Origin of the sequence: Streptomyces sp. NPDC048523 (assembly GCF_043199815.1) — a bacterium.
Taxonomy (GTDB): Bacteria; Actinomycetota; Actinomycetes; order Streptomycetales; family Streptomycetaceae; genus Streptomyces.
Genome location: NZ_JBICWQ010000005.1, coordinates 341,175 through 451,745 on the forward strand (window position 1 = coordinate 341,175; position 110,571 = coordinate 451,745).

The 110,571-nt window shown below is 71.0% G+C and carries 105 protein-coding genes, 3 pseudogenes and 1 riboswitch (2 of these 109 running past the window's edge); of the genes and pseudogenes, 49 read left to right on the forward strand and 59 right to left on the reverse strand.

The genetic code is table 11. From position 1 onward, the window contains the following. From ACGFWE_RS27125 to ACGFWE_RS27145, 5 genes are all read right to left on the reverse strand, one after another. A protein-coding gene (locus ACGFWE_RS27125) for a glycosyltransferase (RefSeq protein ID WP_393602784.1) crosses the window boundary here: on the reverse strand, positions 1–32 show its start. It extends 1,009 nt beyond the left edge of the window; 32 of the gene's 1,041 nt are visible here — the first part of the coding sequence; it begins with the start codon at positions 30–32; the stop codon falls past the left edge of the window. Positions 33–309: 277 nt separating this feature from the next. Continuing rightward, complete coding sequence (locus ACGFWE_RS27130) at positions 310–549, reverse strand: DUF6458 family protein (RefSeq protein ID WP_020119420.1); 240 nt, start codon at positions 547–549, stop codon at positions 310–312. A 68-nt stretch (positions 550–617) separates the two neighbouring features. After that, the gene (locus ACGFWE_RS27135) at positions 618–1,910 is read right to left on the reverse strand and encodes a M18 family aminopeptidase (RefSeq protein ID WP_352387332.1); all 1,293 of its coding nucleotides are present in this window, start codon (positions 1,908–1,910) and stop codon (positions 618–620) included. Between the two features lie 271 nt (positions 1,911–2,181). Beyond that, entirely contained in the window at positions 2,182–4,008 is a 1,827-nt protein-coding gene (locus ACGFWE_RS27140; protein WP_352387334.1) for an acyl-CoA dehydrogenase, read from the reverse strand. Positions 4,009–4,137: 129 nt separating this feature from the next. Then, positions 4,138–4,986 (reverse strand): intradiol ring-cleavage dioxygenase, encoded by an 849-nt coding sequence (locus tag ACGFWE_RS27145; protein WP_393602343.1) that lies wholly within the window; start codon positions 4,984–4,986, stop codon positions 4,138–4,140. Positions 4,987–5,106: 120 nt separating this feature from the next. On the opposite strand from ACGFWE_RS27145, the gene ACGFWE_RS27150 reads away from it, so the two are divergent. Beyond that, positions 5,107–5,583, forward strand: coding sequence for an SseB family protein (locus ACGFWE_RS27150; protein WP_352387338.1), 477 nt, complete (start codon positions 5,107–5,109; stop codon positions 5,581–5,583). Between the two features lie 107 nt (positions 5,584–5,690). On the opposite strand, the gene ACGFWE_RS27155 is transcribed toward ACGFWE_RS27150, so the two are convergent. Then, complete coding sequence (locus tag ACGFWE_RS27155) at positions 5,691–6,422, reverse strand: TetR/AcrR family transcriptional regulator C-terminal domain-containing protein (protein WP_352387339.1); 732 nt, start codon at positions 6,420–6,422, stop codon at positions 5,691–5,693. 144 nt (positions 6,423–6,566) lie between these two features. Between ACGFWE_RS27155 and ACGFWE_RS27160 the strand changes: the two are divergent. Together ACGFWE_RS27160 and ACGFWE_RS27165 are read left to right on the forward strand one after the other, a co-directional pair. After that, a pseudogene (locus ACGFWE_RS27160) lies at positions 6,567–8,056 on the forward strand (MFS transporter). 120 nt (positions 8,057–8,176) lie between these two features. Next, positions 8,177–9,148, forward strand: coding sequence for a pirin family protein (locus ACGFWE_RS27165; RefSeq protein ID WP_352387342.1), 972 nt, complete (start codon positions 8,177–8,179; stop codon positions 9,146–9,148). A gap of 72 nt (positions 9,149–9,220) precedes the next feature. Here ACGFWE_RS27165 and ACGFWE_RS27170 read toward each other — a convergent pair whose 3' ends face one another. Then, complete coding sequence (locus ACGFWE_RS27170; RefSeq protein ID WP_352387344.1) at positions 9,221–9,967, reverse strand: hypothetical protein; 747 nt, start codon at positions 9,965–9,967, stop codon at positions 9,221–9,223. Positions 9,968–10,109: 142 nt separating this feature from the next. Further along, entirely contained in the window at positions 10,110–12,251 is a 2,142-nt protein-coding gene (locus ACGFWE_RS27175) for a SpoIIE family protein phosphatase (RefSeq protein ID WP_393602347.1), read from the reverse strand. A gap of 145 nt (positions 12,252–12,396) precedes the next feature. On the opposite strand from ACGFWE_RS27175, the gene aspS reads away from it, so the two are divergent. Next, the gene (gene aspS / locus ACGFWE_RS27180; protein WP_393602349.1) at positions 12,397–14,160 is read left to right on the forward strand and encodes an aspartate--tRNA ligase; all 1,764 of its coding nucleotides are present in this window, start codon (positions 12,397–12,399) and stop codon (positions 14,158–14,160) included. A gap of 131 nt (positions 14,161–14,291) precedes the next feature. Continuing rightward, complete coding sequence (locus tag ACGFWE_RS27185) at positions 14,292–15,236, forward strand: intradiol ring-cleavage dioxygenase (protein ID WP_393602351.1); 945 nt, start codon at positions 14,292–14,294, stop codon at positions 15,234–15,236. A 92-nt stretch (positions 15,237–15,328) separates the two neighbouring features. On the opposite strand, the gene ACGFWE_RS27190 is transcribed toward ACGFWE_RS27185, so the two are convergent. Beyond that, on the reverse strand, positions 15,329–18,529 hold the full coding sequence (locus tag ACGFWE_RS27190) for an FG-GAP-like repeat-containing protein (RefSeq protein WP_393602353.1): 3,201 nt from the start codon (positions 18,527–18,529) through the stop codon (positions 15,329–15,331). A 220-nt stretch (positions 18,530–18,749) separates the two neighbouring features. Here ACGFWE_RS27190 and ACGFWE_RS27195 point away from each other — a divergent pair, with 220 nt between their 5' ends. Beyond that, entirely contained in the window at positions 18,750–20,102 is a 1,353-nt protein-coding gene (locus ACGFWE_RS27195) for a polysaccharide lyase family 1 protein (protein ID WP_352387353.1), read from the forward strand. 1 nt (position 20,103) lies between these two features. Here the strand turns inward: ACGFWE_RS27195 and ACGFWE_RS27200 are convergent, their stop codons facing one another. From ACGFWE_RS27200 to ACGFWE_RS27220, 5 genes are all read right to left on the reverse strand, one after another. After that, complete coding sequence (locus ACGFWE_RS27200; RefSeq protein ID WP_352387355.1) at positions 20,104–20,580, reverse strand: hypothetical protein; 477 nt, start codon at positions 20,578–20,580, stop codon at positions 20,104–20,106. Positions 20,581–20,650: 70 nt separating this feature from the next. Then, positions 20,651–22,360: a methionine--tRNA ligase gene (gene metG / locus ACGFWE_RS27205; protein ID WP_393602355.1), complete on the reverse strand. Its 1,710-nt coding sequence runs from the start codon at positions 22,358–22,360 to the stop codon at positions 20,651–20,653. 143 nt (positions 22,361–22,503) lie between these two features. Then, the gene (locus ACGFWE_RS27210) at positions 22,504–24,144 is read right to left on the reverse strand and encodes a VWA domain-containing protein (RefSeq protein WP_393602357.1); all 1,641 of its coding nucleotides are present in this window, start codon (positions 24,142–24,144) and stop codon (positions 22,504–22,506) included. Positions 24,145–24,320: 176 nt separating this feature from the next. Continuing rightward, a complete protein-coding gene (locus tag ACGFWE_RS27215) occupies positions 24,321–25,292 on the reverse strand; it encodes an endonuclease/exonuclease/phosphatase family protein (protein ID WP_393602359.1) in 972 nt (323 codons plus the stop codon). Positions 25,293–25,302: 10 nt separating this feature from the next. Then, positions 25,303–26,049, reverse strand: a complete 747-nt coding sequence (locus ACGFWE_RS27220; RefSeq protein ID WP_352387362.1) for an alpha/beta hydrolase — start codon at positions 26,047–26,049, stop codon at positions 25,303–25,305. An 89-nt stretch (positions 26,050–26,138) separates the two neighbouring features. Between ACGFWE_RS27220 and ACGFWE_RS27225 the strand changes: the two genes are divergently transcribed. Then, positions 26,139–27,467: a PLP-dependent aminotransferase family protein gene (locus ACGFWE_RS27225; RefSeq protein ID WP_393602361.1), complete on the forward strand. Its 1,329-nt coding sequence runs from the start codon at positions 26,139–26,141 to the stop codon at positions 27,465–27,467. On the opposite strand, the gene ACGFWE_RS27230 is transcribed toward ACGFWE_RS27225, so the two are convergent. Together ACGFWE_RS27230 and ACGFWE_RS27235 are read right to left on the reverse strand one after the other, a co-directional pair. Then, positions 27,376–28,206, reverse strand: a complete 831-nt coding sequence (locus tag ACGFWE_RS27230) for a hypothetical protein (protein ID WP_352387366.1) — start codon at positions 28,204–28,206, stop codon at positions 27,376–27,378. The genes ACGFWE_RS27225 and ACGFWE_RS27230 overlap by 92 nt on opposite strands. 116 nt (positions 28,207–28,322) lie before the next feature. Further along, complete coding sequence (locus ACGFWE_RS27235) at positions 28,323–28,751, reverse strand: hypothetical protein (protein ID WP_352387368.1); 429 nt, start codon at positions 28,749–28,751, stop codon at positions 28,323–28,325. A 113-nt stretch (positions 28,752–28,864) separates the two neighbouring features. Here ACGFWE_RS27235 and ACGFWE_RS27240 point away from each other — a divergent pair, with 113 nt between their 5' ends. The 3 genes from ACGFWE_RS27240 to ACGFWE_RS27250 all read left to right on the forward strand — a co-directional run bounded on the left by ACGFWE_RS27240 (position 28,865) and on the right by ACGFWE_RS27250 (position 31,981). After that, positions 28,865–30,010, forward strand: a complete 1,146-nt coding sequence (locus ACGFWE_RS27240; protein ID WP_393602364.1) for a PP2C family protein-serine/threonine phosphatase — start codon at positions 28,865–28,867, stop codon at positions 30,008–30,010. A 70-nt stretch (positions 30,011–30,080) separates the two neighbouring features. After that, a complete protein-coding gene (locus tag ACGFWE_RS27245; RefSeq protein ID WP_352387372.1) occupies positions 30,081–31,289 on the forward strand; it encodes a hypothetical protein in 1,209 nt (402 codons plus the stop codon). Between the two features lie 128 nt (positions 31,290–31,417). Further along, positions 31,418–31,981, forward strand: coding sequence for a tellurite resistance TerB family protein (locus ACGFWE_RS27250; RefSeq protein WP_393602366.1), 564 nt, complete (start codon positions 31,418–31,420; stop codon positions 31,979–31,981). Between the two features lie 13 nt (positions 31,982–31,994). Here ACGFWE_RS27250 and ACGFWE_RS27255 read toward each other — a convergent pair whose 3' ends face one another. Next, the gene (locus tag ACGFWE_RS27255; protein ID WP_352387376.1) at positions 31,995–32,168 is read right to left on the reverse strand and encodes a hypothetical protein; all 174 of its coding nucleotides are present in this window, start codon (positions 32,166–32,168) and stop codon (positions 31,995–31,997) included. Positions 32,169–32,291: 123 nt separating this feature from the next. Between ACGFWE_RS27255 and ACGFWE_RS27260 the strand changes: the two genes are divergently transcribed. The 4 genes and pseudogenes from ACGFWE_RS27260 to ACGFWE_RS27275 all read left to right on the forward strand — a co-directional run bounded on the left by ACGFWE_RS27260 (position 32,292) and on the right by ACGFWE_RS27275 (position 36,795). Further along, the gene (locus tag ACGFWE_RS27260) at positions 32,292–33,638 is read left to right on the forward strand and encodes a tetratricopeptide repeat protein (protein WP_352387378.1); all 1,347 of its coding nucleotides are present in this window, start codon (positions 32,292–32,294) and stop codon (positions 33,636–33,638) included. Between the two features lie 74 nt (positions 33,639–33,712). After that, on the forward strand, positions 33,713–34,741 hold the full coding sequence (locus ACGFWE_RS27265; protein WP_393602368.1) for a permease: 1,029 nt from the start codon (positions 33,713–33,715) through the stop codon (positions 34,739–34,741). Beyond that, positions 34,738–35,474 (forward strand): annotated as a pseudogene (locus ACGFWE_RS27270) (TIGR03943 family putative permease subunit). The gene ACGFWE_RS27265 and the pseudogene ACGFWE_RS27270 overlap by 4 nt, the downstream one beginning before the upstream one ends. Positions 35,475–35,967: 493 nt before the next feature. Beyond that, positions 35,968–36,795, forward strand: coding sequence for a GAF and ANTAR domain-containing protein (locus ACGFWE_RS27275; RefSeq protein WP_393602370.1), 828 nt, complete (start codon positions 35,968–35,970; stop codon positions 36,793–36,795). A 10-nt stretch (positions 36,796–36,805) separates the two neighbouring features. On the opposite strand, the gene ACGFWE_RS27280 is transcribed toward ACGFWE_RS27275, so the two are convergent. After that, entirely contained in the window at positions 36,806–37,609 is an 804-nt protein-coding gene (locus ACGFWE_RS27280) for a hypothetical protein (protein ID WP_352387382.1), read from the reverse strand. 92 nt (positions 37,610–37,701) lie between these two features. Beyond that, positions 37,702–38,238 carry a TetR/AcrR family transcriptional regulator gene (locus ACGFWE_RS27285; protein ID WP_393602786.1) on the reverse strand — a complete coding sequence of 179 codons (537 nt, stop codon included), beginning with the start codon at positions 38,236–38,238 and terminating at the stop codon, positions 37,702–37,704. A 123-nt stretch (positions 38,239–38,361) separates the two neighbouring features. On the opposite strand from ACGFWE_RS27285, the gene ACGFWE_RS27290 reads away from it, so the two are divergent. After that, the gene (locus tag ACGFWE_RS27290; protein WP_393602372.1) at positions 38,362–39,276 is read left to right on the forward strand and encodes a DMT family transporter; all 915 of its coding nucleotides are present in this window, start codon (positions 38,362–38,364) and stop codon (positions 39,274–39,276) included. On the opposite strand, the gene ACGFWE_RS27295 is transcribed toward ACGFWE_RS27290, so the two are convergent. Then, the gene (locus ACGFWE_RS27295; protein WP_393602374.1) at positions 39,270–39,845 is read right to left on the reverse strand and encodes a dihydrofolate reductase family protein; all 576 of its coding nucleotides are present in this window, start codon (positions 39,843–39,845) and stop codon (positions 39,270–39,272) included. The two genes, ACGFWE_RS27290 and ACGFWE_RS27295, sit on opposite strands and share 7 nt — an antisense overlap. Positions 39,846–40,014: 169 nt before the next feature. Here ACGFWE_RS27295 and ACGFWE_RS27300 point away from each other — a divergent pair, with 169 nt between their 5' ends. Next, a complete protein-coding gene (locus tag ACGFWE_RS27300) occupies positions 40,015–40,476 on the forward strand; it encodes a PH domain-containing protein (RefSeq protein ID WP_393602376.1) in 462 nt (153 codons plus the stop codon). 42 nt (positions 40,477–40,518) lie between these two features. On the opposite strand, the gene ACGFWE_RS27305 is transcribed toward ACGFWE_RS27300, so the two are convergent. The 5 genes from ACGFWE_RS27305 to ACGFWE_RS27325 all read right to left on the reverse strand — a co-directional run bounded on the left by ACGFWE_RS27305 (position 40,519) and on the right by ACGFWE_RS27325 (position 45,657). Continuing rightward, positions 40,519–41,388: a helix-turn-helix domain-containing protein gene (locus tag ACGFWE_RS27305; protein ID WP_393602378.1), complete on the reverse strand. Its 870-nt coding sequence runs from the start codon at positions 41,386–41,388 to the stop codon at positions 40,519–40,521. Positions 41,389–41,583: 195 nt separating this feature from the next. Continuing rightward, complete coding sequence (locus ACGFWE_RS27310; RefSeq protein ID WP_393602788.1) at positions 41,584–42,774, reverse strand: HTTM domain-containing protein; 1,191 nt, start codon at positions 42,772–42,774, stop codon at positions 41,584–41,586. Positions 42,775–42,838: 64 nt separating this feature from the next. Next, positions 42,839–43,402 carry a DUF5819 family protein gene (locus ACGFWE_RS27315; RefSeq protein ID WP_393602380.1) on the reverse strand — a complete coding sequence of 188 codons (564 nt, stop codon included), beginning with the start codon at positions 43,400–43,402 and terminating at the stop codon, positions 42,839–42,841. Between the two features lie 219 nt (positions 43,403–43,621). After that, on the reverse strand, positions 43,622–44,986 hold the full coding sequence (locus ACGFWE_RS27320) for an ice-binding family protein (RefSeq protein WP_393602382.1): 1,365 nt from the start codon (positions 44,984–44,986) through the stop codon (positions 43,622–43,624). Between the two features lie 236 nt (positions 44,987–45,222). Beyond that, on the reverse strand, positions 45,223–45,657 hold the full coding sequence (locus ACGFWE_RS27325; protein ID WP_393602384.1) for an ATP-binding protein: 435 nt from the start codon (positions 45,655–45,657) through the stop codon (positions 45,223–45,225). A gap of 182 nt (positions 45,658–45,839) precedes the next feature. Between ACGFWE_RS27325 and ACGFWE_RS27330 the strand changes: the two genes are divergently transcribed. From ACGFWE_RS27330 to ACGFWE_RS27345, 4 genes are all read left to right on the forward strand, one after another. Next, positions 45,840–46,721 carry a helix-turn-helix domain-containing protein gene (locus ACGFWE_RS27330; protein ID WP_393602386.1) on the forward strand — a complete coding sequence of 294 codons (882 nt, stop codon included), beginning with the start codon at positions 45,840–45,842 and terminating at the stop codon, positions 46,719–46,721. 4 nt (positions 46,722–46,725) lie between these two features. Continuing rightward, a complete protein-coding gene (locus ACGFWE_RS27335) occupies positions 46,726–46,917 on the forward strand; it encodes a DUF397 domain-containing protein (RefSeq protein ID WP_393602388.1) in 192 nt (63 codons plus the stop codon). A gap of 245 nt (positions 46,918–47,162) precedes the next feature. Further along, a complete protein-coding gene (gene thrS, locus ACGFWE_RS27340) occupies positions 47,163–48,377 on the forward strand; it encodes a threonine--tRNA ligase (protein WP_393602790.1) in 1,215 nt (404 codons plus the stop codon). A gap of 38 nt (positions 48,378–48,415) precedes the next feature. Then, complete coding sequence (locus tag ACGFWE_RS27345; protein WP_393602390.1) at positions 48,416–49,378, forward strand: nucleoside hydrolase; 963 nt, start codon at positions 48,416–48,418, stop codon at positions 49,376–49,378. A gap of 22 nt (positions 49,379–49,400) precedes the next feature. On the opposite strand, the gene ACGFWE_RS27350 is transcribed toward ACGFWE_RS27345, so the two are convergent. Beyond that, on the reverse strand, positions 49,401–50,516 hold the full coding sequence (locus tag ACGFWE_RS27350) for a HoxN/HupN/NixA family nickel/cobalt transporter (protein ID WP_393602392.1): 1,116 nt from the start codon (positions 50,514–50,516) through the stop codon (positions 49,401–49,403). Positions 50,517–50,544: 28 nt separating this feature from the next. After that, positions 50,545–50,751, reverse strand: a riboswitch (cobalamin riboswitch). An 81-nt stretch (positions 50,752–50,832) separates the two neighbouring features. On the opposite strand from ACGFWE_RS27350, the gene ACGFWE_RS27355 reads away from it, so the two are divergent. The 3 genes from ACGFWE_RS27355 (at position 50,833) to ACGFWE_RS27365 (ending at position 52,103) form a co-directional block, all read left to right on the forward strand. Beyond that, entirely contained in the window at positions 50,833–51,180 is a 348-nt protein-coding gene (locus ACGFWE_RS27355; protein ID WP_352387403.1) for a metalloregulator ArsR/SmtB family transcription factor, read from the forward strand. A 165-nt stretch (positions 51,181–51,345) separates the two neighbouring features. Further along, on the forward strand, positions 51,346–51,714 hold the full coding sequence (locus tag ACGFWE_RS27360; RefSeq protein WP_352387405.1) for a hypothetical protein: 369 nt from the start codon (positions 51,346–51,348) through the stop codon (positions 51,712–51,714). A gap of 98 nt (positions 51,715–51,812) precedes the next feature. Continuing rightward, positions 51,813–52,103 carry a hypothetical protein gene (locus ACGFWE_RS27365; RefSeq protein WP_393602394.1) on the forward strand — a complete coding sequence of 97 codons (291 nt, stop codon included), beginning with the start codon at positions 51,813–51,815 and terminating at the stop codon, positions 52,101–52,103. A gap of 51 nt (positions 52,104–52,154) precedes the next feature. Here the strand turns inward: ACGFWE_RS27365 and ACGFWE_RS27370 are convergent, their stop codons facing one another. The 3 genes from ACGFWE_RS27370 to ACGFWE_RS27380 form a co-directional block, all read right to left on the reverse strand. Further along, the gene (locus tag ACGFWE_RS27370; RefSeq protein WP_352387409.1) at positions 52,155–52,373 is read right to left on the reverse strand and encodes a hypothetical protein; all 219 of its coding nucleotides are present in this window, start codon (positions 52,371–52,373) and stop codon (positions 52,155–52,157) included. Positions 52,374–52,417: 44 nt separating this feature from the next. After that, complete coding sequence (locus ACGFWE_RS27375) at positions 52,418–52,654, reverse strand: hypothetical protein (protein WP_393602396.1); 237 nt, start codon at positions 52,652–52,654, stop codon at positions 52,418–52,420. A 118-nt stretch (positions 52,655–52,772) separates the two neighbouring features. Further along, positions 52,773–53,723, reverse strand: coding sequence for an LAETG motif-containing sortase-dependent surface protein (locus ACGFWE_RS27380; protein WP_393602398.1), 951 nt, complete (start codon positions 53,721–53,723; stop codon positions 52,773–52,775). Positions 53,724–54,008: 285 nt separating this feature from the next. On the opposite strand from ACGFWE_RS27380, the gene ACGFWE_RS27385 reads away from it, so the two are divergent. Beyond that, positions 54,009–55,670, forward strand: coding sequence for a glycoside hydrolase family 13 protein (locus tag ACGFWE_RS27385; protein WP_393602400.1), 1,662 nt, complete (start codon positions 54,009–54,011; stop codon positions 55,668–55,670). A gap of 20 nt (positions 55,671–55,690) precedes the next feature. Here ACGFWE_RS27385 and ACGFWE_RS27390 read toward each other — a convergent pair whose 3' ends face one another. Further along, positions 55,691–56,458: a DUF4142 domain-containing protein gene (locus ACGFWE_RS27390; RefSeq protein ID WP_352388040.1), complete on the reverse strand. Its 768-nt coding sequence runs from the start codon at positions 56,456–56,458 to the stop codon at positions 55,691–55,693. Between the two features lie 252 nt (positions 56,459–56,710). On the opposite strand from ACGFWE_RS27390, the gene ACGFWE_RS27395 reads away from it, so the two are divergent. Further along, positions 56,711–57,400, forward strand: coding sequence for a DUF6445 family protein (locus tag ACGFWE_RS27395; RefSeq protein ID WP_393602402.1), 690 nt, complete (start codon positions 56,711–56,713; stop codon positions 57,398–57,400). Between the two features lie 10 nt (positions 57,401–57,410). On the opposite strand, the gene ACGFWE_RS27400 is transcribed toward ACGFWE_RS27395, so the two are convergent. Then, positions 57,411–57,896 (reverse strand): hypothetical protein, encoded by a 486-nt coding sequence (locus tag ACGFWE_RS27400; protein WP_393602404.1) that lies wholly within the window; start codon positions 57,894–57,896, stop codon positions 57,411–57,413. A 151-nt stretch (positions 57,897–58,047) separates the two neighbouring features. Here ACGFWE_RS27400 and ACGFWE_RS27405 point away from each other — a divergent pair, with 151 nt between their 5' ends. Beyond that, a complete protein-coding gene (locus ACGFWE_RS27405) occupies positions 58,048–58,533 on the forward strand; it encodes a hypothetical protein (protein ID WP_352387420.1) in 486 nt (161 codons plus the stop codon). Positions 58,534–58,557: 24 nt separating this feature from the next. Here the strand turns inward: ACGFWE_RS27405 and ACGFWE_RS27410 are convergent, their stop codons facing one another. Then, positions 58,558–58,929 (reverse strand): DUF6479 family protein, encoded by a 372-nt coding sequence (locus tag ACGFWE_RS27410; RefSeq protein ID WP_352387422.1) that lies wholly within the window; start codon positions 58,927–58,929, stop codon positions 58,558–58,560. Between the two features lie 670 nt (positions 58,930–59,599). Here ACGFWE_RS27410 and ACGFWE_RS27415 point away from each other — a divergent pair. The 3 genes from ACGFWE_RS27415 (at position 59,600) to ACGFWE_RS27425 (ending at position 62,758) form a co-directional block, all read left to right on the forward strand. After that, the gene (locus ACGFWE_RS27415) at positions 59,600–60,310 is read left to right on the forward strand and encodes a DUF4328 domain-containing protein (protein WP_393602406.1); all 711 of its coding nucleotides are present in this window, start codon (positions 59,600–59,602) and stop codon (positions 60,308–60,310) included. Positions 60,311–60,360: 50 nt separating this feature from the next. Then, positions 60,361–61,455 carry a sugar ABC transporter substrate-binding protein gene (locus ACGFWE_RS27420; RefSeq protein WP_393602408.1) on the forward strand — a complete coding sequence of 365 codons (1,095 nt, stop codon included), beginning with the start codon at positions 60,361–60,363 and terminating at the stop codon, positions 61,453–61,455. A 97-nt stretch (positions 61,456–61,552) separates the two neighbouring features. Further along, positions 61,553–62,758 (forward strand): sensor histidine kinase, encoded by a 1,206-nt coding sequence (locus tag ACGFWE_RS27425; RefSeq protein WP_393602410.1) that lies wholly within the window; start codon positions 61,553–61,555, stop codon positions 62,756–62,758. A gap of 19 nt (positions 62,759–62,777) precedes the next feature. On the opposite strand, the pseudogene ACGFWE_RS27430 reads toward ACGFWE_RS27425, so the two are convergent. Continuing rightward, positions 62,778–62,846 (reverse strand): annotated as a pseudogene (locus ACGFWE_RS27430) (ABC transporter ATP-binding protein); the annotation flags it as partial. Positions 62,847–62,912: 66 nt separating this feature from the next. On the opposite strand from ACGFWE_RS27430, the gene ACGFWE_RS27435 reads away from it, so the two are divergent. Beyond that, a complete protein-coding gene (locus tag ACGFWE_RS27435) occupies positions 62,913–63,572 on the forward strand; it encodes a response regulator transcription factor (RefSeq protein ID WP_352387428.1) in 660 nt (219 codons plus the stop codon). A gap of 104 nt (positions 63,573–63,676) precedes the next feature. Continuing rightward, positions 63,677–64,597, forward strand: a complete 921-nt coding sequence (locus tag ACGFWE_RS27440) for a CPBP family intramembrane glutamic endopeptidase (RefSeq protein WP_393602412.1) — start codon at positions 63,677–63,679, stop codon at positions 64,595–64,597. A 32-nt stretch (positions 64,598–64,629) separates the two neighbouring features. On the opposite strand, the gene ACGFWE_RS27445 is transcribed toward ACGFWE_RS27440, so the two are convergent. Continuing rightward, positions 64,630–64,977: a hypothetical protein gene (locus ACGFWE_RS27445; protein ID WP_352387432.1), complete on the reverse strand. Its 348-nt coding sequence runs from the start codon at positions 64,975–64,977 to the stop codon at positions 64,630–64,632. A gap of 71 nt (positions 64,978–65,048) precedes the next feature. Here ACGFWE_RS27445 and ACGFWE_RS27450 point away from each other — a divergent pair, with 71 nt between their 5' ends. The 3 genes from ACGFWE_RS27450 to ACGFWE_RS27460 are packed head-to-tail and all read left to right on the forward strand — an operon-like array spanning position 65,049 to position 67,089. Beyond that, positions 65,049–65,678, forward strand: coding sequence for an RNA polymerase sigma factor (locus ACGFWE_RS27450; RefSeq protein WP_393602414.1), 630 nt, complete (start codon positions 65,049–65,051; stop codon positions 65,676–65,678). Then, positions 65,675–66,706, forward strand: coding sequence for a CU044_5270 family protein (locus tag ACGFWE_RS27455; protein ID WP_393602416.1), 1,032 nt, complete (start codon positions 65,675–65,677; stop codon positions 66,704–66,706). The genes ACGFWE_RS27450 and ACGFWE_RS27455 overlap by 4 nt, the downstream gene beginning before the upstream one ends. Positions 66,707–66,753: 47 nt before the next feature. Further along, positions 66,754–67,089: an antibiotic biosynthesis monooxygenase gene (locus ACGFWE_RS27460; RefSeq protein WP_352387437.1), complete on the forward strand. Its 336-nt coding sequence runs from the start codon at positions 66,754–66,756 to the stop codon at positions 67,087–67,089. A gap of 72 nt (positions 67,090–67,161) precedes the next feature. Here ACGFWE_RS27460 and ACGFWE_RS27465 read toward each other — a convergent pair whose 3' ends face one another. Next, complete coding sequence (locus tag ACGFWE_RS27465) at positions 67,162–68,742, reverse strand: carbohydrate-binding protein (protein ID WP_352387439.1); 1,581 nt, start codon at positions 68,740–68,742, stop codon at positions 67,162–67,164. A gap of 126 nt (positions 68,743–68,868) precedes the next feature. On the opposite strand from ACGFWE_RS27465, the gene ACGFWE_RS27470 reads away from it, so the two are divergent. Next, the gene (locus ACGFWE_RS27470) at positions 68,869–69,486 is read left to right on the forward strand and encodes a phosphoribosylanthranilate isomerase (RefSeq protein WP_393602419.1); all 618 of its coding nucleotides are present in this window, start codon (positions 68,869–68,871) and stop codon (positions 69,484–69,486) included. 235 nt (positions 69,487–69,721) lie between these two features. On the opposite strand, the gene ACGFWE_RS27475 is transcribed toward ACGFWE_RS27470, so the two are convergent. After that, positions 69,722–72,619, reverse strand: a complete 2,898-nt coding sequence (locus tag ACGFWE_RS27475) for a transglycosylase SLT domain-containing protein (protein WP_393602421.1) — start codon at positions 72,617–72,619, stop codon at positions 69,722–69,724. A gap of 273 nt (positions 72,620–72,892) precedes the next feature. Between ACGFWE_RS27475 and ACGFWE_RS27480 the strand changes: the two genes are divergently transcribed. Then, complete coding sequence (locus ACGFWE_RS27480; RefSeq protein ID WP_393602423.1) at positions 72,893–73,384, forward strand: signal peptide protein; 492 nt, start codon at positions 72,893–72,895, stop codon at positions 73,382–73,384. Between the two features lie 61 nt (positions 73,385–73,445). On the opposite strand, the gene ACGFWE_RS27485 is transcribed toward ACGFWE_RS27480, so the two are convergent. Further along, a complete protein-coding gene (locus tag ACGFWE_RS27485) occupies positions 73,446–75,008 on the reverse strand; it encodes an alpha/beta hydrolase (RefSeq protein WP_393602424.1) in 1,563 nt (520 codons plus the stop codon). 296 nt (positions 75,009–75,304) lie between these two features. Between ACGFWE_RS27485 and ACGFWE_RS27490 the strand changes: the two genes are divergently transcribed. The 7 genes from ACGFWE_RS27490 to ACGFWE_RS27520 all read left to right on the forward strand — a co-directional run bounded on the left by ACGFWE_RS27490 (position 75,305) and on the right by ACGFWE_RS27520 (position 82,886). Beyond that, entirely contained in the window at positions 75,305–77,509 is a 2,205-nt protein-coding gene (locus tag ACGFWE_RS27490) for an MMPL family transporter (protein WP_393602425.1), read from the forward strand. Between the two features lie 91 nt (positions 77,510–77,600). Beyond that, entirely contained in the window at positions 77,601–78,833 is a 1,233-nt protein-coding gene (locus ACGFWE_RS27495) for a sensor histidine kinase (RefSeq protein ID WP_352387449.1), read from the forward strand. An 80-nt stretch (positions 78,834–78,913) separates the two neighbouring features. Next, positions 78,914–79,708, forward strand: a complete 795-nt coding sequence (locus tag ACGFWE_RS27500) for an inositol monophosphatase family protein (protein WP_393602427.1) — start codon at positions 78,914–78,916, stop codon at positions 79,706–79,708. A gap of 119 nt (positions 79,709–79,827) precedes the next feature. Continuing rightward, entirely contained in the window at positions 79,828–80,358 is a 531-nt protein-coding gene (locus ACGFWE_RS27505; protein WP_352387453.1) for a TerD family protein, read from the forward strand. A 254-nt stretch (positions 80,359–80,612) separates the two neighbouring features. Then, on the forward strand, positions 80,613–80,834 hold the full coding sequence (locus ACGFWE_RS27510) for a hypothetical protein (protein WP_007383474.1): 222 nt from the start codon (positions 80,613–80,615) through the stop codon (positions 80,832–80,834). 548 nt (positions 80,835–81,382) lie between these two features. After that, positions 81,383–82,615: an acyltransferase family protein gene (locus tag ACGFWE_RS27515; protein WP_393602429.1), complete on the forward strand. Its 1,233-nt coding sequence runs from the start codon at positions 81,383–81,385 to the stop codon at positions 82,613–82,615. A 46-nt stretch (positions 82,616–82,661) separates the two neighbouring features. Then, a complete protein-coding gene (locus ACGFWE_RS27520; protein ID WP_352387458.1) occupies positions 82,662–82,886 on the forward strand; it encodes a hypothetical protein in 225 nt (74 codons plus the stop codon). A 174-nt stretch (positions 82,887–83,060) separates the two neighbouring features. Here the strand turns inward: ACGFWE_RS27520 and ACGFWE_RS27525 are convergent, their stop codons facing one another. The 6 genes from ACGFWE_RS27525 to ACGFWE_RS27550 form a co-directional block, all read right to left on the reverse strand. Then, complete coding sequence (locus tag ACGFWE_RS27525; protein ID WP_393602431.1) at positions 83,061–84,206, reverse strand: DUF3533 domain-containing protein; 1,146 nt, start codon at positions 84,204–84,206, stop codon at positions 83,061–83,063. 491 nt (positions 84,207–84,697) lie between these two features. Continuing rightward, positions 84,698–87,139 (reverse strand): SpoIIE family protein phosphatase, encoded by a 2,442-nt coding sequence (locus ACGFWE_RS27530; RefSeq protein ID WP_393602433.1) that lies wholly within the window; start codon positions 87,137–87,139, stop codon positions 84,698–84,700. A gap of 140 nt (positions 87,140–87,279) precedes the next feature. Further along, positions 87,280–87,582: an SCO5918 family protein gene (locus tag ACGFWE_RS27535; protein WP_053852860.1), complete on the reverse strand. Its 303-nt coding sequence runs from the start codon at positions 87,580–87,582 to the stop codon at positions 87,280–87,282. Positions 87,583–87,701: 119 nt separating this feature from the next. Further along, positions 87,702–89,138, reverse strand: coding sequence for a DEAD/DEAH box helicase (locus ACGFWE_RS27540; RefSeq protein WP_352387464.1), 1,437 nt, complete (start codon positions 89,136–89,138; stop codon positions 87,702–87,704). Positions 89,139–89,348: 210 nt separating this feature from the next. Next, positions 89,349–89,552, reverse strand: a complete 204-nt coding sequence (locus ACGFWE_RS27545; protein WP_007383480.1) for a cold-shock protein — start codon at positions 89,550–89,552, stop codon at positions 89,349–89,351. A 485-nt stretch (positions 89,553–90,037) separates the two neighbouring features. Then, complete coding sequence (locus tag ACGFWE_RS27550; protein ID WP_393602436.1) at positions 90,038–90,634, reverse strand: NADPH-dependent FMN reductase; 597 nt, start codon at positions 90,632–90,634, stop codon at positions 90,038–90,040. Between the two features lie 112 nt (positions 90,635–90,746). On the opposite strand from ACGFWE_RS27550, the gene ACGFWE_RS27555 reads away from it, so the two are divergent. Both ACGFWE_RS27555 and ACGFWE_RS27560 read left to right on the forward strand, forming a co-directional pair. Continuing rightward, positions 90,747–91,586 carry a helix-turn-helix domain-containing protein gene (locus ACGFWE_RS27555; protein WP_393602438.1) on the forward strand — a complete coding sequence of 280 codons (840 nt, stop codon included), beginning with the start codon at positions 90,747–90,749 and terminating at the stop codon, positions 91,584–91,586. Between the two features lie 219 nt (positions 91,587–91,805). After that, positions 91,806–93,125: a phosphatase PAP2 family protein gene (locus ACGFWE_RS27560; protein WP_393602440.1), complete on the forward strand. Its 1,320-nt coding sequence runs from the start codon at positions 91,806–91,808 to the stop codon at positions 93,123–93,125. A gap of 19 nt (positions 93,126–93,144) precedes the next feature. Here the strand turns inward: ACGFWE_RS27560 and ACGFWE_RS27565 are convergent, their stop codons facing one another. Beyond that, complete coding sequence (locus tag ACGFWE_RS27565; RefSeq protein WP_393602442.1) at positions 93,145–94,434, reverse strand: helix-turn-helix domain-containing protein; 1,290 nt, start codon at positions 94,432–94,434, stop codon at positions 93,145–93,147. A 188-nt stretch (positions 94,435–94,622) separates the two neighbouring features. Here ACGFWE_RS27565 and ACGFWE_RS27570 point away from each other — a divergent pair, with 188 nt between their 5' ends. Next, positions 94,623–95,357 (forward strand): DUF4232 domain-containing protein, encoded by a 735-nt coding sequence (locus tag ACGFWE_RS27570; protein WP_393602444.1) that lies wholly within the window; start codon positions 94,623–94,625, stop codon positions 95,355–95,357. 13 nt (positions 95,358–95,370) lie between these two features. Here ACGFWE_RS27570 and ACGFWE_RS27575 read toward each other — a convergent pair whose 3' ends face one another. The 4 genes from ACGFWE_RS27575 to ACGFWE_RS27590 form a co-directional block, all read right to left on the reverse strand. Continuing rightward, positions 95,371–95,718, reverse strand: coding sequence for a MerR family transcriptional regulator (locus ACGFWE_RS27575; protein ID WP_352387474.1), 348 nt, complete (start codon positions 95,716–95,718; stop codon positions 95,371–95,373). 434 nt (positions 95,719–96,152) lie between these two features. Further along, entirely contained in the window at positions 96,153–96,401 is a 249-nt protein-coding gene (locus ACGFWE_RS27580; protein ID WP_393602446.1) for a CBS domain-containing protein, read from the reverse strand. A gap of 54 nt (positions 96,402–96,455) precedes the next feature. After that, positions 96,456–97,937: a DEAD/DEAH box helicase gene (locus tag ACGFWE_RS27585; RefSeq protein ID WP_352387478.1), complete on the reverse strand. Its 1,482-nt coding sequence runs from the start codon at positions 97,935–97,937 to the stop codon at positions 96,456–96,458. 177 nt (positions 97,938–98,114) lie between these two features. Continuing rightward, on the reverse strand, positions 98,115–98,318 hold the full coding sequence (locus tag ACGFWE_RS27590; protein ID WP_004986771.1) for a cold-shock protein: 204 nt from the start codon (positions 98,316–98,318) through the stop codon (positions 98,115–98,117). Between the two features lie 464 nt (positions 98,319–98,782). On the opposite strand from ACGFWE_RS27590, the gene ACGFWE_RS27595 reads away from it, so the two are divergent. Both ACGFWE_RS27595 and ACGFWE_RS27600 read left to right on the forward strand, forming a co-directional pair. Beyond that, positions 98,783–99,841: a right-handed parallel beta-helix repeat-containing protein gene (locus ACGFWE_RS27595; RefSeq protein ID WP_352387480.1), complete on the forward strand. Its 1,059-nt coding sequence runs from the start codon at positions 98,783–98,785 to the stop codon at positions 99,839–99,841. Between the two features lie 42 nt (positions 99,842–99,883). Continuing rightward, entirely contained in the window at positions 99,884–100,936 is a 1,053-nt protein-coding gene (locus tag ACGFWE_RS27600; protein WP_352387481.1) for a methyltransferase, read from the forward strand. A 46-nt stretch (positions 100,937–100,982) separates the two neighbouring features. On the opposite strand, the gene ACGFWE_RS27605 is transcribed toward ACGFWE_RS27600, so the two are convergent. From ACGFWE_RS27605 to ACGFWE_RS27650, 10 genes are all read right to left on the reverse strand, one after another. Next, complete coding sequence (locus ACGFWE_RS27605) at positions 100,983–101,315, reverse strand: TcmI family type II polyketide cyclase (protein WP_352388042.1); 333 nt, start codon at positions 101,313–101,315, stop codon at positions 100,983–100,985. 20 nt (positions 101,316–101,335) lie between these two features. Beyond that, entirely contained in the window at positions 101,336–101,815 is a 480-nt protein-coding gene (locus ACGFWE_RS27610; protein WP_352387483.1) for an SRPBCC family protein, read from the reverse strand. A 1-nt stretch (position 101,816) separates the two neighbouring features. Further along, positions 101,817–102,074: an acyl carrier protein gene (locus tag ACGFWE_RS27615; RefSeq protein ID WP_352387485.1), complete on the reverse strand. Its 258-nt coding sequence runs from the start codon at positions 102,072–102,074 to the stop codon at positions 101,817–101,819. Between the two features lie 42 nt (positions 102,075–102,116). Next, positions 102,117–103,367: a ketosynthase chain-length factor gene (locus ACGFWE_RS27620; RefSeq protein WP_393602450.1), complete on the reverse strand. Its 1,251-nt coding sequence runs from the start codon at positions 103,365–103,367 to the stop codon at positions 102,117–102,119. Further along, positions 103,364–104,632, reverse strand: coding sequence for a beta-ketoacyl-[acyl-carrier-protein] synthase family protein (locus tag ACGFWE_RS27625; RefSeq protein ID WP_352387488.1), 1,269 nt, complete (start codon positions 104,630–104,632; stop codon positions 103,364–103,366). Before ACGFWE_RS27625 ends, ACGFWE_RS27620 begins: the two co-directional genes overlap by 4 nt. Then, positions 104,629–105,081 carry a cupin domain-containing protein gene (locus ACGFWE_RS27630; RefSeq protein WP_352387490.1) on the reverse strand — a complete coding sequence of 151 codons (453 nt, stop codon included), beginning with the start codon at positions 105,079–105,081 and terminating at the stop codon, positions 104,629–104,631. The genes ACGFWE_RS27625 and ACGFWE_RS27630 overlap by 4 nt, the downstream gene beginning before the upstream one ends. 66 nt (positions 105,082–105,147) lie before the next feature. Beyond that, positions 105,148–106,305 carry a SchA/CurD-like domain-containing protein gene (locus ACGFWE_RS27635; protein WP_393602452.1) on the reverse strand — a complete coding sequence of 386 codons (1,158 nt, stop codon included), beginning with the start codon at positions 106,303–106,305 and terminating at the stop codon, positions 105,148–105,150. A 166-nt stretch (positions 106,306–106,471) separates the two neighbouring features. After that, positions 106,472–107,170, reverse strand: coding sequence for a class F sortase (locus ACGFWE_RS27640; RefSeq protein ID WP_352387494.1), 699 nt, complete (start codon positions 107,168–107,170; stop codon positions 106,472–106,474). A gap of 119 nt (positions 107,171–107,289) precedes the next feature. After that, on the reverse strand, positions 107,290–107,664 hold the full coding sequence (locus tag ACGFWE_RS27645) for a hypothetical protein (RefSeq protein WP_352387496.1): 375 nt from the start codon (positions 107,662–107,664) through the stop codon (positions 107,290–107,292). A 147-nt stretch (positions 107,665–107,811) separates the two neighbouring features. Then, a complete protein-coding gene (locus ACGFWE_RS27650; protein ID WP_393602455.1) occupies positions 107,812–109,467 on the reverse strand; it encodes an FAD-dependent oxidoreductase in 1,656 nt (551 codons plus the stop codon). A 475-nt stretch (positions 109,468–109,942) separates the two neighbouring features. Between ACGFWE_RS27650 and ACGFWE_RS27655 the strand changes: the two genes are divergently transcribed. Continuing rightward, positions 109,943–110,326: a hypothetical protein gene (locus tag ACGFWE_RS27655; protein WP_352387500.1), complete on the forward strand. Its 384-nt coding sequence runs from the start codon at positions 109,943–109,945 to the stop codon at positions 110,324–110,326. 45 nt (positions 110,327–110,371) lie between these two features. On the opposite strand, the gene araD is transcribed toward ACGFWE_RS27655, so the two are convergent. Further along, positions 110,372–110,571, reverse strand: partial view of an L-ribulose-5-phosphate 4-epimerase AraD gene (gene araD, locus ACGFWE_RS27660; RefSeq protein WP_393602457.1) — the 3' portion only. 523 nt of this gene lie beyond the right edge of the window; 200 of the gene's 723 nt are visible here — the last part of the coding sequence; its start codon lies beyond the right edge, outside the window; it ends in the stop codon at positions 110,372–110,374.

Here is a 110,571-nt window from a genome sequence, read left to right on the forward strand (position 1 = left end):
TCCTGTTCGTTGTGGGCCGGTATCAGCGCCACCAGGCGCGTCGGGCCGTCGAGTTCGTCGGGGGCGGCGTGGGCGCGGCGGGCGGCGTGCCGGTGGGGGCGCGGCCGTCCCGGATCGGGCGCCACGCGTGCCGTCGTGGAGTGGAGCACGGGGAGCCCCCGGGGGTGCTGGTGGTTCACGCCCGGTACTGCAGACCCCCCGGGCTCTCAAGGATCCCGAGTCTTCACTCTTTTCACACAAGTAGACAAGTGAATACCGATCACGGATTGCTCACGGTTGCGTATGAATCCGACTTACCCGCCGTGTCCGTTACACGCCGTATCCGTCGGAGTACCCGTCCCGGCGCTCCTCCACGACCGTCGACGTGGTGGGCGGTACCACCACGCGCCGCCGCCGGGCGATGCTGCTGAATGTCGTCACGCCGATCAGTCCCACGATCATCAGGATCACACCGACCAGGTCGAGGTTGACCCCCTGCATGTGCCAGTCGGTGGCGAACGTGAGGATTGCTCCCACGGCGATGAGGATGATGCACCCGCCGAGGCCCATGAGTGTCGCCTCCCTGTCCGGTCCGGTCGTTCCGGTCCGGACTTGCGGGTACCCCCACTTCCCTCGAACTACCCCTCCAGGAACGCCACCAGAGCGTTCGCCAGCAGATGCGGGTCGTCCGCGCCGCACAACTCCCGGACACTGTGCATCGACAGGATCGCCACACCGATGTCGACGGTCTTGATGCCGTGCCGGGCCGCGGTGATCGGGCCGATCGTCGTGCCGCAGGGCATGGAGTTGTTGGAGACGAAGGACTGGAAGGGCACGTCGGCCCGCTCGCAGGCGGCGGCCCACACGGCACGTCCCGAACCGTCCGTGGCGTAGCGGTTGTTGACGTTGACCTTGAGGATCGGTCCGCCGTTGACGCGCGGGTGGTGCGTCGGGTCGTGCCGCTCCGCGTAGTTGGGGTGCACGGCGTGCCCGGTGTCGGAGGACAGACAGACCGTCGCCGCGAAGGCCCGCGCCCGGTCCTCGTAGGATCCGCCGCGCGCGAACACCGAGCGCTCCAGGATCCCGCCGAGCAGCGGCCCGTCCGCGCCGGTGTCCGACTGCGAACCGTTCTCCTCGTGGTCGAAGGCGGCGAGGACGGGGAGGTATGGCAGCTCACCGGAGGAGACCGCGGTCAGGGCGGCCACCCCCGCGTGCACGGACAGCAGGTTGTCCATCCGCGGACCGGCCAGCAGCTCCTTGTCCCGGCCCAGGTAGGCGGGCGCCTCCACGGAGTGCGTCATCAGGTCCCAGCCGGTCACCTCGCCCGCGCCGAGCCCCAGTTCCTCTTCCAGGAAGGCGATCAGGTCGCCGTCGCGCACGTCGTCGCCGAGACCCCAGATGGGCTGCAGATGCCGCTGCTTGTCGAGCTTGAGGCCCTCCGAGGACACCGCGCGGTCCAGGTGGATGGCGAGCTGCGGCACTCTCAGCAGCGGCCGGTCCACGTTCACCAGCCGCGTCGAACCGTCCCGCAGCGTCAGCCGGCCGGCCAGGCCCAGGTCCCGGTCCAGCCAGGAGTTCATCAGAGGACCGCCGTAGATCTCCACGGCGACCTGGCGCCAGCCGTGCGCCCCGCTGTCCGGCAGCGGCTTGACCCGCAGGTTCGGGGAGTCGGTGTGCGCGCCGACGATGCGGTACGGCGTGTGGGGCGCCGCGTTCTCGGGGACGTACCAGGCGATGATCGCGCCGCCCCGCAGCACGTACTTGCCGCCGCTCGACCCGTCCCAGGCGTCCGTCTCCGAGACCTGGCGGAAGCCGGCCTTCTCCAGCCGCTCGGCGGCGTTCGCCACCGCGTGGTACGGCGTGGGGCTCGCCGCCAGGAAGGACATCAGGTCGTCGGTGTGGCCGCGGTCGAAGCGGTGGGGTGCGCTCATGGCAGCCACCCTAAGGTGCCGTGCAGCCGTGTCGAGCCGCGGTTCTGTGAAGGAACACGGTGCCGCCGAGACCGACTTGATCGGAAAGCGGCGGGCGGGTGGCGTACGCCGCGCGTGATGCGGCACGGCCATCAGGGTCGGGTCGGTGATGCCCACGGCGCCGCTTGTCTCACACCCGGCCCGGAGATTTCTTCCGGGTACGAAAACGGCGGCGGCCCGCTCCCCACGAGGGGAACGGGCCGCCGCCACGGCGGGCCGGAGACCGGTCGGATCAGAACGCGGCCTCGTCCAGCTCCATCAGGTCCAGCTCGACGCCCTCGGCGATCTTGCGGGCCAGCGTCACGCCCGGCAGGACGTTGGCCGCGAAGAACTTCGCCGCCGCGATCTTGCCGGTGTAGAAGGCCTTGTCCTTCGCGGAGGCCGTCTCCAGCTTCTCGGCGGCGATCGCCGCGCCCTTGAGGAGCAGATAGCCGACCACGACGTCACCCGAGGCCATCAGAAGGCGGGTGGTGTTGAGGCCCACCTTGTAGATGTTCTTGACGTCCTGCTCGGTGGCCGCGAGGTCGGTCAGCATCAGGCCGACGATGGCCTCCAGCTCGACGGCCGCCTTGGCCAGGTGCTCACGGGCGCCCGCGAGGTCCTCGCCGCCGGTGCCGAGCGCCAGGAACTTCTTGATGTCCTCGGCGAGGGAGTTGAGGGCCGCGCCCTGGTTGCGGACGATCTTCCGGAAGAAGAAGTCCTGGCCCTGGATCGCGGTGGTGCCCTCGTACAGGGTGTCGATCTTGGCGTCGCGGATGTACTGCTCGATCGGGTACTCCTGGAGGAACCCGGAGCCGCCGAAGGTCTGCAGCGACTGGGCGAGCTGCTCGTATCCCTTCTCGGAGCCGTAACCCTTGACGATCGGCAGGAGCAGGTCGTTCAGCGCGTGCTCGGTCTTGGTGTCCTCGCCCGCGGCCTCCTTGACGGCGATCGCGTCCTGGATCGAGGCGGTGTAGAGGACCAGCGCGCGCATGCCCTCGGCGTACGCCTTCTGCGTGATCAGCGCACGGCGCACGTCGGGGTGGTGGGTGATGGTGACCTTGGGCGCGGTCTTGTCCATGAAGTTCGCCAGGTCAGGGCCCTGGACGCGCTCCTTGGCGTACTCCAGCGCGTTCAGGTAGCCCGTCGAGAGCGTGGAGATCGCCTTCGTGCCGACCATCATCCGCGCGAACTCGATGATCCGGAACATCTGACGGATGCCGTCGTGCTTGTCACCGATCAGCCAGCCCTTGGCGGGGTGCCGGTCACCGAAGGTCATCTCGCAGGTGTTGGAGGCCTTCAGGCCCATCTTGTGCTCGACGTTCGTCGCGTACACGCCGTTGCGCTCGCCCAGCTCGCCGGTCTCGAAGTCGAACAGGTACTTCGGGACGAGGAAGAGGGACAGCCCCTTGGTGCCGGGACCGGCACCTTCCGGCCGCGCGAGCACGTAGTGAAGGATGTTCTCCTCCATGTCGTGCTCACCCGAGGTGATGAACCGCTTGACGCCCTCGATGTGCCAGGAGCCGTCCTCCTGCTGGACCGCCTTGGTGCGCCCGGCGCCGACGTCGGAGCCCGCGTCGGGCTCGGTCAGCACCATGGTCGAGCCCCAGGTCCGCTCCACGGCGATCTGGGCGATCTTCTTCTGGACCTCGTTGCCCTCGTCGAAGAGGATGCCGGCGAACGCCGGGCCGGAGGAGTACATCCACACGGCCGGGTTCGCGCCGAGGATCAGCTCGGCGTACGACCAGATCAGGGACGGCGGAGCCGTCGTGCCGCCGATCTCCTCGGGCAGGCCGAGGCGCCAGTACTCGGAGTCCATGAAGGCCTTGTAGCTCTTCTTGAAGGACGCCGGGACCGGCGCGGTGTTCGTCTCGGGGTCGAAGACCGGCGGGTTGCGGTCGGCGTCCGCGAAGGACTCCGCCAGCTCGTTCTCCGAGAGACGGGTCAGCTCCTCGAGGATGCTCTTCGCGGTCTCGACGTCCATCTCGGCGAAGGGCCCGGTGCCGTACAGCTTGTCGCGCCCGAGTACTTCGAAGAGGTTGAACTCGATGTCGCGCAGATTCGACTTGTAGTGCCCCATGGCGACGGCTCCGTAAAGAGTTCGGCGAGGCACTTGGTTCCTCGCGCTAGTCCACATACCAACAAGTAGCTCCGATGATGCTACCCGTCGGTAATAAGTCGCAACCCCGATCAGGCCATCTGTGACGGTTCACACCGCGATGGTCAGCGTGGCGGTGTACCCCTCCTCCACGCTCCCCTTCACCGCCGCGAGCTGCTGGTCGTGGCCGTCCCTGAAGACGCTGTCCGACTCCAGGGAGAGCCGGTCCAGGTTGTCCACGCTGCTCTCGTAGCCCTCGGTGGCGTACACCGTGTCGCAGACGTCCTCCGGGAGCGCGAGCTGCGAGGTGCTCGTGATCGCGGTGGCGCTCGTCGCGTCCCGGAGACTGCCGTAGACCTCGAAGTGGATGTGCGGCCAGCGGCCGGTGTAGCAGCCCGGGAAGACGCTGGTGAACGTCACCCGGCCCTTCTCGTCGGTCTCCTGGACGCCGCGCAGATAGTTCTCGTCGGTGACGCCCTCGGTGTAGAGGGAGTAGCCGCCCTCCCGGTCGCAGTGCCAGACGTAGACCGCGGCGCCCTTCTTCGGGGTCCCGCAGCCCGAGGCGGCGTCCACGACGGTGAGCGTGAAGGTCAGGGGTACGCCCTCGGCGGTGCCGCCCGCGGAGTCGCCGAAGCTGCCGGTGATGTCGCTGCGGACGACCCCGCTCTCCTTCAGGACATTCACGCCGTTCGAGCCGTCGCCGGGGTAGGGGCCCGCGGTCTCCTCGGGAACGGTGGCGCAGTCCCCGGCGAAAGAAGAGGTGTCCGGGGCGGAAGAAGAGGTGTCCCCGGCGGCGGAAGACGGGGTGTTCCCGGCGGTGCAGCCCACCAGGGCCGCCAACCCGGCTCCCGCACCCGCTCCCGCCAGCAGCCGGATCATCCGCCGGCGGGCGAGCACGGGAAGGTCGTAGGAGAGTCCTCTGTCGTGCTCGTGGACCTCTTCGTCGTCATGTCTGCGCATGCACCGACGCTACGAGCGGTGGCCCCCTGCGACCCAGGGCCGGCGGCTGTCGGGTCGCTGTCGGTTTTCCGGCTGCCGGTAGCCGCCCACCGCCCCGCCCCCCTCGGTACTCTTACGCCCATGTACGGCTACGACCAGAACGCTGGTGCCCAGCAGCAGTACGGCGTCCCGCCGCAGCAGCCCATGGCCGGCGGTGCGGGCGGGTACGGCCAGCAGCCGCCGCTGTACCCCGAGCCGTCCCCGCCCTCGCTCGCGGACGCGGTGCGTGCCTTCACCACCGGACAGCTGGCGGCGGAGGACTTCCAGCAGGTCTTCGCCACGTCCAAGGTCTACTGCCCGCGCGGCGACAACCCCGGGTTCCTCGCCCTGCACAACACCCAGCAGCCGGTGATCCCCATGTTCACCACGCTCAAGGAACTGCGGCGGTACGCGGGCAAGGAGTCCAAGTACTTCGTCATCACCGGCGCCGAGGTCCTCGACCTGCTGCCCACGGGCTACGGCTTCGTCCTCGACATGGAGGGGGAGCACCGGATCGTCTTCGACGCGAAGGCCGTGGAGCAGATGGTCGAGTTCGCGATGCGCAGGATGTACGGGTAACGCGCTCACGGGGTTCCCACGCTCACGGGGTTCCCACGCTCACGGGGTTCCCACGCTCACGGGGTTCCCACGCTCACGGGGTTCCCAGGCTCACGGGTTTTCCGTACTCACGGTGCTCCAAGGCGCAGTGACAGGCCGTCCAGGACGATGTCCAGGGCGGTCTCGAATTTTGCCTCCCGCAGGGCGGCCGGGTCCGTCGTGGCCGCCTCCTCGGTCTCGGCGTAGCCCTGCGCCAGATGGCTGTGCGGGGCCGTGGCCTGCTGCACCGCGGGGAGCAGGCGGGCGATGAGGCCCGACTCGGAGTCCCCGGAGCGGCTGACCGTGGTGAGCCAGGCCGCCTCCGTGGTGCTCATACCGATCACGTACGACAGCACCGCGTCGATCGCCGTGCCGGGATCCGGGAATCCGGCGGCCGTGAACAGAGCCGCCAGCCGCTCCGAGTAGGACATGAGGTTGGGGCCCAGATAGGCGAGGCCCGCCTGGCCGAGGACCGGGGGCAGCCACGGGTGCCGCAGGGCCGTCGTACGGAAGGAGCGGGCCGCCTCCGTGACGGCCGCCCGCCAGTCGGGGCCGTCCGCCGACGGGACGTGGATCTCCGCGGCGACCTCGTCCACCGCCAGCTCCATCAGCTCGTCCTTCGTGGCCACGTGCCGGTAGAGCGAGGCCGCGCCGGCGTTCAGCCGGGTGGCGAGCTTGCGCATGCTCAGTGCCTCGACGCCCTCCGCGTCCAGCATGACGATCGCCTCGCGCACGATCGCGGCACGGCTGAGCGCCGGCTGGTCGGGCTCGCGCTGGGGGCGGGCCCAGACGGAGGGGATGGGGGTCGGCTTCGTCGTCATCGGTACTCCTGCTCCTGCGACTCGACCTGCTGCGTACATCGTTCGCGTCAAGCGTACAGAAATTGATGCTTGCGTACATCGTTCCGAAGTGCGTACAGTGTTCGCATCGAGGGAACGGTGTCACGAAGTCGGAGGGGAATCGTCATGGACGCCTTGGAAGTCCGCAATCCACGCCGCTGGTGGATCCTGGTCGTGCTCTGCCTGAGCAGCCTGGTGCTCGTCGTCGACAGCATGGCGCTGACCGTCGCGGTCCCGGTCATGACCGAGGAGATCGGAGCGAGCGCCCAGGACACCCAGTGGATCCTGGACTCCTACATCCTGGTCTTCGCCGGCCTGCTGCTCACCTCGGGCAGCCTGGGTGACCGGTTCGGTCGCCGCAAGGTGATGCTGCTCGGACTCCTGCTCTTCGGTGCCGCCTCACTGGCCGCCATCTGGTGCACCACTCCCGGCGAGGTGATAGCCGTCCGCGTCGCCATGGGCGTCGGAGGCGCGCTGATCATGCCGTCCACACTCTCGATCCTCATCACCGTCTTCGACGAGGACGAGCGCGGCCGGGCGATGGCGGCCTGGAGCTCCGTGGCGATGCTCGGCCTGGTCGGCAGCCCCGTGCTCGGCGGGGTCCTGATCGACCACTTCTCCTGGCAGTCGATCTTCCTCCTCAACGTGCCGGTCGTGGCCCTCGCGATCATCGCCGGTCTGACGCTGATGCCGGAGTCGAGGGCACCCTGGCAGAAGGCCGACCCGCTGGGCGCGGTGCTGTCGGCGGCCGGGATGACCGCCCTGGTGTGGTGGATCATCGAGCTCCCGCAGCACGGCGTGTGGACGGCCGCCCTGCCCGTGGCCCTCGTGTCCCTGACCGGCTTCGTCATCCGGGAGAACGTCACGAAGTCCCCCATGGTCCCGCTCCTCCTCTTCAAGCACCGCAACTTCAGCGGCGGTTCGCTCTCACTGGCCCTGGTCCAGACGGGCAACGGCGGCCTGCTCCTGGTGCTCACCCAGTACCTCCAGTTCGTGCTCGGCTACTCACCGGTCAAGGCGGGCCTGGCCTTCCTGCCGCTGGCGGTCACGGCCCTGCTGGGCAACGGCGTGGGGGTCAAGCTCGCCGCGAAGTACGGCAACCGGGGGTGATCCTCGTGGGCATGCTGGTGATGGCGGCCTGCTTCGCCCTGCTGACCACGGTCTCGGCGGAGTCCGGCTTCACCGTCCCGGCCGTCGCGCTCGGCCTGCTCGGGCTGGGGGCGGGCCTGGCGATGCCGGCTGCGGTGGCGGCACTGATGGGCACTATCCCCGAGGACAAGGCGGGCGTCGGCTCGGCCCTGAATGACACCGTCCAGCAGGCCGGCACCGCACTGGGCATCGCGATCCTGGGTTCGCTCCTGTCGAGCGGCTTCGCGCACCGGATGCCCGAGGGCACGCCGGAGCAGGCGAGGCACTCGATAGCCGGAGCGGCCGCCCTGAAGGACCCTGGGCTGCTGGCGGCGGCCCGCGAGGCCTTCACCGCCTCCATGTCGACGACCTTCATGATCAGCGCGATCGGCGTCCTGGCGGCGGCGCTGCTGGCGACGCTGGTGATGCGGGACGACCGGCCGGTACCGGAGAAGATCGCCGATCGGGAACCGGAGCTCGCCGCCTGACCTCTTCAGGGGGTGCGAGGTCTGGGAGAAGCCTGGAGGGAATGCCCTCCGGGCTTCTGTCGTTAGAGGTGGCAGAAAGTTCAACGCTCAACTAAACTCGATCCACAAGGAGGTACCGACATGCCTGCAGTGACTGTCGACAACCCGCTGACCCTGCCGCGCGTGGCCGCGACGGCGGACGCGGTGGCCCGTCCCGTCCTCGGCGTGACGACCGCGCCGAGTGGATTCGAGGGCGAGGGATTCCCGGTGCGCCGGGCGTTCGCCGGGATCCATTACCGGCACCTGGACCCGTTCATCATGATGGACCAGATGGGTGAGGTGGAGTACGCGCCGGGTGAACCGAAGGGAACCCCCTGGCATCCGCACCGCGGCTTCGAGACCGTCACGTACATCATCGACGGGATCTTCGATCATCAGGACTCGCAGGGCGGTGGCGGCACCATCACCAACGGCGACACCCAGTGGATGACGGCCGGTTCGGGTCTGCTCCACATCGAGGCGCCGCCGGAGGCGCTCGTCATGTCGGGCGGCCTCTTCCACGGTCTCCAGCTGTGGGTGAACCTGCCGGCCAAGGACAAGATGATGGCGCCGCGCTACCAGGACATCCGGGGCGGCAACGTGCAGTTGCTGTCGACGCCGGACGGTGGCGCGCTGCTCCGTGTCATCGCCGGTGAGCTGGACGGTCACCAGGGTCCCGGTGTTACCCACACGCCGATCACGATGATCCACGCGACGCTGGCGCCGGGTGCGGAGCTCACTCTTCCGTGGCGTGAGGACTTCAACGGTCTGGCGTACGTGCTTGCGGGTCGCGGTTCGGTGGGGGCGGAGCGCCGGCCGATCCACCTGGGCCAGACAGCGGTCTTCGGAGCCGGCGGCTCGCTGACCGTCCGCGCGGACGAGAAGCAGGACTCCCACACGCCGGACATGGAGGTCGTCCTGCTGGGCGGCCAGCCGATCCGTGAGCCGATGGCGCACTACGGCCCGTTCGTCATGAACACCCGTGAGGAACTCCAGCAGGCGTTCGACGACTTCCAGAAGGGACGGCTGGGGACGGTCCCGGCGGTCCATGGAATGACCGAGGGCGGGCTGTAGGTCCTCCGGTACGGATGCTCGTTCCGCCCCTCGGATCACCCGAGGGGCGGGACGGAAATGACCTCCCTGGCCTCAGGCCGCGCCTTCGGGCTTCTCCCAGGTGGTGACGTCCATGGTGACGGACGACAGGCCGCCCGCGTAGTTCACGTCGTCCGCCTGCCAGCCGAGGACGGTGATGGCCGCGACCCGGTTCTCGTCGGTGAGCACGCACGCCGTGAGTCCCTTGCGGATGTTCTTCTGGTCCACGGCGAATCCGAAGTCGGTGGCCGCGGCGCAACTCTCGGCGGTCGCGGGGCCGTTGACGGTGGCGAGGTCGCCGTTCTCGCCGACGATGGTGTAGCCGTCGTCGGCGTTCGCCGGCAGGGAGAAGATGATGTCGGAGAGGCCGTTGGTGAAATCCAGGTCCACGTTGGAGCCGGATCGCAGGACGACCTTGCGGTGCTCGCGTACGGTCGCCGCCTCCGCGCCCGCCGCCTGAGCGGCCCCCGGCGTTGGGGACGCCGGCGTAGGGGACCCCGGCGGCCCGGACTTCGTCGGCGTCCCCGTGGCGGTGCCGACCGCGCCCGATGTCGTGCTCGTGCCGGGTGTCACGCTCGCACCGCTCGGGTTGCCCTGGGCCTGGCCGGACAGCGTCAGATAGGCCGCCGCGCCGGCCGCGGCCAGCACGGCGAGGGCCATCAGGGCTTTGGTCGAGCCCTTGAACGAGAATCCACCGGTCCCCACCGTGATGTGGTTGGCGGGATCGCGTTGGCCGCCTTCGTACGACAGTGAGAACGAGGACCCCTTGCCACGGTCCTTCGGGGATGCGGGCTTGCCCATGCGACGTCCTTGTGTGCGGTCGGATCCACGGCCAGGGCACACATCGTGCAGGCGGTACGGCAGCCGTCGACGCCACTCGCTCGGTGCGCACCTGAACGGGTGACGGTGTGGCGGGTGTTGACGTCTGTTCCCTGTCCCCGTGCTACGCGGAGGGCTCGCCCGAGGACTCGTACAGCTCGAACCAGATGCTCTTGCCCTGGCCTTGGGGGTCCACCCCCCACATGTCCGCCAGGAGCTCGATCAGCATCAGGCCGCGGCCCGAGGAGGCCAGTTCGCCGGGGCGGCGTTTGTGCGGGAGGTCGTCGCTGGTGTCGGTGACCTCGATCCGCATCCGGCGCTCGCCCGCCTCACCGCGGACCTCCGCGAGCAGCAGCGCGTCGGCGTCGGTGTGGACGAGGACGTTGGTCAGCGTCTCGGAGAGCAGCAGGACCGCGGCGTCCACCTGGTCGGCGGAGGGCCAGTCGTGGAGCAGTTCGCGCAGTTGCTGGCGGGCCACCGCGACCCGTTCGGGCTCCGCCTGGGCCACCGAGAGCATCGTGCGGCGGACCGTGGGCCGTACGGCGGCCGGGTCGCCGCCCCCCTGCCGGTGCAGCAGCAGAACCGCTATGTCGTCCTCGCGGCGGTCGGCGAGGGGGCCGGTGGTGTGGTGGGAGGAGGGACCGTGGACGGCCTGGATCAGGGCGTCGGCGAGTTCCTCCAGGTCGCCGTCGTGGGTCTCCAGGATGGTGCGGATGCGCTTCCAGCCGGTGTCGAAGTCGTGGCCGCCGGTCTCGATCAGCCCGTCGGTGCACAGCATCAGCGTCTCGCCGGGCTCCAGGGTGATCCGGGTCGTGGGGTAGTCGGCGTCCGGGTCGATGCCCAGCGGGAGGCCGCCTTGCGTGCGGCGGGCCAGGACCGTGCCGTCGGCCATGCGGATCGCCGGGTCGGGATGACCGGCCCGCGCCACCTCAAGGACGCCGGTCACCGGATCGGCCTCGACGTACAGGCAGGTCGCGAAGCGCATGTCGGAGGGGTCGTCGACGCCGTACGCCATGCCGTTGAGGAAGCGTGAGGCGCGGGAGAGGACCGCGTCGGGGCGGTGGCCCTCGGCGGCGTAGGCGCGCAGGGCGATGCGGAGCTGGCCCATCAGGCCCGCCGCCCGTACGTCATGGCCCTGGACGTCCCCGATGACCAGGGCGAAGCGTCCCCCTCCGGACTTCGTGCGGGAGGTGCCGCCGGGCAGCGGGATCATGTCGTACCAGTCGCCGCCGACCTGGAGGCCGCCGCCGGTGGGGACATAGCGGGCGGCGATGGTCATGCCCGGGATCTCGGGGCCGAGAGTGGGGAGCATCGAGCGCTGGAGGCCGTCGGTCAGCTCGCGTTCGGACTCGGCGAGGCCCGCGCGGGACAGGGCCTGGGCCAGCATGCGGGCCACCGTCGTGAGGACCGAGCGCTCGTCCGGTGTGAACGCGACCGGGTAGGCGAAGCCCGCCATCCACGCGCCCATCGTGCGGCCGGCCACCGTCAGCGGCAGGAACGCCCAGGACTGGCGGTCGAAGCGCTGGGCGAGCGGCCAGGTGACCGGATAGCGGGAGCGGTAGGCCTCGGGGCTGGAGAGATAGACGGCACGGCCGGTGCGCACGACCTCGGCGGCCGGGTAGTCCGTCTCCAGGGACATGTGGGAGAAGGGGCTCTCGTCGCCGGGCTGCTGTCCGTGGTGGCCGATGATCGTGAGGCGGTCGCCCTCGACGCCGAAGACGGCCAGGCCGTCGGGGCTGAAGCCCGGCATGGACAGGCCCGCGGCCACCCGCAGCACCTCGGCGGTGGAGCGGGCCTCGGCCAGGGCACGGCCGGCGTCCAGCAGGAAGGCCTCGCGGGAGCGCCGCCAGTCACCGGTGACGGCGGTGCGGCCGGCGGGGGTGCCGGGGGTCGGCTCGGTGACCTCCTGGAGGGTGCCGATCAGCTGGAACGACTTCTTTTCCTTGTCGTACGACGGCTTGGAGCGGCTGCGCACGGTACGGGTCACCAGGCCGCGCTCGTCCATGATCCTGATCCGGACCTCGGCGAGGGTGTCCTCGGCGACGGCGAGTCCGACGACGCTGATGATCTCGTTCCAGTCGACCGGGTGCAGCCGGGCCCGGGCCTGGGCTTCCGTGAGGGTGGTCCGCTCGGCGGGCAGCCCGAGGAGCCGAGCCGCCTCCGCGTCGACGGTGACCAGTTCGGTGGCGGTGTCCCAGTGCCACAGGCCGGTCGCGAGGGCGGTGAGAACCTCCCCCACGGCGGGCAAGGGCTCACCAGTGCGCATTGCCCCACTTTAAGAACAGGAGATCGAGGAGTGCCACTGTTGGCCGAGTCGTAATGGTGGGGAGGCGATCTCGGGGTCCCCGGTAGGCTGGGAGCTGTTTCACGTGAAACACGACCCTCGATCCGCGAAGACTGGATGAACGACGATGCATCGGTACAGGTCCCACACCTGCGGCGAGCTCCGCGCCTCTGACGTCGGTACCGACGTCCGGCTGAGTGGCTGGCTGCACAATCGGCGCGACCTGGGCGGCATCCTCTTCATCGATCTGCGCGACCACTACGGCATCACGCAGCTGGTCGCCCGTCCGGGCACGCCCGCGTACGAGGCCCTCGACAAGCTGACCAAGGAGTCCACGGTCCGCGTCGACGGCAAGGTCGTCTCCCGTGGCACCGAGAACGTCAACCCGGACCTGCCCACCGGTGAGGTCGAGGTCGAGGTCGGCGAGGTCGAGCTGCTCGGCGCGGCCGCCCCGCTGCCGTTCACGATCAACACCGAGGACGGGGTGAACGAGGAGCGGCGCCTGGAGTACCGCTTCCTCGACCTGCGCCGCGAGCGCATGCACAAGAACATCATGCTGCGGTCGTCGGTGATCGCCTCGATCCGCTCGAAGATGGTCGCCCTCGGTTTCAACGAGATGGCGACGCCGATCCTGTCCGCGACCTCTCCCGAGGGCGCTCGTGACTTCGTCGTCCCCTCCCGCCTGAACCCGGGCAAGTTCTACGCCCTGCCGCAGGCGCCGCAGCAGTTCAAGCAGCTGCTGATGATCTCCGGGTTCGACCGCTACTTCCAGATCGCGCCCTGTTTCCGTGACGAGGACGCGCGCGCGGACCGTTCGCCGGGCGAGTTCTACCAGCTCGACGTCGAGATGAGCTTCGTCGAGCAGGAGGACGTCTTCCAGCCGATCGAGAAGCTCATGACCGAGCTGTTCGAGAAGTTCGGCAACGGCCGTCACGTCACGTCTCCCTTCCCGCGGATCCCGTTCCGCGAGTCGATGCTGAAGTACGGGTCCGACAAGCCGGACCTGCGCGCCCAGCTGGAGCTCGTCGACATCACCGATGTCTTCGAGGGCTCGGAGTTCAAGGCGTTCGCCGGCAAGCACGTGCGGGCGCTGGCGGTGCCGGACGTCTCCGCGCAGCCGCGGAAGTTCTTCGACCAGCTCGGCGACTACGCCGTCTCGCAGGGTGCCAAGGGCCTGGCCTGGGTGCGCGTGACCGAGGACGGGTCCCTCACCGGCCCGATCGCGAAGTTCCTCACCGAGGAGAACGTCGCCGAGCTGACCAAGCGTCTGTCGCTGGCCGCCGGTCACGCCGTGTTCTTCGGCGCGGGCGAGTTCGACGAGGTCTCGAAGATCATGGGCGCGGTGCGGGTCGAGGCCGCCAAGCGTGCCGGGCACTTCGAGGAGAACGTCTTCCGGTTCTGCTGGATCGTCGACTTCCCGATGTACGAGAAGGACGAGGAGACCGGCGCGATCGACTTCTCGCACAACCCGTTCTCCATGCCGCAGGGCGGTCTCGAGGCCCTGGAGACCCAGGACCCGCTGGACATCCTGGGCTGGCAGTACGACATCGTCTGCAACGGCGTCGAGCTGTCCTCCGGCGCGATCCGGAACCACGAGCCCGAGATCATGCTCAAGGCCTTCGAGATCGCGGGCTACGACCGGGAGACCGTCGAGGAGAAGTTCGCGGGCATGCTGCGCGCGTTCCGCTTCGGCGCCCCGCCGCACGGCGGTATCGCCCCGGGTGTCGACCGCATCGTCATGCTCCTCGCGGACGAGCCGAACATCCGCGAGACCATCTCCTTCCCGCTCAACGGCAACGCCCAGGACCTGATGATGGGCGCGCCGACGGAGCTGGAGGAGGCCCGCCTGCGGGAGCTGCACCTGTCGGTGCGCAAGCCGCAGCCGAAGTAGACGCCACTTTCCGAAGGGGCCCGAGACCGACGCTGGTCTCGGGCCCCTTTCGCATACGCCCCCGTCGCCGCACAGCAAGCCACAGTCCGCTCCCACGCTCAGGACAGGCTTCTTACCTAGCTTCCATGTCCATGACGGGAAAACAGACGGACCATCAGCAGCCGGCCCATGAGCCGAAGCACAAGAAGGACCTGACGCGGCGCAAGGTCGTCGTCGCCGGAGCGGGCGCGGCCGTGGCGATGGGCGCGGCGGGCACCCTCGCCGCGTCGGGTGCCTTCGCCGGCGAGACGAGCACGAGCGCCGCCGCGAGCAGCAGCTCCAGTGCGTCGGAGGCCTGCTACAAGCTCACCTCGGAGACGACCGAGGGGCCCTACTACATCGACGCGGACAAACTCCGCCGGGACATCACCGAGGACAAGGAGGGCATCCCGCTCACCCTCGCCCTCAAGGTGATCGACTCCGAGACCTGCAAGCCGATCGCCGACGCCGCCGTCGACATCTGGCACTGCGACGCGCTCGGCATCTACTCGGGCTACGAGGCATCGTCGACCGGTGGTGGCGGCACCGCCCCGACCGGTGCGCCCTCGGGCACGCCGAGCGGGACCCCGACCGGTGAACCACCGTCGGGCGCGCCGACCGGTGGCACCGGTGGCGGTGTCCACCAGGAGCCCACCGATGACGAGCGCTATCTGCGCGGCACCTGGAAGACCGACAGGCACGGCCAGGTCACCTTCAGGACGATCTTCCCGGGCTGGTACCGGGGCCGTTGCGTGCACATCCACACCAAGGTGCACGTCAACGGCGAGTGGACGGACGCCGGTTACGAGGGCGGCAACACCTGCCACACGGGCCAGTTCTTCTTCGACGAGGAGTCCGTGCTGGCCTCCGCCGAGGTCGAGCCGTACTCCACCAGCACCACCGAGCGCACCACGCTCACCGAGGACACGATCTACGACCAGAGCGGCACCACCGGCGGCCTGCTCAAGCTGAAGTACAACAAGAAGAACATCGCCAAGGGCGTCATCGGCTCCCTCACGATGGGCGTCGACCCGGACGCGACGAACGACAACAACTGAGCCGCCCTGCGACCACGTACGAGGGCGCCCGGAACCCTTGCGGTCCCGGGCGCCCTCATTCGCGCGTCCCCTGTCCAGGAAAGGAACTTGGTCTAGGAAAGGAACTTGTAGCCCTGCCAGCCGGTCGAGATCTTCGCCCGTGCCCCGAACGACCCCTTCCCGTCACCGCTGTTGCGCCACAGCGTGCCGCCGGTGTCGCGGGAGACGAGGTCCGCCCTGCCGTCGTCGGTGATGTCCCCGACGCCGACGACGACGTTGTAGGAGCCGCCCCAGTTGGTGAAGAGCTTCACGCGGGCCTTGAAGGCGCCCGTGCCGGTGCCGTCGTAGCGGTAGAGGGTGTTGGACGTGTCCTGGGCGAGCAGGTCGCCGATGCCGTCGCCGTTGAGGTCGCCGGCGCCGACGATCTTCTTGTAGCTCTTCCAGTTGTCGTAGAGCTTCACGCGCGCGGACAGCTTGCCGGTGCTGGTGCCCTTGTAGAGGTAGACCGTGCCGGTGGAGGTCCCCCGTGCGATCAGGTCGGGGCGGCCGTCGCCGCTGATGTCACCGGGCGAGGTCAGCACGTCGTACTGGTTCCAGCCGCTGGTGTTCAGCGTGGTGTACGACGTCGACGGCTTGACCGCGGATCCGCAGCCGGGCTTGTACACGCGCAGGGCGCCGCTGCTCAGCCGGACCAGGACGTCGTTGCAGCGGTCGCCGCTCAGGTCGCCGAAGGGGATCGCCCTGATGGTGGTGGGCCAGCCGCCGGCACTGACCTTCTCGCTGAACCTGCCGGTGCCGGTGCCGCTCTGGAAGGTCAGGCCGCCGGAGGAGTTGAGGGTGAGCAGGTCGCCGCGGCCGTCCGGGCCGTCGGGGCTGACGAAGTCCCGGTGGACCGCCGAGCCGTGCAACAGGTAGCCCTCGCCGCTCGTCACCGTGACCGGGGCGGCGGTGCCCAGGCCGGTCGCCTTCAGCGTCCAGGTGAAGGCGCCGTTAGGGAAGGGGACCCCGCTCGACGTCTTGCCGTTCCAGTTCGCCGTCACTTCCGCCGAGACGGCGCCGCCGGTGATCGTGCGGGTGGCCCTGCCGGTCGCGCCGCTCTGCACCGAGGTGAAGGTCAGGGACCAGGAGGTGACCGGACGGGACAGCTCCCACTGGCCGGTCCAGGCGCTCGCGGAGCCGGGCTCCACATAGCCCTCGGTTTCGGTGCGGAACGCCGTCACCGCGGACGGGGTGACACCGGTCGTGGCCACGTGCGTCTGCTCGAACGTGTCGAACCAGGCGACGAGGCCCGTGTACTCGTCGACCGTCCACCGGAAGCGGCGGTCCACGGCGAGACCCGAGTCGGGCAGGCCGGAGGCGACCACGCGGGTGGCGCCGGTCGTGGTGTCCGTCAGGACCAGCCGGTCGGCCTCGTGGTCGTGGCGGACCGTGAAGCCGTCGCTGAGCAGGACGTCACCGGGGGTGACGGTGACCGACGTGGCGGCCTTGCTGTCGTAGACGCCCGCCGAGGCGCCGGCGCAGGACCAGTACACCCAGCGGCCGGTCGCCTGGAGCTCGCTCGGCACACAGCCGAGGTCCGGGACGTCGACCGTGGAGAGGGTCTTCCTCGTGGTCAGGCTGTACGAGGTCAGCCTGCCGGGCGTCGTGGTCGCGCTCCAGAGCGTGGAGCCGTTGAGGGCGGCGGCGCGGACCGAGCGCTTGAGCTGCTCGCCGTAGCCGAACTCGCCGATGTACTGCGTCGGGGTCGCACCGCCCGAGTTGTAGACGGCGTAATTGTCGGAGACGTCGACGATCGCGCCGTCCTTGGTGCCGTAGGCCAGCGTGTGGCCGGACCAGCCGTCGTGGAGGGCGACCAGCCGGTCGGCGTTCGACAGACCGGTGCCGCCCTCGTCGGCGTCGTCGAACGTCTGGAGATGGACGTCCTCGGGGCTGTTGCCCCACAGGGCGGAGCAGGTGGTGCCCGGGTAGGGGCACTTGGCGGATATCGAGTCGCCGTCGGTGGCCGCGGAGGCGGTCAGCTCGGTGCTGCCGTTGGTGGTGAGGGTGCGGACCGAGGTGGTGTCCAGGGAGCTGCTGGAGTTGTCCTCGGCCACCCGCAGGCTGCCCCGGCTCAGGGCGATGCCCGTCTTGGCGTTCTCCAGCGGGGGCACCTTGACGATCTTCTTCAGCTGCGGGGTGCCGTCCGTGCCGGTGACGACCCGCTGGACCCACCAGTCGGCCGCGCCGGTGCCGCCGGTGACCAGCGCGGTCCCGTCGGGGGCGGCCAGCGGGGTGCCGTAGGAACGGGTCAGCAGCGTCTTCGTGGTGCCGCCGGCCAGGGAGACGGCCCGGACGGAGCCGCCGTTGGTGGCGAGAACCAGCCAGTCGCCGGTCAGGACGGGCACCGGGCTGCCGGGCAGGTCCTCGCCGGCCACCGGGGTGGTCTCGGCGGCGGAGAGGTCGGTGCGGGGCTTGAGGTGCAGGCCGGAGGCCTCGGTGTACCAGCCGACGCGGTCGTCGGTGAGCACGACCTCCGGCACCGTCTCCCGGGACAGACCGGTGAAGGCCGGGGTCAGCTCGGCCGTGGCGAAGTCGAGGTAGCCGACGGTGTACGACGTGAAGTCGCCGTTCCCGTCGCGGACCGGGTAGGTGAGCAGGGCGCCCTTCGCGTCGCCGGTGCGCCCGGTGTTGCCCTCCCAGGTGCCGTCGGCGGGCAGGCCGGAGACCACGCGGTCGCGCTGCTTGCCGTCGACGAGGTCGACGAGGTGGAGTACGTAGCCGTCCAGCTCCTGGCCGTCGACGACGCCGTTCCACTCGACGGTGACGGTCGTCTCGCCGTACGTGCCCACGCGGGTGGCCGACTGCCTGAGGGCCACGGTCCTGAGGGCGCCGCCGCCCGGGCTCCACAGCGACACGGGGTCGCCGTAGGTGCGGTGCGGCAGGGCCACGGTGTCGGCGGCCTGCCCGAACACGCCCGAGGCGCAGCGCGCGGAGATGTCGTAGCAGCTGGTGGTGGTCGGCTGGTAGACGCCGGTCGGGCCCTCGACGGGGACGGTGGCGCCGTCCCCGTAGCCCGTCCACAGGAGGCCCGCGACCCCTGACCGGCGGTGCAGGAAGCCGGTCGCGCCCGCGGCGAGCAGGCGGTCGGTGCGGGGGGTGTCGCTGCGGGGATCGTCCAGGACGATCTCGGTGGTGCCGGCCACGGCGGCTGTCGCCGCCTGCGCGCCGGTGTCCTCGGTGCTGGAGAAGAGGGTGATCGAGCCGGCCGCCACCGCTACGGCCAGGGCGGAGACGAACGTGGCACGGCCCGCTCGTCCCAGGGCGTGTCTGCCCAACTGAGGGTCCTTTCCTATGAGTCAGCACACCTTATCCGCAGGTAAGAGAGGGGTGAAGGACGGGTAAAGGGGTGCGGGTGCGGCGGTGGTGACTCGTGTCGCAAGAAATTCCGCGCGATGCGGCAACCTCCCCGATTCCAGCGGCTACTTGAGGACGGAAGCGCCTTCACCGGTGCTCCACGAAACGCACATGTCCCACCACCGCTCGTAAGGAATCCCCGTGGCTTCTGCCTCCCACCGCCGGTCTCTCCGCAAGCGCCGTACCCTCCTCGTCTCCGCCGCCGTGGTGGCCGCGGGCGTCGGCGCCGGTGCCGTCGTGATGAACGCGAACGCCCAGGCCGTGGACCTGTCCCACCAGACGCTCGCCGCGAAGGACGGCTGGGCGTCCTCCGGCACGGGCACGACCGGTGGCACCAAGGCCGACTCCGCGCACACGTTCACCGTCTCCACCCGGGCACAGCTCGTGAAGGCGCTGGGGTCCGCGTCCGACACCACCCCGCGGATCATCAAGGTCAAGGGCACGATCGACGCCAACACGGACGACGCCGGCAAGAAGCTGACCTGCGCGAACTACGCGTCGGGTACGGGCTACTCGCTCTCCTCCTACCTGAAGGCCTTCGACCCGGCCACCTACGGCCGCTCGAAGCTGCCGTCGGGCACGCAGGAGACCGCGCGCGCCGCCGCGCAGAAGAAGCAGGCCGCGAACATCGTCTTCAAGGTGCCCGCCAACACCACGATCGTCGGGGAGCCGGGCACGAAGGCCGGGATCTCCGGTGGCATGCTCCAGATCCAGAACGTGGACAACGTCATCGTCCGCAACCTCACCTTCTCCGGCACCGAGGACTGCTTCCCGCAGTGGGACCCGACGGACGGCGACGACGGCAACTGGAACTCGAACTACGACTCGGTGACCCTGCGGGGCGCCACCCACGTGTGGGCGGACCACAACACGTTCACCGACGCGCCGCACCTGGACTCCGCCAACCCGAAGTACTTCGGCCGTGAGTACCAGATCCACGACGGCGCGCTGGACATCACCAAGAGCTCGGACCTGGTGACCGTCTCCCGCAACCAGTTCACCAACCACGACAAGACGATGCTGATCGGCAGCAGCGACAGCGAGCCGAGCGGCAAGCTGCGGGTCTCGATCCACCACAACGTGTGGAAGGGCATCGTCCAGCGGGCGCCCCTGTCGCGCGTCGGCCAGATCCACATCTACAACAACTACTACGACGTCACGACCCTGAACGGCTACGCGCTGCAGTACAGCATCAACTCCCGCGCCAAGGCCCAGGTCGTCGCCGCGAACAACTTCTGGATGGTCCCGTCGAGCGTGAAGGTCTCCAAGCTGCTGTCCGGCGACGGCACCGGCGCGATCGCGGGCTCCGGCAACCAGGTCAACGGCACGGTGACCGACCTGGTCGCCGCCTACAACGCCGCGTCCTCGAAGGACCTGAAGACGACCGTGAACTGGACCCCGACCCTGACGGCGGGCCTGGAGTCCTCGGCCACCGCGGTGAAGAACCTGCCTGCGTCGCTGGCGACGACGACCGGTGCCGGAGTGCTCTCCTAGCTCACGTGTCGTAGGTCCCGTCCCAGGGTTCCGCGAAGGCGAGGCGGTCCGGGTAGAGCTCTGCCCACTGCTCGCCCTCGTCCTCGCGGATCACCAGGCCGAAGCGGACGCCTTCGTGGGTGACGCTGAAGGGACGGATCGCGATGTCCGTGTAGGAGCGGCGGGGGAGGCTGCGGAGCAGGGTCGCCCGGTGCACCTGGGCGCGGGTGAGGGGCGAGGCGTCGCCGCGCGGGTCGCGCTGCTGCTCGCCCCAGGTGCCGGCGCACCAGATGTCCGAGTCGCGGTAATTGCCCTCGGAATCGAAGGTGTGCAGAACCGCGTACAGGCGCTTCTGCTCTTCCCAGCCCTCCTCGAGGTGGAATCCCTCAGGGAAGGCATATGTGATCGACGCCAGGAACTGACCCTCCGCATACCGCCCGATCGTCTCGGTGCGGTGCTTCGGCTCGTACGCGACAGGAATGACCCCGGGCACTGCCATGGCGCAAACCATACGGCTTGGCGCGGACACGGCAGTAGCGGGGTCCTTCCGATCGGTGTCCTCGGGCGATCTATTCGCCGCCGAAGCGCTCCTTGTACGTCTCCAGGTCCTCGTCCGTCAGCTTGGCGAAGAGGACCGGGGGGACGGTGAAGGGGACGCCGGGGGTGAGGGCGGTGAGGGCGCGGGCCTCGTCGGCGCTGACCCAGGTCGCGGTGTCGTCCTTCAGGGCGAACGCCTGGCGCATGGCGGACGACGTCGCCGGGATGAACGGCTCCGAGACCACCGCGTACAGGTGGATCAGGTTCATCGCGGTGCGCAGGGTCAGGGCCGCGCCGTCCTGGTCCGTCTTGATCTGCAGCCAGGGAGCCTTCTCCTCCAGGTAGGAGTTGCCCGCCGACCACAGGGCACGCAGCGCCGCCGCCGCCTTGCGGAACTGGAGCGCCTCCATCTGGGACTCGTATTCGGCCAGCAGCCGCGCGATCTCCTCGCCCAGCCTGGTCTCCGCCTCGCCCGGCTCACCGCCCGCCGGCACCTCCTCGCCGAAGCGCTTCTTCGAGAAGGACAGGACGCGGTTGACGAAGTTGCCGAGGGTGTCGGCTAGGTCCTTGTTCACCGTCGCCGTGAAGTGCTCCCAGGTGAAGGACGAGTCGTCCGACTCGGGGGCATTCGCGATGAGGAAGTAGCGCCAGTAGTCGGCGGGCAGGATGTCCAGGGCCTGGTCGGTGAAGACGCCCCGCTTCTGGGACGTGGAGAACTTCCCGCCGTAGTACGTCAGCCAGTTGAACGCCTTGACGTAGTCGACCTTCTTCCACGGCTCGCGCACACCGAGCTCGGTGGCCGGGAACATCACCGTGTGGAAGGGGACGTTGTCCTTCGCCATGAACTCGGTGTAGCGGACCTCGGTGTCGACGTCGTACCACCACGACTTCCAGTCGCGGTTGGCCGGGTCCAGATCCGCCCACTCCTTCGTCGCGCCGATGTACTCGATCGGGGCGTCGAACCAGACGTAGAAGACCTTGCCCTCCGCCGCGAGCTCCGGCCACGTGTCGGACGGGACCGGCACGCCCCAGTCCAGGTCACGGGTGATCGCACGGTCGTGCAGGCCCTCGGTCAGCCACTTGCGGGCGATGGAGGCGGCGAGCTGCGGCCACTCCTCCTCGTGCGCGGCCACCCACTCCTCGACCTCGTGCTGGAGCTTCGACTGGAGCAGGAAGAGGTGCTTGGTCTCGCGGACCTCCAGGTCGGTGGAGCCGGAGATCGCCGAGCGCGGGTCGATCAGGTCGGTCGGGTCCAGGACGCGCGTGCAGTTCTCGCACTGGTCGCCGCGGGCCTTGTCGTAGCCGCAGTGCGGGCAGGTGCCCTCGACATAGCGGTCCGGCAGGAAACGGCCGTCGGTGGGCGAGTAGACCTGACGGATCGCCCGCTCCTCGATGAACCCGTTCTCGTTGAGGCGGCGGGCGAAGTGCTGGGTGATCTCGACGTTCTGCTCGCTGGAGCTGCGGCCGAAGTAGTCGAAGGCCAGCGCGAAGCCGTCGTAGACCGCCTTCTGCGCGTCGTGCGCCTGCGCGCAGAACTCGGCCACCGGGAGGCCCTGCTCCTTCGCGGCCAGCTCCGCCGGGGTGCCGTGCTCGTCCGTCGCGCAGATGTAGAGGACCTCGTGGCCGCGCTGCCGCAGATAACGGGAGTAGACGTCCGCCGGGAGCATGGACCCCACCATGTTGCCCAGGTGCTTGATCCCGTTGATGTACGGAAGGGCGCTGGTGATGAGGTGTCGAGCCATCGGGGGCTGCTCCCAGGTTGGTCGTGCGGGTGAGTCGCTTCGCGAGTCTTGAAATCGTATCCGACATGGGTGGGCCGCCCGCTTCCCGTTTTACGGGGTGGGAAGCGGGCGGCCCGGTGGTGCGCTGCGGTGATCTTCGGGGGTTACGGGCGCCAGTTCGCCAGGATGCCCTCGTAGATCTCCGTGTCCGTGAGTTCCTTCGGGGTCTCGCCCGCGAGGAAGTGGGAGGTGTTGGCGAGCTTGAGCTTGCGGAGGTAGTCGAAGGCCTTGTTCTCCGGGTCACCGAAGGCGACGAACGAGAAGAAGACGGCGGGGTGGGACTTCGCCGCCTCCGTGAGGGCCTGGGTGGCGGGGGTCTTCGCGTCCGGGGCGCCGTCGGTCTGGAAGACGACCAGGGCGGGGGTGTCCGGGGACTCCTTGGTGTGGTGCGCGAGGACTTCCTCGACGGCCGCGTGGTAGCTGGTACGGCCCATGCGGCCCAGCCCGGCGTGGAGGTCGTCGATCTTGTTCTCGTGCTCGGCGAGGGTGAGTTCGCCGGTGCCGTCGAGTTCGGTGGAGAAGAAGACGACGTGGACCGTGGACTCGGGGTCCAGGTGCGCGGCGAGAGCGAGGGTCTGCTCACCGAGGGCCTGCGCGGAGCCGTCCTTGTAGTACGGGCGCATGCTCGCGGAGCGGTCCAGGACGAGGTACGTCTTCGCGGTGGTGCCGGTGAGGTCGTGGGCGGCGAGGGTGGAGGCGGCGGCGTCGTAGGCGGTGCGGAGGGTGGGGGGTACGGCGAGGGCGTCCCCGGCGGGACCGTCAGCGGGGGTCGCTTCCGGTTCCGGTTCCGCCCGCGGTTCTACGGCGGTCTCGGGCTCCGGGGCGGCGGCGACCTCGGCGACCGGCTCCGGCTCGGGTGCGGACTCGGTGGCCTGCGGCTTAGCTGCCTCCGCCGCCACGACGGCGGGCTCCTCCACGGCCGTGACCTGAGCCACCGGTTCATCGGCGACCGGCTCCTCGGCCACGGGCTCGCCGGAAGGGGCCTCCTCGGAGGTGGTTCCCTCAGCGACCTGCTCCTCGGCGGGCGCCTCGGGCACAGCCGTCGGCTCCTCTACGGCCGTGTCCTGCGCGGCGACCGGCTCCTCGGCAACGGGCTCGGCGGACGTGGCGTCCTCGGCGACCTGCTTCTCAGCGGGCGCCTCGGGCACAGCCACCGGCTCCTCTACGGCCGCGTCCTGAGCCACCGGTTCATCGGCGGCAGGCTCGTCAGGCGCCGCTTCTTCAGCGGTCGGCTTCTCGGCGGTCGGCTCCTCGGCGGAAGACTCGGCCTCTGCCGCCGGCTCATCCGTGGACTGCCCTGTCTCGGCCACCGGTACCTCAGCCACCGGTTCCTCGGCTGCGGGGGTCTCGGCCACCGGTGTCTCGGTGGCCGGCTCCTCAGCCGCTGGTGCCTTAGACGCCGTTGCCTCGACCTCGGGCGTCTCGACCGCCGTCGCTTCCGCAGCCGTCTCGTCCGCCCCCGCCGGAGGCGTCTGCTTCGGGACCGCTACGTGGTCGAAGGCGGCCGAGACCAGTTCGTGCTCGGAGTCGGTGGAGAGTGTGGCGGTGCGCGGCTCGGGGACCGTGGCCGCCGCCGGTGGAGTCGGCTCGGCGACCGTGGCCGCCGGTGGGGTCGGTTCGGTCGCCGGGGACGGGAGCTTCGGCTCCGTCGCCTCCTGCGAAGGAACCGCACCCTCTGCCTCGGTGGCAGCGCCCTTGCGTGATCGGCCGCCGAACGCGTTCCGCAGGAGAGTGAGAATGCCCATGTGCGCAACCCTTCGCATGAGTTGTAGCCCGTCAATCCCTGGCCAGGACGGACACGTAAGGTTAGCGGCCCCGGAACGCGATCTTGGGCAGGGGCAGGTGGCCGGGACCCCGGGCGTCAAGACCTACTTCCGGACTTCACTCGCGCGGGGCGTCAACTGCGCGGACAAACCCACGCCTACCGTGCCGGAACGGCCGGGGACTCGTGCAGCGTGACCTCCACCAGCAGGGCGCGGTGGTCGGTGTCCGCCAGGTCCAGGAAGCGGGCGTCGCTCGCGGAGAAGTCCGCCGACACCAGCACGTGGTCGATCTGCGCACCGATCGCCGGGGCGGTGCGGGCGGGCCAGGTGGGCGTGCGGCCGGAGCCGGCGAGGCGGGCCGCGTCGCGCAGTCCGGTGTCGAGGATCGCGCGGAAGGCCGCGTGGTCCTGGGAGGCGTTGAAGTCGCCGGCCAGGACGGTCGGGGTGCCGTCGACCGAGGCGGCGAAGCCCCTCAGCCGACCCAACTCCCGCCGCCACACGTTTAGTTGTCCGGGCAGCGGCGGCATCGGATGCGCGAGTTGCAGGCGTACGGCGTGCCCGCGTACGTCGGCGACGGCCCCCGGCATGCCCATGGTGCTGTCCTGGATACCGGCGGCGGGCCTCAGCGGGAAGCGGCTGAGGACGACGGACCCCGTCGAGCCGGCGCCCTCCACGGACCGGCGGTACGGATAGTGCTCGGCCAGGGACCGCCGCAGCGTCGCAGCGCAGCCGTACTCGCACTCCTGTACGAACACGACGTCCGGCCTCTCCTCGCGGACGGCGGCGACCAGGGCGTCGGTGGCCCGCCCGAACTCGACGTTCGAGGTGAGGACCTCCAGGGATGCGATCACCCGTCCGTCCGGTTCGGTGCCCTTGCCGTAGGGCGCGGGCGCGAGGAACCACGCCAGCAGCCCGAGGACGACCGCCGCCCAGATCGTCCCGGGCCACCAGCGGGTGAGCAGGGCGAGCGCCAGGCCCGCTGCGGCGGGTGCGAGCAGCCACGGGAGGAAGGCGAGGAACTGGGGGACGGGCGTGACGCCGTCCGTGTCGGCGAGCCGGCATCCGACGACCGCGCTCACGGCGGCGAAGAGCAGGGTTGCGGTCCAGATGCCGAGGCGCCGTCGGGTCACCGTCCCGAGCCTACGAGCGGGCGTCGACCTTCGCCAGGAACTCCCCGAGCACCGCGTTGAACTCCGCCGCCCGTTCCAGGTTCGGCAGGTGCGCCGCCCCCTCGAAGACGTGCAGCTGCGACTCCGGGAGCGCCGCGTGCATGGCCTCGGCGTCGGAGACCGGCGTGTAGGTGTCGTCGGCGCCCACGGCCACCAGCGCCGGGACCGTGACGCGGGTGAGCAGCTCCCGGTAGTCGGGGCGGGCGGCGCGGGCACGCAGGGCCGCCGCCGCGGACGCGGGACGGGTGGCCGTCATCATGCGGTGGACGTGTGCCTTGACCTCGGGGGAGGCGTACGGCGCGACCATCTTCTCCAGCACCTCGTCGGCGTACCCGCGCATGCCCTCGCGCAGCAGCCGGTCCGCCATGGCGTGCCGGACCCGCACACCCTCGGGGGTCTCCGCGGCCGGAAAAGTGTCGGCGAGGACCAGGCCCCGGATCCGCTCGGGGAAGAGCCGGTAGCAGTCCATGACGATCTGGCCGCCCATGGACAGGCCCGCGAGGACGCAGGTCCGTACGTCGAGTTCGTCCAGCAGTGCCTCGATGTCCTGCGCGAACCGCTCGAAGCGGTCCACCTCCGCGATCGGTGCCGAGGCGCCGTAGCCGCGCAGGTCCGGGGCGAGCACGCGCCGGGAGGCGGCGAACGCCTCGGTCTGCGGGCGCCACATCGTGTGGTCGAAGGGGTGGCCGTGAACCAGGACCAGGGGGATCGCCGTCATGACGCCGACCCTAGGTCGGCCCGACTTCTCGGTGCAATAAAATCTTTGTCCTCAGTGCAATCAGGAGTCAGTGCAATCAGGGGGTCCTCGTGCACGACTACCGGCGTATCGCCGACCGCATCGCCGCCGACATCACCACCGGACGGCTCCGGCCGGGCGAACGCCTGCCGCCGCAGCGGAAGTTCGCCCGCCGGCACGGGATCGCCGCGTCGACGGCGGAGCGGGCGTACGGCGAACTCGTCCGGCGTGGGCTGGTTGTCGGGGAGGTCGGGCGCGGCACCTTCGTGAAGGCCACCGCGCCCGGCCGGCCCGGCAGGGGGCTCATCGAGGACGCGGGCACGTCCGTCAACCTGGAGCTCAACTACCCGTCCGTCGAAGGCCAGTCGGAACTGCTCGGTGACGGGCTCGCGCCGCTGCTGCGGCCCGACGTCCTGACCGAGGCCCTCCGTCCGGCCGCCGCCACCGGCACGCCGGCCGCGCGTGAGGCCGTCGCCGCTCTCCTCGCCACCCCCGGCTGGCGGCCCGACCCGTCCCGGATCCTCTTCACCGGCAACGCCCGCCAGTCGGTCGCCGCCGCCCTCGCCTCCCTGGTGCGGCCGGGCGGCCGGGTCGGCGTCGAGGAGCTGACATATCCGGTGGTCAAGGAGATCGCGGCCCGGCTCGGCATCACCCTGGTGCCGCTGGCCACGGACGAGGACGGCCCGCTCCCCGAGTCGGTGGCCGCCGCCCACCGCACGGCTGCTCTGTCGGCCCTCTATGTGCAGCCCACCCTGCACAACCCGACGTCCGTCACCATGAGCGCCGCGCGCAGGCGCCAACTGGCAGCTGTGGTAAGCGACTTGGACATTCCCGTTGTGGAGGACCGCATCTGGTCGTTCCTGGCGGCGGCCGACGATCCCTTCGCCGCGCACGCCCCCGCCCTCACCCACGTCGTCGACGGACTGTCCAAGCGGGTCGCGCCCGGGCTCACCGTCGGCTTTCTCGTCGTACCGCGGCAGCGGGCGGACACGGTGGCCGACGCCGTCCGGTCCGGCGGGTGGAGTGCGGGGCGGTTCGCGCTGGAGGCGGGGACGCGGTGGACGGTGGACGGGACCGTGGCGCGGCTGGTCGAGGCGAAGCGGGCCGACGCGGCGCGCAGGCAGCGGGTGCTGGCCGAGTGCCTGGACGGATTCGCCGTACGGTCCGATCCGCGCGCCTACTACGCCTGGTGGGAACTCCCGGTCCCCTGGCGGGCGGACACCTTCACGGCCGCCGCCGCGGCGCTCGGTGTCGCCCTGACGCCCGGGCCCTCCTTCGCCGTCGACCCGAGCCGCACCCCGGACGCGGTCAGGCTCGGGCTCGCGTCGGTTGCTGTGCCGGATCTGGAACGGGCCCTGCGGAGCCTCGCCGGCCTCGCGGCCCGCCGTACCGGCCGGTGAGCCAGCAGGTCAGAGCCACCGCCAGGCCAACGGCCACCAGCAGCCAGGAGACCGTGCGCAAGGTGCCCGTCAGGGCGTCGTAGACGGCGCCCGCGGCGGGGCGGCGCACCGGGTCGGGCAGGTCGGTCAGGGTGAGACGGCGGCCGACGGCGACGGCGAGGGCCAGCAGCGCGCCGCCGAGTGCCGTGCCGAGGGCGGTCGCGGTGAGGGCGCGGCGGCGGCAGGCGGCCACCGCGATACCGGCGACGGCGAAAAAGGCGGCCGAGACGGGCAGCCAGAAACCGGCGACTTCGAGCACGTCGTAGCCCTTCCGGAGACGATCGAGTTCGGGCGCCGGGAGCACGGCGACCTCGGTGCGGGGCAGGACGACCCGGTGCTCCACCCGGGCGGCGATCGGGGCGATGTCCACGGTCACGTCCTGGTGGCTGCCCTCCCGGACGGCCCTCAGCACGGCCTGGTGGATCGCTCTGTTGCCGGCGTTCCACGCGGTGCCGAAGGCCCGAGTCCGGGTGAGGGAGCGGACCAGGGGCCGGACCGGCTCACCGACCTCGTCCACCACCGCGTCCGCGACGCTGTCCCGCACGGCGGGATCGGCGGCCAGCGGCGCCAGCGCGTGGACGTACCGGTCCGTGTCGGCGAGGCCGTACGCCGCCCAGGCCGCCGGCGCGCCGAAGGGCACGAGCAGACAGGCCAGGGCGATCAGGGCGGCCGACAGGGCGCCACGGACACGGGAGGTCACCCTTTCAGGCAAAACGGTCGCGGGCCGCCGCGCGAGTCGTGGAGCCGGGGATTGCGCCCTCCGGGGGAGGGCTCACCCGAACGGATGTCCCATGCCCCTACGGACGTCTCGTGCTCCTACCGGATCCGGTTCCCCTCGGCGTCCTCGTGCGTGTAGTAGCGGTAGAAGAACACGACGAAGATCCCCGCCGCGACCACCAGTCCCAGGGCCGTCGAGCGCAGCACGCTCTCCCCCGTCTGGCTGTACAGGAACCCGACGGCCGCCCCGGCGAAGCCGGACTTCACGGCCGAGTGCAGTTCCCGCTTCAGCAGCGGGGCGAACGTCGCCACGGCGATGCACAGCACGATGAACGCGATCGCCGTGACACAGCCGAACAGCACGTTCCAGCCGGTGATCGGCCCGCCGTCACGGCGGTTCGCCGCGGCCCAGTAGCCGTAGACAAGACCGAGCACGACCGGGACGCCGTACCTGGCGGCCTTGTGCACCGTGGCGCCGAAGACATCGGGTGTCCGGGCGAATCCGCCCGCGGGTGCCGTGTGAGCCATGAGAGCACTCCTCTCTGTCCACCCCGATCCGCCCCCGACTACCAGAGCACACCTGGGACGGGGCGCGGGCAAGTCGAATGGCGCCGGAAAGTTCCCCGTGTTTCGCTGACCCCATGAGCGGTGTCGGCCGGGGACAGGTGCTCCGCGTCCGCGGCCGCAGTGTCGCCTGGGTGCCGCCCCTCCTGCTGCTCGCCGCGATCACCGTGATCGACTTCAACACGGGCGCCGAGTTCCGGATGCTCTCCTGGGTCGTGCTGGCGCCCGGCATCGCGGCCGCGATCTGCGGCGTCCCCGGCACCGCCGCCATCGCCGCGCTCGCCCTCGGCACCTATGTCGTCGCCGACAGCTTCTGGCCGCACCAGTACCGGTCGGGTCTGCCCGACTTCATCCTGGTCGCCGTCGGCGGCATCCTCGCCGTGCTGGCCTGCGCGGTACGGCTGCGCGGCGAGCGCACCATGCTGCACATGCGGGACGTCGCCGCCACCACCCGCCGTACCGTGCTGCGCCCGCTCCCGCCGGTGTGGGGCGGCCTGGAGCACGCGGAGGTGTATCTCGCCGCCGACAGCGAGGCCCGCGTCGGCGGCGACTTCTACGACATCCAGCCCGGCCCGCACGGCACCCGCGTGCTCGTCGGAGACGTCCAGGGCAAGGGCCTGGGCGCGGTCGAGGCGGCGGCCGCGCTGCTCGGCACGTTCCGTGAGGCGGCGTACCACGAACCCGACCTCGCGACGGTCGCCGAGCGGCTGGAGATCCGGGTGAACCGGCACGGCGCGCATGTCACCGCGCTCGGCCGCGACGACGGCGACCGCTTCGCCACCGCCGTCCTGCTCGGCTTCCCCGAGGCCGGCACCGGCACGGTGGAGGCCATGGTCTTCGGCCACGAACCACCGCTGGTGGTCGGCCCGTCGGGGGTACGGCCGCTGCTGGCCGCCGACGGACTCCCGCTGGGCCTCTCCGCCCTGTCCGCCGACGGCCCGCCCCCGGTCCACCGCGTGCCCCTCGACCCCGCCGAGACGCTCCTGCTGACCAGCGACGGCGTCACCGAGGCCCGCGACGGCACCGGGGAGTTCTACGCCCTCGCCGACGACGTGGCCCGCGCCCTCGCCGCCGACCCGCGTGCCGTCGAACCGAGCCGCCTGGTGGCCCTCGTCCGCGACGGCACCCTCGGGCACTGCGGTGGGCGGCTGCTCGACGACACCACGGTGTTCGCGGTGCGCCGGGCCGACGAGCGGGCAGGAAAGGGACGTTTGCCGTCCTGAGAACTCCCCTTCGCAGCCGCACCGGTTACCGTGCTGCCGTAAGTGATCGACGGGGGATGGGGAGGGACCGATGCCCGGAACCGTGCTGCTGCTCGCCGCCTCACCGGTGGGCAAGAGCCGTCTGGTGGACGCGGCGTCCGTGCTTCCCGTCCTCGCGGCCGTGCCGCCGGCCGTGCTCTCGGGCACCGACACCGCCAACGTCGTCGAGCTCGCCGACCCCCTGGAACCGCAGGCCGTCCTGACCCGCCTGCGTGCCGTCGCGGCCACCCCGGGCCCGCTCACCGTGTTCGTCACGGGCCAGCTGGCCCTGGACCGCCGCCAGCACCTGCCCCACCTCGCGCTCGCCCGCACCACACCGGCCACCGTGCGCTACACCGCGCTGCCCTGGCAGTGGATCCGGGAGGAGTTCCGGCTGCGGTCCCCGGGGTCGACGACGCTCTTCGTCGACCTGCACGCCGACGCGGAGGCGTGGGGGTGGCTGCACACGCACGCGCTCGACTCCGGCCGCAACAACGCGGTGTTCGGGCGGATCGCGCCGCCGCCGTCCCGGCGTACGGTGGCCGGGCCGGCGTACATGAAGACGATCGCGACGATCCTGCGCAGCGGGTGGCGTCCGCCGGTCGAGCAGCTGCATCAGCAGGCGTTCACCAGGCTGGGCCCGGAGGCGTACGGGGACGTCGTGCTGACGGTGCCGCCGGCTCCGGTGGCCGTCCCCGGGAGCTTCGCCGCGAGGCCCGCGTACCGGCCCGAACTGCCTCGACCACAAGGCACACAAGGCACACAAGGACCACAAGCACCACAAGGACCCCGAGTACCGGACGGGCCGGTGGCCCCCGCGCAACCTCCTCAGGCCCCTCAGGACCCGCATGCCTATATCGCCGCCGCTGTCCAGAACGGCCGGCACCAGGACGCCGAAGCGGTCGCCACCGCGCACGGGGAGGCCGCCGCCCGTGTGCACGGCCCGGCCTCCGAGCAGGCCCTGCACTGGTCCGAGGTCCGCGCGGATCTCGCCATGTTCGCCGGGGACCCCGTGCGCAGTTGCCGGATCTGGCTGACCGTGGCCGAGGCGCGGCTCAGCGCCGGGCAGACCGTGGACTCCAAGCCGGTGGAGACGGCCGTCGACCGGGCCCATCACCAGTGGGCCCAGGTCCGTGACGTGGAGCAGGTCCGGCAGCTGGGCATCGTGCTCGCGGGGTTGCGCATGCGGGTGCCGGGCCGCCGCCGGGGCGCCCTGGAGAACGTGCAGACACAGCTGCGCAGACTCCAGACGCAGAGCTGAGGTGCCGTACCGGCGTGGGTCCGACTGAGCCGTGCGGGTCGGTCGGGTCGGTCGGCTTGGGGGAACCTTTACTCGGGGCCGGGCGTTGCCGGGGTGAGATCACTCAGACGAGTACCGAGGTGGCGGCAATGGCACTGTTCGACCGGCTCAAGGACCAGGCCAAGAGCCTCCAGCAGCAGGCGCAGGGCGGGCGCGGCACGACGAGCGCCGGGCACGGACACGGGCATGGCCAGGGCAGCTCGCGCGGCGGTTCGCGCGCCCAGCTCGTCGGCGTGCTGAAGACCCAGCTGGGCTCCCTCAAGACCGAGTTGAAGAGCGGCGCCTACCGGGACGCGAGCATGGCGATGTGCGCCCTGGTCGCGGCGGCGGACGGCCAGGTGGACGCGGTCGAGATCCAGCAGACGGAGTCGCTGATCCTCAGCAACGAGGTGTTGCAGAACTTCCCGCCGGAGCAGCTGCGCACGCGCTTCCACAAGCATGTGGACCAGCTCACCCGCAACTTCCCGCAGGGCAAGGCGGACGCCCTCCAGGAGATCGCCAAGGCCGCCAAGAAGCCCACCGAGGCGCGCGCGGTCATCCAGACCGGCATCGTCATCGCCGGCGCGGACGGTCACTTCTCCCAGGCGGAGCAGGCGATCTTGAGGGAGGCCTGCGCGACCCTCGGCGTCCCGCCTGCGGAGTTCCAGCTCTGAGAGGGGGCCGGCCTCATTCCGATGGGTGCGCGGTGATCCGCTGGACCTGGCCCGCGCGCTCCGCCGGTCTCTCCCCTGTCGCCTTCGCCGGTCCCGCGTTGGCCGCCAGGACCAGGGTGGCCACGGCCACGACGGCGGCGGCGAAACCCCTCGTGTAGCGCGCGGTGGTGCTGGTGCGTTCGAGCACGGCGACCTCGCAGCGGTGGCGGTGAGTACCCAGGGTGGTGACGGTGTATTAAGCACGGTTAATACGCCGTTTAACCTAGGGGCTGCGGGAGCCGAACGGCAAGAGGGGCTTGGGGAGTTGGCCATGTCGGAGCGGGACGACCCGGGCGTCATCGGGCGACGGGTGCAGCAGCTGCGGGTCCAACGCGGGCTGACACAGAAACAGCTGGCCGAACCGGCCTACACCCCGGCCTACATCTCCACCCTGGAGTCCGGGCGGGTGCGGCCCTCCGACGACGCGCTACGGCATCTCGCCGACCGCCTCGGCGTCGGCTTCGAGGAACTGGCCACCGGCCGTCCGGCCCGTCTCGTCACCGATCTGCGCCTGCGCCTCACCGAGGCCCAGCGCACCCTCGCCACCGGGGAGGCCGAGGAGTCCGCCGCCCAGTACGGCCGTCTGCTCACCGAGGCCGACGCGCTCGACCTCGACGAGGTGCGGGCCGCCGCCCTGCTCGGGCTCGGCGAGTGCGCGGTGGAGACCGGCGAACTCGCCGCCGCACGCGCGTACTTCGAGCGTGCCGAGAAGGCTCTCGGCGACGACGTACCCCTGCCCGCCCGCGTTCCCGCCCTGCGCGGACGCGCCCTCGCCCACTACCTCACCGGTGAACTCCGTTACTCCGTCTACTTGCTGGAATCCACCATCGACGAGCTCAACCGCGGTGGCCTGCACGACCCGGACGCCCTGCTCCTCCTCTACGCGAGCGTCATCGGCCCCTACATGGACATGGGCGCCCACGCCCGTGCCGCCCAGGCCGCCGAACTCGCCCTCGCGCTCGCCCCGCAGGTCGGCGACCCCGCCCTCGTCGCCCGGATGCACCGTTCCGTCGCCCGTACCCTGCTCGCCGAGGGCCGCCTCGCCGAGGCCGACGCCTCCCTCGCCAAGGCCGCCGAACTGTACCGGCAGCTCCAGATCCGCACCGAACTCGCCAACTGCCACTGGATGCGCGGCTACGTCTACGCCCAGAACGGCGAACTGGAGCGGGCCGAAGCCGAGTTGAGGCAGGCCCTCGACATGCTCTCCGCCAAGCGGGCCGCCCTCTACTCCAGCCAGGCCGCCGTCGAACTCGCCGACGTGCTGCACCGGCGTGGCAAGTCCGACGAGGCCGCCGCCCTGCTCCACGACGTGCTCAGCGACCTCAGCTCCGAGCGCGGCGCCCTGCACTCCGCCGCCGCCCACCGCCTCCTCGGGATCATCGCCGAGGACACCCGGGACACCGAGGCCGCCGAGGAGCACTACGTCCGCGCCCTGAGCCTTCTGGAGCGGGCCGGCGCCGCCGGTGACCTGGCCGACCTGTGCCGCCTCCTCGGCGATCTGCTCCGCCGTACGGGACGGGTCGAGGCGGCACTGGACGCGTACCGGACCGGCCTCGGGCACCGCACGGCCCCCGGCACCACCACCCTCGGACCCGCACCCGCACAGCCCCCTCTATGACGATTCCCGGCTTGTGCACAGGTGTGTCCGGTTAGCCTGCGCGGGGACAGCACAGGGCGGGCGGGACAGGGCGCGTGGAGAACCAGAGGACGGTGGCCGGGCGGAGCGTGGCCGACGGGCTGCGGCTCCTCGCGTTCGGCCTGCGGGTGCTCGTGCACGTCGTTCTCGGCGGCACCGCGCTGATCGCGATCGTCACTGTCGCCTCGGTCCTCGGACCCACCCTCGCCCTCGACCTCTACACCCCGCCGGTCGCCGCCTGGTGGACCGTCTTCACCGCGGTCGCCGTCCAGGGCGTGCCCTTCCTCCTGCTCGGCACGGTCGTCTCCGCGGCGATCGGCGCCTTCGTCCCGGAGCGGGTCTTCACCCGGCTCCTGCCCCGCAACCAGGCCCTCGCGGTACCGGTGGCGGGCGCGGCCGGAGTCGTACTGCCCGGGTGCGAGTGCGCGTCCGTGCCGGTGGCGGGGAGTCTGATGCGGCGGGGAGTGGCCCCGGCGGCCGCGCTCGCCTTTCTCCTGTCCGCGCCCGCGATCAACCCCGTGGTGCTCGTCGCCACGTCCATCGCCTTCCCGGGCAGCCCCGCGATGGTGCTCGGCCGGCTGGTCGCCTCGCTCACCACGGCCGTGGTGATGGGGTGGCTGTGGGCGAGGTTCGGGCGCGAGGAGTGGCTGCGGCTGCCGAAACGATCAACCGGGACGTCCACCGGCGGCCTGCGGGCCTTTGGCGCCGGGCTCCAGCACGACTTCCTGCACGCCGGCGGTTTCCTGGTGCTGGGCGCGGCGGCCGCGGCGACCTTCAACATCGTCGTCCCGCGCTCGGTGCTCGACCTCTTCACCGGCTCGGCCTGGCTGTCCGTGCCACTGCTGGCGGTCCTCGCGGTCGTGCTGTGCGTGTGCAGCGAGGCGGACGCGTTCGTGGCGGCCTCCCTGAGCGGCTTCTCGCCCGCCGCGCGGCTGGCGTTCATGGTCGTGGGACCGATGGTCGACCTCAAGCTGATCGCCCTCCAGGCGGGCACCTTCGGACGGGCCTTCGCCGTCCGCTTTTCCTCCGTCACCTGGGTGGTGGCCGTGCTGAACAGCGTGCTCGTGGGGTGGTGGCTGCTGTGAGGCGCTACGGCCCCTGTCTGCTCCTCGTCCTCGTCGGCGCGGCGGTGCTGCGGATCTCGCTCTTCAGCGCCCTGTATCTGCGGTACGTGCAGGCGGCGTTGCGGCCCTACCTGGTGGTGTCGGGTGCGGTGCTGGTGCTGCTGGGGGCGGTGATGGCGGTCGTACGACGGACCGCGGACGACCAGGAACACGGAGCGGATCACGAACACGGAGCGGATCACGAACACGGTGGCGCCGGGCCCAGGGTCGCCTGGCTGCTCACCCTGCCCGCCCTCGCCCTGCTCCTGTTCCCGCCGCCCGCCCTCGGCTCCTACAGCGCCGGCCCGAGGCGGCGCAGCGGGCGGCTCAGGGCGTCGGGAGCTTCCCGGCCCTGCCCGCCGGGGACCCGGTCGAGCTCACCCTCGGCGAGTTCAGCTCCCGGGCGATCTACGACAGCGGGCGTTCCCTGAAGGGCCGTACGGTCCGGATGACCGGGTTCGTGACCCACGGCGACGACGGGACCTGGTACCTCACCCGGCTCCTCGTCACCTGCTGCGCGGCCGACGCCACCACCGGCAAGGTCGAGGTGCGCGGCGCCGCGGACGGGGCCCCGCCGGTCGACACCTGGGTCACCGTCACCGGCACCTGGCACCCCAGGGGCGAACTCGGCACCGACGGGGCCTGGCCGCCGGTCGTGGACGCGAGTGCGGTGCGGCACGTGCGGCAGCCGGCGGATCCGTACGAGAAGCGCTGAACGGGGTGCCGGGCCGGCCGCCGTCCTGCTTCGGTGGACGGCGGCCGCCCCGGTGGGACACGCGCTGTGCCGCGCGGTCCCCCTGGAAGGTCCCCGGCCCGTTCGGGGCGGCGGGAGACGCCCCGGTCGGCATCGCGGAACGGGGACGAAGAGCATGGCGCGGCCCAGGTCGCCGGGGAGAGGGAGGACGAGCAGGGCACGCGGGCGGCTCCGGCACGGTTCGACGCCGTGCGGCCGCTCCCTGACCGTCACCGAAGACCGTAGTGAACCGGCGTGCGGTCTGTGAAGGCCACCGGGGCTCGGTGCCGAGTCGGGTCAGGCGGGTCGGCAGAGGGGTCCTGGTCCCGGGGTACGGGCGTTTCGCCCAGGGGACGAGGGGTAGCCGGGCGGTGCCCCCGGGCGGGTACGCCACGAGCGGCGCCCCCCACTCCCGGTGCGCCCTGTCCGGGGGCGACGACGGACAGCTCCGCGTCGACCGAAGGAGGCGGTGACCGTGGAGCCCAGGGACGCGCACGGTGACGCCCACGGTGACGAGCCCGGCTCGTACGGGCTACCGGGGCAGGGGCGGGACCGCGGAGCCGGCCACGACTCCGAAACCGGACCCCAGCCGCTGCGGGAGCAGGAGCGGGCCGCCGAGGTGATCGCCGCCGGGGTGCGGGGCGCCGAACCCGGTGAGATCCCGGGCAAGTTGTGCGTGGCCGCCGTCGAGTTGCTGCCGGTGACCGGTGCGAGCGTGTCGCTGCGGAGCGACGGCATGCCCGTCCAGCTCAGTGCCAGCGATGACCGGGCCGCTCGCATGTCGGACATCCAGGCCACCCTGGGGGACGGGCCGTGCACGTCCGCCGGGGCGACCGGCACCACCGTGTACGCCACCGATCTGACGTCCGAGCGGGACGCGGGCCGCTGGCCGGTCTTCGCCCAGCAGGCCACCGCCGCCGGGATCCGGGCGGTGTACTCGATGCCCCTCGGCAACGACACCGTGTGCGTGGGCACCCTCGACCTCTACCGCGACGTCCCCGGCGAACTCACCCGGCACGAGGTGCTCCTCGCCGAGCTCGTGGCCAGTGTCATGACGGTGGCCCTGACGGCCCTGCCCCGGGGCGAGGAGGACGGCCCCGAGGGCGACGCCCTCTGGCTCAGCGGCCTGGCCCCCGCGCACGACGAGGTGTACCAGGCCATCGGCGTGATCATGGTGCAGCTCGGCGTCGACTCGGACGAGGCGCTGGCCCGGCTGCGCGCGCACTCCTTCGCGCACAACCGCACCGCGCTGGAGATGGCGCACGACGTGGTCCGCCACCACGAGCGGTTCGACCGGGACTGACCGGACCCGCTCACACCTCCACCCGCCCCTGCCTCCTCACCTCCGTGAGACGCTCGGCGCCCAGTTGCACGGCCGTCTGCGTGGCCTGCGTCTGCACCTCGCCGAAGCCGCCGTTCGTCACACTGATCGCGCCCTCCCCCACGCGGAGGGCGGCGACGTCCAGCGTGAGCGTCGTCGGCCGGCCGTCCGGGGACTGTCCGGTCAGCAACACCCGCAGGCCCTGCCGGGCGTCCCCCACCTCCGGCAACGGCATCTCGCTGACCTGCACCCCCAGGACGGCTTTCGTGGTCGTGGTGGCCGCGAACTGCGCGCACGTCCGCGGCAGGCCTTTGAGCCAGGCCAGGGTCTTGTCGATCTCCGCGGGCGGACGCGCGAGCACCTGATACCGCATCTGCGCCTGGTTCCACTCGTCGTCCATCCCGACGACCGCACGGGGCTGGGCGTCGGCCCCGAAGAGCTCGTCCGCGTACAGCGCGTCGAGCAGCCGCTGGCAGTCCGGCCGGTCGGCCTTCGCCTTCAGCACCCCGTCGTGCCAGGTGGCCACCCCCTGGCTCGGCGTCCAGGGCTCGCCGAGGTCCGCGTCGGTGACGAGCGCGGCCTGCGTCATGGCCTCGGTGAGGGCCGACGACGGGGCGGGGGACGCCTTCGGGGACGGTGGCGGCGCGCTGCTGGGCGGCGTGATCGGCGGCTTGGCAGCGGTGGGCGGCGTGGAGAGGGCGGAACAGGCGGTGGCGGCGAGGAGCCCGGAGAGGGCGAGAGCGGAGGCGGCGGCGCGGGCGGCGCGGGGGGTGCGGGGTGCGCGGGGCGGGGTCATGCTTCAAGTGATCACCGGGTTCGCCGAGGTCACCAGCGGTCCGGGCCGTACGGGTTACGGGAGCGCCGGGCCGCGCCCACGCCGAGCCGCGGCTACGTCCCCTGCCCGCCGACCAGTGCGGTCGCCTCCTCGCGGGCGTACCCGATCGGGTCGGCGAAGACGCGCAGCCCGTGGGCGACCATCGCGCCCTCGTGCAGGAGCATGAGCGTGCGGGCGTGCTCGGGGGCCAGGTCGGTGAAGAGGCGGAGCATCCACTGCTTCTGGCCGGTGATGACGGCGTACGCCGGGTGGGCGGGGTCGCTGATCTCGGCGTGGGCGTTGACCATGGCGCACCCCTTGGGGCTGCTGTCGTCCATCCACTCCCGGGAGGCGTCGAAGACCGCGCGGACCCGCTCGACGGCCCCCGGCCCCGCCGCCTCCAGCCGCTCCAGGACATACGTCCGCCAGCGCTCGTCCCGGGCGGCGAGGTACTCCACGACGATCTGCTCCTTGGAGCCGAACCGGTCGTAGAGCGTCTTCTTGGTCACCCCGGCCTCGGCGGCGATCAGGTCCACGCCGACCGCGTGGATGCCGCGCTCGTAGAACAGCCGGGACGCCGCCGCGAGGGCGCGCCGCGCGCCCGGGGTCATGCCGATCCGCCGTACCTGCCCTGAACCACCGCCGTTGTCTCCCACCCTCCCGACTATACCGATCTGTATAGTGGTCGAGGCAAGGAGGTATACAGATCGGTCTAGTCACGGGTGGTGACTTCCATGAACGTCCTCCTCTCCGCCGCCTTCGTCGTGTGCTGGAGCTCGGGATTCGTCGGCGCGAAGCTTGGCACGCAGGACGCCGGAGCGACGACGCTCCTGATGTGGCGGTTCCTGCCACTGGCGGCCGTTCTGGTCGCGTTCGCCGTCCACCGGGGCGGGTCGTCATGGCGCGCACTGGCGCCCCGCGACCTCGCCCGCCAGGCCCTGGTCGGACTGCTCTCCCAGAGCGGCTACCTGCTCACCGTGTACTACGCCATCCAGCTCGGCGTCTCCAGCGGTACGACGGCACTCATCGACGGCACCCAGCCGCTGGTCGCGGGAGCGCTCGCCGGCCCGCTGCTGCGCGAGTACGTCTCGCCCCGGCAGTGGCTGGGCCTGTGTCTGGGGCTGGGCGGAGTCGCCCTGGTCACCACGGCCGACGCGGCGGCGACGACGGGGGTGGCCTGGTGGACCTACCTGGTCCCGTTCGCCGGGATGCTCTCGCTGGTCGCGGCCACCTTCCTCGAACGGCGCTCCCGCACCCGGGTGACCCCGGCCGTGTCGATGACCGTCCACTGCGCCACCAGCGCCGTCGTCTTCACGGCCGCCGCGCTCGCCACCGGCACCGCGACCCCGCCCACCACCGGCTCCTTCTGGCTGGCCACGCTCTGGCTCGTGACCCTCTCCACCTTCGGCGGCTACGGCCTGTACTGGCTCGTCCTCCAGCGCTCCGGAGTCACCGAGGTCAACACCCTCATGTTCCTCATGGCCCCGGTCACGGCCGTCTGGGGCGCGTTGATGTTCGGCGAGCCCTTCACCACGCAGACCGGGGTGGGCCTGGCGGTCGCTCTGGGGGCGGTGGGGGTGGTGCGCGGGGCGGGCTCCCGCAGGGCGGAGGCGCGGTCGGAGGCCGAGGTCGAGGTCACCGGTCAGTGAAGGGTGGGCCGATAGACGAGTTCCTGGATGTTTCCGTCGAGCGTCCGGCTCTCCATCAGCTCCAGGTCGAAGTCGGCCGCGTCCTGGAAGATCGGGGCCAGCCCGGTCCGTCCCGTGATGACGGGGAAGAGTGTCACGTGCAGGCGGTCGACGAGTCCCGCGGCCATCAGCGCCCGGTTCATCGCCAGACTGCCGTGCGAGCGCAACGGCACCTCGGACTCCTCCTTGAGCCGGGCGACGACGTCCACGGCGTCCCCGCTCACGACGGCGGCGTCCGGCCAGCCGAGAGAGTCCTCCAGGGTCGTCGACACCACGGTCGTCGGCAGGTTCCGCATCCTGGTGACCCACGGGTCACGCACGTCGGCACCTTCGCTGCTCTCGGCCAGCATCTGCGCGAAGTCCCGAAAGGTGTGCGCCCCGAAGACCATCCGCTGCTCCGCGCCGTACACATCGAGACGACGGTCGAGCAACTCGGGCCCCTGCTTGCCCCAGTAGCCGGTCCAGTCCCCACCGGCGGCACCGTAGCCGTCGAGGCTGCAGAAGAAGTCGAAGGTGTAGGTGGCGGTCATGGGGCCCTCCTGGAGAACGGTCGATCGAGACGGGTATGTCCGGGCGACCACCCCGAACGAACTCCGGCGACCGCCATATACGTAGACCCGGCCTGTACCTGAAACTCATCGGGCCTTGCCGTCATGTGCAGGGTTCCGCGCTGGGGGCCGAGCGCGGATCATTCACGCCGTGGACGAGGTGCGGGATGACGTCATCGGCGTCTGGCGGGTCAGCCGGTCAGGACGGGCAGGCGGCTACGTGATGGCCGCCGTTCCCGCGTGCGGGGCGTTGTCGGCCTGGCTGCACGTTGTCTCCCACCCGGATGTGCGGAATCTGGACTCCGCGGGGGTGGCGACTGCCGTCGCGTTGGGGTTCGGCCTCTTCGCGTGGTGGAGACTGCTGCGGGTACATCTGAAACTCACCTCCACCGTGATCGTCATGGTGAACCCCTGGGGCACCCAGCGTCTGCCGTGGTCGCGTGTCAGCGCGGTGAGTCTGGGCAACTGGGGGGCGCAGTTCCACACCACGGACGGGTTCACGTACACGGCTTTCGCCCTGAGCGGCCTGGCCGGCGGGACTGGTCAGGACGAGCGGTTCGCGGAGGTGCAGCGGATCGCCGACGCCCAACTCGCCGGCGGGCAGCAGATTTAGGACGTCACTACCGCGAGACGCCCGGAAGTTCGCAGACCGCACTCAGGGGCGGCTCGCCGTGTCGATGTACGTCTTGGTGACGTCGGTGATGAAGCCGCGGCTGCTGTCGGGGCTGAGGGCCAGGGCCTGGAGGTGCTCGTACATCACGCTGTAGTGCTGCACGTCGGATGGCTTCTCCAGGTAGAGATCGCTGGTGAAGCGGTCCAGATACACCACTCCGCCGGGGTTCTCGGCGAACGTCAGGATGGAGAACTGCCCCGACAGACCCGGATGGGCACCCACGGTGTGCGGGAGGACCTGCACCGTGATGTGCGCTTCCGTGCCGAGCGCGTTCAGGTGCTCCAGTTGTTCACGCATGACGTCAGGACTGCCGACGACGCGACGCAGTGCCGATTCGTCCAGGACGACCCACAGACGCAACGGGCGGGTCAGGTCGTAGATCCGGTGCTGCCGGCGCAGCCGCACCTTGAGGCGCCTGGCAGCCTGTTCGGCAGTGGGCTGAGGGATCGTTTCCCTGATGACGGCGTGGGCGTAGGCGGGAGTCTGCAGCAGGGCGGGAATCATCATGGGCTCGTAGGTGTGGAGGACGGCGGCGTCGGTCTCCAGTGCGATGTAGACGCTCTGGGGGATGTCGCCGTAGGCCTGCCACCAGCCCTGCTGTCCGGATTCCTTGGCCATCTGGATCAGGGAGTCGATGACCTCCTGGTCCGTTACTCCGTAGATCGTGCACAGGTCGCGTACGTCGCGGGGGCTGATGGCACGGTTGCCGTTCTCCAGATGGCTGATCTTGGGCTGGGAGACCATGAGCCGCTCGGCCACTTCCGTGCTCTTCAGCCCACTGGCCAGGCGGAGCCGGCGGAGCTCGGCTCCCAGACGGCGTCTCCTGAGGGTGGGATTGGTTGTCGCCGCCATGAGCGGGGGTACCTCCGGCTCCAAGTCATCGTGCTGGTGCGCAGATTGCCAGGGAGCGAAGGTTGTGGATCAAGCGCCATGCCGTGTTGTTCGACGGGCAACCAAAACGGACCGTGACCTTGTCATTTGCCCGGTGACCGACGTGGTGTGTCTTGGCCGGAGGCGTGGGTGATGAGGGCACGGCCGCGTAGGACTTCAGTCCTCGGGCATCGGCGAACCGTTTGCGGTCTTCGGGCCGGACGGCGGACGGCCATCACGATCGCTTGCCGGGCGGGGCACTGGCCTGGATTCCTTTCGGCTGTCCGGGTGGCCGCCCTGCGGAGGGACGGATCCGAGCCCCGTTGCCTGACCGGGTGCCCGTGCCGGCACGCCGCATCGCCGGGTACCGAGCCGACGGAGCTGAGGCAGCAGCGTGTAGAAGCGGTCGGGTAGGAACACGGCGTCCGCGATGATCATCGTGCCCGAGAAGAGAGGCAGTCCCAGGACCACCGCGATGGCGACGTGCATGCCCAGCAGCAAGGCAAGCACGGGGTACTTGAGCCGGCCGAAGAGCACGAACGGGAAGGCGACCTGGGTGAGAACGGTCAGGTAGCCGACGGCCGCCATCGCGAGCGGGTACTGGTCCATGGCGTGGGAGAGCGCGGGCCACGGCTGGAAGAGCTCCAGGTTCAGCACGTAGTGGAGCGCGGTGCCGTCGTCCCAGAAAGAGCCCTGGACCTTGTAGAGACCGGCCGATCCGTACAGGAAGCAGACCTGTGCCGCGATCACGAAGACGCCGCAGTTGTGCACCACGGTGACCAACGTGGTGCGGGCCGCCCGCAGGTCCTGCGCGGCAGCGCTGCGCGCCCGCGGCGGTGCGCCGTCCGCACGGGCCGCCTTGATCCGTGCTCTGCGCGCGTCCAGGGACCAGCGCCGGCCGCACGCGGTGAGCGTGAGGTAGAGGGCCATCAGCAGGAGGAGGTTGTCGCCTCCGTCCGTCATGAAGACCGCCCTGGCGTGGAAGGAGGCCACCACGACGGCGAAGAGCACGGAGGTGGCCCGGGTCCGCCAGCCCAGCATGAACAGCGCGGACGTCACGAGGGCCAGCGCATAGCAGAGCTCGAAGTAGGCACGGCTGTCCGACAGGATCAGGAAGCTGTACCAGCCCGTCTGGTCGAAGAGCTGTGCCGCCAGTGCAGGTGTCCACGGGGAGCCGGGTCCCCAGATCTCGGACCGGTGCGGGAACTCCCGCAGGAGGAAGAGCAGGTAGAGCAGCCCGTAGCCGATACGCAGAACCGACGTGGCGTACAAGGACACCGGCCGGCCGGTGAGAACGTCCCAGAAGGCATCGGTTCGGGCGAGAAGCAGACGGCGGACTGCGCCCGAGGCCGCCCCTGCCCCGCCCATGGACCTGCCCGGTGCGGCCGTCGTGGCCGTCGTGGCCGTCATGGCGGGAAGTTCGTGGATCTGCTCATTTCCCATGGGAGGTCACCTTCCACCAGGGCAGGAGCCGGTTGTCCACCGGCGTCGGCGGCCGACGCCCGGCCGCGGTGCCGGGCGCGGCGACGGGCAGCGTGACGACCCGGAGCTGGACGAACTCGAACGTGCCGGCGCGGTGACCGGCGACGCGCTCTGCGGCGATGTTGCTCAGGTACGTCTGCATCATCACGGCTCGCTGCGAACGTGACGTGTCGTCCGTTCCGTGGGTGTCGGCGTACGAGGCCCAGGCGCGGCGCAGGAGGTTCTGAGCCGTGTGGCTGGGAAATGGATCGTGTGCGACGGCGGCGCGGTCCAGTGCGGTCAGATCGATCCAGGGGCTGACCCTGACCGATCCGCCGGGCGCGGTGTGCGCGGTCCTCGCCATGACCCGTCGGTTGACGGAGTCGGGGTTGGGGGCGAAGAGCCGCCAGTTCTGCTCGAAAAGGGGGTACACCCACGCGTCGACCTGGCGGCTGTACCGCTGCGAGACGGGATTGGCCGGCGCCACATGGAGAAAGACGGCACCGACATGGACCAGGGTCGCCACCAGACACATGAGGACGACTGTGTGCAGCCCAGCTCTCAGCGCCCTGGCACCTCCGGTCCTGTCCCGCGCGAGTGTTGAACCAATTCCGCTCGACACCGCCCACCTTGCTTTCTTGTGTCCGCTGCCCGGTGCCCGGGGTTTTGGTGGACCGGCACCGGCGGCGCGCGGCGGAATCGAGATCCCGTCGCGCGCCGTCATCCGGTGGTCGGACCTTTCGCGACCTGCCGACTAGCTCTTGTCGTGGACTTCCTGGCCGTCGATCTTCGGTGCGTCGTCGTAGCCGTAGTTGTCCGAGCCGTAGGTGTCGGAGCCGGTGTGATCGCCGTTGCCGTGGCCGTTGCCGTGGCCGTTGTTCTCATCGGGGCGATCGCCATGGCCGTGGTCCGGCTTCCCGGGCGCGCCCTGGTGTTCATCGCCCGGCTTGCCGTTGTGGTCGGGCCCGCCACCGTGGTCCGGTCCGCCACCGTGGCCCGGTCCGCCGTGCTCACCCGGGTTGCCGCCGTGCTCACCGGGTTGGTCTGCCGGCTGTCCCGCGGTGTTTCCGGCCGTGTTGCCCACGGTGTTCCCGGCCGTGTTGCCAGACGTGTTCCCAGACGTGTTCCCGGAGGTGACGTTGTTGCCCGCCGTGCTCCCGTCACCGGTGCCGCCCGTGACGCTGACGACGGGCCCGCCCAGGAGACCACCGCTGACCAGCCCACCACTGACCAGCCCGCCACCGATCAGACCGGCGGTGGTGCCGGTCGTCGATCCCGTCGTGGTGCCCGTCGTGGTGCCCGTCGTGGTGCCCGTCGTGGTTCCGGCCGTCGTTCCGGTGGTCGTTCCCGTGGTCGTTCCGGTTGTCGTCGCGCCGGTGGAGCACGAGTTGAGGAAGATCCGGTTGGTGTCGAGCGTCACGGCGCCGTTGCGGGCCAGCGCCCGGCCTTCGATGTTCGTCCCCGTCGTCACGTGAATGTCCGTCAGCGCCATGATGGTGCCCACGAAAGTGGAATTCGTCCCGAGGGTGGCCGAACTCCCGATCTGCCAGTACACGTTGCACGGCGAAGCGCCGTTCGTGAGGAGCACCCGGCTGGAGGACGCCGTCGTCAGGGCTTCCGGAATCTGGAACACCCAGACGGAATTCGGATTGCCCCCTGCGTCCAGGATCAGGTCGCCGGTGATCCCGACACCGGAGGAAGCGGTGTAAACGCCCGGAAGTAGCGTGGTGCCATTTCCGATTCCCGCCGCGAGTGCGAAGTCCGTGGCCTGCCCTGCCGCCTGGTTGTATGCCGTGACCAGGTCGGACTTGGCCTGTAGCGCCACGGCGTCGGCGGCGTGCACGGCGCCGAGCACCTCGCCGGGCGGGAAGCCGGTGATGGCCGGGTTCGGATGGGTGCCGAGGTCGTGGCTGATCACGGTGGGGCCGGTGTTGGTGACTCCCGCGCCCGCGAGCACGGAGAAGCTCGCCGCCGTGGCCAGCGGTACCGGCGTGGCGATGGCGACTGCCTGGGCGGGCGACAGGACGACCAGCGCGGCGGCGACCGTTGCGGCGAGGGCCGAGGCCAGTACGCCGGGCAAAGTACGGCGGCGAGCCATTTCAGGGATCTTCAGCTTCATCAAGATGCCATTTCCTGTGGGAGGCGTGGCGTGCCGGGCCCTGAACAAATGCCCGGGGAGCCTTGATCTGACGGTGCATATTACGGAGGAATCTTCGGAAGGTGGCGTGGAACAAGGGAGAGTTGCTTTGCCAAACGCCAATCCCTCGAATGCGGAGCATTTATTGGGGAATTCATATTTTCGTTGGGCGCGGCGGGTCGTGCCGTCAATGTGCGGAGAAGGCGGGCCTGATGTAGCTACTGATCGTGCTTCGGGAGGCCCAGTTCCGCCCACACCGTCTTGCCGACCGTGAGTCTCTCCACCGCCCAACGTTCCGCCAGTACGCGGACGATGAGCAGCCCCCGCCCGAACTGGTCGTCGGGTTGCGAAGAGTGGGTGCCGGGGAGGCGTTCGCCTCTCGGGTCGGTCACCGCGATGCGGAGGGCGGTGGTGGTGAGGGTCGTCTCGACGCGGAAGAGGCGGTCTCGTAGGCAGCCGTGCAGCAGGGCGTTGGTGCACAACTCGCTCGCCACCAGGGCCGCGTCGCCGGCGAGGGCGGGGTGGCCCCAGTCGACGGCGAGTGCGGCGACGCGTCTGCGGGCGAGGGGGATGCTGTACGGGTACGGGGTGTAACTGACCTGGTCGTGGCGGCCGTAGGACTTGGGTGGGCCGGGAGGGCAGGCGTCGGTCACGGGTTCCTCCGGGGGCGGGGGAGTGGGCGAGTCGGGGTGGCTCCGCCGTGCGGGCAGCACGGTGCACTTCCGCCAACTGGTTTCCTTGAGTGGCTGATCGAGTACTGACGGTAGCCTCTAGGGGAATTGGCCAGCAATCGAACGGGACAGAAATATTGCTGGCCCTGGCTGGGAGGACACGCGTGGCAGGCAGGAACCCCGACCGTGGGAAGACCATCACGACCGTCCTGGGGCGACGGCTCGGTGGTGAACTGCTGCGGATGCGCGAGGCGTGTGATCTTCGGCAGGCACATGCCGCCGAAGCGCTGACGGCGTCTGTGACCAAGGTGGCGAAGATCGAGCGCGGACAGGTGCCGTTGCGTGATCCCGATATCAGGGCCTTGACCCATCTGTACGGCGAGACCGACGAGGCAGTTGTCGGTAAGTTGCTCGCTCTCGCCAAGGCGGACCGCGAACGGCGTAAGGCCAAGGGCTGGTGGAACCAGTACCCGCAGCTGACGGCGCAGATCGAGTATGTGGCCCTGGAGGACATCGCCACGGAACTCCGGACCTGGCAACTCGCTTTTGTGCCCGGCCTCTTGCAGACCGCCGACTATGCCCGTGCCCTCGCGGTCGGGAACGGATCCTGGGAAGACCTCGACGAGATCGAGACCTTCGTCGAGGCGAGGATGGCCCGGCAGGCCAGGCTGGGTGGCGAACGCCCGCTACAGCTCTGGGCGTTGCTGCACGAGGGGGCCGTGCGCCAACTGGTGGGTGGTCGAGATGTCATGCGGGCTCAGCTGGAGCACCTGCTGGAGGCGGCGCACCTGCCCAACGTCCGTGTGCAGGTCGTCCCGTTCATCGCCGGCGCTCACCCAGGGATGACCTGCGCCTTCACCGTCGTCTCCTTCGCCGAGCCCGGCGCTCTGGACGTCGTGCAGGTGGATACTTCGTCGACGAAGGTCTGGTTGGAGAGCGAGACTGACGCCGCCCACCACAACGCGACCTTCGATCGCATCACGCGGCTCGGGCTCGCGCACAGCAACTCCGTAAGACTCATCGACAGCATCCGCAAGGAGATGTAGAGCCGTGTCCGACTACGAGTTCAGGAAGTCCACGTACAGCAGCGGCGACGCGCACGGCGAGTGCGTCGAAGTCGCCCGCAACCACCCCGGCACCATCGCCGTCCGCGACTCCAAGACCCCCCACGGGCCGATACTCCAGGTCGTCCCCGACACCTGGACCACCTTCATACGGTCCCTGCACCAGGTACACCCCTGACCAGCCCGCCATACCGCGTACCGGCACACAAAAATCCGTCGCCCCGCTCCCACCCCTCCCCCTACCCTCACCCCATGCAGCGCGCCCAAGCCCGAGCCATCCTCTCCATCAGGACGACGCCGGAGCAGGTCCCGGTGCGCTGACAGCTGACGCAGTCCGAAGCCCCGGGGCGAGTGCCCCGGGGTTTTGTCGTTCCCGTCGGTTCCTCGCCCCCCCGATGAGCGAGGGAGACCCCCATGAAGCCGATGCACGACCACCGCCGGCTCGGCCGTGAGCTCGAGTTGTTCGACACCGATCCCCTGATGGGCGCGGGGCTGCCGTACTGGCTGCCCGACGGGGCCGTCGTACGGCATGTCCTGGAGGAGTACGTCAGGGAGGTGGAGCGGGCCGCCGGGTACCGGCACGTGTACTCGCCGGTGCTCGGGAAGCGGGAGCTGTACGAGATCTCCGGGCACTGGTCGCACTACGGCGACGACATGTTCCCGCCGATGCGGCTCGGCGGCGAGGAGGTCGTGCTGCGGCCCAGCCTCTGCCCCCACCACGCCCTCATCTATCGGTCACGGTCCCACAGTTACCGTGAACTGCCCCTTCGCATCGCCGAGTTGGGCGGCATGTACCGCTCGGAACTGTCCGGCGTCCTCGGCGGCCTCACCCGCGTCCGCTCCATCCAGCTCAACGACGCCCACATCTTCTGCACCCCGGAACAGGCCGTGGCCGAGGCCCGCGCCGCCCTCGACCTCATCCGACGCGCCTACGACGACCTCGGCATCCGAGCGTCCAGGTACCGACTGTCGCTCCCGGGAGACTCCGGCAAGTACGTCCCCGACCCGGAACTCTGGCGCCGCGCCACCGCCCTCCTCGAAGAGGTCCTCGACGGCGTCGACCACGAGTCCGTCGAGGGCGAGGCCGCCTTCTACGGCCCCAAGATCGACGTGCAGATCACCGACCCCGCCGGCCGCGAGTCCACCCTCTCCACCGTCCAGATCGACTTCCACCAGCCCGAACGCTTCGACCTCCACTACATCGGCCCCGACGGCGGCAAACACCGCCCGGTGATGGTCCACCGCAGCATCATCGGCAGCGTGGAGCGGGCGGTCGCCCATCTCATCGAGGCACACGGCGGCGCCTTCCCGGTGTGGCTCGCCCCCGTGCAGCTGGTGGTCCTGCCGGTCGCGGAGGCACAGGAGGAACGGGCCCATGAGCTAGTACGGCGGGCCGAAGCGCGCGGCATCCGGGCCGAACTCTCCGGTCCCGGTCACGGCACCCTCGGCGCCCGCGTCCGCGCCGCGCGCCTCGTGCCGTACCAGGCGGTGATCGGGGAGCGGGAGGCCGACGCCGACTGTGCGGCCGTACGGCTGCGGGACGGGCGTAGGCCGGGAGTCGTGCCGGTCGGCGAGCTGCTGGAACGGATCGCTGCCCGCAGCGGTGATCGCGGGGCCGAACTCTGGGCGGCTGCGTAAGGTCGGTCCCGTACGCCAGTGACGAAAGGACCTCCGCCGTGACCGGTCAGCCCATTCCGGTGATCATCGACTGCGACACCGGTGTCGACGACGCCCTGGCCCTGCTGTTCGCCGTACGGCACCCGGGCATCGACCTGCGTGCGGTCACCTGTGTGGCCGGGAACACCGACGTCGACGGTGTCGTGCGCAACACGCTGACCGTTCTTGAGCAGGCCGGAGCCGGGGACATCCCCGTCGCGCGGGGTGCCGCGCGGCCGCTGATCGAGCCCGTGCGCGCCGCGCACCACGTGCACGGCCTCGACGGCATGGGCGACCTGGGGCTGCCGGCGCCGACCCGGGTCGCGGTGGACGTGGACGCGGTGACCCTGCTCAGGCGGGAGATCCTCGCCTCCCCGACGCCGGTCACCCTCATCCCCACAGCGCCGCTCACCAACATCGCCCTGCTGCTCCGCACCCACCCCGACGTGGTGCGGAACATCGAGCGGATCGTGTTCATGGGCGGCGCGGTCGCGACCGGCAACGCCACCCCCGTCGCGGAGTTCAACGTCTGGCACGACCCCGAGGCGGCCGCCGTGCTGCTCACCGCAGGGGTGCCGATCACCATGTACGGCCTGGACGTGTTCGAGCGGGTCATCGTCCCCGCCGCAGACGTCCAGCGGCTGCGGGCGAGTTCGGAGCCCAGCCTGCGCATGGCCGGGGACCTCCTCGCCCACCGCGACCCGGCCACCTCCGGTGACCCCACCCCCACCGGTGGCCTCGGCGACGCGGGCGCGGTGTGCGCGGTCGTCGACCCGGAGGGGCTGACCACCGAGCTGCTGCCGGTGGAGGTGAGCCTCGCCCCCGGCCCGACGCGCGGCCAGACCGTCGTCGACCGCCGCCGCCGTCCCGGTGAGTCCGAGATCCACGAGGGCGAGCGTGAAGTGACCCTCGTGGATGTGGCGTTGGGCGTCGACGTGGAGCGGTACGTGAAGCTGTGGCTGACGGCGGTGGAGGGGGCCTAGCCACCGAGCCCCGTCCGCTCTCTCAGGAACTGCTGACGCTCCACCGCTGCTCCACCTTCGCGAGCCGCCAGTAGGCGATCGCCGCCGCCCACACCACCACGAACAGGCCGACGATGATGTAGCCGACGTTGTCGAGGTCGATGTCGGCGATCCAGGTGGTGAGGTCGTCGGTGAGGTCGAGCTTGTCGTGCAGGACGCCGACGAGCTCGATCGTGCCGATGAAGAAGGCGACCGCGATGGACAGCCCGGTGATGGCGAGGTTGTAGAAGACCTTGCGGACGGGGTTGGAGAACGCCCACTGGTAGGCGAAGTTCATGAACGTGCCGTCGAGGGTGTCGAACAGGCTCATGCCGGCGGCGAAGAGCAGCGGCAGGCAGAGGATGGCGTACCAGGGCAGACCCGCGGCCGCGCCCGACCCGGCCATCACCATCAGGGTCACTTCCGTGGCCGTGTCGAAGCCGAGCCCGAACAGGAAGCCCAGCGGGAACATCTGCCCCGGCCGGGTGATGGACTTGGTGAGCCGGCCGAGGATCCGGTTCATGAAGCCGCGCGAGTCGAGATGCTGCTCCAGCTCCTTCTCGTCGTACGTCCCCGCCCGCATCGCCCGGAAGACCTTCAGGATGCCCAGCAGGGCGACCAGGTTGAGGGCGGCGATGAGATAGAGGAACGACCCGGAGACCGTCGTACCCAGAAATCCGAGCACCTGGTGGGTACTTGACCCCTCGTTCATGACCTTGCCGGCGAGCTGGGTGCCGCCGGCGATCAGCGCGGCGAGCAGGACCACGACACTGGAGTGCCCGAGCGCGAACCAGAACCCCCCGGACACCGGCCGCTTGCCGTCCGCCATCAGCTTGCGCGTGGTGTTGTCGATCGCGGCGATGTGGTCGGCGTCGAAGGCGTGCCGCATGCCGAGGGTGTAGGCGGTGATTCCGAGTCCGATGCCGAAGGCCTTGTCGCCCACCTCGTAGTGCTCGGGGACGACCAGGAGGAAGAGGATGCCGAAGGCGACGACGTGCAGGGCGGCTATCGCGGCCATCAGACCGACCGTCTTGACGGTGTCCTCGCGCCGCCAGCGGAAGGAGGCGGGGGCGGCGGCGGTCTCGTGCAGGGCGGTCTCGGGCAGCGCAGGATCAGTCATACGGTGGTCACTCCAGCACCTCGTGGATGAACGCGTGAGCTGCCGTGGCCGGTCTCCTGGCTTACGGGTCGTGCGTTTCCCTGCCCGCCTTCCCGGCCTGATGGTGACGGCCAGTGGCTGTCCCGTGAGGGACGTGGGAGGGAAACTCCCCGATCACAGTGGCGAGGGCCGCACCGGAATGGACCTTTGAGGGGTCGTCACCGGCTTCCCGAGCACCACGGCCCGCCCACCGTAGGGGGGAGCGGGGGTTCCTGCATAGCTGCACACCTGCGCAGGTATGGAAGATCACACAGAGCCGCCTGCGAGGATGTGCGCCATGCACCTCGTCCCGGCCGACCGAGCCGACCGCCGCACCATCGACGGACACCGGGTGTGCGACGCCATCGCCGCGATCGGCGACCCGGGACACGTCCGCACCTGGTCCGACCGCTTCGCCCTCCTGGCCGACCCCAACCGTCTCGCCCTGCTGCTCGCCCTGTACCGGACCGGCCCCCTGGCCGTCTCCGACCTCGCGATCGCGACCGGCATGAACGACCCGGCCGTGTCCCAGGCGCTACGGCTGCTGCGGGCGGCCGGGGTCGTGGCGGGCGAGAAGGAGGGACGGGTGGTGCGGTACCGGGTGGTGGACGAGGCGGTACGGGGGCTGTTGCAACAGGTGTCGTGAGGGGGCGTCGGACAACTCCGGACTGCTGAGGGGCAGTTCAGCGGCACTGAAAGACCAGGACATCCGTCAGTGTGCCTGTGTACCGTGCCCCTATGACCGACAACCGAAAGGGCCGTGCCGCGTAGGCGCCCCTCAGCCCTGCGGGCTGAACTGCCGATCCGTCGCGTGAGGCCACGACGGTACCCGGCCCTCGACGGCCTCTCCGCGCGCTGCATGGCCGATCTGCGCCGCCTGGAGCGATCCCGCTCCTTTCTCGAGGACACGGTTGAAGCGTTCCGGCGCTGGAAGGCTCTTGCCCACGGACCGCTCAGACTGATCGCGGACCCGACGACAGCGCAACGATGCGGCATCCCCGGCTGTTGTGACGTGGGGTACTTCAGGGATCACCTCGAAGCCGTTCTGCACGCCCTGCCCAAGCAGAGCGCACGAGAGTTGCGCGCTCTCCTGACCCCCCTCGACGACGAGATTCTGAGACGGGCGAAGGTCATCCAGGTCGACAACCTCGGCGTGCCGTGGTGGCGGGACCAGCTCTAGGTCCAGGAGGCGTGAGCGGTGCCCAACTCGCTTGACACAGTGGTGCCGTCGTGAGGTGATCCATGCACCGTGATCCTTTGGGGGGGACCTTGTCGTACGTGGCCGTGACGCTTGCCGGTGCCGACACACCGGGTGAGCATCTCCAACTGGCGGCCTTCACGGCCATGGCCGCGATCGTCTTCATATGGCTGGGGCGACGGCAGCGCAGCACGGGGCGCAACGTGCTCGCACCGAGCGAGACGATGAGGGCCGGCGACCGGCTCATCCCGGCACCACCCCCGAGCCGCGGGCACCGCAGAGCAGGGTGGGCGTGGATCGCCTTCGGCTGCGTCTTCCTCCTGCCGGCGGTGTTCAACCTCCTGGCGGCGATCCATGAACTCATCGACTGAGTCGGCCTGCGTCACCGCCGTCCGGGCCGTACATCGGTAACACGCGGTCACTCACCCCTCCACCCCCCACCACTCCGGCCCGCCCCCCTTCCACTCGATCCACGACGACTGCGCCACCTCCGCCGCGTCGATCTCCAGGCCCGCCCTGCGGAGGAACTCGGCGACGTCGGTCAGGTTGTGGGCCAGGCCGAGGATCTCGCCGTCCACGCGGACGCGGCGGCCGCCGGTGGGGGACGGGGGGTGCACGATCACGCGGATCGGTCCGGACATGTCTTCAGGATCGTCCGGGACGTACGGTCCCGCATGTCGATCCGTCATCGGTCGAGCTGTTCGCCGATGTCCGCGACGGACGAGCGCCCCAGATCGCGCAGTTCCCGCCACTCGGCCGGGCGTGGGCGGCCTCGCTGCCAGTGGGGATGGAAGAACACCTGGGCCGACAGCCGGTACAGGCGTCGGCGCAGCTCCGTGCGCCCGGGGCGCTCGGCGAGCTGCCGGTAGGTGACACTCCAGTCCCGCTGTGCCCGGGCGAGGTCGTCGGGGAACGATCGCATGCCCGGATTCAATCATGTGTTCGATTTATTGGGCCATGGCGGGTCCGTGGACGAGTCCCGGGCACGCCGAAGGGCCGCCCACACCGCGAACGGTGGGACGGCCCCGGTCGGACAGGGGTCAGGCGCGCGAAGCCTTGCGGCGACGCGTGGCCAGGACGATGCCCGCGCCGCCCGCGAGCAGCACCGCCGCGCCGCCCGCGATCAGCGGGGTGTTGCTGCTGGCGCCGGTCTCGGCGAGGTTGTCACCGCCGCCGCCGCCGTTCGGGGTGGGGGCGGCCGGAGTCGTGGTGGACTCCGAGGCCGACGGGGTCGGGGTGCTCGTACCCGGGGTCTCGGACGCCGGGGGCGTGCTCTCGGACGCCGGCGGGGTGGACTCGGACGCCGGCGGGGTCGACTCCGAGGCCGGGGGAGTGCTCTCCGAGGCCGGCGGGGTCGCCGGGGGCGTCGTCGGCGGGGTGGCCGTGCAGTCCTTCGTGCCGCCGTTCCAGGCCGCGATCAGCTTGTCCTTGATGACCGGGTGGTCCGGGCCCTTGGGGAGGTCGCCGTGCGGCAGGCCGTCCTTGGCGTCGAGCTGGCCGTCGAACTTCGTGTTGCCCCGGTAGAGGTCGATCTGCGCGTAGCAGCCGACGTCCGGGATCGAGATGTCGAGGGAGTCGACGGAGCCGGCCTTGACGGTCACGGTGTCGAAGTCGTGGAAGACCTGCTCGCCGGAGGTGGCGAACGTCGGGCCGTGCGCGCGGTAGGACGCGAGAGAAGCGGTGCAGGTGGACGCGTCGCCCGCCGCACGGACCTTGACGTGGACCTTGCCGTCCTCGGTCGGCTTCAGGTTCAGGTCGTCGACCTTGACCGAGGCGAAGAAGTTCTTGCCGTCGAGGGAGAACTCGCAGCGGTCGGTCTCGGTCTTGGAGCCGGCGCCCGTACCCGGCTTGTAGCTTCCGCCGTCCTGCCACCCCTTGCCGCCGGGGCAGTCGGAGGCCGAGGCGACGGAGGCGAGGGCAGCGGAGAAGGCGAGCGTCGCGGCGCCCGTCCCCAACAGGCGCCGCATGGTGACACGTCTCGCTATGGACATACGTATCCCGTCAGGATGAGAGTGAGTGGTAACAGCAAGCATCAGAAACACTGGGCTCATTGGTCACATGCGCCACGGTGTTCGCACATCGTGGATCTCCTTGCGGAATGCTGTCAACCTGCGGTGATACAACGAGGGTTCTGGGGTCGTCACAATTTCGACACACAGGGAACGATCCACTCCGCAAAACCCCAGGTTCACTTTTCGGAGACGTGGACAGATATCCCCTTTGTCTGTCCCTGTTGTCGTCTTCATGGACCGCACCCGCATTCCAGAGGAGCCCGCGTGATCGCCCGCACCACCACGCCCGACCTCTCCAGCAGTGACCCCAACTGGTGGCGGCAGGCCGTCGTCTACCAGGTCTATCCCCGCAGCTTCGCCGACGCCGACGGTGACGGCCTCGGGGACCTCAGGGGCGTCACCGAGCGCCTCACGCACCTGGCCGCCCTCGGCGCCGACGCCCTGTGGCTGAGCCCCTTCTACCCCTCCGAACTCGCCGACGGCGGCTACGACGTCGCCGACTACCGGGACGTCGACCCGCGCCTCGGGACGCTCGACGACTTCGACGCGATGGTCGCCGAGGCCCACCGGCTCGGCCTGAAGGTGATCGTCGACCTCGTCCCCAACCACACCTCCCACCAGCACGTGTGGTTCCAGGAGGCCCTCGCGGCCGGGCCCGGATCCGCGGCGCGCGAGCGGTACGTCTTCCGTGACGGCCGCGGCGCGCACGGCGAACTCCCGCCCACCGACTGGCAGTCCGTCTTCGGCGGCAGCGCGTGGCGGCGGGTCGCCGACGGGCAGTGGTACCTGCACCTGTTCGCCCCCGAGCAGCCCGACCTCAACTGGTCGAACGACGAGGTCCGCGAGGACTTCCGCACCACCCTGCGCTTCTGGTCCGACCGCGGGGTCGACGGCTTCCGCGTGGATGTGGCGCACGCCCTGGCCAAGGACCTGACCGAGCCGCTGCGCGACCTCGACGACCTGCCCGGCGTCGCGGAGGAGGCCCTGCACCACCTGCCGCCGGGCGGCCACCCCTACTGGGACCGTGACGAGGTCCACGAGATCTACCGTGACTGGCGCACCATCCTCGACTCCTACAGCCCGCCCCGCACGGCCGTCGCCGAGGCCTGGGTCCCGGGCCCGCGCCGCGCGCTGTACGCCCGCGCGGACGAACTCGGCCAGGCCTTCAACTTCGAGTACCTGCAGACGTCCTGGGACGCCGGTGAGCTGCGCCAGGTCATCACCGACTCCCTCGCCACCGCCCGCGCGGCCCACGCCTCGGCCACCTGGGTGCTCTCCAACCACGACGTCGTACGCCACGCCTCCCGCCTCGCGCTGCCCCCGGGCACCGACGAGAACGCCTGGCTGCTGTCCGGCGGCCACGCGCCCGGGATCGACCTCGCCCAGGGCCTGCGACGCGCTCGCGCGGCCACGCTGCTCATGCTCGCGCTGCCGGGATCGTCGTACGTCTACCAGGGCGAGGAACTCGGGCTGCCCGAGGTCGCCGACCTGCCCGTCGAGGTGCTCCAGGACCCGATCTGGGAGCAGACGGGACGGGTCCGCAAGGGGCGCGACGGGTGCCGGGTGCCGCTGCCGTGGACGCGGAGCGGTCCGTCGTACGGCTTCGGCGCGGGCGGTGCCTGGCTGCCGCAGCCGGAGTGGTTCGCGGAGTACGCCGTCGAGGCCCAGGACGGTGTCGAGGGTTCCACGCTGGAGCTGTACCGCACCGCCCTGCGCCTGCGCCGCAAGCTCCTCCAGGGTGAGGAGCTCACCTGGACGGAGGCGGGCCCGGCCGGCGTGCTGGACTTCGTCCGCCACGAGGGCTGGCGGTGTGTCGCCAACCTCTCGGACACCGCCGTCCCGCTCCCGCCCGGGGAGGTGCTCCTGACCAGCAGCCTGTTGCAGGACGGGCTGCTGGCACCGGACACGACGGCCTGGCTGGGCTAGGAACGGGCTGCTGGTCAGGGCTAGCCGATGGTCGGCGTCGGGGTCGCGCCCGCGCCCGTCGCCGGGGTGGCGCCGTTCGCGTTCTCGCCCGGGATCCCGAGCGGCGTCGACGTCGGGTTCGGCGGCGGGGTGAGCACGACCATCGGCGCGCCGGGCTGGGGTGCCGGCGGAGTCAGGTCGGTGCTGGGCAGCTTCGGCGGAGTGGTCTGCATGAAGAGGGCCTGGTCGAAGTTGACGAAGCCGGTCTTCTCCATGACCGTCATGTGGTCGAGCACCGTGTCGTTGGCCATGTCGGCCAGCGACCGCACCAGCGAGTTCTTCGTGGTGGAGCGGATCTTCGCGATCGCGTTGAAGATCGAACCGTGGGTCACCCGCAGGATGTTGGCGAAGTTCGTGTCGAACTGCTGGCCGCTGCTCGAATCGATCGTGTTCACGAAGCCGACCTGCTGCGGGCTCGCCACGTTCGGGATGGTGACGTTGAGCATCGGGGCGATCTTGCGGCAGGCGGCGTCCAGGGCCGCGTGTCCGTCGATGAGATGCTTTCCGGCTTCCTTCACCTCCGGGGTGGTGCCCTTCTGCTGGGCGATCTGCCCCAGTGGGTACTCCCACAGACCCGCCGCCCGCACCTTGACGACGAAGTCGCGGTCCTGCTCGGTCAGCGGGCCCCACTGCGTCTGGGCGATGATTCTGTCCTGTGCGGTCGCAGCCTGACTGACACCCAGCATGGACGGGTACGCGAGAGCGCCCAAAGTCAGTGTGAGGGCTCCGCCCACGAACAGCGTTCCCATCGCGTTGCGCGAGAGTGGCACCGTGCCTCCTGCCCGGTAGGGGTTTTCCCGCCGGGAGGCGGGTTGGACGCACAGGAGTACGCACGCGGGGCCGGAGTTGTTCATCACCTCTTCCGGAGGATGACCGGGCTCACAGACGCCCCGTCAGGACAGCTGCCCGGCCGCCGGTTGACTGTTCGTTGACCGGTTCGCGGGGAACTCCGGGGGAAATCACGGGAGAGACCTGACGGGCCCTGGACCTAGATTCGCCGCATGTCCATGCCACAGCGGTCGCAGCGGTCCCCGCGGCCCCTTCCCGTCCTCCCGTACCGCAAGCCCACCAAGGGCCGCGACTACTGGGTGATCGACGACGTGCTTCCGGACGCCGACGCCGTACGCGAGCGCTGTCTCGCCAAGGACGACTGGGCCAAGGGATATCCGTACACCTCCGAGACCTGGCCGGGGCTGCGGACCATGCCGGGGCTCGATCCCGGCGAACTCGCGGGCGTGGAACGGCTGGTGAGGAAGGTGACGGGGGCCGGGAAGCTGTGGGTGCAGCGGGCGCCCGGCGGCGGCACCCTCAACCACAACTGCGTACAGGTCGTCGGCGAGGGCGAGAGCGAACCGAGGCCGCACACCGACTCCCGGGCGCTGTGCCGGTACGCCGCCGTCCTGTACCTGAACCCCGGCGTCCCCAAGGACTGCGGCACCAGCTTCTACCGGCAGTCCCTGCCCGGCGGGCGGCTCGGCGGCAACGTCGTGCAGGCCCCGCACAACAACCTCGTCGAGGCCCTCGGCACCCGGTTCGTCGCGCCCGACGCCTTCGAGGAGGACGTACGGGTGCCGCACAAGTACAACCGGCTGCTCCTCTACAACGCCAACCTCGTGCACAGCGCGACCGGTTACTCCGGCGGCACGCTGGAGGAGAAGCGGATGACGGCCGTCTTCTTCTGGATGGCGTGAGCCCCGCGGGTCAGTAGCGCACCGCGCGGGGCACCTTCGCCCGCACGTCCCCCGCGTTCCCCGGCAGGTCGTGCGTACTGCGGGCGGTGCCCTTCCCGGTGCCGCCCGCCGGGACGTCCCGCACCGTCACCACCACCGTGTCCAGCAGCTTGCCCGTCCCGTCGGTGAGGTCGACCTGGACGGCGAAGGACTTCGCCGAGTCCGCGCTGTTGGCGGCGGTGACGGCGACCGTCGTACGGCCGTCGGAGGCGGTCGCGGGCGTGCCGAGCCGTACGTCGTCCTTGGCGTCGACGCCGTTCTTGATGTCGTCGAAGCGTTTTCCGGCCTCCGCCGTCGCCGACGCCACCGCGTCCCCGGCGCGGGAGGCGGCCGACGCGACCTTGCTCGCCACCGACGACGGGCTGTCGCCGTCGGAGCAGGCGGTCAGGCCGGTGAGACCGGTGAGACCGGTGAGGGCCAGGGCCGTCAGCAGCGCGGCCGTCGTCCAGCGGGTCATCTCGCCTCCCGGGTGCAGGTCCCTCCAGTGAAGGCCCCCCGCGGTACGGCCGCACGCCCCGCGTCACCCGAACGGCCCCCTCCCGTGGTGGCCGGGCCCGCCACGCCCGATGGTCGAAGCACATCGACCATCCGAAAGGTGGGACACGGCCATGACGCAGCAACCGCACGCCACCCAGCCGACCGCCGGCACGACCCCGACGTCGCCGCAGTCGTCGACCCCGTCCTCGGCCCCGGGCTCCGGGCCCACGCCGACCGAAGGCTCGTGGGCCGCCGGCGGGGTGGTCTTCGCCGGTGTGCTGATGCTGATGAACGGCATCCTGGCGATCTTCCAGGGCATCTCGCTGCTCGCGAAGGACGACGTCTGGGCCCGCGTCGGCGACTACGTCTACAAGATCAACCTCACCGGCTGGGGCGTGATCCTGCTCTGCCTCGGGGTGCTCGCCGTCGTCACCGGCGCGTTCATCCTCAGGGGAGCCGCCTGGGCCCGGATGACCGGCATCTTCCTGGCCTCGCTGAGCATGCTCGCCCAGTTCCTCTTCCTGCCCTACGCGTCGCTGTGGTCGGTCATCATGATCGGCCTCGACTTCTTCGTCATCTGGGCGCTGGCGGCGTACCGGCCGGGCACGCGGGCCTGAGCCGCCGACGGCGGCGGGGTCCGGTCACACGTGTCCGATGCCGCCACTGCCGAAGCCGCCGCTGGAGCCGGGCAGCCAGCGTTTGCGTTGCTGGTCCTTTCCTCGTCTGCTTCCCGAGTGGTGGAGCTGGTACGGCATCAGCCGTTCCCGTCCCACCGCCGGAGCGGGCAGCTCGTCCGGCTCCCGCATCTCCCGGATCTCACGGATCGGTCCGGTCTCCGGGAGATGCGGCTGCTCCTCACTGAGCGGCCGTGGAAGCTCCCGGTCCTGGACCCGCATGCCGAACTGCACGGCCCATACCAACGCGCCGGCGATGAACAGCCCACCGGCGAAGGCGGCGATCACGTTGAGTACTTCGCTCGACGTGGCCGCCAGGACAAACGTCGCCGTACTCATGGTCCGATTATCGCCGATTGCGACTGGATCGGCGCGAAAGGGATTTTCCGGGGCGCTGTCATGCCCCGGCGACGCCACACACGACCGGACGCCGGACCGGGGCCCACCAGGTCTCCCTGCTGCCTCCCCACAGAGCCCACCGCTCTCCGCCCCCGGGGGGTTCCGTGCTTCCACCGGGTCCGCCGGGAGAGCCTCGCGGGGCCGGCCCGGGTTTTCGGCGGTTACCTGCCCGGGCCGGGGGCTCGCCGCCGGGCCGGCCGGGCTCTCCGTCGTCCGCGCGGCCGGCCTGGTTCTCCGCTTCCCGCGCCCGGGCCCGTGGCGGTTCCTGCTCGGGCCCGGGGTTTCCCGACGGGTCGGCGGGGCTGCTGCCTGTGGCGGTTTCTTGTTTCCGTTCGCGGGGCTCGTCCGGGTCCCCCTTCCCGTCAGGCCCGTCGCGGGTTTCTGCTCAGGCCGAGGGTCTCCCGCCGCCCTGGCCGGGCTGCTGTCCTCGTTCGGGGGTCCCCGCTTCCCACCGCGCCCACGCCCTCCATGGCCCCCTGCCCTGCCACGCCAGGACGCACCAGCGCCCGCTCCAGCCCCCGTCTCTCCATCCGGCCTCCACCCCACGTGAACCGATCGCCCCGCTCGTGACGATGAGAGGGTGAACCGATCTTTTTGAAGGGGGACCTCCGTGAGGGAGAACGCCGTTCGGCCCGCTCTGTGCAGCGTGCGTGGATCCGCCCGGCTCCTCGAGGGCGGGCTCGGGCTCGCCGGGGGTGCCTGGGCGTTGCGGGCCCTGTGGCACGTTCGGCTCGCCGTGGCCGGGGAGCCCGCCTCGGGGCCGCCGGACCAGGGCGAGGGACGGCACCGGCCGCTGACCGCCCTGGAGGACTCGTACCACCTGGTCAGCACGGCCGGAAGCATCCTCACCCTGCTCTGCGCGGCCCTGTTCATCGGCTGGCTGGGGCGGATGCGGGACAACGCGCGGGCCCTGTCCGGCGAGCCCCCGCGCTACGCCGGCATCTGGGTCTACGTCTCCTGGTTCGTGCCGCTCGCCAACCTCTGGATCCCGCGCGGCATCGTCGCCGACATCCACCACAAGAGCGCCCCGGACCGGAAGCTGCCCGCCGTCGTGAACGTGTGGTGGGCGCTGTGGCTGATCGGCATGGTCACCGGGGTGGGGTTGATGTACGACGGCGACACGGACGACGTCATCGCCCGCGCCTATCACGGCGTCACCACACTCCTGGTCGCCGATCTCGCCGTCGTCGGCGCGGCCGTGGCCGGGATCCTCATGGTGCGCGCCCTGACCGCCGTACAACTTGTGCACATCGACACCCAGTTGCGTACGCCGGGTGGTGATCCCTTGAAGGAAACCGTCAGGGCGTTTGATCGGTATTGAGGGCACTTACTGTTGCGCCTACGTGACAGCCCCCCACCCACAGGATCGCCATGCGTACCGTCCCCTCCGTCATGGCCGTCTGCGCGTCGGCCCTTCTGCTCACCTCCTGCTCAGTGGGCGGCAGCAACACCTCGGTGAGCCCCAAGAAGGGCGACGACATCAACCTGGGCCTGCTGCTGCCCGACCGGGACACCAGCCGCTTCGACCGGTTCGACTTCCCCCTCATCAAGAAGCAGGTGGCGACCCTCACCCACGGCAAGGGCAGGGTCACCTACGCCAACGCCGGGGCGAGCGCGAAGCGGCAGAGCCAGCAGTTCGAGCAGATGGTCGCCGACAAGGTGGACGTGATCCTGGTGGACGCGGTCGACGCCAAGGCGATCGGGCCGGACGTCCGGAAGGCGAAGGACGCGGGCATCCCCGTCATCGCCTACGACCGGCTCGCCCAGGGTCCGATCGACGCCTATGTCTCGCACGACAACGAACTCGTCGGCGAGGTGCAGGGCCGGGCCATCGTCGAGGCGCTCGGCGACAAGGCCGAGACCAGCAAGATCGTGATGATGAACGGCTCGCCCGCCGACCCCAACACCGCGCTCTTCAAGAAGGGCGCGCTGGACGAGCTCAACAGCAAGGTCGTCATAGCCAAGCAGTACGACACCCGGGAATGGCTGCCGTCGGTCGCCAAGGCCAACATGAAGGAGGCGATCGCCTCCTTCGGGCTGAAGAACATCGCCGCCGTGTACTCGGCCAACGACGACATGGCCGGCGCGGTCATCGACGAGCTCAAGGAGGCGGGAGCCACCAAGATCCCGCCGGTCACCGGTCAGGACGCGACCCTCGCCGCCGTGCAGCGGGTGGTGTCGGGCGAGCAGTACATGACCGTGTACAAGTCGTTCCTGCTGGAGGCGACCAACGCGGCACAGATCGCGGTCTACAAGATCCAGGGCCGCGACCTCCAGTTCGACGCGCTGATCCGCGACAAGGTCGACAGCCCCGACCAGAAGGACATCCCGTCGCTGCTGGTGCCGGTGGTCGCGCTGACCAAGGACAACATCGAGCAGACGGTGATCAAGGACGACGTCTACACCGTGCAGCAGATCTGCACCGCCGAGTACGCGGCGGACTGCGCGGCGATCGGCCTCAAGTAGGGGTGGAGGTACAGCAGGCTGTACTTTCTGCCTCCTGGCCGTACTGCGAACTCCTTTTCCGCCTAGGGTCGTTCTCCTCAAGCCCGAGGGAGTTCGCATGGCCACCGCCGACGTCAAGGGCCTTGTCGTGGGCACCGCGACCACCGCGGCCGCCGCGCTCGGCCAACTGGTCTCCGGACTCGGTACGGCGGTCCTCACCCCGTTCGTGCTGCTGTGGCTGGTGCTGGCGCCCGGCGGGGTGCGCGTGCTGCACGCGCTGGCCGGCATGGAACGCGTCCGGCTCGCCCGCTGGGGCCCCGAGGTGATCGCCCCCGCACCGCCGCCGACGCGGCTGCGGGCCGCCCTCGGCGATCCCACGACCCGGCGCGAACTGCTGTGGCTGGTCCGGCATCTGGCGTTGGGCCTGCCGCTGGGCCTGGTCGGCTTCGTCCTGCCGGTGCTCGCGCTGCGGGACACCGCGTTCCCGCTGTACTGGCGGCTCGCCCCGAAGGACTCGACCGCCACGTCCATCGGGATCGGCGTCGCGCACTCCTGGCCGGACGCCCTCGCGGTGTGCCTGCTCGGCGTGGGCTGGATCGCCATCCTCCTGGGGCTCACGCCCGGCATGGCCCGGCTCCAGGCGAAGCCGGGGCGCCGGCTCCTGTCGGCCGGTCCCGACGCCGATCTGTCCCTGCGGGTCGCCGAGCTGACCGCGACCCGGGCCGCCGCGCTGGACGCCCACGCCACCGAACTGCGGCGCATCGAACGCTCCCTGCACGACGGCACCCAGAACCGCATCGTCACGGTGACCGTGCTGCTCGGAGCCGCCCGCCGGATGGTCGCCCGGGACCCGGCCGGCGCCGACGAACTCCTGGAGCGGGCCCAGTCCGCGGCCGAACAGGCGCTGGCCGAGCTGCGGTCCGTCTCCCGCAGCATCCTGCCGCCGGTGCTCGCGGACCGGGGCCTCGCAGGGGCGCTGACCGGGCTCGCGGCGCAGAGCGCGGTGCCGTGCGCGGTCGACGTGGAGGTGGCCCGGCGCTGTGCCGCGTCAGTCGAGGCGACCGCGTACTTCGTCGTCGCCGAGGCGCTCACCAACATCGCCAAGCACAGCGGGGCGTCCCGGGCCACGGTCACGGTCCGCGCCCAGGGCCCCCGGCTCCTGCTGCGGATCACGGACGACGGCCGGGGCGGCGCCGACGAGCACGCCGGCTCCGGTCTCACCGGCATCCGCCGCCGCGTCGCCGCCCACGACGGCACCCTCGGCCTGACGAGCCCACCGGGCGGCCCCACGACCCTGGAGGCGGAGCTGCCGTGCGGGCTGTGATCCCGGACGGCACGGGGTGTTGGCCCCCGGAGAGCCCACCGGGCCGCTGCTTCGCGTGGTCCGCGAGGCCGACCAGGGCCAGCAGCAACGGTGCCCCCGTCCGGGCCAGCGCCCCTCGCCCGACCCGCCGAACAACCCCGGAGGTGGACCTGCCATGCGGATCGTGATCGCCGAGGACGACCCCCTGCTGCGGGAGGGGCTCGCGCTGCTGCTGCGTGCCGAGGGCCTGGACGTGGTCGGCACGGCCGGCACCGCCGAGGGGGCGCTCGACGCCATCGAGACGCACCAGCCCGACGTGGCCATCCTCGACGTACGGATGCCGCCCACGCACACCGACGAGGGGGTCCGCGCGGCCGTCGAGGCCCGGCGGCGCAGGCCCGGCCTCGCCGTCCTGGTGCTGTCCGCCTATGTCGAGCAGAGCTTCGCGACCGAGCTGCTGACCGGCGGCGTCGGCGGGCTCGGCTATCTGCTCAAGGAACGGGTCGGCCGGGTCGAGGAGTTCCTCGACGCGCTGCGCCGGGTGGCGTCCGGCGGCACCGCCATCGACCCCGAGGTCGTCGCCCAGCTGTTCACGCGCTCCCACCAGGACGTACGGCTGGAGCGGCTCAGCCCACGCGAGAAGGAGGTGCTCGCCCTGATGGCCGAGGGGCTCGGCAACAGCGCCGTCGCGGAGCGGCTGTTCGTCACCGACGGGGCCGTGCACAAGCACATCCGGAGCATCTTCGCGAAGCTCGATCTGGCGCCCACGGACCAGGTCGACCGGCGCGTGGCGGCCGTACTGCACTATCTGGAGGACGCGCGGCGACGGTCGTAGTACAGCCTGCTGCACCGGAGTCGGGCCCTTGGCGGCAATGATCCGCGGGCTCGGAGCCGGTGTGCTGGACGCATCACAGAAGCCCCCTTCGAAGGGACCCCGCGATGAGCGTCCACACCCCCGTCGACATCGAGACCCGACCACTCGCGCACGAGGCCGGCGGCCTGCGCGGAAGCATCCGACGCAACCCCCTGACCTGGTTCTTCACCCTGGCCTTCGCGCTGAGCTGGGCCGCCTGGACACCGTACGTCCTGTCCGCGAACGGCCTCGGCGTCTGGCACTTCGCCTTCCCCGGCGGCCGCGCGGGCAGCCAGCTCGCCGGCGTCCTGCCCGGCGCCTACCTCGGCCCGATCGCCTCGGCCCTGCTGGTCACCGGGATCACGGAGGGACGCGCGGGCCTGCGGGCCTGGCGGGCCAGGATGACGAAGTTCAGGGTGAGCGCGCGCTGGTACCTGGCCGTCCTGCTCGCGGTGCCGGCCGCGCTGACCCTCGCCTCGGCCGCGCTGGCCGGCCGCGGACCCGAACTGCCGTCCGCCATGATCCTCGCCGCGTACCTCCCCGGACTGCTCGTCCAGATGATCACCACCGGTCTCGCGGAGGAGCCCGGCTGGCGGGAGTTCGCGATGCCGCGGATGCAGCGCCGCCACGGCCCCCTGACCGCGACCCTCGTCGTCGGCGCGCTGTGGGGCTGCTGGCACCTGCCGCTGTTCCTGACTCAGTGGGGCGGCGGACCGCACCTCGCGTGGACCGTGCCGGTGGAGTTCATCGCGATGACCATCACCTTCAGCTGCGTGATGACCTGGGTGTTCAACACGTCCGGCGAGAGCATGCCGCTGGTCATGCTGCTGCACACCGGCGTCAACAACTTCTTCTCCCTGGCCTGGACGGACATGTTCCCCTCGCTGTCCGAGGGCGAGGTCGCCCACGCCCTCGTCCTCAGCACGACGGCGGCGGCCCTGATCCTGCTGGCCGCGACCCGGGGCCGGCTGGGCCTGCCCCGGCGTGACCCGCATGCCCACGGCTGACCCGCCGCGCACGAACGGGCTCCGGCGCGCGGCTACTTCTGCGCCCCTCCCGCGAGCTGGAGGGAGATGCGCCGCAGCACCTCCGCGGAGGTGTCGGTGCGGCCCTCGTCGTGGGCCTCGGCCAGCTGGACGAAGGCGAACGCGAAACAGTGGGCGATGCTCGCGATGGCGGGCCCCAGCTCCTCCACCACCGCGTCCGCCGCCGCCTGGCCACTGGCGTCCGCCGGGAGGTGGATCCGTGGCAGGGTCTCCACCAGCAACGCGGAGACCGCCCCGGTCAGCGAGACCTGCTGGTCGGGGTGTTCGCGGACCTGCCGCCGCATCTCCAGTGCCTCGGTGAGAATGCCGACGACGTTCTGCATGATCTCGCGCTGTTCCATGGCCGCAGAGTAAGCGCTGCATGTGGTGCAGGACACAGGAACCCGGGACCGGGGTGCGGAGCGTTACGGGTGTGAGGGAAACAGAAGTGGCGGAACCGGAGCGGGCGCGGATACGGGCCGGTGACCGGGCGGCGTTCGGCGAGCTGTACGACCGGTACGCGCGGGCGGTCTACAACCACGCCCTGCGGCTGACCGGGAACTGGGCGGACGCCGAGGAGGCGATGTCCGAGACGTTCCTCGCCGCCTGGCGGACCAGGGAGAGCGTGGAGCCGGAGGGCGGCTCGCTCAAGCCCTGGCTGCTCGGCATCGCCACCCACAAGGCACACAACGCCAACCGGGGGCTGCGCCGCAGGCTTGCCTTCCTGGCACGCACTCCCGAGCCGCGCCCGGTCGAGGACTTCGCCGAGGAGACCGCGGGCCGGATCGACGACGCACGGCGGCTCGCGGTGGTGCACCGCGCCCTGGCCGGGCTCAAGCGGCAGGACCGTGAGGTGTTCGCGCTGTGCGTGTCGGCCGGCCTCGACTACCGGCAGGCCGCCGAGGCCCTGGGCGTCCCCGTCGGCACCGTGCGCTCCCGGCTGTCGCGGGCCCGGGCCCGGCTCGCCCGGCTGAGTGCGCAGGCGGAACCGCCCCCGGCCCACGGAGAGATGGAGAGTGAGGCCGCGCTCGCGGCCCTGTTCCTGAAGGAGGAGACCCGATGAGCGAGGCCGAGGAAGTGCTGACGGCCACGGCGGAATGGGACCTCCCGCCGGAGCGCCACCGTCACTTCAAGGACGTACTGATGCAGCAGATCGACCAGGACCGGAATCAGGACCTGAACCACGACCAGGACCCTTCCGTACGGCCCTCCGTCCGGCGCCGGTTCACGCGCCCCGCCGTTCTGGTGCCCCTCGCCTCGGCGGCCCTGGCGGGCGCGCTGCTGGTGACCCTGTCCGTGGACGGCCGTGGTCCGGCGACCGGGGCCACCCCGTCGGCGAGGGCCGCGGGGGCCTCCGTCACCCTGAACCGGATCGCCACGGCCGCCATGGCGAGCGACGCGATCCGGGTGCGGGACGACCAGTTCGTGTACGTCAGGACGCTGTTGCGCGTCAACAAGGGCGACTTCAGCGGCCCGATCCGGATGGGCGCCCTGCACACCGAGGAACGGTGGATGGCGCAGGACCCCGACCCGCTCCACATCACCGGGTGGATCCGGGAGAGCGGCAAGGACGCGATCATGCCCGACGAGATGATCCCGATCGAGAACACCGACGCCGTCCCGGCGGGCCCCGACCACCCGACCTACCGGTGGCTGGCCTCGCTGCCCACCGACCCGGACGCCCTGCTGCAACGGCTCTCCCAGGCGGCCAGGCCGGTCGAGGGCGAATCGCGGGACCAGGCGGTCTTCTCCCTGATCGGCAACCTGATCAGCGGAACCGTCATGCCGCCCGCCAACGCCGCCGCCTTCTACCGGGCGGCCGCCAGACTGCCCGGAGTGCGGGAGATCCCGGACGCCGTCGACGCGGCCGGCCGCCACGGCATCGCCATCACCCTGGACGACACCGGCTTCGCGACCCGCGACGAGTGGATCTTCGACAAGGAGACCCTCACCCTCCTCGGCACCCGCTTCTACATCACCGATCCCGACCGGGGCATCACGACCGAGACCCTGGCCGGCACCACCGCCGTGATGAAGACCGCGGTCGTCGACGCCAAGGGCGAGGCACCCGCCCGGGCCGCGTCCCGCTGACGTCCCCTTGACGTCCTGTTGATGCCTGTTGGCGCACAATGGCCGCCATGAGCATCGTCAAGATCAACGTACTCACGGTTCCCGAGGAGCAGCGCGAGACGCTGGAGAAGCGGTTCGCCGCACGGGCGGGGACCGTGGACAGCGCGGACGGCTTCGAGTGGTTCGAGTTGCTGCGCCCCGTCGAGGGCACCGACACCTACCTCGTCTACACACGCTGGCGGGACGAGGAGTCGTTCAAGGCGTGGATGGAGGGGTCGATGAAGGCGGCCCACCAGGGCGGCGGCGAGGGCGGCGGTGAGGGCGGAGGCGAGCGTCCCCGGCCCGCCGCGAGCGGGTCGACGCTGTGGAGCTTCGAGGTCGTCCAGCAGGCCGCGCCCAAGTAGGGGGACGGCGGGGGCCCCGGACCGTGTGTCCGGGGCCCCCTTCCGTGCTCTTCCGTGCTCTGCTGACGTCCTCTACAGCGTGACCTGGCGGCCGCCGAGGGTCACCACGAGGCTGCCGTTCGAGGCGAACGACCAGCCCAGGGCCCCGGAGTACGCGGAGCAGCGGGACCCGTTGGTGCCGGACCAGAACTGGTTCGAGCTGTCGGAGTCGCCGATGATCCGGTCGTTGGTGCCACTGCTGGAGCGGCACGAGGTGTTGTTCCGGAACACCGAGGTGCCGCCGTCGAAGTTGAAGTTGCGCTGGGCGTTGTCGATGCTCAGGTTGTTGGAGATCGTCATCGTGCCCGGGTTGCTGTTGAAGGTGAACCCGTGCTTGCCGTTGCCGAAGGCGATGCTGCGCCTGACGACATGGTTGACGGGTATGTCCTCGCCGCCGAGCTTGTAGCCGTTGCGGTCGCCGGCGCCGGCCTGTGAGCCGTCGCTGAGGGTGCCGTTGTTGTAGGAGAGGGAGTCCTCGATGGTCACCGGGCCGATCGCGCCGGTGTCGGACTTGGTGTAGAGGTCCCAGCCGTCGTCGATGTTGTTGTGCGAGACGGCGTACCGGAAGACGTTCCCGGTGCCGGTGGTGAGCTTGGCGGCGAAGCCGTCGGCGTCCTCGCCGTCGGAGTCGGCGTTGTCGTGCGACTCGGCGCTGAGGATCAGGTTGTTGGCCGGCCAGGCGCTGCTCGGGGTGGTGGAGGCGATCCGGCCGAGCTGGAGGCCGGTGTCCCGGTTGAAGCGGGTCACCGTGCGCTCGACGACGTTGTTGCTGCCGCCGATGTAGATGCCGTTGTCGCCGGCGTGCTCGACGACCAGGCCGTAGATCTTCCAGTAGTCGGCGTTGAGCTGGATCCCGCGGTTGGAGGAACTCTCGGTCTGTGCCGAGAAGTTGAGCACCGGTGTCTCGCCCGGGTAGGCGGAGAGGGTGGTGCGGGCGGCGGAGCTGCCGTTGTTGCCGGCCGGGATGGTCACCGTCGAGGAGTAGGCGTACGTCCCCCCGCGCAGGTAGATCGTGCCGCCGGCGGAGATGCGGCTGATCGCCGAGGTGAGGGTGGTGGGAGCGGTCACCGTGCCGGCCGCGCTGTCGGTGCCGCTCGGCGACACGTACAGGGCGCTGCTCGACGGCGGCGGGGTCGTCGTGCCGGACGTCTCGGCGTCCAGGTAGTCGACGTTGGGCAGACCGGTCGCGGCGGTCGGGTTCAGCCGGACGGTGTTGCTGCCGGCGTTCACCGGGACGGTGAGCGTCTTCGTGGTCCAGCCGGTCCAGGTGCCGGTGGACTCGAAGGACGCCGAGGAGACCGTCGTGCCGTTCACGATGATGTTCGCGGGGCGGGCGGTGGTGGTGCCGTTGGCGAAGCGGACGCTCAGGGTCGCCGTGCCCGATGCGGGTGCGGACACGGTGAACTGGGCGTACGCGCCGGTGGCGTTGGTGCCGTTGCAGAATCCGCTGCCGGAGTAGCCGGCGTACTCGGTCTCGACGGCTCCGGTGCAGATGGCGGGGGATGTCTCCGCCTCGTAGCGGGTGGTGGCGGCATGTGCCGCGGTGGTGCCGGACAGTGCGACGAGCGTGCCGGCGATGAGGCCGACGGATGCGATGACTGGTCTCAGGTGCATCGTTCGTCTCCATGGTGTGCGGCGACGGGGGCACGTATCGTTCGGAAGGTAAGCGCTTGCCATGGTCGCGTCAACGGTTATGCATGTGATCGTTGTTCATGTACGCGAATTGGATACGGTGGCGGCATGACGCTCTTCGTGAAGATCTGCGGCCTGAGGACCGAGCAGGACGTCGACACGGCGGTCGAGGCCGGTGCCGATGCCATCGGGTTCGTCTTCTCCGACAGTCCGCGCCGGATCGACCCGGCCAGGGCGGCACGGCTGGCCGCCAGGGTCCCCGAGAGCGTCCTCACGGTGGGCGTGTTCCGCCGCGAGCCCCTCGACCACGTCCGCTCCGTGGCCGCCGAGTCGGGCATCGGGGCGGTCCAGCTGCACGGTCCCGAGGACCGCGACTTCTACGCCGAACTCGCCAAGGGCGGCTGGACCCTGATCCGCGCGGCCGCCTTCGGCGACTCGGTGCCGCGCTGCGGTGAGCTGGGCGAGGACATGCTGCTCCTCGACGCCCCGGTGCCGGGCTCCGGCATCGCGTGGGACTGGTCGCGCAGGCAGCCGGCGGGCGCGGGCGAGAGGTGGCTGCTCGCGGGGGGCCTCACCCCGGAGAACGTACGCGAGGCCGTGGACGTCACCCGCCCCTGGGGCGTCGACGTCTCCAGCGGCGTGGAGGCAAGCCGGGGCGTCAAGGACCCGGCCTTGATCAAGGCGTTCGTGGAGGCGGCGCGCGCGGGGGCCGCCACCTCGGAGTGAGTCTCCGGGGGCGTCGGTGCTCGGCCGGGGCAGCGCCGTGGGCAGCTGCGCTGGGCTGGGCGGGGCGCCTACGGGGGTGCCGGGGGAGGTTGTCGGGCGGCTGCGGGTGTTTTGTGGCTGGTCACGCAGTTCCCCGCGCCCCTGGGGGTCTGCCGTGGTCGCCGGCTTTCCGTTGCCCGCGACCCCGGGAGTGTGCCGCGTCCGCCGAACCGGTCGGCGGACGCGGCTACTTGGGTTACTTCGACGCCGACGGGGTCGCCGTGTCCGCCGGTGCCCCCTTCAGCGGTACGAACGCCAGCGCGTCCCATGCGATCGACGCGTCGCCGGTGCCGTCCGCCGTGGCCGAGCTCAGGGAGACGCTCGGAGTGCCCTTGAACTCGTAGGAGCCCAGGGAGACCCAGGTGTTCTTGCCGCCCGTGTCCTGGGAGATCGTCTTCTCCACGACCGTGCCGTCACCGAGGTCGATGCGGTACGTCGCCGACGGCGTGTTGGCCTCGTGGTCGGGCAGGTGCACCATGACCTCCGCCCGGCCGCCGATCTTCCGGTCCGGAGTCCAGGTGCCGGTGACGACGGAGTCGGTGAAGCTCGGTACCCGGGTGTGGGTGAGCCAGAAGTGCCCGCCGAAGCCCGCGCCCAGCTGATGGAAGTCGATCTTCGAGGGGTGGACGGTCGCGCCGTTCTGCTGAGCCGACCCGAAGGTGAACCGCAGCGTGCCCCGGCTGGTCCAGTTCCGCCGGCCCGCGCAGGGGTCGACCGCACCCACCCGGAACTTCACCGTGTTCGGCACGTCGTCCACGATCAGGGCGCCGGCCGGGAGCGTGGACGTGCAGGCGGCCGGATGAGGGGCCGCGACCTTCGGCTCGGGGTCGCCCGCCTGGTACTCGAGGACCTCGGTGCCGCAGGTGGCCGTGCAGTCGGTCCAGCTCACCGGCTGGTTCCACCAGCACTTGAAGTCGTCCCGCTGGCAGGGCCCCTCGGGCTGGCTGGAGCCCTCGACCTTGCGCGGCTTGGTGATGTCGCAGTCGTTGGCCGTGGGCTTGCAGAACGTGTCGTGCGCGGGCTCGGCCGCAGGCGCGCCCGCGGGCCAGTCGCCGACGGTGAACGCCCTGACGGTCGCCCCGGTCGCCGGGTCGGTCTTCTGCTGCGAGTAGGCCGCCCAGCCCAGCACCCGCTCCGGGTACGTCCACAGGTTGGGGTTGCGGGCGTCGTCGTAGCCGGCGGACAGGAACATCGTGCGGTCGGCCGGGTAGAGGCCGTTGGCCGGGTTGTTGAACCAGCCCAGGCCCCAGGGCGCCGTGGCGTCCGTCGAGCTGGGCAGATTGAAGCCGCTGTTGTAGGCCCACAGCGCGAGCCACCAGTTCTCCAGGTACTTCGGGTCGCCGCCGTTGACGAGCAGGCCCTTGTCGTAGAGCTGGTTCCACTTGTCCTGGAGGATCTGGAGCCCCGCGGCGATGTTGGCCGCGTAGTCCACGGTGATCGCCTGCTGCTGCTCGGCGGTGTACGTGGTGTCCGCCTTCGCCATCCCGCTGGTCACCTGGGCGATGCCGTAACCGCAGTCGGCGGCAGCCCAGTTGACGGTGTGGACGCTGCCGGCGTTGCCGTAGTAGCCGCCCTGGATGAAGTTGCCGCTCTCGCCCGCGGCTGCCCGGGAGCTCGCCTGGAGCAGGTTGGACTCCTGTGAGAGCACGCCGAGCATGATCTGCGCGGGGACCCGGCCGCCGCCCTTGAGCGGGGTGGACGGGAACAGGCCCTGCGGGGTGTACGAGGGCAGCTCGCTGCCGTTCCAGCCGCTGCGGCGGCGCACGTCGAGCTTGCCCCGCACGGCGAGGTCGGTCGCCCACTCGGCCTGCGCGGTCGAGGGCTGGAGCGACTGGAGCTCGGGGTCGTTGCGGGTGACGGCGCAGGCGCGGTCGGGGTCGGTGGTGGAGGTGGACGGGTCGTCGTCGCCCGGGGTGACGCTGTCGGTGTGCACGCCGTCGGACAGGGCCGGGGACTGCTCTGCGCCCTGGGACTTCCGGGAGATCTTCGGCTTCACCGTGAAGTCGACGGTGCTGTCGCTGCCGGGCAGCACCGCGCCGATCCCGACGGACGGGGCGATGTCGGCAGCGGACTTCCTGCCGCCGGCCGCCTCGGTGCCGTTGCCGACGGAGGTCAGCGCGAGGCCGCCGGTGGTGGAGACCTCCGCGGAGGCGGGCACGTCCAGCGTCCGCCAGCTCTTCGGCAGGGTCTTCACGGCGTCCCCGGCGTCCGCGCCGGTCACGAAGACCCGGCCGCCGTTGCCGTGCACCGCGAGGGCGCCGAGCGCGCCGGAGCCGAGGAGGCGGTCGGAGCCCGCCGAGGTGACCCGGTGGACCTGCACCTTCTTCCCCGTGGGCACCTGGTAGGCGAGCCCGCGGTGCGCGTCCGGCACCAGCCGGAACGGCGTGCTCCCGGTCCTGGCAAGGGTGCTGGTCGCGCCCTTGGCGTCCACCGAGACCACCGAGTCGCCCAGGGCGGCGGCGATCCCGTTCCCGAAGGGCACGGCGGAGGTGAGCTGACCGGCGACGGTCTGCTGCCGGACCAGCTCTCCCTTCTCGGCGTCGACGGTGAGCAGTTGCGTGCCGGCGCCCTGCGGCCGGGTCAAAACGGCCTGTTCGCCGTCGCCGCAGCCCGGGTTGAAGTAGGCGAGGGAGACCAGTTCGGGCAGCTTGGTCACCCTGCCGCTCGCCAGGTCGACCACGGCCGCGAACGCGCCCTGCTGGAAGCCCTGTTGGTCGTTGACGGCCTGCCGGGGCGCGTAGACCACGACGGCACGGTCACCGGACCCGGTCACACAGGTCTGGCCGATCCACTGGTCGGTGTCGACGCCGGGCTCGGACAGGGTGGCCGCGGTGTGCCACCGGTAGGCGTCGGCCGCGTCGGCGACCAGGACGTGCAGTCCGGTGCCGTCCCCGTCGTAGGTGACGATGCGGTCGCCGGACTTCTGCCATCCGGCGGGCAGTTGGGAGGTGTCGGTGACGCGGTCCGCCGCCGGCGCGGTCGTGGGGTCGGCGGAGTCGGTCAGGGCCGCCGAGGCCAGCGGGGCGATGAGGGCCAGCGAGAGCACGGACATCGCGCCGGCCGCCGCTATACGGCCGCGGCGGCTTTTCGGCACCCGCCAGCGGTGTCTTCCGCTCGAGTTTTCACGGAAAGTACGCAAGGAATTCCGTCCGGTCATTGCAAAGGTCAAGGTGGGGTACCGGCTTCGACGTTCCCCCGGGCCGGTGACGCGGAAGTTATCAGTCCGCTATGACCGCAATGGGAGTCGTGGGTGATCTACCGGGCGGTATCCACGAAATATCCACGGGAATCCACCAACGAATTTCCTTTTGCCGGAGTCTCCTTTGATGACATCCCCCACGCACCACAAGGAACAGTGAACGTGTTGATGAACAGCAGACGTCTCAAAGTGGCCTTCGTGGCCGCGGCCATGACCCTCGCGGGTCTCGCGGCGGCCGGTCCCGCGGCGGCCACCACCGTTCCCCGGGCGACGGCCGTAAAGGCCCAACAGCCCGCCGTACCCGTCGACTTCGTGGACCTGCCCAGCAGTGCCCTCGTGGCCGACGGCGAGCAGCACCAGGTCACCGTCACCTACCGCAACGACACTTCGGCGGACCGGACCGTCGCCCCGCAGCTCCTGGTGGAGTCGCCGGACGCGGGCCCGTTCCTCGACCCGTCGGACGTCGTGGTCGAGCAGCGCACCGCGCACGGCTGCTGGCGACCCGTGGAGACCGCGAGCCAGACCGGCACGCTCTTCACCGACCTGACGAGCGCTCAGCGCACCCTCCACGCCGGCCGGACCCTCACCCAGGTCTACCGGATCACGGTCGTCGACCCGGCCGCCCAGGGCACCGTGCAGCCGCGGATCGCGCTGTACTAGACCGGTTTGTCGTGACGCGAGAGGGCCCGGGCCTCCCCTGGAGACCCGGGCCCTCACACCGCTAACGCAGCGAACCGATGCGGTCGACCCGGTCGCTCACGCCGTTGCGCAACTCGCTCAGCGTCGTGCCGGGCGGCGCCACCGTGGGCTCGGACGGCGGCGGCTGGGTCTCGTCCGCGCAACTCGCGCCGCGGGCCGGGACCTTCAGGTCCACCAGGTAGTCCGTGATGGCGTCGGACGCGCACGCGCTGCGGCCGAAGGCGGTGTGCCCCTCGGCCCGGAACGTGAGCAGGCGGCCGTTGTCCAGCTCACGGGAGAGGGCCACCGCGTCCTGGTACGGGGTGTCCGGGTCACCGGTGTTGCCGATGACGAGGATCGGCGCGGAGCCCTTCGCGTGGAAGTTGCCGGCGTAGCGGCTGGTGTGCTCGCCCTGCCACTGCACACACGCCGTGGCGTGCTGGTGGTCGTAGGTCGGCGGGCCGAAGGCCATGGCCGGGCCCAGCAGCGGAGCCAGCCTGGCGTTGGTCGTCACCTCGCGCTGGAGCCGGTCCAGGTCGGCCGGGTACTTCTTGTCGACGCACTCGACCACGACGTTCGGGTTGAGGAAGTCGAAGCTGGCCGGGGACGGCGGCCGCAGCAGGAACGAGGTGTTGTCGCGCAGCTGCGCCTTGCGCAGGGCCTCGCCGAAGGACGGCCAGATGACCTTGCCCTCGTTGATGTTGAACATCAGCCGGTAGACCAGGGTGTAGCCGTTCGCCCGGCCCCCGTTCGCGGTCGGCACCGGGTTGGCGTCCAGGTCCGCCTTCAGCTTCTCGAACGCCCCGCGCGGGTCGCCGTCACCGAAGCCGCAGGTCGCCTGGTCGGCCTTGCACCAGTCCAGGAAACGGCTCATGGCCCCGTCCAGGGCGAGGTACTGCGGCCGGTCATAGGCGTAGGGCCGGCTGGTGTAGTGCTCCGGGTCGTACGCCCCGTCGAGCGCGAGCGCGCGGACCCGCTTCGGGAACATCGCGGCGTAGACCGTACCTATGTAGGAGCCGAACGACCGCCCGTAGTACGTCAGTTGCTTCTCGCCCAGGGCCTGGCGCAGCAGGTCGATGTCCCGGGCAACGTACTGGGTGCCGACGTACGGCAGCAGGTCGCCGGCGTTGTTCTGGCAGGCCTGGTCGAAGTCGGCGGCCTGCCGGAGCGCGGGCTCGTAGGCGTCGGGACCCGGGACGCCCTTGGCGGCGGTGACGGCGCCGGTGTAGGTCGGGTCGTCCCAGCACACGACCTGCGAGCTGCGGCCGACGCCCCGCACGTCATACCCGAACACATCGAAGTCGTCGCGCAGTTGGGTCGGCAGGTCCGCGTAGTTGTTGCGCACGAAGTCCACCCCGGAGTTGCCGGGGCCGCCGGGCTGCAGGAACAGCGTGCCCTTGCGGTGGGCGGGGTCGGCCGCCTTCTTGCGTATGACGGCCAGGGTGAGGGTCCTGCCCTGCGGCTCCCGGTAGTCCAGGGGCACCTGGGCGTCGGCGCACTCGAAGCCGCCCTGACAGTCCGACCAGGTCAGGGTCGGCACGGTCGGTGTGTGCTGCGGGGCCGCCGAGACCGGGGACCCGGTCCAGGCCACGGTGAGCGCGCTCACCGCTGCTCCCGCGAGCCTTATTCGTCTGAACTTCACTGTCTCTGTTCCCCCTTGGGGCTGGTCAAGCCTCAATGAACTGGTCGTCTCACAGAGGAAACACAGAAAAAGACGCGCCACGGTTCCCGCGCCCCGGTTCCCGCCTCCCGCTTCCGGCAGTAGTCCCGGGGGCTGACTCGGGGGCGGTCGCGTACTGCGTTCTCAGTAGCGGGGAATGTCGGCAGGCGCACGACGACGCGGGGGGTCTCGTCCGGTCAGCCTGGGTGGACTGTTCGGCATCAGATGTGGAGACCCTCGCCGTGGCTGCTTTTCTCTACCGTGTGGGCCGCCTGGCCTTCCGGCGACGCTGGTACGTCGCCCTGGTCTGGGCGGCCGTCCTGGCCGCCGTCGGGCTGGGGGCCCTGAAGGCGCCCGGCGCGGCCGACGAGGGGTTCTCGATGCCGGGCATCGAGTCCCAGAAGGCGTTCGACCTCATGGAACAGCGCTTCCCGGGGGCCACGGCCGACGGCGCGACCGCGCGGGTCGTCTTCGTCGCGCCGAACGGTGAGAAGGTCACCGCGGCCGGCCACAGGAAGGCCGTCGAGGACGCCGTCGCCGACCTGGCCGACGGCTCGCAGGTCGCGTCCGCCGTGGACCCGTTCCGGGCCAAGGCGGTGAGCAAGGACGGCACGACGGCGTACGCGACCGTCAGCTACAAGGTCGCCGCGAACGACCTCACCGACGCCGACAGGCACCAGCTGGAGCAGGCCATCGATGAGGCCCGGGACAGCGGGCTGACCGTCGACGCAGGGGGCAGCGCCATGGCCGACGGCGGTGGCGCGGGCGGTGCGGCCGAGATGATCGGTGTCGCCATCGCCGCGGTCGTCCTCCTCGTCACCTTCGGCTCGCTGGCCGCCGCCGGACTCCCGCTGCTGACCGCGCTCATCGGCGTCGGCGTCAGCATGGCCTCGATCCTCGCCCTCTCCAGCGCCCTCGGCCTGTCCACCACCACCGGCACCCTGGCGATGATGCTGGGCCTCGCGGTCGGCATCGACTACGCCCTGTTCGTCGTCTCCCGCTACCGGGAGGAGCGCGCCAAGGGCCGGGCACCCCAGGAGGCGACGTCCCTCGCGGTCGGTACGGCCGGCTCCGCGGTCGTCTTCGCGGGCCTGACCGTCGTCATCGCGCTCGCCGGACTCTCGGTCGTCGGGATCCCGATGCTCACCAAGATGGGCCTGGCCGCGGCGGGCGCGGTCGTCGTCGCCGTCCTCGTCGCGCTGACCCTGGTCCCGGCGTTCCTCGGCTTCTGGCCGAACGCGGTACTGCGCCGCAAGGACCGCAAGAACGGCCGTACGGGCCAGGACGCCGAGGACAACGGCGGCACCCGCTGGGCCCGGTTCGTGCTGCGCCGCCCGCTGCCCGTGCTGCTGCTCGGTGTGGTCGGCCTCGGCGCCCTCGCCCTGCCGATGACCGGCCTCCAGCTGGGCATGCCCGGCGACGAGGCCAAGCCGACCTCCACCACCGAACGCCGGGCCTACGACGCGCTCGCCGAGGGCTTCGGACCGGGCTTCAACGGCCCGCTGACCGTCGTGGTGGACGCGAAGGGGGACGACGACGCCAAGGGGGCGGCGTCGGCGATCGCGAAGGAGATCGGCGCGACCGAGGGTGTCGTGTCCGTCTCCCCGGCGCGCTTCAACGAGGCCGGTGACACCGCCGTCTTCTCGGTCGTACCGTCCACCGCGCCGACCGACGAGAAGACCAAGGACCTGGTCACCACGATCCGCGGCGAGCGCCCCGGCGTCGAGTCCGGGACCGGCGCCACCTTCGAGGTCACCGGCACCACCGCGCTGAACATCGACATCTCGGAGAAGGTGCAGTCCGCGCTGGTGCCGTACCTGATCGTCGTGGTGGGCCTCGCGATCGTGCTGCTGCTGGTGGTCTTCCGCTCCCTGCTCGTCCCGCTGAAGGCGGCCCTCGGCTTCCTGCTCTCCGTCCTGGCCTCCCTAGGCACGGTCGTCGTGGTCTTCCAGGAGGGCCACGGCGCCTCACTCCTGGGCGTGGAGACCACCGGCCCGATCATGAGCCTGATGCCGATCTTCCTGGTCGGCATCGTCTTCGGCCTCGCCATGGACTACGAGGTCTTCCTGGTCTCCCGGATGCGCGAGGCGTACGTCCACGGCGAGACGTCCCACCAGGCCGTCACCTCCGGATTCCGGCACAGCGCCCGGGTGGTCGTGGCCGCGGCCCTGATCATGATCGCGGTCTTCGCCGGGTTCATCGGCGAGAGCGACTCCATGATCAAGATGATCGGCTTCGGCCTGGCCACCGCCGTCCTCCTCGACGCCTTCGTGGTCCGCATGGCCATCGTGCCCGCCGTGCTCGCCCTGCTCGGCGACAAGGCGTGGTGGCTGCCGAAGTGGCTGGACCGGGCCCTGCCCCGGGTGGATGTCGAGGGCGAGGCCCTCACCAGGGCGGCCGACACTCCCGAGCCGGCGCCCGCCGGCCAGGAGGCCGTGCGCGTGTGACCCCACCCCCCGCCAGGGGCCGCCCGTGTCGTACGGCACGGGCGGCCCCGTTGGCTCACCATGGGGCCCTGGCCACCCACCGGAGACCACGATGATCACGAGCCCGGACCGGCGCTATGCGGACCGCCTGGAGCACTTCTCGGACCGCCATCCCTTCCTCGTCGACCTGGCCCTGGTCATGGCGCTGATGGGTTCCGCGACGCTCGGCGCCTCGCTCACGCTGCCCGGGGCCGCGCCGCCGGACGACGACAGGCTGGCCGTGGTCCTCATGGGCGTGTCCTGCCTCGCCCTGCTCAAGCACCGCACCCACCCGCGCGTCACCGTCGTGGTCAACGCGGTCTGCGCCACGGTCGTGATCGCGCAGGGCTACCTCCTCACCCCCCTGCTGCTGGGTCCCGTCATGGCCTCGCTGTACTGGCTGGCCACCTTGACCGAGCGGACGACCATCCGCGCCTACGGCCTGTCGACCATGGTGGTGCTGACGCTCGCGGCGGCCTTCTCCGACTCGATGGGCCATGTGTCGCTGATCCTGCGGACCGTCGGCCCCGTCTTCTGGCTGCTGCTGCCGCTGGCGGCCGGCACCATGACCCGGCTGCGGCGCGCCTATTTCGAGGCCACCCGGGCCCGCGCCGAACACGCCGAGCGCACCCGCGAGGAGGAGGCGCGGCTCCGGGTCACCGAGGAACGCATGCGGATCGCAAGGGAGTTGCACGACGTCGTGGCCCACCACCTGGCCCTCGCCAACGCCCAGGCCGGCACCGCCGAACACCTCGCGCTCGCCAACCCCGAGCAAACCAGGCGGATCCTGCACGACCTCACCGGTACGACCTCCTCGGCACTGCGCGAACTGAAGGCGACGCTCGGCCTGTTGCGGCAGACCGACGACGAGGGCGCCCCGCTGGAGCCGGCCCCCGGCCTCGCCCGGCTGCCCGAGCTGGTCTCCTCGTGCGCCTCCGCGGGGATCGCCGTCACCGTCACCACGGAGGGGGAGCCGCAGCCCCTCTCCCCGGGCGTGGACCTGACCGCGTTCCGGATCGTGCAGGAGGCGCTCACCAACGTCACTAAGCACGCCGCCACCCAGACCGCCCACGTCCGCTTCGTCTACGACGGCCCCCGCCTCCTCATCACGGTCACCGACGAGGGCATGCCCACCGCGGCCGCCGAGCCGGCGAAGGGCTTCGGCGTCATGGGCATGCGCGAACGCGCCCACTCCGTCGGCGGTGAACTCCGCGTGGGACCGCGCCCGGAAGGCGGCTTCGAGGTGAGTACGGCACTGCCGTTGCAGCCGGCGGTGAGCGGGGAGGAGGAGCGGGGGACGGTGTGAGGGGCCCTGTGTCCGTCGTCCTGGTTTCCTGGGTGTGGACGCGATCACCGGCAACGACGTGGAGGGACTGGTGACGAGCTGTGGCTGACGTGGATCTCGACCGGGCACTGGAGGTCGCGACGGAACTCGCGGTCTGGGCTGCGGAGGCGATCCGGCGCCCGCGCGACCCGGCTGCCGAGGTGCGGGAGAAGGACGGACCCGCGGACATCGTGACCGCCACCGACGAGGCGGTGGAGACCCACACCCGCGAGGTGCTCGGGCGGGCCTTCCCCGACCACGGGATCGTCGGCGAGGAGTACGGCACGACGGAGGGCTCGGCCGGCGCCCCGCACTGGGTGATCGACCCGGTCGACGGCACCACCAACTACGCCCACGGACTGGGCTGGTGCTCCTTCTCGCTGGGCCTGGCAGCCGCCGACGGCACCCCGCTGCTCGGCGTGGTCGCGGACCCCTGGCGAGGCGAGACGTTCACGGCCGTCCAGGGCCGCGGGGCGTACCTGAACGGCACCCGGGTGCACGCGGCCGCCCACACCAGCCTCACCGGCCATGTCTTCCTCACCGAGTGGGCCGCGCATGCCCACTGGCCCGGCATGGACGCCCTCCTCGCCGAACTCGCCGACCGGCACTGCACGGTGCGCGTGATGGGATCGACGGCACTGTCCCTCGCGCAGGTGGCGGCGGGCCGGGCGACCGCGGCGGCGATCGGCTCCTTCCACGCCGTCGACGGACTCCCGGCGCTGCTCATCGCGCGCGAGGCGGGAGCGGTGGCACTGCCCGAACTCCCGTCCCACAACCAACCCCTGCTGCTCGTGGCACCCGGCGCCGCCGAGGAGACGACCGACCTCTGGCACAGATCGGGGGCGGCGGCCGGCTGATGGCTTCCCGGTCGAGATCTGACCAGGAGATAACCGTCAGTGAGGCATCAAGAGACCGGCCGGAGCACATACTTCAGCAAGCGGGGAAGTCCCGGGGAACTCCGACGGGGAGCGGCTTGATGAACGCCGATGGTGCGGGTCTTGGCAGGGTCCAGGTGCGGCTCAAGTGGGATCCGAGCGCCTACGGGGAACCGGCCCGGCACCTCGACATCGTCGCCGCGACCTACGCGGCGGGCGACCCGTACGGACGGCCGGAGTACCTCGTGCACACCGAGAGCCGCTCCCCGGACGGCACGATCACCATGACCCGGCACAGCGAGACCGGCCTCGGCCTCGGCTACGTCGAGGTGATGGAGCTGGAGTTCGAGCGCCTGTCGTCCGCCTACGGCCGGGTGGTGGTCGGCGTCGCCATCCACCAGAACGGCGGCCCCCGCACCTTCGGCGACCTCTCCCACGCCGGAGTGCTGGTCGTCGAGGGCTACCGGCAACTCCTGTCCGACGACTTCACGCGCCTCACGGACGCCACGGCCGCGACGATCGCGGAGTTCACCCGGGACACCTCCGGGTCATGGCACCTCGGAGAACTGATCCGCGGCTTCGACAGCGACCCGGCGGCCTTCATGGCGGAGATGGGCAGCGTACGGGGGTGAGGGACCCGGCGGCACTGAGCCGGCGGGGGCGCGCGGCGGGCGCCGGGGAAGCGGCGGCCGGGCAGGCGGACCACGGCGTTGTTGCCGCCGACCGGCGGGGTGCGACCGAGCCCCGAGGACCCTGGTGGCACCCCCTTCCGGGCCGTCCACGACGGTCTCCGGGACGGACTCCGCGGGTCGTGGCCCGTTGCGTGTTCGTATCGGTCCTGGACAGACGGCGCGGGCCGGGCGGCCGTAGGCGCATACTGAGGAAGATGACAAAGCCTGCTGCACAGAAGCGTCACTTGCCCACCAGCCCCTTCAAGGCACCGGTCGCACCCGCTCCCAAGCACTTCGCGGTGGGCGACCAGGTCACACACGACATGTACGGTCTCGGCCGGGTGATCGGCGTCGAGGACGGAATCGCGGTGCTCGTCGATTTCGGCTCGTCGCAGATGCGGATCCTGAGTCCGTACTCGAAGATGACCAAGCTGTAGGAGAAAGGACCCTCTCTCATCGATCTGACCTCGCTGTTCTCCGCCCCCGAAGGGCAGCCCCAGCGCACCCCCGCGGCCCTGCCGCCCCCCACCACGAACCCCTTCCAGGCCCCGGACTTCGGGGACGACGAGGACGAGACCTTCCCGCGGCCCGAAGCGGCCTAGCTCCCGTCACGTCACCTGAACAAAAGACCCCCGCCTCACCGAGGGTGCGGTGAGGTCGGACAGTGCTGCCCGGTGAACTCCTTTCCGTAGTCGCCGTCCGGAGCGCGGATCACCCAGTGGACGCGCTTCTGGGTCGTGCCGTCACCCTGGCCCGCGCCGTGCGCGTCGGCCAGGGGACCCGGATTCCGGCAGCCGGCCTCGTCAGCCGTACCTGCGCCACGCCCGCCCTTTGTGCCGCGTGTGCCCAAGCTCACCCTGTGCGTGTCCTGTGATGCTGCCGTGATTCCGCACAGCCCGTGCCCAGTGAGGCATGCGAGCGTGATTTCCGGTTAGGCGCACCGGGATTACTCGTTTCAGCGGGCAGGTGGGAAGAGATCTCTTTCATGGCGAAGGCACCGGACTCGACGGCTGTGGCGGACACGGAGCAGGAAGGAGCGGATCCGGCGGTCGGCGTCCGCAGACCCCCGGCCCCGGTCGCACCCCGTGCGAGCCGGGGTTTTCCGTCCGCGGTGTCCCGCACCGGCCGGGTGAGCGGTCTGGACGGACTGCGCACCCTCGCGGTCGCGCTGGTCATCGTCCACCACGTGGAGCCCGACGTGCTGCCGGGCGGCGCGGTCGCCGTGGACGTCTTCTTCACCATCAGCGGCTTCGTCATCACCCGCCTGCTGATCGCCGAGTACGTCCGCCGCGGCGGCATCTCCCTCATGTCCTTCTACCGCCGCCGCTGGCTGCGGCTGGTCCCCGCCCTGCTGGCCCTGTGCGCGGTCTGCGTACTGCTCGCGTCGACGACCTCCCTGTGGGGCTTCGACGGGTCACTCCAGGCCGCGGGCCTGTCGGCCGCCTTCCTCACCAACGTCGTACGGGCCATGGAGTCCGGCCCCTACTCCGACCTCACGAGTCCGCTCGCCCACACCTGGTCCCTCGGCGTGGAGGAGCAGTTCTACCTGCTGTGGCCGCTGGCCCTGCTCTTCCTCCTACGACGGGTCCGGGCCCGCACGGTCCTGCTCTGCACCGCCGCCCTGTGCGTGCTCCCCCTCCTGTGGCGCTGCGTCCTGTGGAACCCGGAGGCGGCCCACCGCATCTACAACGGCACCGACACCCGCGCCGACCAACTGCTGGCCGGCGCCCTCGTCGCCGTGGCCCTGGCCCGCCTGCGCTCCGACGACCCGCGCCTGGCCGTCCTGCGCACCTGGTCCGGCCGCCTCGCGTGGCCGGCCCTCGCCCTGCTGGGCCTCATCGCCTGGCAGGTACCGGTCACCGAGGACCTCGGCGCCTGGACGGCCGCGTGGTACACCATCGGCTTCCTCGCCGTGGCGGCCCTCTCCGCCACCCTGGTCACCGCCCTGGAACTGCGCCCGGCGGACCGGCTCTCCCGCCTGCTCGCCCTTACCCCCCTGGCCTGGGTGGGCCGCAACCTGAGCTACGGGATCTATCTGTGGCACTACCCGGTGGTGCGGCTCCTGGCCTCCCTCGGCGTGCAGGAGGGACGACTGGCGTGGACGGTGGTGCTGACGCTGCTGATGGCGTTGCTGTCGTACTACGCCGTCGAGCGGCCGTTCCTGCGCAGGGCGCACACGGCGAGGACGCCGGCACCGGCGCTGGCGGCGGCGACGTAGGGGCATCGGTGATCCGCCGCGGCCCGCCGTTTCCTACACTCGCGGGATGAGCAACCACACGTGCGCGCACTGCGGCACCGTCGGTCTGACCGAGGGTTTCATCGAGGACACCGGCGATCACTCCCGTGGCTACGCGCGGTGGATCGAGGGCGCACTGGAGCGGGGCATCTTCGGCGGCGCCAAGCGCATGGGCCGCCCCCGACGCCAGATAGTGGCCCTCCGCTGCCCCAAGTGCGGACACCTCGACCTGTTCGCCACGGACGAGGTGTAGTCAGACGGTCGCCGGGGGCGCCGTCGCCGCGTCGGCGCCCCGGGTTTCCCGCCACCACGACGCACCCCAGGCCAACACCGCGCCAAGCGGCTGGGCCGCCTCCGACGCCGGATAGCGGCTTTCCGCTGCCCCAAGTGCGGACACCTCGACCTGTTCGCCACGGACGAGGTGTAGTCAGACGGTCGCCGGGGGCGCCGTCGGCGCGTCGGCGCCCCGGGTTTCCCGCCACCACGACGCACCCCAGGCCAACGCCGCTCCGCCCACCGCGTACGCCCCCAGCACCCACAGGGCCGAGCTTGTCGCGTGCCCCGAGAAGTAGACCGTGTTGCGGACCAGCGTCGTCCCCGCCCCCGGCGGCAGGGCCTGGCCGATCGCGCTCCAGAAGGCGGGGAGCAGGGGGGCCGGGTAGACGCCGCCCGAGCTCGGGTTGCCGAGGACCACGAAGAGGAGCACGACCAGGCCCGTGCCGAGCAGGCCCAGCAGGGTCTGCAGGGCCAGTGCCGTGGCCGCCGAGGCCAGGACCGTCAGCGTTCCGATCGCGCTCAGCGCCCAGAAGTGGCCGCCCAGGGCGTCGAACACCGGGCCCACGATCACCGCTCCGGCGACGCCCGACACCACCGCGTACGGGATCAGGACCGCCAGGCGGATCAGGGTGCGGGGGCGGTTCGCGGGGCGGGAGCCGGACGCCATGCCCATGATGGTCGCCGTGAGGTAGCCGCCGATCACCCAGCCCAGGACCAGGTAGAAGGACGTCATGCCGCGGCCGTCGCCGGGGTTCGGAGGGCGGATGTCCGTCACCGAGATCTGGCGCTTCTCGGACGCCTCGATCTTCTGGGCGATCTGGGTGGCCGTCTGGGAGACGGACGGGCCGCCCGCCGAGGCGACGAGCAGGGTGTCCTCGGTGCCGTTCGGGTTGAAGAGGAAGGCCGCGTCCGTGCGGCGCGTCATGACCCACTCGCGGGCAACGGCCGTACTGGAGGCCGCCGTCGCCTTCACCGGTTCGCCGTCCAGTGCGTTGAGCTGGGCGACGATCTTCGCCGATGCCTGCTGGGGGGCCACCACGGCCACCGGGATGCGCTGCGGGGTGGGGGAGTGGAAGGCGCCGACGTACGAGACCACGAAGGCCAGTTGGACCAGCAGGCCACCGAGGACCAGGCCGAACGCCCGGAGCGTCACGGCGTCCTTGAACTCCGCGGCGAATCCAGGTGACTTGGGGGCCGGCTCCGTGGGGGGAGTACCGGCGGAAGGACTGGAGGGTGCGTTCACGGGCGCATCGTCGCACAGGCGGATGAATTCACTGTTCCGTTTACCGTCACGCATGAACCGGGCACCCCGACAGACCCAACCACCGGAAGACGAACCCGCCGGAGCCAGATGCGCGGAGCCGGACCCGCCCGGGGGCCAGGCCGCCGGGGGCCAGGCCGCCGGGGGTCTGTCCCCGGGGGGACAGGCCTGCCGGGAGACAGATCCGCCCAGAGATAGGCCCGCCGGGAGATGGACCCGCCCGGAGACAGATCGGCCGGGGGACAGGCCCGCCGGGAGATGGACCCCCCGGGGACAGACCCGCCCGGAGACAGAACCGCCGGGAGGCAGGCCCGCCGGGAAATGTACCCGCCCGGAGACAGATCGGCCGGGAGACAGATCGGCCGGGAGATGGACCGGAGGCAGGCCCGCCGGGAGACGGACCCACCCGGAGGCAGATCCGCCCAGAGACGGATCCGCTCAGAGATAGGCCCGCCCAGAGAAGGCCCGCCCAGAGACGGATCCGCTCAGAGACAGGCCCCGCCCAGAGACAGGCCCCGCCCGGAGACCTACTCGTCCGGTAACCCCAGCTCCGCCCAGATCGTCTTCCCCGTGGCCGTCTGCCGGCTTCCCCACCGCTCCGCCATCTGCGCGACCAGCAGCAGTCCCCGCCCGCCCTCGTCGAACACCCTCGCCCGCCGCAGGTGCGGAGCCGTGCTGCTGCCGTCGGAGACCTCGCAGATCAGCGCGGAGTCACGGATCAGCCGTAGGACGACGGGGTCGTCGCCGTAGCGGACGGCGTTCGTGACCAGCTCGCTGACGATGAGTTCCGTCGCGAAGGACGCTTCCCCCAGCCCCCACGCCGTGACCTGCTCGCTCGCCGCCTTCCGCGCCCGGGCCACCGCCGCCGGGTCGCGCTCGAGCTGCCAGGTGCGCACCCTCGCCGCGTCCAGGGCCGAGGTGCGGGCCAGCATCAGGACGATGTCGTCGGCCGGGCGGGCGGGCAGGACCGTGCGCAGGACGTCGTCGCAGGTCTCCTCCAGCGGACCCGACCTGTCGGCGAGGGCCCCGCGCAGCAGGTTCAGACCGACCTCGATGTCCCGGTCGGCCGCCTCGACCAGCCCGTCGGTGTAGAGGGCGAGCAGGCTGCCCTCCTCCAGTTCCACCTCGACGGACTCGAACGGCAGACCGCCCAGGCCCAGGGGCGGCCCGGTCGGCAGGTTCAGGAAGCGGACCTCGCCGCCCGGGGTGACCACGGCCGGCGGCGGGTGGCCGGCGCGGGCCATCGTGCAACGGCGCGAGACCGGGTCGTAGACGGCGTAGAGGCAGGTGGCCCCCACCTCGCCCGCGGTCACGGTCTCCGAGGGCCGGCCGCCGCGTGTCTCCGGCCCCTCCTCCCGGTCGAGCCTGACGACCAGGTCGTCCAGCTGGGTGAGGAGTTCGTCGGGCGCGAGATCCACGTCCGCGAGGGTGCGTACGGCCGTGCGCAGGCGGCCCATCGTCGCCGAGGCGTGGATGCCGTGGCCCACCACGTCGCCCACGACCAGCGCGACCCGGGCGCCGGACAGCGGGATGACGTCGAACCAGTCCCCGCCCACGTCCGCGCCGGAGCCCGCCGGGAGATAGCGGTACGCCACCTCCATGGCCGCGAGGTCCGGCGGGCTCTCGGGCAGCAGGCTGCGCTGGAGGGTGAGCGCGGTACGGCGTTCGTGGGTGTAGCGGCGGGCGTTGTCCACGCTCACCGCGGCCCTCGCGACGATCTCCTCCGCGAGCAGCAGATCGTCGTCGCTGAAGGGCTCCGTCGTACGGTGCCGCAGGAAGTGCACCAGGCCGAGGGTGACCCCCCGGGCGCGCAACGGCACCATCATCACCGAGTGGATCATGTACTTGGCCACGGACTCGGCACGGGCCCGGGAGGAGTCGACCCACTCCTGCATCCCGGGGTCCAGGGGCTCCGCCCGGGTGCCGCGGCCGGCGATCAGGGTCTGCATCGGGGGCGTGTCCACCGGGTAGAACGTCCTCTCGCCGGACGCCACCGCCGACTCAGGGCAGCCGTCGAGGACCGATCGCTGCGCCGTACGGCGTACCGTGACCGGCCGCTCCGGCGGCACCGGTTCCGGTTCCGCGCCGAGGGCGACGGACTCCAGCAGGTCCACGGTGACGAAGTCCGCGAAGCCGGTCACCGCCACCTCGGCCAGTTCCTCGGCGGTCCGGGTGACGTCCAGGGTGCTGCCGATGCGGAGGCTGGCGTCGTTGAGGACGGCGAGGCGGCGGCGGGCCCAGTACTGCTCGGTGGTGTCGAAGACGGCCGCGGACAGGCCCCGCAGCGCCCCGCTCTCGTCCTTGAGCGGGGAGAGGAACATCGACCAGGCATGGCCCCGGACCTCGCCGGGTGCCTGTCCGAAGTTCTCGTGGAAGAGCGGCTCGCCGGTGCGCAGCACCTGCCGCTGGAGGCGGTCGTACTCGTCGAAGGGCGGGTTCGGCTCGATCTCCCACAGGGTCAGACCGCGCATCTCGGCCAGGGTGCGGCCCATCACCCGGGTCATGACCTCGTTGGCCGCCACCAGCCGGGCCTCGGTGTCGTAGACCGCCACCGGCACGGGGAGCTGCGCGAGCGTGAGGTCCCACAGGGCCTCCGCGTCCGGTTCGACGGGTCCGGCCGTGTGCTCCTGGGCGGCGGCGGTCACCAGCCACGGCCGCGCACCGTCGCCGTCCGCGAGCGGTGTCCCCTTCAGCCGTACGACGACCCGGCGGCCGCCCCGGTGCCGCAGCGCGACCTCGGTGGCCCAGGACCGGCCCCCGGCCACATGGCGGCGCGCGGACTCGGGCAGGTCGGCGGCGAGCAGTGCGGCCGCCGGTCGCCCTATGACCTCTTCGGCCTCGTATCCGAGCAGCTGACGCGCCCCGGCGCTCCACACCGTGATGGTCCCGCCGGCGTCGACGACGACCGCCAGGTCCTCGGGTACGCGTCCCTCCACGGTGCCTCCGGGTGTGCCGCCCCTGCCGTCCATGCTCCCAGCGTCCCGCCGCACAGGCCCCCGCTCAAGCGGCGGCGCTGCCGTGAGGAGCCGCAGTCTTGCACGGGGTGGCGGGGAGAGGGAACGGAACGGGGTGATCTCGGCGGACCGCCGTGCCGTGCGCCCGGAATGCGTCAGCCCAGCGGGGTGTCGGCCCAGGGGAGGGACGCGGCCGGGTCGTTGAAGGCTTCCTGGCGGGGCGGCTGGACCTCGTGGCAGGTGAAGCCGAGCCGGGTCAGGGCCCTGCCCACCTCGCTGGCGGTGAAGTCGCGGCGGTCCTGCCGGGTGATCACCTGGCCGACCTGCTTGACCGGGTAGACGTGGGGGCCGACCGTCACACACAGGCCGGTGGCGGGTTCGGGCTGGACGCCGTCCATCGACCTCTCGACCTCGCTCATGGTCAGGTCGAAGGGAAAACGTGCGATGACGATGCGCATGGTGCCTCCACGGGGGCGGGGACGTGACGGTGAGAACGGCCAGGGTGCGGCCCTGTTCGTCTCCTTCTCGACGGGGACGCCGGCGGCGCGGCCACCGGGCCCGTCAGTCGGTCGTACGGCTATCGGCTGGTGGGGGTGGAGCGGCGGCCGCCGCGGCCCCGGGCGGGGCGGCTGCTGCGGCTGCGTCCCGCGGACCCGGAGCGCTTCGGGGTCTCGGCGGGCGCCGGAGCGGGGAGGACGACGGGCACGCCGGAGGGGGTGCGGGCGCCGGTGATGCGGTTCAGCTCGGCCTCGCCCGGACGGACCCGGGTGGTCTGCGCGGTGACGCCGGCGTCGGACATCAGACGGTCCACCGCGCGCCGCTGGTGCGGCAGGACCAGGGTGACGACGGTGCCGGACTCGCCGGCGCGTGCGGTACGGCCGCCGCGGTGCAGGTAGTCCTTGTGATCGGCGGGCGGGTCGAAGTTGACGACGAGGTCGACGTCGTCGACGTGGATCCCGCGGGCCGCGACGTTGGTGGCCACCAGCACGCTCACCTGGCCGTCCTTGAACTGGCCGAGGGTGCGGGTGCGCTGCGGCTGGGACTTGCCGCCGTGCAGCGCCGAGGCCCGCACGCCCACCGACAGCAGGTGCTTGGCCAGGCGCTCCGCCGCGTGCTTGGTGTCCAGGAACATGATCACGCGGCCCTCGCGGGCGGCGATCTCGGTGGCGGTGGCGTGCTTGTCGTCGTCCCGGACGTGCAGGAGGTGGTGGTCCATGGTGGTGACGGTGCCCGCGGACGGGTCGACCGAGTGCACCACCGGGTCGTGCAGGTAGTTGCGGACCAGCCGGTCGATGTTGCGGTCGAGCGTGGCCGAGAACAGCATCCGCTGGCCGTCGGGGCGTACCTGGTCGAGCAGGGCGGTGACCTGGGGCATGAAGCCCATGTCGGTCATCTGGTCGGCCTCGTCCAGGACGGTCATGGTGACCTGGTTCAGGCTGCAGTCGCCGCGCTCGATGAGGTCCTTGAGCCGGCCGGGCGTCGCCACGAGGACCTCGGCGCCGGCCCGCAGCGCGGACGCCTGCCGGCCGATCGACATGCCGCCGACGACGGTGGCCGCGCGCAGGCGCAGCGCCCGCGCGTAGGGGGTGAGCGCGTCGGTGACCTGCTGAGCCAGTTCGCGGGTCGGTACGAGGACCAGGGCGAGCGGGTGCCGGGGCTCGGCGCGCTGTCCGTCCAGGCGGGCCAGCAGCGGCAGACCGAAGGCGAGCGTCTTGCCCGAGCCGGTGCGGCCACGGCCGAGGACGTCACGGCCGGCCAGCGAGTTGGGCAGGGTCGCGGCCTGGATGGGGAAGGGGGTGGTCACACCCTCGGCGAGGAGCGCGGCCTGCAGGCGCTCGGGCAGGTCCAGCTCACTGAACGCCTCCACCGCGGGCAGCGCCTCGGTGACGGTCGTGGGGAGGGTGAACTCGCCGCGGGGTGCGGCGGCCGGGCGGGAACGCTGGTGGCTCGCGCCCCGGGAGTGCAGGCGGGACGTGCTGTTCCCGTTGTTCCCGGTACGACGGGTGCGGTTCATGGGAGGGGAACCCTTCCTCGATGCGTGCGGCACGTGTCGAGGAATTCCTGCTGGGCGCGGCGAAGCCGCACGAGAATTCGCAAGAAAGAGCCGGGGAGAAACAAAGCGAAGATAATAAGATTCTTCGGGACAATCTGATTGTTCACGGGCAATGGGACAGGGCCCGCACCCCAAGAGTGCGGGCCCCAGCCGTGAAGATACGCGTCAGCGTCAGGCGGGAACGATGTTCTCGGCCTGCGGGCCCTTCTGGCCCTGCGTGACGTCGAAGGTAACCTTCTGGCCTTCCTGAAGCTCGCGGAAGCCGGAGGTGGCGATGTTGGAGTAGTGCGCGAACACGTCCGCGCCGCCACCGTCCTGCTCGATGAAGCCGAAGCCCTTTTCCGCGTTGAACCACTTCACGGTGCCAGATGCCATATTGAATCTCCCTAGGGGGCAGTGCCGGGACCCGCACTGTACGGACCCCGAGTCGCCGCGATGGACTCCCCTCCGGAAGATCCGGAAAGACGCCGGTGAAGTTCAATAAAGAAATTCTCCGGAAACCAAAACTGCAACTTTTATCACGGTAACACAGGGTAGGTGGGTGGATCTACACCGACTTGAATCGTAGTGGCGCCCTGGTCGAAAACCTCGCCGGGCCCCATCCATGATTCTGTTGCGGCCGTGACAGTTATTCGTTCGGCCGTCGGCTCGTCTGCTCGTTCATGCGGAGGCCTCGGTGAGCGGATCCTCCAGGACGGCGGGATGTCGGCGGCCCGCCCCACGGTGGAGGCGCAAGGCCGGCGCACCCGCATATGTGACGTCACCACACCAGACTTTTGCGCCCGCCCGAAGTCCCCGAGACGCACCCCCCGACGCCCGGCGTGATCCACCACACGCTCGGATGCCTCCTCGCCGTCGGCTCACGCCGGGTACGGCGCGCTCTCGCGGGCCGAGCGCAGGGCGCCCGCCCACCAGGACAGCTGGTCCAGCAGGGTCTTGGCGTACCCGGCGGCCTCCGGGTCCAGGGGGCGGCCGTCCTGCCACGCGGTGAAGTAGTTGCGGAAGGCGAGGCCGTCGCGGACGGTGACCGCGTGCAGTTCGGTCAGGACGTTCTCCAGGTGCAGCACCGCGTGGCGTCCGCCCGCCGCGCCGCCGTAGCTGACGAAGGCGACGGGCTTGGCCGTCCACTGGGTGAAGTGCCAGTCGATCGCGGCCTTCAGGGACGCGGGGTAGCTGTGGTTGTACTCCGGCGTGACCACGATGAACGCGTCGGCGCTCTCCAGAGCCGACGTCAGCGGCTCCATCCCGGCCGGCCGCGGATAGTCGTCCCCGGCGTACTTCGGCGACACCGCGGGCAGTGCCAGCGGGACGTCGATCCCGGCCAGATCGACGACCTCCACCTCGAACCCCCCGTGCGCCGCGGCCTGCTCGGCGACCCACGAGGCCACGACCGGCCCGAACCGCCCTTCGCGGACGCTTCCGACGATGATCACCAGCTTGTGCTTGTCGTTTGCCATGCCCACCACGATCGGACCGCTCCGTGACCACAGCCAGACCGGGCTGAGGCTGGCCCCCGCAGGGCCACCCTGGGCCCTGCGCAGGCGGCGGTCCGGAACCTATGCTCGGTTCATGGGGACACCACTGGGGGATTTCGTCCGGGCCAAGCGGGACAGTATCCAGCCGGAGTCGCTGGGTCTGCCGGACCACGGCCGCCGCAGGTCACCGGGACTGCGGCGCTCGGATCTCGCCGCCCGGGCCGGCATCAGCGTCGAGTACCTGACCCGCATCGAGCAGGGCCGCGACCGCAACCCCTCGATCGCCGTGGTCAACGCCCTGGCCGACGCGCTCAGCCTCGACGCCGCCGAGCGCACCCACCTGCGCTACCTCACGAAGATCAGCGGCGGTGAGTGCATGGCCCACCAGGCCCGGCCCGCCCCGCCGTCGCGTCACGTACGGCCCTCCGTACTGCGGACACTGCGCCTGCTGGAGCCGGGCATCGCCCTGGTGACCAACCGGATGGGCGACGTCCTCGCCCACACCGGCGCGTTCGAGGCGGTGACGAACGGGACCGGACTGCTCGACTCCGACACCCCGAACCTCACCCGGTACGTCTTCACCGACCCCCGCGCCCGGTCGTTCTTCACCGACTGGGACGACATCGCGGACGAGCGGGCCTTCGACCTGTGGCTGGGGCCGTCCCTCGACTCCCACGAGTGGTTCACCGCGGAACTCGCACCCGTCGCGGGCCCCGAACTCACCCGTCGCCTGAACCGCCATGTCGTGCCGCGGCGCGGCGACCTCCGGCTGCGGCATCCCTCCGGACCCGAACTCCGGCTGGTCCGTGAGACCCTCGAGCTCTCCGCTGACGCACAGCAGCTGGTCGTCCTCCTCCCCGCGGACGAGGCGACGGACCGGGCGGTCGACGAACTGCGCCGTCCGGCCCACGGCGGGCTGAGAGCCATCTCGTGACAACAGGCCGGACCCTCGCCGTCCGGTGTTCGATTAGTGCTGCCATGTCATACCCTGCATCTTCGGTCGGCCGGGTTTCCTAGGGTGGACACAGGAACCCGGACGGCGCTCCTTCCCTCTTCCACAGTCGGGCAGGCGGTTCTGACGAGCATCTAGTGAAACTGGCTGAAAGTGATAGAAATGCCACCGCGGATTCCTTCGCGAGCGAGGCTCTGGGCCGTGGGGGCCGTCGTGGCTCTCGGGTTCTTCATCGCGATGGAGTGCGCCGCCCACCACTACGGCCTGCCGGGACCGCTCACCACCCAGGCACGGGAGTTCGTGTGCCCGCCCAAGTCGGGCCCCCTGCTGTACGCCGGCCTGGCACTGATGACGGTGGTGCTGACCTGGCGGCAGCGGTTCGCCGCGATCGGGGCCGCGATCGGGATCGACCTCGCCTTCGCGGTGGTCCGGTGGGTGTGCGACATCGAGGTGACCCGCGGCCACCCCTTCGGCAACGGCGCGCTGTGGGTGATCGTGGGCTGCGCGGTCATCGCCCTCACCCGCCGCACCGGCCCGGAACGGGTCCTGCTGCTGAAGGGCGTCGGGCTGGGCCTGCTGCTGGTGGCCGGCCGCAAGACCGGTGACACCTGGCTGCTCATCACCGCGAAGAGCCGGCCGCAGGTGCTCGACCCGTACCTCGCCGACGCCGACCACGCCCTGGGCAACCCGTCGTGGCTGATGGGCCGGCTCGTCACCGCCACCGGAGCGGTCGGCTTCAACTTCCTCGACACCATCTACGGCCAGCTCGCGGTGGCCGCGGTGGTCGTCGCGCTGTTCCAGCTGCGGCACGTGGCGGCACAGCGCCGCTTTCCGCGCCACCACCTGGTGCGCACCTTCCTGCTGATCGGCCTGCTCGGACCGGCCATCTACATGATCTTCCCGGTGGTCGGCCCGGTCTTCGCCTACGGCACCGGCACCGACCACTGGGCGTCCATCGCCCTGTGGTCGCCGCAGATACCGAGCGACGGGAGCTGGGCGGTGGCGAACCTGTGGCCGCAGACACCGCCGCCGATAGCCGCCCCGCACTCCATACCGTTCGACGCGGTCACCCCGCGCAACTGCATGCCCAGCCTGCACACGGCGTGGGCCACCGCGATCCTCATCCACTCCCGCACGGGCCCCCGGTTCCTGCGGTACGCGGGCACCTTCTGGCTGATCGCCACCCTCTGCGCCACGCTGGGCTTCGGCTACCACTACGGCGTGGACCTCGTCGCCGGCGTGGTCTTCACCCTCACCATCGAGGCGGGACTGCGTTCCTACGACCGCGGCTGGGACCGCTCCGGGCTCCGGCTGACCGCCTACGGCGCGGCCGTCTTCCTCGCGCTCCTGCTGTCGTACCGCTACCTGCCGGTACAGATGGCCGAGTACCCGTGGCTGGCCGGCCCCCTTCTCCTGCTGGCGATGGGCTCGGTGATCTACGGCTACACGCGGACCGTGGCCCGGTGGGAACCATTGACCCCGCAGGCGCGAGCGCCGCAGCCGCAGCCCGAACTGCTGTGAACCGCGGCGGACGCCCGGATCAGCCGCCCGTCCGCTCGATCCACTCGCCGCCGCCCAGCGGATAGTCGTAGCCCGGGCGGCCCACGTCGGCGCTGGTGCGGAACGGCCTGCCGTCGTCGTCGAGGTGGACCGTGCCGCTGCGGCCGCCGCTGGACCAGTCGAGGCTGAGGTCCCAGCGGACGTCGTGCGCCTTGGTGCGGGCGGTGACGTAGAAGACCTCCGGATCGGACTCGCTGACCTTGTACGGGAAGTCGCGCTGGCCGTTCTTCGCGGTGACCGTGGGGCTGCCGTTGTCCAGGTCGATGTCGAAGGACTTGGTGCCGACCCCGCCTCCGCAGCCGACGCCCATCGAGTAGTCGTTCCAGGCGAGCGGCGCGCCCTTGGTGAGGAAGCGGACGTGCAGGGCGTTCAGTACGACGGTCTCCTCGCCGGTGCCCTGGACGGTGAGCGCGATCTGCTGCTCGCCCGAGGAGACGGCCCCGTAGGCGGCGGCCCAGCGCGGCGCGTCCTGCTCGGGCGCCGGCGGTCCGACCTGCTCGGGGTCGCTGTCCACGAGGAAGTGCTGGCTGCACGGGTCCGCGTAGACGTAGGGACGGACGCCGACGGTGAGCGGGACGCCGGCGGCGGTGTCCGGGGCGGCGCCCTGCTTGCCCCCGCCCTTCGAGGTGCCGGACCCGGTGCTCTTCGAACCGGCCGTCCCGCTCGGAGAGCCGGTGGCCGACGCGGACGGTTCGGGTGTGCTCGCGCCGGCGGACGGGCCGGCGGAGGGCTGCGCGGTGGGCCCGGTGTCCAGGGTGCCGGTGGACGCCGGCGCCGTGGTGTCCCCGGCGCGGGTGTCCACCGGGCGCAGGGCGTAGGCGACGGGCGCCAGCGCGGCGACCACCGCGACGGACGCGATCAGCACGGTACGGCGACGGCGGAGCCAGGAGCGAGGACGAGGGGGAGCGGCGTCGACCGGGGTGTCGACCGGGGTGTCGACGACAACGGGCTCGGCGTTCCCGGTCGCGGTCTCACCCGCATCCTTCGCCGTGACCTGGTCCGGCCTGCGTCCACGTTCCGCGTCCGCCAGGATCCAGCGCCGGTGCAGCTCCACCAGCTCCTGCGGTGTGGCCCGGCAGACCCGCGCGAGGCGCTCCACCGGGGCGTACTCGACCGGCACGGCGGTGCCGTTGCAGTAGCGGTGCAGCGTCGACGTACTCATGTGCAGACGCTTGGCGAGCGTCCCGTAGCTCAGCCCCGACCGGTCCTTGAGTTCCCGCAGCAACTGCGCGAACGCCTCCGGCCGGTCGGTCCCCGTTGCCCCTGACACCCGTTCCCCTCAACCCCCCGCATCCCGGCAAAGCGTTCCAGGGGCAGTGCGTTCCCCCTGGTCAGAGCCCATTTCGGCGTTCCAGTGTCCCCAACTGCCCGCTGAGCGTGGCGGTCGGGACGGATCACCTCACAAGCTTCGGTCATCCAATCACCACGCCACCCGAACTCCGAAGGGGCACTCGCACCATGTCCAAGATCTCCCGCACCCGTCTCGTCGCCGCCGCCGCGACCACCGTCCTCGCCGCGCTCTCGCTGACCGCGTGCAACGACGGGACAGGCACCGAGGACGAGGGCCGCGCGGCCGGCACGAGCCCCTCCACCGCGGTCTCTTCCGAGGCCACGGCCTCCGCCACCACGGCTCCCTCGGGCTCCTCGGCCGTCACCGGCCCGTCGGCCTCCACGGGGTCCTCCGGCGCCGGGTCCACCGGCGGCACCGCGACATCCGCCGTGCGCACCTCCGGGCCGGCGAAGGCGCCCACCTCCGCGGCGGGCAGGCCGGTCACCTGCGAGGGCTCCACCACCAGGACGGTCGCGGCCCCTCTGACCCGTCCGGTGAACCACATGCTGCTCACGGTCACCAACACCGGCAGCAAGAGCTGCTACCTCTACGGCTACCCGGCGGTCCGCTTCGGCGAGGCCCAGTCCGTGCCCCCGGTCATCGAGGCCTCGAAGCCGCAGGCGGTCGTCACGCTCGCGCCGGGCGAGTCCGGCTACGCCTCCGTGAGCCTGTCCGCGACCGACGGCAGCAGCGCGAACGGCTACACAGCGAAATCCCTGACCGTCTACTTCCACGGCCGCTCCGGCAACGGGAGCGTCGGCACGGCCGCCCACCCGCCGCTGTCCGCGAAGGGCGTCTACGTGGACGACTCGCTCGAGGTCACCTACTGGCAGCAGTCGATGGACGACGCCGTCAGCTGGTGACACCACCGCGCAGTCAGCCGGCGCGGGACCCGGAGTTGTCGGTCGAGTTCGCGGCGCGGCGGTACTCGGCGTTGATGCGCTGAGCTTCCTCGAGCTGGTCCTCGAGGATGACGATGCGGCAGGCGGCTTCGATGGGGGTGCCGCGGTCGACGAGCTCGCGGGCGCGGGCGGCGATCCGCAGCTGATAGCGGGAGTACCGGCGGTGTCCGCCCTCCGAGCGCAGGGGAGTGATCAGCCGGGCCTCCCCGATGGCTCGGAGGAATCCCGGGGTGGTGCCGAGCATCTCTGCCGCCCGGCCCATCGTGTAGGCGGGGTAGTCGTCGTCGTCCAGGCGGTCGCCGAGTGGAATATCTGCTGTCATGTCACCTCGTTGTGCAACGCGTCGAGGGGCCCCGATGCCGTACGGCACCGGGGCCCCGAAGGGAATTCAACACCATCTGTCGGCCCTGTTGCTGTGCCGACCTTCTGTTTCCGCTACCCGGCCCGGTGACGGGAGGGGTGCGGGGATCGCGGCTGCGTGACCGGGGACCACCATCCAATCCGGGGTCTTGCGGTACCCGGGCCGAACACGTCGGGCCGGGCGATCCTGATGGCGTCTGTCCTCCGTTCTTTCCTCGCTTGACCATGTCTACGAGAAAAACAGTAACCGTGGCAGGAGCCAATGTCTACTCTGACAAGAGGAGATTTTGGCGCTCGTGTGACGCAGACATCCTTCGACGTGAAGAACGTGCCGGGATACGACGATGGGGCCCTGCCGACGCGCGTCGGCAGGGCCCCATCGGGCCTGAGGGTGGATCAGCCGGCGAGGCCGAGGACCTCCCGCAGCTGGAGCCGGTCGGTGTAGGCGGCGCTGTCCCGGAGAACGGCGAGCCCGGCCAGGGTGATGACACCCGTGCGCTGCTCGTCCCCGTCGCACAGGACGAGGTGATCGACACGGGCACCGGCCATGAGGGACAGAGCCACCTCGACCGTCATGTCGTCACTGACCCGGGGCCCGGGCCCCTGCTGGTCGAAGATCACGTGTGGCGTCTGGGTCGGCGTCATGGGTGTCTCCTACGGGGAAGGGGGTGGGGTCCTGAGCGGTCCGGCGCAGCCGTCCTAGGCGGCGGAGCCGAAGCCGGTCCGGCGCGGCGCGCTGCGGCGTCCCGCTTCGCCCGCGGGACGGCCCGTTCCCGCCTGACCCCGGCGTCCACGACGGCCCCGGGACGGGGACGAAGACGATGACGAGGACGAGGATGTGCGGCGGGGGCGTTCCGCCTGCGGCGCGGTGATGACGACCGGGACACCGGAAGGCGCCTGGGCGCCGGTGATGCGGCTCAGCTCCTCCTCGCCCGAACGCACCTGGGCGATCCGGGGGGTGATGCCCGCCGAGGCCATCAGCCGGCTCATGTCGCGGCGCTGGTTCGGGGTGACCAGGGTGACGACACTGCCGGACTCGCCGGCGCGGGCCGTACGGCCGCCGCGGTGCAGGTAGTCCTTGTGGTCGGTGGGCGGATCGACGTTGACGACCAGGTCGAGGTTGTCGACGTGGATCCCGCGCGCCGCCACGTTGGTCGCCACCAGCACGGTCACGTGTCCGGTCTTGAACTGGGCGAGGGTGCGCGTGCGCTGTGGCTGGGACTTGCCGCCGTGCAGGGCCGCGGCGCGCACGCCGCTGCTCAGCAGGTGCTTGGTCAGCCGGTCCACCGCGTGCTTGGTGTCCAGGAACATGATCACCCGGCCGTCCCGTGCCGCGATCTCGGTGGTCGTCCGGTGCTTGTCCGCGTCGAGCACGTGCAGCACGTGGTGCTCCATCGTGGTGACCGCGCCGGCCGAGGGGTCCACCGAGTGGACGACGGGGTCGTGCAGGTAGTTCCGCACCAGCTTGTCGACGTTGCGGTCCAGGGTGGCGGAGAACAGCATCCGCTGCCCGCCCGGACGCACCTGGTCGAGCAGGGCGGTGACCTGCGGCATGAAGCCCATGTCGGCCATCTGGTCGGCCTCGTCGAGGACCGTGATGGCCACGTCGTCCAGCCGGCAGTCGCCGCGGTCGATGAGGTCCTTGAGCCGCCCGGGCGTCGCGACGACCACCTCGGCCCCGGCGCGCAGCGCACCGGCCTGCCTGCCGATGGACATGCCGCCGACGACGGTGGCCAGCTTCAGGTTCACGGAGCGGGCGTAGGGGGTGAGCGCGTCGGTGACCTGCTGGGCGAGCTCACGGGTGGGGACGAGAACGAGGGCGAGGGGCTTTCGCGGCTCGGCACGCTGTCCGGCCGTACGGGCCAGGGTGGCGAGGCCGAAGGCGAGGGTCTTGCCGGAGCCGGTGCGGCCACGGCCGAGGACGTCACGGCCGGCCAGGGCGTTCGGCAGGGTCGCCGCCTGGATCGGGAACGGCGCGGTCACGCCTTCACGGCCCAGCGTGGCCAGCATCCGCTCGGGCATGTCGAGGTCGGCGAACGCCTCGACCGCGGGCAGCGCGGGCGTGATCGTCTTCGGCGGGGCGAACTCGCCCTGCACCGTCTGCCGATTTCCGTTCGTCCTGGAACCACGGTACGGAGCGCCGGAGCGGCCACGGGTGGGATTTGAGCGCGTGCGATTCATGCGAAACCTTCCTTGATGCGGCACGTATCAAGGAATTCCCGCAGCCGGTGAGCGGCGCAGAGAATCGCGAGAACGGGCCGAGGCGATGTGTGTGATGCGCCCTGAAATGCCGCGAGCTGGGGCCCGCACCGCAAGGTGCGGGCCCCAGCTGCGAAGTTAGCGCGGCGGTGCCGAGCGTCAGGCCGGAACGATGTTCTCGGCCGTCGGGCCCTTCTGGCCCTGCGCGATGTCGAAGGACACCTTCTGGCCTTCCAGCAGCTCACGGAAGCCCTGGGCGGCGATGTTGGAGTAGTGGGCGAAGACGTCGGCGCCGCCGCCGTCCTGCTCGATGAAGCCGAAGCCCTTTTCCGCGTTGAACCACTTCACGGTGCCAGTAGCCATGTCATTTCTCCTTCGGAGGCGGTTTCGGAATTCACCCTGCGTGAATCCCGTGTCGCCGTGCTGATTAACCCGTCGGAAAAAACCTTGTGGCAACCACACCTGCAACTGAGATCGACAGTAGCACGGGGTGATCGACCCCGTCGGGGCGATAATTGTGGACCGCACCGACGTTCGGGGAATACTCGCCGTGCCCCGGTCCTATATCTCATTCAGCGGGCGCAGATATTGCGCTCCCCTGGGCGCCGCCTACCTCCCGCGCGCTCCGCCCGCAGCCCTGTGACCTCCGGTGATGGCGGATTTGCCGGGGTCATCGGCATCGGGGGCCGGCACGGCGGCGAACGCCCCGGAACCCCGCGATCACGATGAACGTCACATCCGGCGCCCGCGGCGGACCGCACCCGTGACACGCCCCCGGATGGACTATCCCGCTCATTTACGACCTTTCAGGCCATACCGTGCCGAATATGATGAGATTTCATATCTCCCGCCTGGCATGCACTGTGGCGATCATCGGGGCGGTGTTCGGGGCCGCCCCGCCCGTCGCCGCCGACCAGATGACCCACGTGGTCTTCCCCGGAGAGTCGATCCAGCAGGCGGTGGACGCCGCCGAGCCGGGCGACACCGTCCTGCTGACCCCGGGTACCTATCGCGAGAGCGTCATGGTGAGCACGCCCGGGATCACCCTGAGCGGCATGGGCCGCAGCACCGTCATCGAGCCCGCCCCGAAGAAGACCGGCAAGTGTGCCGAGGCCGGCAACGGCATCTGCGTACTCGGTACGAAGGACCACGACGTCGAGGGCGTCACCATCGCCTCCCTCACCGTGACCGGCTTCACCAGTACCGGCGTGTTCGCCATGGCGACCGACGGGCTGACCGTACGGAACGTGACCGCGGTGAAGAACGGCGTGTGGGGGATCGCCCAGGAGCGTTCCGTGCACGGGGTGTTCCGCAAGAACACCGCCCGGGACAACGGCGACGCCGGCCTGTTCCTCGCCAACACCATCAAGGAGGAGGCGGGCGCCGCGGACACCGGGGGAACCCTGGTCGAGCACAACCGCCTGGAGGGCAACCGGATCGGCCTCACCGTCCGGCGCCTGAGGAACCTCACCGTCGCGGCCAACCACCTCACCGGCAACTGCGCGGGCGTCTTCGTCGTGGGCGACGAGAACAAGCCGCGGGCCGGCGCGCTGACCGTGCGCGACAACTCCGTCGTGAAGAACAACAAGTCGTGCCCGAAGACCGCGCGGCTGGACGCGCTGCAGGGTTCCGGCATCGTGCTGACCGGTACCGAGGACGCTCTGGTGACGGGCAACCGCGTCATCGGCAACGCCGGCGCCTCCTCGCTGTCGGGCGGCATCGTCCTGTTCAAGAGCTTCGTGGGCACCCCCAGCGAACGGAACCGGATCTCCGACAACGTGCTGGAGGACAACGCCCCGGCGGACCTCGTCAACACGGACGCGGGCAAGGACAACACCTTCGAACACAACACCTGCCGGGCCTCCAGGCCCGCCGGAATGTGCTGACCGGCCATGGCGATCCAGGAACTCGAAGAAGAAAGGCGGCCCATGACGACCGCTCAGACCACTCGGACGGCCGAGGCCGCTCAGACCCCGCCGCCGTCCATGCGGCTCAGGGAACTCGTGTTCGGCGCGGCCTGTGCCGCCGCCCTCCGCGCGGCCGCCCGGCTGGGCGTCGCCGACGCCCTCGACGACAGCCCCCTGGCCGTGGAGGACCTCGCGGCCGCGGTGAAGACAGAACCCAGGACGCTGCGACGGCTCATGCGCGCCCTGTCCTGCTACGGCATCTTCGCCGAGCAGCGGGACGGGACCTTCGCCCACACCGACATGTCCCGGCTGCTGCGCGAGGACGATCCGAACAGCCTGCGCGCCATCGCGCTGTGGTGCACCGAGCCGTGGACCTGGGCCGCGTGGCCGATGCTGGACGAGGCGGTGCGCTCCGGCCGCAACGTCGTGGAGGACCTCTACGGCAAGGAGTTCTTCCAGTACCTCAACGAGGACGCCCCGGAGTCGGCCGACGTCTTCAACCGCGCCATGACGACCTCCAGCGTGCAGTCCGCGCGGGATGTGGCCGAGTTCCTCGATCTGTCGGGGAGCACGTCCGTCGCCGACATCGGTGGCGGTCAGGGGCATGTGGTGGCGAGCCTGCTGGAGAAGTACCCGTCGCTCCACGGCACCCTGCTCGACCTGCCGCGCGTGGTGGAGAACGCCGACCCGCGGCTGCGTCCGGGCGGCGCGCTCGCGGACCGGGTGCGCCTGGTGCCCGGTGACTGCCGTACGGCCGTCCCGGTCCAGGCCGACGTGTACATCATCAAGAACATCCTGGAGTGGGACGACGAGAGCACGACCCGCACCCTGCGCAACGTCATCGGGGCGGGCGGTCCGGGAGCACGGGTCGTGGCCATCGAGAACCTCGTCGACGACTCGCCCTCGATGCGGTTCAGCACCGCCATGGACCTGCTGCTGCTTCTCAACGTCGGAGGGGCCAAGCACACCACCGAGAGTCTGACCCGCAGGCTGACGGAGGCGGGCCTGGTCATCGACGACGTCCGCCCGGTCAACCCCTATCTGCACGCGTTCGACTGCACGATCCCCGCCTGACCGACCCTCGCCGGGCACGCGCGGTGCGTGCCCGGCGAACGGCGGGTCAGGAGGCGGCGTCCCGCTCCCAGCGGTAGAAGCACCGCGCCATCGCGTCCTTCGGTGACCGCCAGGTCGCCGGGTCGTACGCGCTGACGTACGCCGCGAGGCGCTCGCTGATGTCCCGGAACTCGGGGTGTCCGGCCGCCTTGGCGATGGCGGGCCCGGGGTCCTGTTCGGACTCGATGAGGTGCAGGTACACGTCGTCGAACTGGAACAGGCTGCGCCGGGCGACCCCGACGAGGTGCGGCAGTTCGCCGCGGTCCGACTCCTCGAACACCTTGGCGATGTCCAGGGCCGACTCCGGGGCCATACGGGCGACGATCAGGGACTGGTGCATCGTCATGTTCTCCGTCCCGCTCAGTCGGACAGCATCTGTACGGGCCGGCGCTCTTCGGCGGCCTTCTCGATGCGGTCCCGGATCAGCTCCATCTGGACCTTGGAGTTCCGGTTGATGTTGTCCGTCATCCAGTCGTCGTCGACCGGTGCGTCCGGCCGCATCGCGAAGTCCTGCGTCCACACCATCCGGGTGCCCTCGGGGACCTTCTCGTACTGCCACACGATGTTCATGTAGGCGAAGGGCCCGGTCTCGACCCGGCGGGCCCGCACGGTGAGCGTGTCGCGGTCCGGCTCCCGCTCCGAGACCCAGCTCCACACCTTGCCGTCCTTGTCGGGGTGCATGGTCAGCCGGAAGGTGGTCCGCTCGCCCTCCCGGGAGATGATCTCGGCGGAGGCGTACTCGCTGAACAGCTGCGGCCAGCTCTCGACGTCGTTGGTCATGTCCCAGACCAGGTCCAGCGGGGCCGCGATGGTGATCTCGTTCTGCGTGTGTCCGGTCATCTCAGGCTCCTGCCAGAAGCGCGCTGTTGACGAGTTCGAGGAACTGCCGGGGACTCTTGCTCTTCTCCGCGTCGGGAGGCATCGGGGTGCCGTACCGGTTCTCCAGCTCGCCCACGATGCCGAGCAGACCGAGCGAGTCGAGGCCGAAGGCGTCGAAGCCCGAGTCGCTGCGCTGCTCGAGCTCCTCGGGGGCGACGGTGATGCCGGCGGCCTTCTTCATGAGCTCGGCCAGCTCTTCCACGGTGATGCGGTCACTCATGGCGTTCCTCTCCTTGTGTGGTGTTGTGTTCGCGCAGCCTCGCTAGGAGGCGTCCGCGGCACCGCGCCGTAGCACCAGCGCCGCGTTCGACCCCATGAGCCCTCGGCTGAGGACCAGTGCCGTACGCGCCTCGGTGGCTCGCGCGCGGACGGTGACGAGGTCGAGGTCGTGGCAGACGTCGAAGACGTTGGGGGTGGGCGGGATCAGTCCGTGCTCCATCGCGAGCACCGCGGCGGCCACGTCCAGCACGGGCGCCGCACCGTAGGCCCGGCCGATGGCGGTCTTCGGTGCCGTGACGGGCACGCGGGTGCCGTGCGGGCCGAGGGCGTCCGCGATCGCCAGCGCTTCGGCACGGTCGGCCTCCGGGACGCCGAGGGCGTCGGCGAAGACCACGTCGATCTCCTCCGGTGCGCACCCGGCCTCGTCCAGGGCACCCCGGATCGCCTGGGCCAGCCCCTCCCGGGACTCCTCCCAGCGGGAGGCGCCGGTGAAGGTGGCCGCGTGTCCCGCCAGCGTGGCCCGCACGGGCACGCCCCGCTCCCGGGCCGATGCCTCGGCCTCCACGACGAGCATGGCACCGCCCTCCGCGGGCACGAATCCGCAGGCGGCGGTGGTGAACGGGCGGTAGGCGCGGTCCGGTTCCGCGACGGTGCTCAGCTCCTCGTAACCGAGCTGGCAGACCATCGAGTAGGGGGCCAGCGGCGCCTCGGTCGCGCCGGCCACCATCACGTCGGTGCCGCGCCGCACGGCCCGCGCCGCGTGCGCCAGGGCGTCCAGACCGCCCGCCTCGTCGGAGGCGACCACCCCGCAGGGGCCCTTGAGGCCGCGCCGGATGGAGATCTGGCCGGTGCTCGCGGCGTAGAACCAGGCGATGGACTGGTACGGCCCGACGAACCGGCTTCCCTTGCCCCACAGTTGCTGCAGCTCGCGCTGCCCGAACTCGCCGCCGCCGGAACCGGCGGCGGTGACCACGCCCACGGAGAACGGCGCGGCGTCGGTGTCGGACCGGCCGAGCCCGGCGTCGTCCAGCGCCAGGTCGGCCGCGGCCATCGCGAAGTGGGTGAACCGGTCGGTCTGGACGAGGTAGCGCTCCTCGACCGCCGAGGGCGGATCGAAGTCCCGGATCTGACCGGCCACCCGCAGCGGCAGGTGCTCACACCCGTCACGGGTGATCCGGTCCAGGACGGCGACGCCCTCCATGGTGGCCTTCCAGAAGGCCTCGGTGCTGATTCCGTTGGGCGCGACCACGCCGATTCCGGTGACGGCCGCGCGCCGGGGTTGGGGTGCGCTCATTCGGTCCTCTCCCTCGGCAGGGTCATGATCACCGCGGACTGGAAGCCGCCGAACCCGCTGCCCACGGAGAGCACGCTGCGCAGCTTGCGCTCGCGGGCCACGCGCGGCACGTAGTCCAGGTCGCACTCGGGGTCCGGGGTCTCGTAGTTCGCGGTGGGCGGGACCACCTGGTGGGCCAGGGCCAGCGTGCAGGCGACGACCTCGATCGCCCCGATCGCGCCGAGGGAGTGGCCCACCATGGACTTGATGGAGCTCATGGGCGTGTCGTAGGCGTGCGCGCCCAGCGCCCGCTTGACCGCGGCCGTCTCGTGCCGGTCGTTCTGCAGGGTGCCCGACCCGTGCGCGTTGACGTAGTCGATCGCCGTGGGGTCGAGCCGGGCCTGGTCGAGGGTGTCCGTGATGGCCCGGGCCATCTCCAGGCCCTCACCGGTCAGACCGGTCATGTGGTAGGCGTTGCCGAACGTGGCGTAGCCGCCGATCTCGCAGTACACGCGCGCGCCGCGGGCCCGTGCGTGTTCCAGTTCCTCCAGGACGAGCACCGCGCCGCCCTCGCCCATGACGAACCCGTTGCGCCGGGCGTCGAAGGGGCGTGAGGCGTGGGCGGGGTCGTCGTTGCTGGGGGAGGTGGCCTTGATCGCGTCGAAGCAGGCCATGGTGATCGGGGAGATCGGCGAGTCGGAGGCGCCGGCGATGCACACGTCGGCCCTGCCTTCCTCGATCGTGTGGAAGGCGTATCCGACGGCGTCGAGCCCCGAGGTGCAGCCGGTGGAGACGGTCTGCACCGGCCCGCGCGCCTCGAACCGCTCCGCCACCGCCGAGGCGAGAGTGCTGGGGGAGAACGCCCGGTGCAGGTGCGGACCTGCCTCCCGGGGGTCCACGTCCCAGCGCTGCCCGCCGTGGCTGACCAGGACGTAGTCGTGCTCCAGCCGGGTGGTGCCGCCGACCGCGGTGCCCAGCGAGACCCCGACCCGCCACGGGTTCTCCGCGGCCAGGTCGAGGCCGGAGTCCCGTACCGCCTCCTCGCCGGCGACCAGGGCGAACTGGAGGTAACGGTCGCTCCGGGCGATCTGCTCCGCGTCCAGTCCGTGGGCCGCCGGGTCGAAGTCGCACTCGGCGGCGATCTGCGAACGCAGCTCCGACGGGTCGAAGAACGTGATCCCGCGGGTCGCCGTACGACCGCTGGTCAGCAGGTCCCAGAACGCCGGGACGCCGATACCGCCCGGAGCGACGATTCCTATGCCGGTGACCGCCACGCGCCTGTTCATGAGCGCAACCCGGATTGTTCGGCCGCCCCGGCGTGGACCGCGTCCACGGGGATCGGCACCCCGTCGGCGTCCTCGGTGTCGACGTGCCCGAGCGGCGGGCTCGGGGCCAGCGGGCCGAGGTGGAAGACCATGCGGGCCTCCACGTTGCCGACGTTGCGGAAGCGGTGCCGCATGTGGGACGGGATCAGGAGCCCCTGCTCGGGCCGCAGTTCATGGGGCTCACCGTCCAGGTCCACCTCGAGCTGCCCGCACACCACGTAGATGAACTCCTCGGAGTACGGGTGGTAGTGCTCGGCGATGCGGTCGCCGGGCTGCACGATGGCCACACCCATGAAACCGCTGGTGGAGCCGACCGTGGTGGGGGTGAGCAGGGCGCGCAGATCGCCCCCGCGCCGGGTGTTGGGCTCGACCTCGCTGAGGTCCACCACTCCGGGATGACGTTTGATCACGAGGTTCCTCCGAACATGTGCTGCTTCGACATGAGGGCGTGGCCGGTCACGGCCCGAGCAGGTGGATCAGGCCTCGGGCGCGCGGCGGTCGGTGACGAGGTCCATGCGGGAGACCGCGAGGAGGTGGGCGGGGGTGCTGTCCCGCAGGGCCGGACCGTCCACCCCGAGGGCTTCGCCGTCGAGGAGCGCCGTCAGCTCGGCCGCCCGGCCGTGATCGGTGAGACCGAGCACCGGGCCGGGGTCGCCGTCGAGGGGGCCGCGCACGTCGACCAGGCGCATCACGACGTCGTCGCGCTGGAAGATGGTGCTGCGCAGCACCGGTCCCCGCGGATCGTCCGCCGCCGCCTCGTCCTGCCGGGCGAGCAGCTCGGCCAGCTGCATGCCGCGGCCCTCGCGGGCCGGGTAGTACAGCGCGTGCCGCACGGCCTCCGGGCTCTCCTGTCCGGCCGTCACATGGTGGACGGCGGGCAGCGCCGCGCGGGTGAAGAAGACCCGGGCGGACTCGGGGTCGTCCAGGTCCCGGTCCTGCTCCAGATAGGGGTTGATGGCTTCCTCGACGGCCCGCACCTCGGGCTGGCGGGCGACGTGGCGCAGCGCGGCGAGCAGGTCGCCCCGCACCTCGATGGCCCGGACGACCCGGTTGCCGTGCATGAAGAGGGAGGTGCGGATCAGCCGGGTGGTGTCGTCGACCCGCGGTTCCGGCGAGGTGTAGCCGGCGAGGATCTCGGCGACGGTGGTCTCGCTGCCCGGCTTGACGGTGAAGGTGAGCGCGTGGCGGATGACCCCGTCACCGATCCTGGGCGCCGCCTGGAGTCGGCGCTTCCCGGGCCCGGTCGGCACCGCCGGGCCGCCGGTCTCGCGGACGATGTGGAAGCGCAGCGACCGGGTGTCCCGGACGCAGCTGTGCAGCGGCTGCACCATCCGCACGTGTTCCTCGCTGTTGACCCAGGTGAGGAACGGCGGGGCGCTCTCCCACTCGCTGGTGATGAGCCACTGGGAGGGGTTCTCGATGGACTGGCACAGCTGGTCGCTGACATGTCCGGGAACGGAGGCGACCTGACTGCACAGACTCTCGTACGCCTCCAGGAACTGCTGCTGGGCCCCGTCGTAGACGTCGACCAGCAGGACGACACGGAGCCTGGAGCCGTCGAACACGGACTGGGAGACTCGCTGCGACGCCTGTTGCGTGGGCGCTTTCGAAACACGGTCGGACGTGGTGGTCATCCTGCGCACATCTCCTTCGGGGGCTAAGGCGGGCGAACGTCGGCCACGGGGCGTGACGTCGGCGTTCCTCGATCGTCAGCCCGCCCCGGGAAGCGCGCGACTCGTATGCACCGTGGGGGTGACCGGCGGCCCGGGAGCCGGGCGGGGCGGGGCGGGTGAGGGGGGCTCAGAGGAGGTGGGCGAAGACCACGAGGTTGTCCGTGTAGTCCTTCGCCGAACGGTCGTAGTCACCCGCACAGGTGATGAGCCGCACCTCGGGCCGGGCCGTGTCGTCGTACACGCGCCGGCTGGGGAAGTTGTCCTTCTCGAACGTCTCCACGCTGTCGACCACGAAGGACGCTCGGCGCCCGTCGGCGCGGTCGACGTGGAAGACGTCCCCCTCCTCCAGTTCGCCGAGGTTCACGAACACGGCCGCCGACGTCTTCGTGTCGACGTGGCCGGCGATGATCGCGGTGCCCGGTTCCCCGGGGGAGACGCCCTTGGCGTGCCAGCCGACGAGGTTGGTGTCGCCGGCGGGAGGAGGTTCGAGCCGGCCGGTGGGGCCGATGACGAGGTCCGTGAAGGGGGCGTCGACCCCGATCTTCGGAATGAGCAGGCGTTCGGGTCTGGACCGCGGCAGTTGCCTGCCGGCCGGCTGCCCGGCCGCCTGTCCGGGCGGTGCGGGTGGAGCCGATACGGCGGTGGGCAGGGCCCGCGGCGGCCGGGGGGCGTCGGCGGACGACCCGTCGTTTCCGCCGAACAGGATCACGGCCAGCACCAGGAGTGCCGTGGCGGCCAGCATCAGCTTGGTGTGGGACCCGTCCCCGGTCGGGGCGGGATCGTCCTGGCCGGGACTGTCTGCGGGGGGAGAAGGACGAACTGCCATCGGGCACCACCTCACCAGGGCACGGCAGCAAATCAGGCGGACGGGGCACGGGGAGGGCCGGCCGGGCCGCCACGCGGCACACGCGTGGCGGCCACGGCGGCTATCGCGTCCGGCATCGGTCAGGCCATGCTTCCGGCGAACTTCTTACGGCGTGCCGCGTACAGGCCGGTTCCGGCGACCACCAGCATGGCGAGGCCGCCCGTGGTGACCGCCGGGGAGGCGAGCCCGCCGCCGCCGGTGTGCATGCCGCCGCTGGGCTTCTCGTGGCTGCCGCTCCAGCCGCCACCGTCGTGCTTGCCGCCACCGGACTCCCGGCCCTGCTCGCTGTCCTTGTCCTTGTAGGTCTCCGGGTCGTACTTGGGGTTGGTGTGCTCCTTGCTGTAGGAGGAGTCCGACGAATCCCAGTCGTCCCCGGCCGCGTGAGCGCCGGGTGCGCCGAGAACGAGGACGGCCGAGGCCGCCGCCGTGGTCAGGAGGATGCGGGCAGAGCGCATGTGACGTTCCTTCCGTCGGTGGCCGGGCAGCTGCTGCTTCGTCAGCTGAGGTGGCCCGCCCCCGACGTGATCCACCGTCAGTCACCCGGGCGTCCGCCACCACTCAAGGCGCTCACCCGGGTGAACACACCCGCATCCGGGGGAATGTCAGACGGATCCGAGCAGGGTGCTCAGCACCTGACGCAGCGTCGATTCGGCATCCGCGACCGGCCCCTGCGACCGCCAGGCCACGAACCCGTCGGGCCTTACCAGTACGGCGCCTTGGGGCGTCGTACCGTGCGCGGCCGACCAGTCCGTGCCGCCCTCGGGCGTCAGCTCGGCGCCCGGTCCCTCGCCCAGCCGGTACGACGTCAGCGGGACGCACGTCTCCGCGGCGAGGCGGACGGCGGCCTCGTGCCAGCCGCTCGCTGCCTCGGCGTCGCTGAGCAGGACGAGCGAGCGTTCGTAGAGGTCCAGGGTGGAGATCCGTTCCCCTTGGTGGCGCACCGCCAGGTGCGGTGCCCGGCTGCCGGGTTCGCCGGACAGGTCGAGGCGGTCCGGGACGACCGGGGTCGCGGGATCGGCGCCCACGACCGCGCCCTGCGGATAGCGGTAGCCGAGGGCCACGTTGAGGATGCCGCGCTGCGGGCCGCCACCGGTGCCGGGGGGCGGGGCGTAGCCGGGGTGGCTGTGCTCGGCCGACCGGGCGGCGGCGCGGGCGCTGGTCGCCTCCGCCACCGGGCGCCGCTCGGCGTCGTAGGAGTCGAGGAGCGTCTCCCCGGCCCAGCCGCCGAGGACCGCGGCGAGCTTCCAGGCGAGGTTGTGCGCGTCCTGGATACCGGTGTTGGAGCCGAACGCCCCGGTGGGGGACATCTCGTGGGCCGAGTCGCCGGCCAGGAAGACGCGCCCCGACCGGTAGCTGCGGGCGACGCGCTGGGCGGCGTGCCAGGGGGCCCGGCCGGTGATCTGTACGTCGAGATCGGCGACGCCGACCGCGCGGCGGATGTGGTCGATGCACCGCTCGTCGGTGAACTCCTCCAGCGTCTCGCCGTGTTCGGGGTGCCAGGGGGCGTGGAAGACCCAGTTCTCCCGGTTGTCGACGGGCAGCAGGGCGCCGTCGGCCTCCGGGTCGGTCAGGTAGCAGACGATGAACCGGCGCTCGCCGACGACGTCGGCGAGGCGGCGGGAGCGGAAGGTGATGCTGACGTTGCTGAACAGGTCACCGGGACCGCTCTGGCCGATGCCGAGCTGCTCGCGGACGGGGCTGCGGGGGCCGTCGGCGGCGACGAGGTAGTCCGCCAGGACGGTGGTGTGCTCGCCGGTCTCCCGGCTCTTGAGGATCGCGGTGACGCCGGAGGGCCCGGAGTCGAAGGACAGCATTTCGGTGGCGTACCGCAGATCGCCGCCGAGCCGCGTGGCGTGGTCGAGGAGGACCGGCTCCAGGTCGTTCTGGCTGCACAGGCACCATGAACTGGGGCTGAAGCGGGCCAGTCCGCCGCCCGCGTCGATCTCCTTGAACAGCCACTCGCCCGCGTCGCCGACCAGGGTGGGCGTCTGCAGGATCCCGTGGTTGTCGGCCAGGGTGGCCGCGGCCTGACGGATCATCGGCTCGACGCCGGCCGTCCGGAACAGTTCCATGGTGCGCACGTTGTTGCCGCGGCCACGGGGGTGGATGGAGGTGCCGGCGTGCCGCTCCACCAGCATGTGCGGTACGCCCAGTCGGCCCAGGAAGACCGAGGTGGACAGGCCGACGAGGGAACCGCCGACGATGAGGACGGGGACCCTGTGGGTGGTGGGTTCGGCTTGGGCAGCTCTTTGGTTCATCACTCGCCTCCAGCGCGTCGTGTCCGCCGACTCGTCCGGGTGCGGCGGCGAGCTTCATGCATGCCCCGCGACACGACCACGGGCACAGGCTTCACCCGCTCAACACGCCCGGTTCCCCGAGTCGGCGGGCACTCGACGTGACGGCGGCTTCGACGCGCGCGGGGCCCCGATGCCGTACGGCATCGGGGCCCCGGAGGATCGGTACTGCGCCGGCGGCTCCTTGATGTGCGAGCCGCCCAGTGCGGCCCTCAGCCTCGTCGCCATCCTGGGAACGCCTTGGCTTCGAGGCTCGAGAGCCGCACTGACCTGCGAACTTCGTCTACCACTACCCGCCAGTTCGTGTCTGCCGGGTCTCTTTCGACCATGTCTACGATATGAAGCGTAACCATGTCGGCTCAGGATGTCTACTCTGGCAAGAGTAGATTTGCTGGCCCGGACCGCAGGCCGGTTCCGGGACTGAATAGGATCTGCTCTCATGTCGAACCCTGACGAGCTGCTCGTCGCCCTCTCCACCGCTGTGGAGTCCGAGCGAAGCAATCAGATGTCGTTGACCGTGGTCGTCGGCGGTGCCGTCATCACCGGCCGGCTGGCTCCTGAGGCCGTGTGGCGGGAGCGCGTGGCGGAGGTGCTGAAGGACTCGGACCGCCTCGGCCCGTTCTCCGACGTCTTCTCCCGTGACCCGGGAGGGGACCGGCCCGACCACGACGGGGCGCCCGCCCAGCCCACCCATCTGCACTTCCATCTCGCCCGGATCCTGCAGGGAAGCCTCGGTATCCCGGAGACGGGAGGCATGTACCGCGTCGCGATCAAGGACGTCAGCGCGTGGACCGTGGGTGATCTCAGCTACTTCGACCAGTAGAACGAGACCGGGGGCCCGGTCCGGCCGGGCCCCCGCTCTCGCCGCTCACTGTCTCGGGAGCGGGGCCTCCGGGTTGCCGTAGTAGGCGTCGGGGCCGTGTTTGCGGGTGTAGTGGCGCTCCAGGAGGTGCTGGGGCGGTGGGGCGGTCGGGTTGAGGGACATGGTGTGGAGGGCGATGTCGGCGACGGCCTCGCAGATGATCGCGTGTTCCAGGGACTTGCGGGCGGTGGCGCCCCAGGTGAAGG

Excerpts from the sequence above, each read along its gene's own strand:
- ACGFWE_RS27130 (WP_020119420.1), bottom strand. The coding sequence starts at position 549 with ATGGGCCTCGGCGGGTGCATCATCCTCATCGCCGTGGGAGCAATCCTC.
- ACGFWE_RS27135 (WP_352387332.1), bottom strand. The coding sequence starts at position 1,910 with ATGAGCGCACCCCACCGCTTCGACCGCGGCCACACCGACGACCTGATG.
- ACGFWE_RS27140 (WP_352387334.1), bottom strand. The coding sequence starts at position 4,008 with ATGGGGCACTACAAGTCGAATCTGCGCGACATCGAGTTCAACCTCTTC.
- ACGFWE_RS27145 (WP_393602343.1), bottom strand. The coding sequence starts at position 4,986 with ATGCGCAGACATGACGACGAAGAGGTCCACGAGCACGACAGAGGACTC.
- ACGFWE_RS27150 (WP_352387338.1), top strand. The coding sequence starts at position 5,107 with ATGTACGGCTACGACCAGAACGCTGGTGCCCAGCAGCAGTACGGCGTC.
- ACGFWE_RS27155 (WP_352387339.1), bottom strand. The coding sequence starts at position 6,422 with ATGACGACGAAGCCGACCCCCATCCCCTCCGTCTGGGCCCGCCCCCAG.
- ACGFWE_RS27165 (WP_352387342.1), top strand. The coding sequence starts at position 8,177 with ATGCCTGCAGTGACTGTCGACAACCCGCTGACCCTGCCGCGCGTGGCC.
- ACGFWE_RS27170 (WP_352387344.1), bottom strand. The coding sequence starts at position 9,967 with ATGGGCAAGCCCGCATCCCCGAAGGACCGTGGCAAGGGGTCCTCGTTC.
- ACGFWE_RS27175 (WP_393602347.1), bottom strand. The coding sequence starts at position 12,251 with ATGCGCACTGGTGAGCCCTTGCCCGCCGTGGGGGAGGTTCTCACCGCC.
- aspS (WP_393602349.1), top strand. The coding sequence starts at position 12,397 with ATGCATCGGTACAGGTCCCACACCTGCGGCGAGCTCCGCGCCTCTGAC.
- ACGFWE_RS27185 (WP_393602351.1), top strand. The coding sequence starts at position 14,292 with ATGACGGGAAAACAGACGGACCATCAGCAGCCGGCCCATGAGCCGAAG.
- ACGFWE_RS27200 (WP_352387355.1), bottom strand. The coding sequence starts at position 20,580 with ATGGCAGTGCCCGGGGTCATTCCTGTCGCGTACGAGCCGAAGCACCGC.
- metG (WP_393602355.1), bottom strand. The coding sequence starts at position 22,360 with ATGGCTCGACACCTCATCACCAGCGCCCTTCCGTACATCAACGGGATC.
- ACGFWE_RS27210 (WP_393602357.1), bottom strand. The coding sequence starts at position 24,144 with ATGGGCATTCTCACTCTCCTGCGGAACGCGTTCGGCGGCCGATCACGC.
- ACGFWE_RS27220 (WP_352387362.1), bottom strand. The coding sequence starts at position 26,049 with ATGACGGCGATCCCCCTGGTCCTGGTTCACGGCCACCCCTTCGACCAC.
- ACGFWE_RS27235 (WP_352387368.1), bottom strand. The coding sequence starts at position 28,751 with ATGGCTCACACGGCACCCGCGGGCGGATTCGCCCGGACACCCGATGTC.
- ACGFWE_RS27240 (WP_393602364.1), top strand. The coding sequence starts at position 28,865 with ATGAGCGGTGTCGGCCGGGGACAGGTGCTCCGCGTCCGCGGCCGCAGT.
- ACGFWE_RS27245 (WP_352387372.1), top strand. The coding sequence starts at position 30,081 with ATGCCCGGAACCGTGCTGCTGCTCGCCGCCTCACCGGTGGGCAAGAGC.
- ACGFWE_RS27250 (WP_393602366.1), top strand. The coding sequence starts at position 31,418 with ATGGCACTGTTCGACCGGCTCAAGGACCAGGCCAAGAGCCTCCAGCAG.
- ACGFWE_RS27260 (WP_352387378.1), top strand. The coding sequence starts at position 32,292 with ATGTCGGAGCGGGACGACCCGGGCGTCATCGGGCGACGGGTGCAGCAG.
- ACGFWE_RS27280 (WP_352387382.1), bottom strand. The coding sequence starts at position 37,609 with ATGACCCCGCCCCGCGCACCCCGCACCCCCCGCGCCGCCCGCGCCGCC.
- ACGFWE_RS27285 (WP_393602786.1), bottom strand. The coding sequence starts at position 38,238 with ATGACCCCGGGCGCGCGGCGCGCCCTCGCGGCGGCGTCCCGGCTGTTC.
- ACGFWE_RS27290 (WP_393602372.1), top strand. The coding sequence starts at position 38,362 with ATGAACGTCCTCCTCTCCGCCGCCTTCGTCGTGTGCTGGAGCTCGGGA.
- ACGFWE_RS27295 (WP_393602374.1), bottom strand. The coding sequence starts at position 39,845 with ATGACCGCCACCTACACCTTCGACTTCTTCTGCAGCCTCGACGGCTAC.
- ACGFWE_RS27305 (WP_393602378.1), bottom strand. The coding sequence starts at position 41,388 with ATGGCGGCGACAACCAATCCCACCCTCAGGAGACGCCGTCTGGGAGCC.
- ACGFWE_RS27310 (WP_393602788.1), bottom strand. The coding sequence starts at position 42,774 with ATGGGCGGGGCAGGGGCGGCCTCGGGCGCAGTCCGCCGTCTGCTTCTC.
- ACGFWE_RS27315 (WP_393602380.1), bottom strand. The coding sequence starts at position 43,402 with ATGTGTCTGGTGGCGACCCTGGTCCATGTCGGTGCCGTCTTTCTCCAT.
- ACGFWE_RS27320 (WP_393602382.1), bottom strand. The coding sequence starts at position 44,986 with ATGAAGCTGAAGATCCCTGAAATGGCTCGCCGCCGTACTTTGCCCGGC.
- thrS (WP_393602790.1), top strand. The coding sequence starts at position 47,163 with ATGCACGACCACCGCCGGCTCGGCCGTGAGCTCGAGTTGTTCGACACC.
- ACGFWE_RS27350 (WP_393602392.1), bottom strand. The coding sequence starts at position 50,516 with ATGACTGATCCTGCGCTGCCCGAGACCGCCCTGCACGAGACCGCCGCC.
- ACGFWE_RS27355 (WP_352387403.1), top strand. The coding sequence starts at position 50,833 with ATGCACCTCGTCCCGGCCGACCGAGCCGACCGCCGCACCATCGACGGA.
- ACGFWE_RS27370 (WP_352387409.1), bottom strand. The coding sequence starts at position 52,373 with ATGTCCGGACCGATCCGCGTGATCGTGCACCCCCCGTCCCCCACCGGC.
- ACGFWE_RS27375 (WP_393602396.1), bottom strand. The coding sequence starts at position 52,654 with ATGCGATCGTTCCCCGACGACCTCGCCCGGGCACAGCGGGACTGGAGT.
- ACGFWE_RS27380 (WP_393602398.1), bottom strand. The coding sequence starts at position 53,723 with ATGTCCATAGCGAGACGTGTCACCATGCGGCGCCTGTTGGGGACGGGC.
- ACGFWE_RS27390 (WP_352388040.1), bottom strand. The coding sequence starts at position 56,458 with ATGGGAACGCTGTTCGTGGGCGGAGCCCTCACACTGACTTTGGGCGCT.
- ACGFWE_RS27395 (WP_393602402.1), top strand. The coding sequence starts at position 56,711 with ATGTCCATGCCACAGCGGTCGCAGCGGTCCCCGCGGCCCCTTCCCGTC.
- ACGFWE_RS27400 (WP_393602404.1), bottom strand. The coding sequence starts at position 57,896 with ATGACCCGCTGGACGACGGCCGCGCTGCTGACGGCCCTGGCCCTCACC.
- ACGFWE_RS27405 (WP_352387420.1), top strand. The coding sequence starts at position 58,048 with ATGACGCAGCAACCGCACGCCACCCAGCCGACCGCCGGCACGACCCCG.
- ACGFWE_RS27410 (WP_352387422.1), bottom strand. The coding sequence starts at position 58,929 with ATGAGTACGGCGACGTTTGTCCTGGCGGCCACGTCGAGCGAAGTACTC.
- ACGFWE_RS27420 (WP_393602408.1), top strand. The coding sequence starts at position 60,361 with ATGCGTACCGTCCCCTCCGTCATGGCCGTCTGCGCGTCGGCCCTTCTG.
- ACGFWE_RS27425 (WP_393602410.1), top strand. The coding sequence starts at position 61,553 with ATGGCCACCGCCGACGTCAAGGGCCTTGTCGTGGGCACCGCGACCACC.
- ACGFWE_RS27435 (WP_352387428.1), top strand. The coding sequence starts at position 62,913 with ATGCGGATCGTGATCGCCGAGGACGACCCCCTGCTGCGGGAGGGGCTC.
- ACGFWE_RS27440 (WP_393602412.1), top strand. The coding sequence starts at position 63,677 with ATGAGCGTCCACACCCCCGTCGACATCGAGACCCGACCACTCGCGCAC.
- ACGFWE_RS27445 (WP_352387432.1), bottom strand. The coding sequence starts at position 64,977 with ATGGAACAGCGCGAGATCATGCAGAACGTCGTCGGCATTCTCACCGAG.
- ACGFWE_RS27455 (WP_393602416.1), top strand. The coding sequence starts at position 65,675 with ATGAGCGAGGCCGAGGAAGTGCTGACGGCCACGGCGGAATGGGACCTC.
- ACGFWE_RS27460 (WP_352387437.1), top strand. The coding sequence starts at position 66,754 with ATGAGCATCGTCAAGATCAACGTACTCACGGTTCCCGAGGAGCAGCGC.
- ACGFWE_RS27465 (WP_352387439.1), bottom strand. The coding sequence starts at position 68,742 with ATGCACCTGAGACCAGTCATCGCATCCGTCGGCCTCATCGCCGGCACG.
- ACGFWE_RS27470 (WP_393602419.1), top strand. The coding sequence starts at position 68,869 with ATGACGCTCTTCGTGAAGATCTGCGGCCTGAGGACCGAGCAGGACGTC.
- ACGFWE_RS27480 (WP_393602423.1), top strand. The coding sequence starts at position 72,893 with ATGAACAGCAGACGTCTCAAAGTGGCCTTCGTGGCCGCGGCCATGACC.
- ACGFWE_RS27495 (WP_352387449.1), top strand. The coding sequence starts at position 77,601 with ATGATCACGAGCCCGGACCGGCGCTATGCGGACCGCCTGGAGCACTTC.
- ACGFWE_RS27505 (WP_352387453.1), top strand. The coding sequence starts at position 79,828 with ATGAACGCCGATGGTGCGGGTCTTGGCAGGGTCCAGGTGCGGCTCAAG.
- ACGFWE_RS27510 (WP_007383474.1), top strand. The coding sequence starts at position 80,613 with ATGACAAAGCCTGCTGCACAGAAGCGTCACTTGCCCACCAGCCCCTTC.
- ACGFWE_RS27515 (WP_393602429.1), top strand. The coding sequence starts at position 81,383 with ATGGCGAAGGCACCGGACTCGACGGCTGTGGCGGACACGGAGCAGGAA.
- ACGFWE_RS27520 (WP_352387458.1), top strand. The coding sequence starts at position 82,662 with ATGAGCAACCACACGTGCGCGCACTGCGGCACCGTCGGTCTGACCGAG.
- ACGFWE_RS27525 (WP_393602431.1), bottom strand. The coding sequence starts at position 84,206 with ATGCGTGACGGTAAACGGAACAGTGAATTCATCCGCCTGTGCGACGAT.
- ACGFWE_RS27530 (WP_393602433.1), bottom strand. The coding sequence starts at position 87,139 with ATGGACGGCAGGGGCGGCACACCCGGAGGCACCGTGGAGGGACGCGTA.
- ACGFWE_RS27535 (WP_053852860.1), bottom strand. The coding sequence starts at position 87,582 with ATGCGCATCGTCATCGCACGTTTTCCCTTCGACCTGACCATGAGCGAG.
- ACGFWE_RS27540 (WP_352387464.1), bottom strand. The coding sequence starts at position 89,138 with ATGAACCGCACCCGTCGTACCGGGAACAACGGGAACAGCACGTCCCGC.
- ACGFWE_RS27545 (WP_007383480.1), bottom strand. The coding sequence starts at position 89,552 with ATGGCATCTGGCACCGTGAAGTGGTTCAACGCGGAAAAGGGCTTCGGC.
- ACGFWE_RS27550 (WP_393602436.1), bottom strand. The coding sequence starts at position 90,634 with ATGGCAAACGACAAGCACAAGCTGGTGATCATCGTCGGAAGCGTCCGC.
- ACGFWE_RS27555 (WP_393602438.1), top strand. The coding sequence starts at position 90,747 with ATGGGGACACCACTGGGGGATTTCGTCCGGGCCAAGCGGGACAGTATC.
- ACGFWE_RS27570 (WP_393602444.1), top strand. The coding sequence starts at position 94,623 with ATGTCCAAGATCTCCCGCACCCGTCTCGTCGCCGCCGCCGCGACCACC.
- ACGFWE_RS27575 (WP_352387474.1), bottom strand. The coding sequence starts at position 95,718 with ATGACAGCAGATATTCCACTCGGCGACCGCCTGGACGACGACGACTAC.
- ACGFWE_RS27580 (WP_393602446.1), bottom strand. The coding sequence starts at position 96,401 with ATGACGCCGACCCAGACGCCACACGTGATCTTCGACCAGCAGGGGCCC.
- ACGFWE_RS27585 (WP_352387478.1), bottom strand. The coding sequence starts at position 97,937 with ATGAATCGCACGCGCTCAAATCCCACCCGTGGCCGCTCCGGCGCTCCG.
- ACGFWE_RS27590 (WP_004986771.1), bottom strand. The coding sequence starts at position 98,318 with ATGGCTACTGGCACCGTGAAGTGGTTCAACGCGGAAAAGGGCTTCGGC.
- ACGFWE_RS27595 (WP_352387480.1), top strand. The coding sequence starts at position 98,783 with ATGATGAGATTTCATATCTCCCGCCTGGCATGCACTGTGGCGATCATC.
- ACGFWE_RS27600 (WP_352387481.1), top strand. The coding sequence starts at position 99,884 with ATGACGACCGCTCAGACCACTCGGACGGCCGAGGCCGCTCAGACCCCG.
- ACGFWE_RS27605 (WP_352388042.1), bottom strand. The coding sequence starts at position 101,315 with ATGCACCAGTCCCTGATCGTCGCCCGTATGGCCCCGGAGTCGGCCCTG.
- ACGFWE_RS27610 (WP_352387483.1), bottom strand. The coding sequence starts at position 101,815 with ATGACCGGACACACGCAGAACGAGATCACCATCGCGGCCCCGCTGGAC.
- ACGFWE_RS27615 (WP_352387485.1), bottom strand. The coding sequence starts at position 102,074 with ATGAGTGACCGCATCACCGTGGAAGAGCTGGCCGAGCTCATGAAGAAG.
- ACGFWE_RS27620 (WP_393602450.1), bottom strand. The coding sequence starts at position 103,367 with ATGAGCGCACCCCAACCCCGGCGCGCGGCCGTCACCGGAATCGGCGTG.
- ACGFWE_RS27625 (WP_352387488.1), bottom strand. The coding sequence starts at position 104,632 with ATGAACAGGCGCGTGGCGGTCACCGGCATAGGAATCGTCGCTCCGGGC.
- ACGFWE_RS27635 (WP_393602452.1), bottom strand. The coding sequence starts at position 106,305 with ATGACCACCACGTCCGACCGTGTTTCGAAAGCGCCCACGCAACAGGCG.
- ACGFWE_RS27640 (WP_352387494.1), bottom strand. The coding sequence starts at position 107,170 with ATGGCAGTTCGTCCTTCTCCCCCCGCAGACAGTCCCGGCCAGGACGAT.
- ACGFWE_RS27645 (WP_352387496.1), bottom strand. The coding sequence starts at position 107,664 with ATGCGCTCTGCCCGCATCCTCCTGACCACGGCGGCGGCCTCGGCCGTC.
- ACGFWE_RS27650 (WP_393602455.1), bottom strand. The coding sequence starts at position 109,467 with ATGAACCAAAGAGCTGCCCAAGCCGAACCCACCACCCACAGGGTCCCC.
- ACGFWE_RS27655 (WP_352387500.1), top strand. The coding sequence starts at position 109,943 with ATGTCGAACCCTGACGAGCTGCTCGTCGCCCTCTCCACCGCTGTGGAG.